Consider the following 111316-nt stretch of genomic DNA (forward strand, 5'->3'; position numbering starts at 1 on the left):
GGAGATCGCGCACAAGCTGCACGTCCGCACCTCGGACCTCGACCCGCTGAAGGGCATGCTCTAACCGGACCGAAGGACGGGCCGGAGGACGGGCCGGAGGACGGGCCGGAGTCGCGGGGTTAGCGGCTCCGGCCCGTTCCGCGTTCCAAGAGTGGCTAGGCGTCGTCGCGGGGGTCGTCGCGGAGGACGTAGATCGCGCCGCCGCGGTTCTCGGTGCGTTCCGGCTCGTCCGGGCGGGGACGCGGGACGTCCGTCTCGTCCGGCTCTGGTGTGATTTCCGGCTCAGGGGTGTGCTCGACCACAGGGGCGGGCGGCGGCTCGGGGGCGGGCGCGGGCTCGGGCTCGGGCGGCGGGGCCGGGTCGTCCATGAGGTCGGGGAGTTCGTCCTCGTAGCGGGTCTTGGACCTGGCCGGACGGCGCGGCGCCAAGACGGGCTCGGCCTCCTCGAACTCCAGCGGGTCGGACGCGTAGGGCGACGCCGACGGCTCGGGAGCGGCAGGCGACGGCGGCGCCTCGGGAGCGCTCCGGCCAGGAACGGGACGGCTGGGAGCGGGACGGCTGGGGGCGGGCGTGTCGGGGCGCCGGCGGCGGTCCTCGCCGGTCGCGGGCTCGGGCGCGTCCCGGCGGACGGTCTCGGTCCTGGCCTCGGCGGCGGGCTCGGGCGGGAGGGCGTCCGGAGCGGCGGCGCGGCGGAGGATGCGCCAGTTCGCCAGCCAGGCGGCGATCGCGGCGGAGATCCCGACCTCCAGCGCCGCGAGCAGCCCGACCTGCCACGCGGACGGCCCGACGGTCGCCATCCGCTCTCCGCCCAGCGGCCCGCCGGACAGCGCGGCGAGGACGGCCGTGACGAGCCCAGTGAGCGCCCCAGAAGCGAACCCCCACAAAGGCGCGGACTCCGACACGGTGCTCGGCATCGCCCGGACGGTCAGCACCCCGCCGACCGCCCCGGCCAGGAACGGCACGGCGAGCGCCAGCAGGGACGGCACGGGCGCGGGACCCGGCTGCGGCAGCGCCGCGAGCGGCGGGAACACGGGCACGACGTCCAGGATCACGCCGTTGGCCGAGACGCTCGTCCCGGCGCCGACGGCGAAGCCGGGGCCGATCGCGTACGCCATCCCCCAGATCACCGCGTTCGGCAGGAAGGCCACCTGGACCAGGACGAGCAGGACCCCGCCCACGATCCCGGGCGCGAGCAGGTCGTACTGCCGCGCGGCCTCGCCGGTGTGCATCGCCAGGGACGCGCCGACCAGCACCGCGCCCCCGCCGAGCAGCACCGACACCGATCCGGCGACGCCGACCACCAGCGAGCGCGGCCGCTCGGGCAGCAGCCGCAGCAGCGCGCCGAGCCCGGACCGGACGCGCCGTCCGCGCGCCGCGACGACCGTCCGCGCCGCGCCCATCCCGCCGCTGACGGCCGCGACCGTGAAGCACGCCACGACCGCCTGCCAGGGCGAGGGCTTGGCCACCGGGGACGCCGCCGCGAGCGCGAGCAGCCCGGCGAGCGCCGCGTACGGGGCGGCCAGCGCCACGGCGGCGCCGAGGACGGCGCGCCGCGCGTCCGCTCCACCCGCCGCGGCAGGGTGCCGCACCGCGTCCCGGGGCAGCCCGCGCCTGATCATCCAGCCGCCGCTGCGGTACAGCAGGAAGCCCGGGATCAGCAGGACGCCGAGCGGCAGCAGCCCGACCCGCCCGTGGTCGACCGAGAACCCCGCGTGGTGCGAGACCAGCCAGAAGTTGACCGCCGTCCGGAACACGCCGGGCAGGCCGTGCCCGAAGGCGGTCCGGGGCGCGGCGATCCAGCCGGCAAGGGTGATCGTGGTGAGCACGGCGAGGCCGATGCCGATGCACCAGACCGCGCCGACCAGCCCGTTCACCCACAGCGGCCGCTGCGCCGATGTGACCGGGATCTCGTTCGGGCCCGAAGGACCACCGGACCGCCCGTCCGGCTCCCGGGGCCCGGAAGGACCGCCGGACCGCCCGCCCGGCTCCCGCGGCCCGGAAGGACCTCCGGACCGCCCGCCCGATTCCGGCGGACCGCTGGAGCGTCCGCCCGGTCCCGAAGGGCCTGCGGAGCGTCCGTCCGGGGCGTGCGGCGGGGCGTCCGGGCGGCTCCGGGACGCGCCGGAGCCCGGTGGCGCGGGGCTGCCCGCCGCCGCGCCGGTCGCCGTCCGCTGCCGTCCCGTCTCGCTCACGGCGTCCATGCTGGCACCCCCACCTCGCCCAACGGCCGCCCATTCCCGGCGTGTCGCCTTTGCGGCGGGGAGGCGGCGCGAGCACGCCGCGAGGGCGGCAGGATGTACCGAGCACGCGCAACGATCGGATAACCCTGGATCCTCACGCGGTTCCGTCGCGTTGTGCGCGTCAGGAGCGGTCGCGTCTGTTCGGGGAGGGGCCGCTCGTCCCACGGGGAGGGATCAGGTGGTGGGTCCGCAGAGCATCGTGGTTCTGCTGTTGATGGTGGCGGTCTTCGGGGGGCTCGCCTACGTCCTGGCCAGGCAGGGGCCGCCGATCGTGCTGCGCGTCGGCGCGGGCGTGCTGGCGTTCGCCGTGTCGTCGGTGTTCGGCATGGCCGTCGTCAACCGGTTCTACGACTACTACCAGACCTGGGGCGACCTGTTCGACGACCTGTCGGGCAAGCACCCCGGCGTCCAGGCGATCCCGCCCGGCGGCGGCAAGAACCTCAAGACCGGCGGCGTCCCGGCCAAGGACGGCCTGCTGGTCTCCACCTACTTCGCGGGGCCCAAGAGCGGGCTGAACCGGCCCGGCCTGGTCTACCTGCCGCCGCAGTACTTCCAGGCGCCCTACGCCACCGCGCACTTCCCCGTGCTGGAGCTGCTGCACGGCTCCCCCGGCGAGCCCGCGGACTGGCAGCGCGGCCTGCACGTCTCCTCGACCTACAAGACGATGATCGAGAAGCACCAGGCCAAGCCCGCGATCCTGGTGATGCCGAACATCAACGGCAGCGCGCGCGGCGCGGGCGGCTCGCAGTGCCTGGACCGCCCGCACAACGGCGACAAGAACGACAGCTACCTCGCCGAGGACGTCCCGGCGTCGGTGCAGACCTCGTTCCGCACCGACCCGCCCGGCGCGCGCTGGGGCGTCGCCGGGTTCTCCGAGGGCGGCTTCTGCGCGGCGAACCTGGCGCTGCGGCACCCGAACGTGTTCAGCCTGGCCGGGGTGATGAGCGGCTACTTCCAGCCGCTGCCCGAGCGCGGCGGCGACCCGTTCGGCGGCGACGCGCGCGCCCGGCTGGAGAACGACCCGCTGTGGCGGCTCACCAACACCCCGCCCGGCGCGCGGCTGCCCGCGTTCTGGCTGATGGCGGGCGAGTCCGACCGCGGGGACGTGTCGGACGCCAAGCTCTTCCACGGCGTCCTGGAGAGCCACGGGCAGAACGCGCCTATGGTGCTGATCGCGCACGCCCGGCACACCTACGCCGCCTGGAACCCGGCGTTCCCGAAGTTCCTGAGCTGGGCCACGAACCGGCTCGGCGGCCCGGTCCAGGGGCCGACGCACGCGCCCGTCCCGGGCAAGTACCCGCCGGTCGGCCCGGCCAACCTGCCCGGCGGCGGCCAGGAGTCCCCGGCTCCGCCCCCCGTCCACGAGATCAAACCGTCCTGACACCCGATCGCGGCCTCAAGCCGTCCTGACACCCGTCCGCAGCCTCAAGCCGTCCTGACAACCGAGAACCCGCGTGGTCGGGCCAGACCACGCGGGTTCTCGGCGATCAGCGGGGTGCCGGTCTCAGCTGCCGGACGGCGGGGTGTAGGCGTTCACGCGCTCCCACATCCGCAGGTAGGCCTCGGCTCCGTTGGCCATGTCGTTCGTCAGCTCGGGGCCGACCGTCTTGCGCATGTCCTCGATCCAGTCGGGGACGAGGCCGTAGTTGGCGACGCCGTCCACGTTCAGGTCCCAGGTGCGCTGGCCGGTGGTGAGCTTGTCCAGCGTGACGCCGCTGAGCGCCGTGAACGGGTACTGGACGGAGCTGCCCTTGCGCGGACCGGGCAGCGGGCCGAAGCCGTTGGCGTCCAGGCCGTACCCGAAGCCGAACATGCCCTGGCCGCCGGCCTGCTGGAACGCCTGCTTCGCCTCCCGCCAGCCGCCCGCGAACTGGTCGGCGGGCGAGCCGTACTCGGTGACCATGCCGCCGAGCCTGTACACCCGGGCCTGGTAGCCCGGGTCCATCCAGCTGTGCGAGGAGATCACGCCCGGGTAGTGCGCCTGCTCCAGGATCGTGAGCGTCTGGTCGGCGGCCTTGGCGCTCATGTGGTCGATCTGGACGATCATCTTCCGCTTGATCATCTCTCTGATCATGTGCGCGCCGAGCGGGGTCAGGCCGCGCGTGTTGCAGTGCGGCGCGGCCGGGTAGAACGGCGCGGGCAGGTTCGGCAGGCCCAGCGCCGTCCGGACGGCCAGGGGCAGCGTGACCTGCGGCGTCACCGTGTTGTCGTGCGCCGGGCCCTTGCACGTCTCGACGTTCCAGAACTGGCCCGTCCCGACGAAGTTGCCGACGTTGACCGCGACCCCGGCCACGCCGCCGTCCATCCGGACGCCGCACAGCGCGTTGTCGAACTTGTGGCAGACGAACATGCTGGTCACGCCCTGGGCCTGCATGTGGTCCAGGCCGTCGTCGATCTGCTTCTCGGTGCACTGCGGGACGTCCCGGACCTCCCGGCAGCCGAACGGCTCGGACGTCTCGATGCTCTCGACCACCGCGAGCTTCCCGGACGCGGCGACCGCGCGCGCCTCCTGCGGCGTGCGGACCATCCGGAACCAGCCCTTGCCGGGCCCGCCGCTCAGCTTGTCGATGTACGCCTGCATCGCGAGGGCCTTGCCGTGCTCCAGGTCGAGCGTGGCGTCCTCGTCGCAGGGGTTCTTCTTGAGCGGGTACAGCTCGCAAAGCACCCGGTTCGCGACGTACTGGTCCACGATGACCCGCAGCCCGCCGCGCCAGGCGCGCTCCAGCCACGTGTAGTAGACCTGCTGGTGCGTCAGCGAGTCGTGCGCGGGCCAGTCCTTGAACGTCGGGTACCCGACCGGATCGTGCGTCCCGAACGGGCTGCCGTTCTTCAGGAAGTTCTCGAAGACGGCGAACTCGCCGTGCGGGTAGTGGTCGGGGCAGTCGCGCAGCGCCGCGGCGATGCCGTCCGGGTCGAACGGCTCGCCGCAGATCATGCGTCCGCCCATGTCGTCCGCGCCCTCGATGTGGGTGTGCGCGTCGAGCAACCCGCGCACGCTCCCGGAGGACGCGCTCTTGGCGACGGGGACGGGCCGCGCGGCATGCGCCGCGGACCCGGCGAAGGCGGGCACGGTGGCGCACACCAGGGCTATGACCAGCGCCGCGAGGGGACGAGACGTGCGGGGAGCACGCGGGGGTCTCATGGCCGCTCCATGGGGGGTGGGGGGCAAGGCGCCCATTAAAACATGAGCCCTGTTCACGTTCCTATGTCCCCACACAACAACTTCACGCCCTAAAGCGTCCTGAGACAACGAAAGACGCCCGGGCCGGGGGCTCGGGCGTCCTTCGTGGGCCTGATCGGGTGATCAGAGGTTCTGCATGATCTCCGCCATGAGGCGGGCGGTCTCGCTCGGGGTCTTGCCGACCCGGACGCCGACCTTCTCCAGGGCCTCCTTCTTGGCCTGGGCGGTGCCCGCGGAGCCGGAGACGATGGCGCCGGCGTGGCCCATTGTCTTGCCCTCGGGGGCGGTGAAGCCCGCAACGTAGCCGACGACCGGCTTGGTGACGTTGTCGGCGATGAAGGCCGCCGCGCGCTCCTCGGCGTCGCCGCCGATCTCGCCGATCATGACGATGGCGTCGGTGTCGGGGTCGTCCTGGAACGCCTTCAGGGCGTCGATGTGCGTGGTGCCGATGATCGGGTCGCCGCCGATGCCGACGCAGGTGGAGAACCCGAAGTCGCGCAGCTCGTACATCATCTGGTAGGTCAGCGTGCCGGACTTCGACACCAGGCCGATGCGGCCGGGCGTGGTGATGTCGGCCGGGATGATGCCCGCGTTGGACTTGCCGGGGGACGCGATGCCCGGGCAGTTCGGCCCGATGATCCGGGTCTTGTTGCCCTTGGACTCGGCGTACGCCCAGAAGTAGGCGGTGTCGTGCACCGGGATGCCCTCGGTGATGACCACGCAGAGCGGGATCCCGGCGTCGATCGCCTCGACGACGGCGTCCTTGGTGAACTTCGGCGGGACGAAGACGACCGACACGTCCGCGCCGGTCTTCTCCATGGCCTCCTTGACGGTGCCGAAGACGGGCAGCTCGGTGCCGTCGAAGTCGACCGTCGTGCCGGCCTTGCGGGCGTTCACGCCGCCGACGACGCGGGCGCCGGAGGCGAGCATGCGGCGGCCGTGCTTGGAGCCCTCGGAGCCGGTGATGCCCTGGACGATGATCTTGCTGTTCTCAGTGAGCCAGATGGCCATTTCACGCACCTGCCGCGGCGAGTTCGGCGGCCCGCTCGGCCGCGTCGTCCATGGTCTCGACCTGCTGGACGCCGGGCAGCGCCGCGTCCTTGAGGATCTGCCGGCCGAGCTCGGCGTTGTTGCCGTCGAGCCGGACGACCAGCGGGCGGTCGACGGTCTCGCCGCGCTCCGCCAGCAGCTTGTAGGCCGACACGATGCCGTTGGCGACCGCGTCGCAGGCGGTGATGCCGCCGAAGACGTTGACGAACACCGACTTCACGTCCGGGTCCGACAGCACGATCTCCAGGCCGTTGGCCATCACCTGCGCGGACGCGCCGCCGCCGATGTCGAGGAAGTTGGCGGGCTTCATGCCGCCGTGCTTCTCGCCGGCGTAGGCCACCACGTCCAGGGTGGACATGACCAGGCCGGCGCCGTTGCCGATGATGCCGACGTTGCCGTCGAGCTTGACGTAGTTGAGGTCGAGCTCCTTGGCCTTGGCCTCCAGCGGGTCGGCGCTCGCCTTGTCCTCCAGCTTCTCGTGCTGCTGGCGGAAGGAGGCGTTGTCGTCCAGCGAGACCTTGCCGTCGAGGGCCTTCACCTGGCCGTCGGCGGTGAGGATCATCGGGTTCACCTCGACGAGGGTGGCGTCCTCGTCGGTGAACACGGCCCACAGCTTCTCGATGATCGCGGCGGCGCCGTCCAGCGCCTCCTCGGGCAGCCGGCCCTGCTCGGCGATCTGCCGGGCCTGCGCGGCGTCCACGCCGTCCAGCGGCGAGACCGGCACGAGCGCGAGCCGGTCGTGCGGCACCTCCTCGATCTCCACGCCGCCCTCGACGGAGCAGATGGAGAGGAAGGTGCGGTGCGCCCGGTCCAGCAGGAAGGAGAAGTAGTACTCCTGCGCGATCGCCGAGCCCTCCTCGACCAGGACCTTGTGGACCGTGTGGCCCTTGATGTCCATGCCGAGGATCTGGGTCGCGAGGGCCTCCGCCTCGTCGGCGGTGTCGGCGAGCTTCACGCCGCCGGCCTTGCCGCGGCCACCGGTCTTCACCTGGGCCTTGACGACGACCTTCTTGCTGCCCGCGGAGAACAGCTCCTCCGCGATGGCACGCGCTTCCTGGGGAGTATGGGCGACCTTGCCGGTGGGCACCGGTACCCCGTACTCGGCAAAGAGTTCCTTTGCCTGATGTTCGAACAGGTCCACGAGAGGCGTCCTTAACGGATCGACAGCCAATGACCGCGGGTCGAGTGGGGTACACGGGGACTCATGGCGCCGTGCGGCCGCCACCCTGCGGTCCGCTCCGTCGAAGCAGCCTAGTCAACCCCGGCCCATGGTCATGCCTCCGGGGTCCCGGCGGGTTCCCCGGCGCCGTGTGAACTTGCTCATCCGGTGGCCGCGCGGCCCTGGCGCGCGGGCGGGATCCGGCGGTTCGGGGGTGGGTAAGAACGGTGCGGAGAATGCCGCGTTCACCCCCGCACAACACTGCGGCATTTGGCGGAGTTTGATGTACTAAGGCCCGTCTCAGGGGGGTGTTGCGGTGGCCGACAGCGGAGCCGGGCCGGTCGTCGGGCCGCTCGTGTGGCCCCGGCGCGTCCGCCGCGCGTCCGCGCTGCTCCTGGTCTCCGCCCTCGCCGCGACCTGCGGTGTCACGCTGCCCGAGAACGGCGAACCGGAGTGGGCCAGCCCCGGCCTGGTCGGCGGGGGCGGCTGGCCGTTCGCGGGCGACCCGCTCGCCCCGTCGGACGCCCCGGGGGCGCACTACCTGCCCGATTCGTCCGTGGTCCGGCTCGCGGACGGGCGGATCCGGCTCGTCCCGACGGGTGGCGAGGAGGCCATCACGGTCGCCGCGACGGACCCGCGTGTCGCCGAGGCCGTCCGGTCCGACCAGACCTGGCTCGCCCGCGGGACGGTCCCGGGCCGCCTCGTCCCGCAACTCGTCCCTTGCCCGCCTACGGGCAAGAACCGTCCGCTGCGTCCGGACGATGTGCTCCAGTCCTCCCGGTCCGAAATCGACTCCCTAAAGGGCGCCGTCAAACCACCGCCCACCCCTCCGCGCGTGGAAACCACACCGCCCACTCCTCCGCGCGCGGAAACCGCTTCGCCGGGGGCGGAAAGTGGAGCGTCCGGCGGGAAAGGCGGGCCGCTGGACCTGAACACCATCATGAAAAGGGGCTGCGTCCCCGTCCAGCCGCGGACGAACCCGCCGCAGGTGCCGACAACGGGGGCTCCGACGCGTCCACCTGCTGCCGGGAAGCCCGGAAAGCCGCCCAAGCCGAAGCCCACGCCGACACCCAGCCCCACTGAGACGGCCAGTCCTGCGCAGGAAGCCGGGCAGCACGGGCAGCTGACCGTGGCGGCCGCCACGGGGAAGGCGTCCGGCTACCGCGACATGGCCGCCCGCGCGCTCCAGGACCTCCGGCTCCTGACCAGGCCGAACGGCGCGTCGCTGGCCTCCTGGTACGGGGCGTGGCGGTACTCGTGGCCGCGCGACTCGGCGTTCGCGGCGGCGGCGTTCACGGTGACCGAGCATCCGGCCGAGGCGCGCCGGATCCTGCGGTTCCTCGCGCGCGTGCAGAGCCGGAACGGGATGTGGGCCGCGCGCTACAACCCCGACGGCAGCCCGGTAGCGGACGGGCGGCACGCGCAGCTCGACTCGCTCGGCTGGGTGCTGTGGGCGTCGTGGTTCTTCCGCACCGAGAACCCGCAGGCCGCGGCCGACCTGCCGGAGCTGTGGACGATGGTGCGCCGGGCCGCCGACCGGCTGGCCGCGTCGCTGCGCAAGGACGGCCTGCCGCCGCCGTCCTCGGACTACTTCGAGCGGCCCGCGTCGTCCGAGCAGGACCCGCATCGCGCGACGCTCGGCGTCGTCGGGCCGGTGCTGGCCGGGCTGCGGTCGGCCGCCGCGCTCGCCCGCGACCTCGGCCACGGCGACCAGGCGAACCGGTACCGCTCGGCCGCGCACAAGCTGCAGAACGCCGTCGCGGCGAAGTTCGCGCCGGTCGGGTACCCGCGCTCCCCCGTCCGCGGCGGGCGGATGGACACGTCGGTGACCTTCCTCAGCCCGCCGTTCGGGCCGTCCGACGGCGGGGTGACCGACGCCGTGCTGAGCGCCGCCGGGAAGCTCGCGCTGCCGAACGGCGGGGTGCTGCCGGGCGAGCGCTGGTCGGGCAACGCCAAGGTCGCCTGGACGCCGGAGATGGCGCTGTTCACGCTGTCGGCGGCGGCGTCGGGCCGTCCGGAGGAGGCGATGGCCCGGCTGGACTGGCTGTCCGGGCACCGCACGTCGCTGGGCGCGCTGCCCGAGAAGGTGGACGAGTACGGGCGCCCGGCGGCCGTCGCGCCGCTCGGCTGGACGTCCTCGCTGGTCGTGCTGAGCCTGGCCGCGCTGGAGAAGCCGCTCCCCGTCCCCGACCCGGGCTGACCGCCCGCGTGAACTGCTCGTCCTACGTGAACTGCTCGTAGCCGAGCTTGGCGACCAGCAGCGTCACCACGCACAGCAGGACGACCCGGACGAACCCGGACCCGCGCTTGATCGCGGTCCGCGCGCCGAGCTGCGCCCCGGCGGCGTTCGCGACGGCCATGCCGAGGCCGAGCGCCCACAGGATGTGGCCCTGGACGGCGAAGACGAGCAGCGCGCCGAGGTTGGTGCTGACGTTGATGACCTTGGCGTGCGCGGAGGCGTGCACGAAGTCGATGCCGAGCACGGCGGTGAACACCACGACCAGGAACGTTCCAGTGCCCGGCCCGAGGATGCCGTCGTAGAACGCGATGGCGAGGCCCGGGACGAGGATCGCGGCGGCGACGCGGCGGCGCGTGCGCAGCACCAGCTTCGGCTCGCGGCCGAGGTCGGGGCGGAGCACCACCAGCGCCGCGACCGCGAGCAGGACGACCATGATGACCGGCTTGAACACGTCCGAGGAGATCACCGACGCGCACAGCGCGCCCGCCGCCGAGCCCGCGACCGCCAGGCCCGCGCCGGCCGCCGCCACAGTCCGGTCGATCTTGGTGCGGCGCAGGTAGGCGTAGGCGGCGCTGGACGTCCCGGCGATCGAGGCGACCTTGTTGGTGGCCAGTGCGGTCGCGACCGGCTGGCCCGGGTTGAGCAGCAGCAGCGCGGGGAGCTGGATGAGCCCGCCCCCGCCGACCACCGCGTCCACCCAGCCCGCGCCCAGCGCGGCCGCCAGCAGCATGCCCACGTGCTCGATGCCCACCCGGCCGCCTCCAGTAAGTCTTAAATCAAGAACGTCGCTTACCTTATCGGGATGAACTGGGGCATTAGCTAGCCGTTTCGGCAGGAAACCCGCTCCGGGCGGTCCCTTGTTTCGTGTCGCGTCGATCACGCAACGTGTCGGTATGCCGACGGTGGTGCTGATCGGGACGCTCGACACCAAGGGCGCCGAGTACGGCTGGGTGCGCGACCGCCTGCGCGCGCTCGGCGCCGACGTCCTCCTCGTGGACACCGGGACCCGGGACGCCCCGCGCGTCACCCCCGACATCGCGCGCGCACGAGTCGCCGAAGCCGCCGGGCTCGCACTCCCCGATCTGGGACGGGACCGTGGCGCGGCCGTTACTGCGATGGCGCGCGGCGCGTCCGCGATGCTGCGCCGCCTCCACGACGAGGGACGCCTGCATGGCGTCCTGGCCATCGGCGGAAGCGGGAATTCGGCCCTGTCCTGCGAGGCGATGCGCGCGCTTCCCGTAGGCGTGCCCAAGCTGATGGTGTCGAGCATGGCGTCCGGCGACGTCTCCCACTACGTGGGCGGCACGGACCTCACGCTCATGTACTCCGTCGTGGACGTCGCGGGCATCAACAGCATTTCCGCGCTCGTCTTAGGGAACGCGGCCGCCGCCATAGCGGGGATGGCCCGCACCTACGCGTCCGGCTACGACTCGGGTAGCGAAACCGTGTTTCCCGCCGCTTCCCCCGGTCCCGCCGCTTCCGCCGGTCCCGGCGGTTCCGCCGGTCCCGGCGTGCCCGTCGTGGGGGCGACGATGGCCGGGGTGACCACGCGCGGCGTGGACGGGGCGCGCGAGCGCCTCGCCGAACTCGGCTACGAGGTGCTGGTGTTCCACGCGAGCGGCGCGGGCGGCCGCTCGTTCGAGGCGATGGCGGCGTCCGGACGGCTCGCAGGCGTCCTGGACGCGACGCTCCTGGAGGTCTCGACGGGCCTGCTCGGCGGCGTCGGCGCGGCCGGCCCGGACCGGCTCCGCTCCGCCGGACGCGCCGGGATCCCGCAGGTGGTGTCGCTGGGCGCGCTGGACATGGGCAAGTTCGGCCCGTCCGTGCCGGAGCGGCTCGCCGGACGGCGCGTCCACGTGCACAACGCGTCGGTCAAGGTCGTCCGGACGGACCCGTCCGAGTGCGCGGGGCTCGGACGGCTCGTCGCCGACCGGCTGCGGGCCGCCGCCGGGCCGACCGTCCTGTTCGTCCCGCTGCGCGGGCTGTCCTCGCTGGGCGCGCCCGGCGGGCCGTACCACGACCCGGCCGCCGACGCGGCGCTGTTCGAGGCCGTCCGGGAGGGGCTGGCGGGGTCGCGGGTCGAGGTCCGCGAATGCGACACCGACGCCGACGACCCCGAGTTCGGCCGCGCCATGGCCGACACGCTGCACACCTACCTCGGCGCGGCGGAGCACCGCGCCGCGGGCTGACTCCGACTCCGACTCCGCCTCCGACTGCGGCTCAGCGGTTGAGCCACTCGTCGGCGAGGATGGACCACAGCTGGTAGTCGCGCTGCCGGCCGTCGAAGTTGAAGCCCTGGCGGATGGTGGCCTCGTAGGTGAAGCCAATGCGCTTGGCCGCGGCGATGCTCGCCTCGTTGGAGGGCTCGCAGCCCCACTCGACGCGGAGCATGCCGCGCTCGCGGACGGCCCAGTCGATCATCGCCGTGGCGGCCCGGGTGATGATCCCGCGGCCGCGCGCCCACGGGCCGAGCCAGACACCGAGCTCGCAGACGTGCTGCCCGGTGTCGAAGATCCGGAACAGGGTGCCGCCGCTGAACACGCCGTCCACCCAGATGCCGTAGATCCGCGGGCCGTCGGCGGCCTGCGAGTCGGCGAAGCCCTGCAGGTAGGCGCGCGCGGCGTCCTCGTCGAACAGCCTCGCGGCGAACGGGATGTAGGCCCGGATGCTGTCGCGGACCTCCTCGACGTGCGCGTAGAACTCGGCCGCCTGCCATGGCTCCAGCGGACGCATCTCCACGCCTTCGGCCAATGTCAGACTCAGCATCCCGACCCTCCCAAAGTGCATACCGAACGTTTGTTACGTACCATAGCCCTGCTCACTGACCGGAAGGAAACCGATAACCGGTGGACGGAAGCCGACTGGAAGGAGGCCGCTAGCGTGCCCGCGCGAGGAGACCACGACGCACGGCGCCGGGACGTGTCCGCCGCCGTGTGGCGGGTGCTGGCCGCGGACGGCTTCGGCGGCCTGACGCTGCGCGCCGTCGCCGCCGAGATGGGCTCGTCCACGGGCCTGCTGACGCACTACTTCCCGAACAAGAAGGCGCTGCTCGCGCACGCGCTGGACCTCGCCGAGGAGCGCACGCTCGCGGGCCGGACGACCCCGGCGGGACGCGGCCTGGCGGCGCTGCGCGAGCTGCTCGCGGACGTGCTGCCGATCTCGGCGGAGGCGGTCGAGATGAACCGGGTCTGGGTCAGCTCGTGGGACGCCGCGCTCGCGGACGCCGACCTCGGCGAGCGCGAGACCGGCCGGTACGAGCGGTTCCGCACGCTGCGGCTGCGGCCGTTCGTGAAGCAGGCCGTGGAGCTGGGCGAGCTTCCGGCGGACGCCGACCCGGACGACATCACGACGATGCTGGCCGGGTTCGCGCACGGCCTGGTCGTCCAGGTGCTGTTCGACCCGGTCCGCTACCCGCCCGCGCGGCAGCTCGCGATGCTCGATCGAATGCTGGCTGGTTTGTCCGCCTAGCGAAGGATCGACCTACTACCCCTTTTTCGGCCAAGATGTCCACCCAGAGCCGAAAGGGGTCTTTGGTGACCGTTCTGGAGTTCGTGGACGCCCATGTCCATCATTGGCAGTCGAGCGTGCACGATTGGTATCCGATGCTGCACGTGACGCTACCCGAGGTGCCGCGGGACTACCCGCCCGCGCGGTACCGCGAGGACGCGGCGAGCGCCGGGGTCCGGATCCTCGGCACCGTGCACGTCTCCGCCACGACGGTGCCCGGCGCGTTCCTCGACGAGACGCGCTGGCTGGACGCCATGGACGCGCCGGACCGCCCCTCGGCGATCATCGGAGCGATCGACCCGGACGTGTCGCCGCCGGTGGTCGAGGCGCAGCTGGACGAGCAGGCGCGCAGCCCGCTGTTCCGCGGCGTCCGGGTGTTCGCGGGCCTGGCCCCGCTCGGCGACACCGCCGCCGCCCTCCTGCGCGAGCTGGGAAAACGCGGCCTGATCTTCGACCAGGTGATCCGCGCGCCGGAGGTCGACGCCTACCTGGCCGCGCTCGCCCAGGCGCCGGACGTGCAGGTCGTCCTGGAGCACGCGGGCTGGCCCGAGGCGGGCGACCCGGAGGAGTTCATCCAGTGGCGCGAGGGCCTGGCCAAGCTCGCCGCGCTGCCCCGCGTGGACTGCAAGATCTCCGGCCTGGGCATGCCGCTCGGCCGGCTGGACGCGGACGCGCTGCGTCCCTACATCGAGACCTGCCTCGACCTTTTCGGGATCGACCGCTGCTTCTTCGGCAGCAATTTCCCGGTCGACGGACTTTCCGGCACCTTCGCCGAACTCATGGCCGCTTACGAGCGCGTGACTTCGGGTCTTTCCGCTGATGAGAGGCGCAAACTCTTCGTCGGCAACGCGACCCGCCGCTACCTCCCGGCCTGATCATCCCCGCGCCCGGACAACCGCGCGCCGGTCGTCCGCGCGCAGCCCGGTCAGCCGCGCGCCCGGACAACTGCGGGCCGGTCGTCCGCGCGCCTGATCAGCCGTTCGCCCGGTCGACCGCGCAACTGATCAGCCGTTCGCCCGGTCCTCTGAGCGCTTCTCGGCGATCCGGCGCTCGACCTCGCCCCATGCGACCGGCAGGTCCGCCGCGGGGACGGTCCAGAACACGAACGTCGACTCGCGCATGACCTTCCGCTTGGCGCGCATCGTGGACTTGTGCGGCTCGGTGGACGCGTAGGAGTTCAGCGCGTCCCGGCCGTCCCACGCGGAGACCGTCCAGAACGTGCGGCGCGGCAACTGCGCGCGGAGCGAGAGGCCCAGCGCGCCGGGCGAGCGGCGGGCCTGCCGCAGCAGCGCCATCGAGGCGAGGAAGAAGCCCGGCACGTGGCGCAGCGACCGGACCTCCAGCCGGGACGCCATGACCAGCGCCTCCGCGCCGGGTCCGGGGGCCTGCGGGGTCATCCAGGGCAGCGTGGGCATGGCGAACCTCTCTCCGGCCGAACGTATCTTGACAGTGCCTAGTTTCCGCCGCACACCCCGAACTTGTCAATGGAAAGTTCGGGCCGTCCTGGCCTAGGCTGGCCGGGTGAGTTCGAGCTACCACCACGGCAACCTGCGCCGCGCCGTCATGGACGCCGCCGTCGCGGCGATCGAGGAGTCCGGGCCGTCCGGCTGGAGCCTGCGCGAGCTGGCCCGGCGCGCGGGGGTCTCGCACGCCGCGCCCGCGCACCACTTCGGCGACAAGACCGGCCTGCTGACCGCGATCGCCGCCGAGGGCTTCGACCTGCTCTCGGACGCCCTCACGCGGGCCGGCGACGACCTGCTCGACCTCGGCGTCGCCTACGTCCGCTTCGCGACCCGGCACCGCGCCTACTTCGAGGTGATGTTCCGCCCCGAGCTCTACCGGCCGGACGACCCGGACCTCGCCGCCGCCCGCACCCGCTCCGGCGCCCTCCTCGACCGCGCCGTGGACCGGCTCTCCCCTGATCCCGAGTCGGCCCTCGCCGCGTGGTCGATCGCGCACGGCTTCGCGGGCCTGTGGCTCAGCGGCGCCCTCCCGGCCGAGGTCGGCGCGGACCCCGAGGCCGCCGCCCGTCCCGTCCTCGCCAAGCTCTTCGCCGTCCAGCCCGGCGAACCCGCCTGACCTTCGGCCAGCACGGCTAGGGCAGGGCTCTGAGGCAGCGTTCGGCGTGGGCGCGGAGGCCCTCCGCGAAGCCCGGCGGGCCCTCGACGAGGGTGAAGTCGAGGTCCACGGACGTGATCATCCAGACGAGCGCCCAGAGCGAGTCGGCGCCGACGTGCATGAGGCAGCGGTCCCCCGCGACGGGTTCGAGGACGCCCATGCCCGGCCACACCCGCTCGGCCGCCTCCCCCGCCGAGACCCCCAGCTCGACCGTCGCTTGGAACGGCCAGGCCCTCTGCGCGAGGCGCCGGGACACGAACGCCGCTGGACCGCCGTCCGGGACGGTCCGCGCGGTGAACCTCGGCCCGGACGGCGTGCGCGGGACGAGCCGGTCCACGCGGAAGTTCCGCCAGTCGTCGCGGTCGGTGTCGTAGGCGACGAGGTACCAGTGGCGGCCGAAGTTGACCAGCCCGTACGGCTCGACATCGCGGACGGACCGGACGCCGTCCCGGCCGGTGTGGTCGAAGCGGAGGCGCTCGTGCCGGCGGGCCGCGTCCGCGATCGCCATCAGGACGTCCGCCGAGACCTCCGGCCCGGACGCGCCGACCCGCGTCGTCGCCCGCTGGAGCGCGTTCACCCGGTACCGCAGCCGAGGCGGCAGGACGCGTTCGAGCTTGCCGAGCGCGCGCAGCGCGTTCTCCTCGATGCCCGCGACCGAGCCGGCCGCCGCCGTGCGCAGCCCGACCGCGACCGCCACCGCCTCGTCGTCGTCCAGGAGCAGGGGCGGCAGCGCCGCACCGGCGCCGAGCCGGTACCCCGCCGCGCCCTGGACGGCCTCGACCGGGTAGCCCAGCTCGCGCAGCCGGTCCACGTCCCGCCGGACGGTCCGGGTCGTCACGCCGAGGCGTTCGGCCAGCTCACCGCCCGTCCAGTCGCGGTGCGCCTGCAAGAGCGAGAGCAGCCTGAGCAGCCGCGCCGAGGTCTCCAACACGTTCCCAGACTGCCAGAGACTTAGGACCGAACTCGTCCTAAGTGCTTCCTAGCGTGAGGGCATGACGAACATCAGCCCTTTCAAGGTGGACATCCCGCAGGAGCAGATCGACGACCTCCGCGCGCGCCTCGCCGCCACGCGCTGGCCGTACGAGCTGCCCGGCGTCGGGTGGGACCGCGGCGTCCCGGTCGGCTACCTCAAGGGCCTGGCCGAGCACTGGCGGACAGGTTTCGACTGGCGCCGCGCGGAGGCCGCGATCAACGCGTTCCCGCAGTTCACGACCGAGGTGGACGGGCAGCGCCTGCACTTCCTGCACGTCCGGTCCGCCGAGCCGGACGCCGTCCCGCTGCTCCTGCTGCACGGCTGGCCCGGCGGCGTCACCGACTTCCTCGACGTCATCGGCCCGCTGACCGACCCGCGCGCGCACGGCGGCGACCCGGCCGACGCGTTCCACGTGGTCGTGCCGTCGCTGCCGGGTTTCGGCTTCTCCACGCCGCTCGCCGGGCCGGGCATGAACGCGGCGCGGATGGCGGACGTCCTGCTGGAGGCCATGTCCCGCATCGGCTACGAGCGGTTCGCCGTACAGGGCTACGACCTGGGCGCGTGGGTCGCGCCGAAGATCGCCGCGGCCGCGCCCGGGCGGGTCCTCGGCGTCCACGTGAACGCGCTGCTCACCTTCCCGACCGGCGCGGACGGCGAGTTCGACGGCCTGTCGGACGCCGAGCACCGGCACTGGGAGCGGATGCGGAACTTCAACGACGCCTACCTCCAGTGCAACTCCAAGCGCCCGCAGACCATCGCCTACGCGCTGACCGACTCGCCTGTGGGCCAGCTCGCCTGGATCACCGAGAAGTTCAAGGAGCTGACCTGGCCGCCGGACGGCCTGCCCGAGGACGCGGTGCCGCGCGACCGCATCCTCGCGGACGTCTCGATGTACTGGTTCACCGCTACGGCCGGCTCGTCCGCGCAGATCTACTACGAGGAGATCACCGCCTCCGGCTGGTCGTCCGGCGACTCAGGTTCCACGGACGGCGAGGACGGCGAGGACGGCGCGAGCGGCACGGACGGCGCGAGTGGGTGGGCGGTCCAGAGGGGCACGGTTCCGATGGGGGTGCTGGTCAGCGCGCATGACGTGACGATCCGGCCCTGGGCCGAACGCGATCACAACGTCGTCCGGTGGACGCAGCTCACCGACGGCGGCCACTTCCTCTCGCTGGAGGCCCCGGACGTGCTGACCCGCGACGTCCGGGAGTTCTTCCGAAGCCTGCGCTGACAACGACGCCCCCGCGCCACCACCGCGCGGGGGCGTCCTCGGGATCAGCCGGCGATGCCGGCCACCTGGCGGGTGGCGGCGTTGAGGCGGTTCCACACGTTGATCACGGAGATCGAGACCAGCAGCGCGGAGACCTCCTTCTCGCTGTAGTGCTTGTTGACCTCGTCCCACAGCTCGTCCGAGACCGGGTCGGGGTTGTCGGCGACGCGGGTGACGGCCTCGGCCAGCGCGAGGGCGGCGCGCTCGGCGTCGGTGTAGTACGGCGCGTCCCGCCAGGCGGCCACGGTGAAGATGCGGTCGTCGGACTCGCCGGCGTCGCGCAGCGCCGTGGCGTGCATCTGGACGCAGACGCTGCACCCGTTGATCTGGCTGACGCGGAGGTTGATCAACTCACCGAGCCGCTTGGACACGCCGCCGCGCTCGACGGCCGCGCTCAGCGTGCCGAGGCCCTTGAACGCGCCGTCGAGGGTCATCGCGGGGTGGGGCATGCGGGCTTCCATGAGGGACTCCTATTCGGATCGTCTATGTTGCGGACTACCGACATGACGGATCCCGGCAGGAGTGTGTGACAGATGGACGCGGAAGATTCGCTCGCCGAGCGGTTCGAGGCGCAGCGGGTGCATCTGCGCTCGGTCGCCTACCGGATGCTGGGGTCGCTGAGCGAGGCCGAGGACGCCGTCCAGGAGGCGTGGTTCCGGCTCAGCCGCACCGACGTGTCCGGGGTGGAGAACCTGCCGGGCTGGCTGACCACGGTCGTCGGCCGGGTGTGCCTGGACATGCTGCGCGCCCGCAAGGCCCGCCGGGAGGAGCTGGGCGACGAGCGGCTGCCCGACCCGATCCTGACGCACGACCCCGAGCAGGAGGTGCTGGTCGCCGACCAGGTCGGGATCGCGCTGATGGTCGTGATGGAGACGCTCGCCCCGGCCGACCGGCTGGCGTTCGTGCTGCACGACATGTTCGCCGTGCCGTTCGACGAGATCGCGCCGATCATCGACAAGACGCCCGCCGCGACGCGGCAGCTGGCCAGCCGGGCGCGCCGCCGCGTCAAGGACACCGCGCCCGTGCCGGACCCGGACCGGGAGCGGCAGCGCGAGGCCGTCGAGGCGTTCCTCGCCGCCGCGCGGGACGGCGACCTGGAGGCGCTCGTCTCCGTCCTCGACCCGGACATCGAGCTGCGCGTGGACCTCGGCGGCGGCGGCCCGCTGCGCCTGGTCAAGGGCGCGCGGAACGTCGCGGGCCAGGCGCTCACCTTCCGCGACCTGGCCGCGTCGATGGAGTTCGTCCTGGTCAACGGTACGGTCGGGCTGGTCAACCGGGTCGACGGCAGCGCGTTCTCGCTGATGGCGCTGACCGTCGCGGACGGCCGGATCACCACCATGGAGATCATCGCCGACCGGGACCGGCTCAAGGGCCTCGGCCTCTGACGTCCGCAAGGAACTCGGGCTCTGTCGTCCACAAGGAACTCGGCCTCTGACGTCACATTCCGGCCGGTTCGCGGGTCAGCTGTACAGGAGACCCCGAAGGTGGAGGTGCAGGTGAACGGCGAGGAGTCGCTGGCCGCGCGGTTCGAGGAGCACCGCGCCCGGCTGCACGCGGTCGCGTACCGCGTGCTCGGCTCGAACGCGGAGGCGGACGACGCCGTCCAGGAGGCGTGGCTGCGGGCGAGCCGCGCGGGCGACGCGGACGTGGACAACCTCGGCGGCTGGCTGACCACGATCGTCGGCCGGGTCGCGCTGAACATGCTCCGCGCCCGGACGACCCGCCGCGAGGTGTCCTGGGACGAACCGGAGGCGCCCGACGAACCGGACGCCCCGGCGGACGCCGACGACCCCGCCGACGCCGCGATATTGGCGGACTCAGTCGGGCTGGCACTGCTGGTCGTCCTGGAGACGCTGTCGCCGGCCGAGCGGCTGGCGTTCGTCCTGCACGACATGTTCGCCGTGCCGTTCGACGAGATCGCGCCGATCATCGACAGGACGCCCGCCGCGGCCCGGCAGCTCGCGAGCCGGGCCCGCCGGCGCGTCCGGGGCGGGCGGGCGGACGCGACCGCCGCCCGTGAGCGCGAGGTCGTCTCGGCGTTCCTCGCCGCGTCCCGCGACGGCGACTTCGAGGCCCTGCTGGCGCTGCTCGACCCCGACGCCGTGCTGCGCGCCGACGCGACCGCCGCCGAGATGGGCGCGCCCGCGCGGATCGCCGGCCGGGAGGCCATGGCGGGCTTCTGGACGGGCCGCGCGAAGGCCGTCCTGCCCGTCGAGGTGGACGGCGTGCCCGGCGCGATGTGGCAGCTCCGCGGCGTCCCGCAGGTGGTGTTCGACTTCACCGTCCGGGACGGCCGGATCGTCGCGATCGACTTCGTCGCCGACCCGGAGGTGCTGGCGTCCCTGGACCTCGTCAAGCCGCCCCGCGACCGGGACGGCTAGCGTTGGCCCATGGCTGAACGCAGGCAGGCCGAGCCGACGGAGACGACGATCGCCTCCCATGACTGGGACGGCCGGGACATCGACGGCGAGACCTTCGAACGCGTCCTGTTCGTCGACGTCGACTTCACCGAGATGCGGAACACCGGCGGCACGTTCACCGAGTGCACCTTCCGCGGCTGCCGGTTCAACGTCTCGGAGCACACCGAGTCGGCGTTCCTGAACTGCACGTTCGTCCGCTGCAACCTGTTCGACGCGAGGTTCGAGGGCTGCAAGCTCGTCGGGTCGGTGTTCGACGGCTGCGCCTTCGACCTGCTGAAGGTCAGGGGCGGCGACTGGTCGTTCACGGGCTTTCCGGGCGCGAAGCTGTCCGGCGCGTCCTTCGAGGGGGTTCGGCTGCGCGAGGCCGACCTGACCGGCGCGACCTGCGAGAGGACCACCTTCCACAAGGCCGACCTGTCCGGCGCGTCGCTGCACGGCGCGAACTTCCGCAAAGCGGACCTGCGCGGCAGCGACCTCAACCCGGAGCACCTGCTGACCATGGACCTGAAGGGCGCGGTCATCGACCTCGCGCAGGCCGTGGTCGTCGCGTCCGCGCTGGGCCTGGACGTCCAGGTCTGATCAGATCCGGTCGCCCTGGGCGTCGAACAGCCGCGCCTTCCACTCCTGCTCCAAGGCCGTGGTGTCGTTGTCGTCCGGGTGGAAATCCCGCCGGTTGTAGGCGCGCAGGTGCCGCACGACGTCCCGCTGGACGAACGGCGACGTGCGCAGCCGCGCCAAGCTCCGCGCCAGCCGCGGCAGGTTGTAGGCCGCCGGATCCAGCGCCAGCGAGAACGCCGTCGCCACGACCACCACCGCCAGGAAATCCACCGTGACGATGTTCATGACCCAGGACCGCATCCGCTGGTCGCCGCTGACGGTCTGGAACACGTCGAACGCCACGGACTTGTGCTCGCTCTCCTCCAGCGCGTGCCACAGGAACATCGACCGCACCTCCGGCACGGTGAACATGTCCCGCGCCTCGGGCTTGTTCAGCAGCACGTACGCCAGCGTCGCCGTGTAGTGCTCCAGCGCCGCGGTGATCGCGAGCTGGACGTCCTTCGGCAGCACCCGCGCCCAGAACCCGAGCCCGTACTTCGTCCCCCGGTCGACGAACCGCGTCGGATACCCGAGCCGCGCGAGCCGCTCGTTGAAGTGCCGGTGCTCCCGCCCGTGCGTGACCTCCTGCCCGATGAACCCGGCGACCTGCGCCTTCAGCTCCGGATCGGAGATCTCGTCCCGGTAGTTCCGGACCGTCCGGACGAAGAAGTCCTCCCCCTCCGGGAACAGCGCCGAAAGCACCGACACCACATGGCTCATGACCAGGTCGCCGTCCAGGTAATGCCGGGGCAGCCGCCCCTCCGGATAAGCGAACTTCACCCGCCTGGCTCGCACGGTGCGAGGCCGGACGCGGAACACGGGACGAGAGGCGGATCTGCTCATAGGACTGAGGTCCATTCGCGAGGGGGTGACGTCCGCTGTGCCTCGAAAGTACGAACACCCCCACCCCTCATCAACCCCACCCCCCAGTGACCCCCATCACAATTAGACAAGATGCCAATTACCCCGGGCGTACGATGCCGCGATGCCCGCCTCCCGAACCGTCGTGCGCTGCCACCGCTCGCTGTTCCTCTATGCCGCGGGCTCCCTGGTGGCGACGTTCGTCACCGCGAGGCTGATGTTCGACGCCCCGGACTCCTCGATCCACCTCGACCGGAGCCTGGTGGCCCTGGCCGTCGAGGCCCTCGGCCTGGCGCTGCTCGCCGGGCTCCGCCGACGGACGATCATCGACGCGGACGGCGTCGAGATCGTCCGCTCCTTCAGCCGGGTGCGGGTGCGCTGGCAGGACGTCCACGAGGTGACCATCCAGAGTTCTGCGATCAAGAACGCAGGCTCCTGGAGCGTGTACGTCCGGACCCTGGAGCGCGAGCATGTCGCCTTCTGGTACCCGGGCGGGATGAACCTCGGCTACACGCGTTCCGGCAAGGCGTCGCCGTTCGCCCCGACGGCCGTCAACAAGTGCTTCGAGCGGCTTGAGGAGGCTCGGTCGGGGCGGGGGCGGTAGAGCGGGCTTACAGTTTTTCGACGGGGGCGTAGCGGAGGACTAGGCGCTTGACTCCGTACTCGCCGCCGAAATCGACTGAGGCGGCGGCCTTGTCGCCGGCGCCGTCGACCGAGACGACCGTGCCGAGGCCGAACGAGTCGTGCGTGACCTTGTCGCCCGGCGACAGGGTCGGGACGGCCCGGGCGCCCGGGGCGCGGACGTTCGGGCGGGCGGCGACGCGGGTCGCGGCCGAGCCGAACGCGGTGGACGCCTCGCGCTCCCAGTCGACGAGGTTGGACGGCACCTCGCCGAGGAAGCGGGACGGCGGGTTCACCTGCGGGGCGCCCCACGAGCTGCGCATGGTCGCGCGCGACAGGTAGAGGCGCTGCCGGGCGCGGGTGATGCCCACGTAGGCGAGGCGGCGCTCCTCTTCCAGCTCCTTCGGGTTGCTCATCGCGCGCAGGTGCGGGAAGACGCCGTCCTCCATGCCGGTGAGGAAGACGACCGGGAACTCCAGGCCCTTGGCGGTGTGCAGGGTCATGAGGGTGACGACGCCCTGGTCGTCCTGGTCGGGACGCTCGCCGGGCGGCACGGCGCCGGACTTGGCGCCGCCGGGAATCGAGTCGGCGTCGGCCACCAGGGCGACCTGCTCCAGGAAGTCGGGGAGGCGGCCGGCGGGATCTTCGCCGTCGAGCCGTTCTTCGAACTCGCGGGCGACCGACTCCATTTCCTGGAGGTTCTCGACGCGGGTCTCGTCCTGCGGGTCCTTGGAGGCCTGGAGCTCGGCGATGTAGCCGCTCTTCACCAGGATCTGGTCGATCAGTTCGGCCGGGCCGGCCGTCTCGACCCGCTCGCGCAGCTCGTCCAGCAGGGCGACGAACTCGCGGACGGCGTTGATCGAGCGGGTCGCCATGCCCGGGACGTCCTCGGGCGTGCGGAGAGCCTGCCAGAACGAGATGCGCTCGCGGGACGCGTACGCCTCGACGCAGGCCTCGGCGCGGTCGCCAATGCCGCGCTTGGGCACGTTGAGAATGCGGCGCAGCGAGACCGTGTCCTCCGGGTTGGCGAGGACGCGCAGGTAGGCCAGCAGGTCGCGGACCTCCTTGCGCTCGTAGAAGCGGACGCCGCCGACGACCTTGTACGGCAGCCCGACCCGGATGAAGATCTCTTCAAAGACGCGGGACTGGGCGTTGGTGCGGTAGAAGACCGCGACGTCGCCGGGCCTGGCGTCGCCCGCGTCGGTGAGCTTGTCGACCTCGTTCGCGACGAACGCGGCCTCGTCGTGCTCGTTGTCGGCGACATAGCCGGTGATCTTGTGGCCCTCGCCCTGGTCGGACCAGAGCCGCTTGGGCTTGCGGTCGGCGTTCCGCTCGATCACCGCGTTCGCCGCCGACAGGATGGTCTGGGTGGAGCGGTAGTTCTGCTCCAGCAGGATCGTCCGCGCGTCGGTGTAGTCGCGCTCGAACTCCAGGATGTTGCGGATGGTCGCGCCCCGGAACGCGTAGATCGACTGGTCGGCGTCGCCGACCACGCACAGCTCGGCCGGGCCGACGCCCTCGACCGGCGCGGTCAGCTCGCGGACCAGCTCGTACTGCGCGTGGTTGGTGTCCTGGTACTCGTCGACCATGACGTGCCGGAACCGCCGCCGGTAGTGCTCGGCGGCCTCCGGGAAGACCTGCAGCAGGTTGACCGTCAGCATGATCAGGTCGTCGAAGTCCATCGCGCCGGCCTGCTGGAGCCGGGCCTGGTACATCTCGTACGCCTGCGCGAGGGTCTGCTCCATGTGCGTGGAGGCGCGCGCCTTGTAGGTCTCGTAGTCGATCAGCTCGTTCTTCAGGTTCGACACCTGGGCGCTGAACGACTTGGGCGGGTACCGCTTGGGGTCGAGGTCCAGCTCGCGGGTGACCAGGGCCATCAGCCGCTGCGCGTCCGCCTGGTCGTAGATCGAGAAGCTCGTGGGGAAGCCCAGCCGCTTGGCCTCGCGGCGCAGGATGCGCACGCACGCCGAGTGGAACGTCATCACCCACATCGCGCGCGAGCGCGGCCCGACCAGCGCGTCGACGCGCTCCTTCATCTCGGCCGCGGCCTTGTTGGTGAAGGTGATCGCGAGGATCTGGCCGGGGTGGACGTCGCGCTCGGACAGCAGGTAGGCGATCCGGTGGGTGAGCACGCGGGTCTTGCCCGAACCCGCTCCGGCGACGATCAGCAGCGGGCTTCCGGCGTGCTCGACGGCCTCGCGCTGCTGCGGGTTGAGGCCGTCCAGCAAGGAGTGAGCTTCGGTCTTGGACATCACTGGCGAGTCTACGGTCCGCCGCCGACAACCGCGTCCGAACGCCGCCGGGGCCGGGTTTGGATCGGTCGAAAACTGGTTGAAACCGGGACGGCCGAAATTTCCCGAGTCCGGATCCGGACACACCCCGCCGCACCGGGTTGACGGCCCCGCGTGACGGGCGGAGCGTGGGCCGGGCAGGGCGGCTCCCAACTCCCCGGCGGCGCGCCCGGACGATCAACACGCAGGTCAGCGCCGTGGCGGAGCCGTGGCCACCCTGGAAAGCGCAGGGCCATCGGGGGCCCGCGCCCGGTGACGGGAAAGGGTGGGATCGATGACGGTCCACCAGTCCGAAACCCAGATCATCCAGGACGAGCGAGAGATCGTCCGGGTACGGGAGGCCGAGCGCGGCCTCGCCGTCCCTCCCGCGCGGATGCCCAGGCCGCGGCTGCGGGCGGAGGCCCCGCCCACGCCGCAGCCGGTGCCGCGCCCCGTCCCCCTCCCGGTGCCGCCGGTGGCGGGACACCGCTTCCTCATCTACAAGCAGGACCCGTCGGTGGCCGAGCTCGGCACCCGGATCACCTTCGTCCCGTCCGTCGTGCTCAACGGCCCGGCGGACGCGCGGATCACCACCGACCTGCAGGGGGTCACGCCGGTCGCCAAGGGGATCAACGGGGACTTCGTCTTCGCCCCGAACTCGCCGCAGTTCGACGCCGCGCACACCTTCGCGGTGGTGCGCGAGACGCTGTCGATGTACGAGCGGATCAACGGTGGCAACCCCATCCCGTTCGCCTGGAACGTCGGCGGCAACACCGAGCGGATCACGGTCAAGCCGCACGCGGGGCAGGGCGCGAACGCGTTCTACAGCCGCACCGGCAAGTCGCTGAACTTCCTCTCGTTCGTCCCGCAGAACCAGACCCAGACGCTGTTCACCTGCCGCTCGCTGGACATCGTGTCGCACGAGACCGGCCACTCGGTGCTGGACGGCCTCAAGCCCGGCTGGCTCGCGGCCGGCAGCCCGCCGCAGACCGGCGGCCTGCACGAGGCGTTCGGCGACCTGTCGGCGATCTTCCTCGCGCTGTCCCAGGCCGACCAGGCCGAGGCCGTCGTCGCGCTCAGCCGCGCCAACCTGCACGACCGGTCGTTCCTGCCGGAGCTGGCCGAGGAGTTCGGCAAGGCGCTCGGCATGCCGTTCGGGCTCCGCAACGCCGACAACGACCTCAAGCTCAGCCAGGTCAGCAACGAGGTGCACGCGATCTCGCAGGTGTTCACCGGCGCGATCTACGACGTCCTCGCCGACATCTACGTGTTCGAGCTCAACCGGCAGCGCAAGACCAAGGACCTCGCGGTCATCCTGATGGAGGTCGCCGAGGGGCTCGCGCACCTGCTGTTCCAGGCGATCCTGGCGGCGCCCGCCACGAAGGCGACCTTCGTCGACGTGGCGAACAAGATGCTCCAGGTCTCGGCGAGCCGGCACGACCCGCCGATCTACCGGACGTTCATCCGCAACCGCTTCGCCGTCCGGGAGATCACCCTCTCGCCGACGCCGCTGCGCGAGCTGCTCGCCGGCCGGATGAGCATGACCGACCCCGAGTACACCGAGGACGGCCGGGACGTCACCGAGGTCCAGCCGCACGACGAGCACTCGGCCAGCCTGCGCGCCGAGCAGGACCGCTCGATGTGCTGCGGCACCATGCAGATGCCCGAGTACGCGGTCATCGACCCCGAGCGGCTGGCCAAGCGCGGGGACCTGACCGACGAGGACATCCTCCGGCACGAGATGGACGAGCTGCACCGCGCGTTCAACAAGTGAGCCCGGCGACGGGAGCCGGGCTGAGATCCGGCCCCCGGTGAGCCCGGCGGCGCGGCGCCCGGTGGGAGCCGGCCTCCCCTGACGGGGGCCGGCCCGCCCCGGCTCGCGTGACCGGCGGTCTCCCGGGCCCCGGTCGTGGTACTCCGGAAGCGGGGCACCACGACCGGGGGCCCACCCCGTGGCCGGGAGGCGAGGAGCACATGCGCATCAGGATCGAGAGCGTCGGCGGTTTCGCCGGGACGTCCGTGCCCGTCGCGGACTACGACACCGGCGAGCTGCCCGCCGACCGGGCCGGCCGGGTCCGCGCGGCCGTGGCCCGGCTCGCCGCCGTCGAGGACGCCGGCGGCGAGCTGGGCGAGATCGGCGCCGACCTCCCCGGCTACCGGATCGTCACCGGCGAGCCGGGCGCGGGCGAGCGCGCCTTCGAGATCCGCGGCGAGCCGCACGAGTCCATCGCCGACCCCTTGGTCGTCCTCCTCGGCGCCACCGCCTAGCGGCACCGCCTAGCGGCACCGCCTACCGCCACCGCCTAGCGTCAGCGTTTGCGGAGGTCGTGGGCGGACTCGGCGGCGGCGCGGACGTCGGCCAGGTTCGCGCCCGTCGCGGCGGACGAGGCGGCGGCGACGGCGCCCTCGACCAGCGGCGCGTCCGCGAGGACGGCCTGGCCGTCGAAGTCCTCGATCACCAGCTTCGCGGTGAGGACGGACGAGCCGAGGTCGGCGAGCACCAGCACGCCGTCCCCGGAGTCGGCCGCCGCGACGGCGCGTTCGACCAGGTCCGGGCTGGTGCCGAGATCGCCGTCCGGGCCGCCCCCGGCGGCCTTGACCACGGCCTTCCCGAGGCCCATCGCGCGGGCCAGCTCGGCGGCGCCCTCGGCGAGCGTCCGGCTGTGCGAGACGATCACGATCCCGACCATTCAGTCCTCCGCCAGGACGTCGGCGAGCGCGCGGAACAGCAGGACGGTCGAGGCGGCGCCCGGGTCGAGGTGCCCGGCGCTGCGCTCGCCCAGGTAGCTGGCCCGGCCCTTGCGCGCGACGAGCGGGACGGTCGACTCGGCGCCCTGCCCGGCCGCGTCCGCAGCCGCCTCCGCCGCCGCGGCGAGGCCCTTGCCGGACGCGGCGGCGAACGCCTCCACGGCCGGGGTCAGCGCGTCCACCATGGTCTTGTCGCCGACCTGGGCCTCGCCCAGCTCGCGGATGCCGAGGAGCGCGGCGTCCAGCGCCCCGGCGAGCTGCTCGGCGGACGCGTCCGGCTCGTCCGCCAGCGCCTTGCCCGCGCGGCGCAGGGCCGTCCCGTACAGCGGCCCGGACGCGCCGCCGGTCTTCGACACGATCGCCCGCCCGGCCGCGATCAGCACCTTGCCGGGCGGTGCGTCCTCCGGCAGCGTCTCGGCGGCGGCGGCGAACCCGCGGTTCAGGTTGAGGCCGTGGTCGCCGTCGCCGATCTCGGCGTCCAGCCTGGTCAGACGGTCAGCGTCGGCGGCGACGAGCTCGGCCGCGCGCCGGATCCACGCGGCGGCGTCGGACGCGCCGAACCGGGCGCTCACCGGCCCCACCGCAGCGACGAGGTCTCGACCGGCGCGTCCCAGAACTGGAGCAGTTCGGGAGTTATACGACATACCGACACCATGCAGCCCGCCATCTCCAGGCTGGTGACGAACGGCCCGACCAGCGTCCGGACAGCCCGCGCGCTGTGGTCGGACAGCCAGTCGGAGACTGCCCCGGCCGCGATGTACTGCTCGATCAGCGGTGTCCCGCCCATCCCGTTCACCAGGACGAGTAGCTCCTCGCCCCTGAGCGGCATGTCCGCGTCGATCGCGCTCAGCGACGCGTCCACGATCTCCCGCGCGGTCCCGGCCTTGACCCGCTCGCGCCCCGGCTCGCCGTGGATGCCGATGCCGAGCTCCATCTCGCCCTCCGCCAGCTCGAACGTCGGGCGGCCTGCCGCCGGGACGGTGCTCGGCGACAGCGCCACGCCGAACGACCGGGTCCGCTCGTTCACCTCGCGCGCGACCTCCGCGACGGCCGCGAGCGGCGCGCCGTCCTCGGCCATCGCGCCCGCGATCTTCTCCACGAACAGCGTCCCGCCGGTGCCGCGCCGCCCGGCCGTGAAGGTGCTGTCGACCACCGCGACGTCGTCGTCCACCACGACCTGCTCGACCTGGACGTCCTCGTCGTCGGCCAGCTCGGCGGCCATCTTGAAGTTCATGACGTCGCCGGTGTAGTTCTTCACGATGTGGACGGCCCCGGCCTCGCCCGCGACGGCGAGGGTCGCGGCGAGGATCTGGTCCGGCGTGGGCGAGGTGAAGACCTCGCCGGGCGCGGCGGCGTCCAGCATCCCGAAACCGACGAAACCGGCATGGAGCGGCTCGTGCCCCGAGCCGCCGCCGGACACCAGGGCGACCTTCCCGGCGACCGGCGCGTCCGCCCGGACGACCGTGCGTCCCTCCACGTCCACCCGCAGCGAGGGATGCGCGGCGGCGAGCCCGCGCAGGGCGTCGGCTACCACGTCGGACGGGGCGTTGATGAGTTTGCGCATGACTCTGCTCTACCCCCGGCGGACCGGCCCGTCCCAGGCCGCGATCGTTCCGTTTAGGCTGAAGACCGTGAGGACTGTGCTGGAACTGAGCGAAATCTCCCGGGTGCTCGCCGTGCTGGCGCACCCGGACGACGTGGACTTCGGCTCCGCCGGGACGATCTCGTCCTGGACGGCCGCAGGCGTCCAGGTGACCTACCTGATCGTCACCGACGGGGACGCGGGCGGCTTCGACGACCGGGTCACCCGCGCCGAGATGGCCGAGCTGCGCCGCAAGGAGCAGCGCGCGGCGGCCGAGGCCGTCGGCGTGACCGACGTCCGGTTCCTGGGCTACCCGGACGGGCGCCTCGAACCCGGCTTCGACCTGCGCCGCGACATCGCGCGGGTGATCCGCCAGGTCCGTCCGGACCGGGTGCTGACGCACAGCCCGGAGCGCAACCACCAGCGGATCGCGCCGAGCCACCCCGACCACCGCGTGGTGGGCGGCGCGACGCTGGACGCCGTCTACCCCGACGCGCGCAACCCGTACGCCTTCCCCGAGCTCCGCGGGGAGGGGCTGGAGGCGTGGGTCGCGCGCGAGGTCTGGATGTCCGGCGGCCCGACCCCCGACCACTACGTGGACATCACCGACCATTTCGACCGGAAGCTGGCGGCGCTCAAGGCGCACGCCACCCAGACCGCCCACATGCAGGACGGCCTGGAGGCCATGCTCCGCGGCTGGCTCGGCGCGAACGCGGCCGCCGCCGGCTTCGGCGAGGGCCGCCTGGCCGAGTCGTACCAGATCGTGAACACCGCATGACCCTGCCGAACGACGCACCCCCGCCTGGCGCCGCGACGCCGAACCCCGTGACACCTGACCACGCGACGGCTGACCGCGCGACACCGGATCGCGCGACGCCGGGCCGCGCGACACCGGGCCGCGCGACGGCACCGAAGATCCTTTTCGACTGCGACACCGGCATCGACGACGCGATGATGCTGCTCTACCTGGCCGCCGAGGTGCGCGCCGGGAACGCCGAGCTGGTCGGCGTCGGCACCGTGCACGGCAACGTCGACGCGCGCACCGGCGCGCTGAACACGCTGCGCGTGCTGGAGCTGGCGAAGATCGACGACGTGCCGGTCGCGGTCGGCGCCGAACGCCCGATGGCGCAGGACGTCCACTACGCGCTCGACTGGCACGGACGCAACGGGCTCGCCGACCTCGACCTGCCGGAACCGGCGGCCCGGCCGTCCGCCGAGCCCGCCGCGGCGCAGATCGTCCGGCTCGCGCGGGAGAACCCGGGCGAGCTGACGATCGTCGCGACCGGCTCGCTCACCAACCTCGGCGCGGCGCTGCTGCTGGACGACGAGCTCCCGGCCCTGGTCCGCGAGGTCGTGGTCATGGGCGGCGCGTTCGACCACCCCGGCAACAGCACCACGCATGCCGAGGCGAACATCTACCACGACCCGGAGGCCGCCGACCTGGTCTTCGCGGCGGACTGGCCGGTCGTGCTCGTCCCGCTCGACGCCACCCACCCGACCGCCGTCGGCGCGGACTGGCTGGCGCGGCTCGCCGGGCACGACTCGTCCATCGCGCGGTTCGCCTCGCAGATCATGGAGTGGTACGCCGACGCCTACACCCCCACGCTGCGGCGGCGCGGCGCCGTCGTGCACGACGCGCTCGCGGCGATGCTCGCGCTCACCCCGGAGCTGTGCGAGTACGTCGAGCGTCCCGTCCGGGTGGAGCTGCGCGGCGAGCTGACCCGCGGCATGACGGTGTGGGACGCGCGGTCGCTGCCCGCGCCCGACAGCCGGCGCCCGGTGCGGATCGCGGTCGGCTCCGACACGGCCGCCTTCCAGGACTGCCTCCTCTCCGCCGTACTGTCCCTCTGACCCGCCGTCCCGGTCCCGCCGTCCCGGGAGCCGCCGTCCCGGTCCCACCGTCCCGGGAGCCGCCGTCGCGGGCCCGCTGACCCGGGCCCGCTGACCCGGTCGGACGGCGGGCCGGCCGGGAGGGGCGGGCCCGGTGACCCGGTGTTGTCGGGCGGGGACGGGCTGGCTAGCGTTTGAGGCACCGCCGTCCCGGGAGCCGCCGCATGTCCGTCCGCCGTTTCGCCGCCACCGCCACCGCCGCCGCACCACCCGAACTGGTCTTCCAGCACCTGGCCGTCGCGGAGGCGTGGAACGCGTGGGGCTGGTTCCCGACCCGGTCCCGGCGCGTCCGGGACGGTGAGAAGGAGCCGGACGGTGTCGGCGCGGTAAGGCAGATCCTGCCCGCGCGGGAGCGGGTCGTGGCGTTCGAGCGGGCGACCCACTACGCCTACGTCGCCGAGTCGGGCCTGCCGATCCGGCACTACCGGGCGGACGTCCGGCTCGCGGCGAGCGGCGGCAACACGGTGATCCGCTGGGGCGCGGAGATCGTCCCGCTGATCCCGGGCACGGGCGCGTTCACCGCCGCCCTGCTGCACCGGATGCTCGCCGACTTCGCCCGCCGGATCGCCCGGCACTGCGAGCACTGCCCGTCCGGCTGCCCCGGCCACCTGTGACGTCCGGGCCTCTGACAGCCCGCTGACAGCACGGGCTCAGCGGGTCTCAGCGCCGTCTCACCCCGGTGTCAGGCGTCCCCCCGAAGCTGGTCGCGTACCTCAACGAAAGGGACGTGACCATGACGAAGGTGCTGATCTCGGGGGCGAGCATCGCCGGGCCGACGCTGGCGTACTGGCTGGACCGGTACGGCTTCGAGGTGACCGTGGTCGAGCGGGCGGACGGGTTCCGCCCCGGCGGGCAGGCGATCGACGTGCGCGGGTCCGCGCTCGGCGTCGCCGAGCGGATGGGCGTGCTGGACGAGATCCGCGCGCACGCCACGGACCTGCGCGGGATGTCGATCGTGGACGGTGACGGCGTCGAGCGCCACCGCAGCGAGGAGCACACGCTCAGCGGCGGCCCGATCGACTCCCCCGACGTGGAGGTCCTCCGCGACGACCTGTCCGCGATCATCGTGAAGGCCGCGGGCGAGCGCGTCGAGTACGTCTTCGGCGACAGCGTGACCGCCCTGGAGGACGGCCCGGACGGCGTCCGCGCCACCTTCGACAAGGCGCCGCCGCGCACGTTCGACATCGTCGTCGGCGCGGACGGCGTGCACTCCACCACCCGCCGCCTCGTCTTCGGCCCGGACGCCGGCTTCACCCCGCTCGGCAGGACGGCGATCGCGGTCTGGACGATGCCGAACGTCCTCGGCCTGGACCGCTGGCAGATCGGCTGCTTCACCGGCGCGGACGGCATGACCGGCGCGATGGTCATGTCCGTCCGGGGCAACGCCGAGCTGCGCGCGTACGCGATGTTCGGCAAGCACTCCGCGGACATCCCCCGCGACGTCGCCGAGCAGAAGCGCCTGGTCGCCGAGGGGCTCGCGGAGGGCGGCTGGGAGATCCCCCGGCTCGTCGAGTACATGTGGGACGCGCCGGACTTCCACTTCGACGCGCTCGCGCAGATCCACCTCGACCGCTGGTCGAAGGGCCGGGTCGTGCTGCTCGGCGACGCCGGGTACTGCGGCTCGCCCGCGTCCGGGCAGGGCACGAGCATGGCGATGGTCGGCGCGTACGTCCTGGCGGGCGAGCTGAAGGCGGCGGACGGCGACCACGAGAAGGCGTTCGCCGCCTACGAGACCGAGCTGCGCGACTGGGTGGCGGCGAACCAGGCCTTCGCGCTCCGCGACCTCCCGAAGGAGGACGAGGCGCCCATGACCAAGGACATCCAGGAGTGGATCGAGGAGGCCGGCGCCGGCCTCGGCGACGACTTCGCCGCCGTGACCAACGCCATCGTCCTCAAGGACTACTGACCGCCGCGCCGCCTCACGCGCGGCGGGTCAGACGAGGCGCCGGGCCGCGGCCCAGCGGGACAGCTCGTGCCGGTTCGACAGCTGGAGCTTGCGCAGGACGCTGCTGACGTGCGTCTCGACCGTCTTCACCGAGATGAACAGCTCCTTGGCGATCTCCTTGTAGGCGTAGCCGCGCGCGATCAGCCGCAGCACGTCCCGCTCCCGCTGGGTGATCTGGTCGAGCTCGGGATCGACGGACGGGACGTCCGTGGCGGCGAACGCGTCCAGCACGAACCCGGCCAGGCGCGGCGAGAACACCGCGTCGCCCTCGGCCACCCGGTCGATCGCGGCGGTCAGCTCCGGCCCGGAGATCGTCTTGGTCACGTAGCCGCGCGCGCCGCCGCGGACGACGCCGATCACGTCCTCGGCGGCGTCCGACACCGACAGCGCCAGGAACCGGGACGGCACCGCCCCGGTCAGCCGGCGCAGCACCTCGATGCCGCCGCCTCCGGGCAGGTGGACGTCCAGCAGCACGACGTCGGGCGTGGCGGCGCGGATCACCGCGACCGCCTCGTCCACGTCGCCCGCCTCCCCCACGATCTCGACCGACGCGCCCAGCTCGGCCTTCACACCCGTCCGGAACATCTGGTGGTCGTCCACCAGGACGACCCTGCGCAGCGGGGACTCGCTCATTGCCTTTTGATCTCCAAACGCACCTCGGTGCCGTCGCCCGGGGCCGTGCGGACCGTCGCCGTGCCGCCGTTGCGTTCCATACGTCCGATGATGGACCCCCGGACGCCCATCCTGTCGTCCGGGACGGCGTCCAGGTCGAATCCCTTGCCCCGGTCGCGGACGAAGATGGTCACGTCGTCGCCCTCGACCTCGGCGAACACCGACACGCTCTTGGTTCCCGAGTACTTCGCGGCGTTGACCATGGCCTCGCGGGCGGCCTGCACGATCGCGCCGACGCGCTCGTCCAGCGGGCAGTCGCCGACGACGACGACCTCGATCTGCACGCCGTGCGCGTCCTCGACCTCGCCCGCGACGTCCTTGACGACGCTGGCGAAGGTGCCGCCCTCCTCGGGTTTCGGCTGGTAGAGCCAGGCGCGCAGGGTCCGCTCCTGGGACCGGGCGAGCCGCTGCACCTCGCCGGTGTCGTGCGCGTTGCGCTGAATCAGGGTGAGGGTGTGCAGCACCGAGTCATGGATGTGCGCGGCCAGCTCGGCGCGCTCCTGGGAGCGGATGCGCTCGTGCCGCTCGGCCTCCAGGTCCTGCCAGAGCCGCACCACCCAGGGGGTGACGATCACCGCGACACCGGTCGCGATCACCAGCATCGCGATCACCACGGACCGGGCCTGCGCGGCGTCCACGTTCCGGACCACGAAGCCGCCGATGCCGCCGACGACCAGCAGCAGGCCGAGGACGGTCCGCCACCAGCGCTGGCGCAGCGGCAGGACCCAGCGCTGCCGCTGGTCCCGGTCGGCCTGCTGCCACAGGATCGCGGCGCCGATCGCGCCCGCGACGAACGGCCAGAGCGCCACCTCGGTGAACCCGGCGCCCCAGGTCAGCATGGACAGGCCCGCCGCGACCGCGGTGTAGGCGAGCAGCTGCCGCCAGTCCCGCTGCGGCTTGGGGACGGTCGTCCCCGGGACCGGCTCGGGCGCCGGGGCGGACGCGACCAGCACCCAGAACGCGCCGTAGGCGGCCACGCCGATCCCGCTGGCGACCGTGAGCAGCACGAAGGCGGCCCGGACCAGCAGGACGTCGATGCCGAGGTGATCGGCCAGCCCGCGGCAAACCCCCGCGATCAACCGCCCCCGCCGCGCCCGCTCCAACCGCCCCGGCCGCCCACCGGCACCGCCCCCCGGCCCACCCGCAGCACCGGCCCCCGGACCGCCGACACCACCGGCCCCGGACCGGCCGCCAGCACCGCCGCCCAGCCCGCCCGCAGCACCGCCACCCGGCGCACCCGCCGCACCGGCGGCCGAGCCGCCCGCTGCGCCGGCAGCCGAGCCACCCGCAGCACTAGCACCCGGCGCACCCGCCGCACCAGCACCCGAGCCGCCCGCTGCACCAGCACCCGAGCCGCCCGCTGCACCAGCACCCGAGCCACCCGCAGCGCCGGCACCCGAGCCACCCGCCGCACCAGCACCCGGCCCGCCCGCAGCACCAGCAGCCGAGCCACCCGCAGCACCGGCACCCAGCCCGCCCGCTGCGTCGGCGGCAGGGCCGTCTGGAGCGGCGGGGGGCGCGGGGCCGGGGCCCGTTCCCGGGCCGGACGCCCCGCCGGCGTTGTCGTCGCGTTCTCCCACGTCAACGATCGTCACATGCGCGCGGCGCGTGCGCCATCCGGGAGATCCCCCAGGACGGCTCTCAGGGTCGGCTCAGGGGCGTCCCCGATACCGCACGCGAGGCGGGGAGGCCACGATGGTGGCATGGACACCGATCAGCAGGGCGTCGGCACGACGCCTCCCGGGGGCGGGCTGCCCCGGCTGGCACGCCGCACCGAGGGGCGCTTCCTCGCTGGGGTGTGCTCCGGACTGGGCGCGAGCACGAGCATCGACCCGGTCGTCTACCGGGTCGGGTTCGGCGTCCTGACGCTGGCGCACGGGCAGGGCATCCTGCTCTACATCCTCGCCGTGCTGTTCATGCCGGACCGCGCGGCCGGCACGTCGGTGGCCGAGCGGCTGTTCCGGCGGCGCTTCGACGCGGCCGGGGTGCTGGCCATCATCGGGCTGATGCTCTGCGCGAGCGTCGCGCTGAGCGTGATCGGCTCGGGCGTCTCGACGGACGCGATGGCGGTGCTGACGGTGTTCGGCCTGGTGCTGCTGGTGGCGCACGCCCGCGGCGTGAACCTGGTCGGCGTCGCCCGGACGCTGCCGGAGCGGCTGGCGGGCCACCCGCCGGAGACGCCCGCCGCGTCCGATTTCCGCGCCGCGCCGCCGAAGGGCGCGCCGCTGCCGGACGGCATGGTCGACCTCTCCACCCTCGGTTCGCCGGGCGCGGCGCGGGGCGGGACGTCCGCGCCGGGACGGCCCGCACCGGACGCGGACGACGTCCCGCCCGGGTACGGCGCGGACGCGCCACACGGGTACGGCCCGCACGCGCCTTCCGGGTACGGGCCGCACGGGCCTTCCGGGTACGGGCCGGACGCGGTCGATCTCGGTACTTACGGGGAGTGGGACCGGCCCTCACCCGCCGCTCGCCGCCGCGACCGGCGCAAATCGCCGCTGACCTGGCTCACGATCTGCCTTGCGGCCCTCGCGGGCGGGGTGGCGGCGGCGGCCGAACTGTCCGGATCGACCGACTGGGACGGCTGGACCGCCGTCCTCGCCACGGCGCTCGCCGTGGTCGGCGGAGGACTCCTGCTGGGCGTCCGCTTCCGGGTCCGGGGACTCGCGACCGTGGGCACGCTGCTCACGTTCGCCCTGTTGACGACGTCAGTAGCCGCGACGGCTCCACGCGGCGGGGAGTACGGGGACACCATGTGGCGACCGACGGACGCGGCCCAGGCCGCACGGGACTACCGCGTGACGATAGGCAACGGCACCCTCGACCTGACCGGCCTGTCGGTCCGTCCGGGCGAGCAGCTGGAGGTCTCGGCGGCCGTGTGGACGGGCCAGCTGAAGGTGGATTTGCCCGCGAACGCCCGGGTGAAGCTGGACGCGCGGGTCAAGATCGGTGACATCCGGATGGAGCGGCGGACGGTGAACGGCCCGAACGCGCGCCTCAACGAGGTGATCGAGCCGACGTCCGGCGGCAGCAACCCCGCCGTGATCACGCTCCGGATCCGCGGCACCCTGGGCGATGTGGAGCTGAACCGATGAGCGGCGGGGACGGCAGCGGGAAGACCAGGCGGCGGCTGGACCTCGCCGCGCCGATCGGCGGCCTCTTCTTCCTCGCCGTCGCCGGCCTGTACGTCGCGGGCGCCGTCCGGGACCGTCCGGTCGGGGACCCCATGGTGGTCGCGGGCATCGTCCTGGTCGCGTGGGGCGTGGTCGGCATCGTCCAGCTGATCGTCCGCGCGAACCGGCACTGAGCACCCGCGCCGCCCGGCGCTGAGCGCCCGCGCGAACCGGCGCTGAGCACCTGCGCCGCCCGGCGCTGAGCGCCCGCACCGCCCGGTGCTCGGTGCCGGTGTGAGGACGATCACCCCGCTCCGGGGGAACAAGTAAACCAGACATTACGGTTAACTTGCGACGTGAGGTTCTCCGAGAAGAAGGTTTGGCTGGTGGCCAGGCTGCACGTGGATCTGTGCCGCCTCGCCAGCGTGCTGTGTCGCGCCTGACGCGGCCCCTCGCCCTCTCTCGTCCCCTTTCACCCGCCGCCCACGGACCGCGCGTGACCGCGCGCGCCCACGGACCGTGCCTCCCTGTGCACTTCCGGATCCGGGCGTTTCCGTAACCCGTCCAGGTACCGGCCCACGCCCGGCGCCCGGCGGACGCGGGTGAGCATCCCTGGAGCTCTCTCTGTGAACCTGCGCGTCTGGAAGTGGCAGTTCTGGCAGCAGATCGTGCTGTCGCTCGTGCTCGGCGTCGCCGTCGGCGCCGCCATCAACAACCTCTCGTCGGACGGCGGCAAGGTCGCCACCGACTGGCTGGACCCCTTCGGCGACGTCTACGTTTCGCTGCTGAAGATCGTCGTCGTGCCGCTGGTGTTCGCCGCGATCGTGGTCAGCATCGGCAAGCTGCGCAACGTCGGCAACGTCGTCCGCCTCACCGGCAAGACCCTCGGCTGGTTCGTCGTCACCTCGGCGATCTCCACCGCGGTCGGCCTGGCCGTGGCGTTCCTGATCAACCCCGGCAAGGGGCTCGGGCAGCTCGCGAGCGAGAAGACCGAGACCGACCCGGTCACCTGGACCCAGGTCCTGCACAACCTGTTCCCGTCCAACATCGTCAAGGCGATGTCGGAGGGCAACGTGCTCGGCGTGGTGACCTTCGCGGTGCTGTTCGGCGCGGCGCTGGTCGCGGTCGGCGAGCGCGGCGAGCGGATCACCGCCCTGGTGGACGACCTGTACGGCGTGATGCAGAAGATCGTCTGGTGGGTCGTGCGGCTCACCCCGGTCGGCTCGTTCTTCCTGATCGGCTCGGTCGTGGCGACCTACGGGCCGTCCACGCTGTCCCCGCTGGCCAAGTTCACCGGCGCGATCTACCTGGCCGTCGCGATCATGCTGCTGGTCGGCTACCCGATCCTGCTGCGGGTGTTCGGCCGCGTCTCGCCGATCCGCTTCTACCGCAACTCCTGGCCGGCGCTGCAGTTCGCGTTCGTCTCCTCGTCCTCGATGGCGACGCTGCCGATAGCGCAGCGGGTGCAGATCGAGCGCAACGGTGTCCAGCCCGAGTACGCCAGCTTCGCCCAGCCGCTCGGCGCGACCATCAAGTTCGACGGCTGCGGCGCGATCTACCCGGCGGTCGCGGCGGTCTTCGTCGCCCAGTACATGCACCTGCACCTGGGCCTGGCCGACTACCTGCTGATCGCGCTCGCCGCGGTGATCGGGCAGCTCGGCACCGGCGGCACGCCCGGCCCGGCGCTGGTCGCGCTGACCCTGACGCTGACCACGGTCGGCCTGCCGCTCACCGCGGTCGGCTACCTGATCGCCATCGACAAGATCATCGACATGGCCCGCACCACGCTGAACGTGGCCGGCCAGATCGCGATCCCGGTCATCGTGTCCCGCTCGGAGAAGCTCCTCGACGAGGACCTCTTCAACGCGCCCAAGGGCGACCTCGGCACCGCCCCGCGCAAGGACGAGGCCGACGCCCCGGTCCAGCGCGAAACGGTCCCCGTCCCCGCCTGACGCCCCTCCCGAACCGAACGGCCCCGCGCCCCCACCCGGACGCGGGGCCGTTCCACGTCTCCAGACCCGTCCCACAGTCTCAGCGCCGTCACGCACGCAAAACTCCCCCACACCCGCCCAAGCCCCTCACGCACGTTCGGGGCCCTCGCACACGCTCAAGGCCCTCACCCAGGCTTGAGGCCCTCACCCAGGCTTGAGGCCCTCACCCAGGCTTGAGGCCCTCACCCAGGCTTGAGGTCCTCACGCCGGGTTGAGGTCCTCACGCAGGCTTGGGGCGCTCACGCAAGTTTGGGGTGCTCACGCAAGTTTGAGTGCTTCACGCGGGCTAGCTATCTTCGCTTTAGTTAGAGGCTATAACTAGAGTTGGGGCCGTTCGCATTCGGGGTGGGCGCTAGGGTTTGCGGGCCGCGGTTCGTCTGGCGGCGTCACCCCCTGCCGAGGAGGCCGCGCATGGTTCGTCCGATCGCCTCGACGATGCTGGTTCTTGTTCTTGGCGGGTTGGTGGCGGGGTGCGGTGGGGGCGGGGGTGACGACGCGAAGGGTGCCGAGCCTGCGCCGACGGCTAGTGCAAGCGGGACGCCGGGTGCTGACGGGACGCCTGGGGGGCCGGTCACTATGAACGGCGTGGCGCCTGGGCGGGCGGCGCCGTCCAAGCTGGACGGGACGTGGACGTCCGGCACGGTGAAGATGTTCTTCTACCGGGGCGCGGCGGCCCTCAACGCGCCGAACTTCTGCACCGGTACCGTGGACGCGCACAACGCGATCACGCTGACCTGCGCGGACAAGTCGACGAAGCGCACGAAGGGCAAGGCCGAGTTCACCGGCTCGGGCCTCACGGTCACCTGGACGGACGGCACCGTCGACAAGCTCACCCGCAAGGGCTGACCCGCAGAACCTCCGCCGAACGGCCCCGCACCTCCACGAGGTACGGGGCCGTCGCGCTGTGTTGGTGATCACCTCGCGCGTAGACGTGCAGGTCAGAGGGGCGGTTGACGGCGTGGCCGGATCCGGCCACGGCTAAACGATCTTGTTGACATCAGTAGTTACTGACGGGTTTTTATGGGCCACCACGAATTCGTTTTACGCCCGGACCCCGCACCCCACCACGCGCTGCCGCGTGTCCACCCGGGGTCCGAAAAGGAGGCGAAGCATGCGTCGAAGGACGCGCGCGGGGGCCGTGGCACTCGCCACGGCCCTAGGCACCACCTCGTTCCTGACGGCCTCGGCCGCCGCCGCGCACGCCGCGCCGGTCACCGAGCACTCCGTCCCGATCCCGGACACCGCCCCGGCGGGCCTCACGCAGGGCCCGGGCGGGTCGGTCTGGTTCACCGAGAACGCGGGCGGCATCGGTCAGGTCACCGCCTCCGGAAAGGTGAAGGAGTACCCGGTCCCGCTCAACTCGCAGAAGCTCAGGGGCCTCCCCGCCGGGATGGCCACCAGCTCGGACGGGTCCGTCTGGTACACCGACATGTCCCAGAACGTCCCGCGCATCGGGCGCGTGGACCCGGCGACCGGCAAGTCCACGCTGTTCGAGCTGCCGACCAGCGGTGCGCTGAACTTCAACTACAGCTCGGTCAACTCGATCACGCCCGGCGCGAACGGCGCGATGTGGTTCTCCGGCATCAACTCCGGCGCGATCGGCAAGATCGACGCGTCCGGCAACCTCACGCTGTACGCGGCGGGCGGCGCGCCCACCGCGGTGACCGTCGGCAAGGACGGCGCGATCTGGTACGCCGACCAGCAGGTAGGCGGCGTCGGACGGCTCGATCCCGCTACCGGCGCGGTCGTGAAGTACCCGGTACCGGGAGCAGTGGCGGGCTCCCCGATATCCGGCGACATCACGACCGGGTCCGACGGCAAGATCTGGTTCACCGAGCCCGGCGTCGGCCGGATCGGCATGGTGGACCCGGCGACCGGCCAGACCCGCGAGTTCTACCTTCCGGTGGGCGATGCCAAGCCGAACGGCCTGCTCGCCGCGCCGGACGGCCGCGTCTGGTTCGCCGAGTCCGCCGCCAGCAACGTCGGCGTGATCGACGCGAACGGCGGCGTCACCGAGTACCCGCTGCCCGCGACGCTTTCCACGCCGCGCTCGCTGGCCTGGGGCCCCGGCGGCAAGATCTGGTACACCGCCCCGGGACGCGGCAGGATCGGGTCCTTCGACCCGGCGAACCCGCCGACCGGGCCGTACCACAGCGCCACCCCGGCGCTGGCGACCGGCTCGAACCCGCTGGCGGCCCCGGCCTACTCGGCCCGCTGCACGGTCGGGATGCTCTGCCAGACGCAGGTCGTCACCGGCGGCGAGATGAAGATCGGCAGCTTCACCCAGAAGCTGCCGTCCGGTGCGATCCGGGTGACCGGCGGCATCAACGACCTGTCGGACATCAAGAACATCCCGCTGGTGCCGCCGGTCATCGGCTCCCAGCTGGAGGCCAAGGAGCTGGAGGTCCCCGGCGGCCTGATCGGGCAGCTGCCGCTGGTCGGCCCGATCCTCGGCAAGTCCCCGGCGGCGCTGTGGGCGGTCAACAAGCTGACCGTCACCCAGTCGCTCGCCGCCCCGGCGACCGCCTACTTCACCGACACCGGCGGGCTCGGCGCGAAGCTGTCGCTGAACCTCAAGCTGAACAACCCGCTGCTCGGGAGCAGCTGCGTCATCGGCCCGGTGAACGCCGCGCTGGAGCCGCAGATGACCGCGGGCGGGCTCGCCAGCGACCCGGCGCTCGGCTGGTCGGCCGGCCCGGTATCCATCAAGTCCCAGGTCGCCGTGCCGTCCGCGAAGGGCTGCGGCCCCGGCGGCATCCTGAACGGCGTGATCAACCAGCTGATGGGCCTGCCGTCCGACGCGTCGAAGAACTCGCTGACCCTCAACGGGATCTTCTCGCTCGGCGCCGGGACCAACCCGTCCAACCTCAGCTCGATGCGGGCCACGTCGTCGACGCTGTCGCCCGCGCTGCGCAAGCTGCTCGTCCAGAAGACCAAGCCGCGCGCGCTGCCGAAGGCTCCGAAGAAGGTCAAGCTCCACCTGACCGCACACCACTAACCATCCGGCACCCGCCGGTCCGGTACCGTCCGTCCGGCACCCGCCGGTCCGGCACCCGCCGGTCCGGCACCGCCCGTCCGGCACCCGCCGGCTCGGCACAGCCCGTTTCGGCACCGCCGTCCGGCACAAGCCGGTCCGGCACCCGCCGGTCCGGCACCGCCCGTCCGGCACCGCCCGTCCGGCACCCGCCGGCTCGGCACAGCCCGTTTCGGCACCGCCGTCCGGCACAAGCCGGTCCGGCACCGCCCGTCCGGCACCCGCCGGTCCGGCACCGTCCGTCCGGCCCTAGCCGTCCGGGCACCAGCCGTCTCGGCACCGTCCGTCCGGCACCCGCCGGCTCGGCACCGTCCGGCACGGCCTGGCTCGGCACCGTCCGGCACGGCCTGGCTCGGCACCGTCCGGCACGGCCTGGCTCGGCACCGTCCGGCACGGCCTGGCTCGGCACCAGCCGGTCCGGCGCCGTCCGTCCGGCGGTCGCCGGGGCGGCGGCTGCCGGTCGGCAGCTTGAGCGCCGTCGTTCGCAGGTAGCGGGCGGCGGCGTTTCACTTTCCGCTGAGCTGGGCGTGCAGGGTGATCGCGAAGGCTGGGCCGGGGTTGGTCAGTTCGTGGGTGTGGGTGCCGCCGTGGACGCGGATGCGGTTGGCGCGGAGGGGGCGTTCGGTTACGCCTTCGGGGCGGATCGAGACCTCGACCAGCTCGCCCGCGATGACCGTGCTGACCTCGGTGTCCACATGGTCGTGGACGCCGGTGCGGTGGGCGGGGGGCCAGGTGGTCAGCCACAGGCGGACGCCGTCCACCTCGTCCAGCGGGACGCGGACGGGCCCGGCGGGGTCGAAGGCGACCAGGTGCCACCAGCCGGCCGGACGGGCGGCGAGGTCGCGGATGCGGGACGCGAGCTGCCCCACGGTCGGGGGCCGCAGCGCGAGGGCGCGGCCGTGCGGGTCGTCCTGCCCGCGCATCATGAGGTCGGGGGCCATGTCGAGGTCCACGAGGAAAGCAGTCCTTCGGTCACGCCCCGTCCGCGCGGCGGAGGCAGGGCAGTCGGTCGTCGGTCGGCTGGGTCAGCGACAACAACACGAAGGACACAGCGCGCTGGCGACCCGGCCGAAGGCCACGGGACGACCGGTGATGGCGCGCGCTGACATGCCTCCAAGAACACACTCCGTGACCGCCCCTTGTCAAGCCGGACGGCGAACCCGCCCCTGGAGTCCGGTTTCAGGCGCCGTTCACCGGATGGCCATGTACGGGCCGGAAACCCGATTCCGGGCATGGAGAGCATGCGGCCCGGTACGTCCCGGAAGAGGAGAGTTCATGGAGCTGGACAGGCGGAATCTGCTGCGCGGCGGACTGGTGGCGGGCGGCGGAGCGGCCCTCGGCCTGCTGTCCGGCGGGACGGCCGGCGCGGCCGGGCGAACCGCCCCCGCGCTGCTGCGCTCGGGCCGCGCCCGCGCCACGCACGGTGTCCAGGCCGGTGACGTGACCGCGCACGACGCCGTGGTGTGGACGCGGTCGGACCGTCCGGCCCGGATGCTGGTCGAGGTGTCGCGGCGGCCGGACTTCCGCGGCGCGGAGCGGTTCCGCGGCCCGGTGCTGACCCCGGACACCGACCTGACCGGCAAGACCTTCCTGCGCGGCCTGCCGGCGGGCGAGGAGCTGCACTACCGGGTCCGGCTCGCCGACCTGGACCGGCACGCCGTCACGTCCGAGCCGGTCGTGGGCCGCCTCCGGACCGCGCCGAAGCGCCGCTCGGACGTCTCGTTCGTCTGGTCCGGCGACCTCGCCGGGCAGGGCTGGGGCATCAACCCCGACCTCGGCGGCTACCGGATCTTCGGCTCGATGGCCGCGCTGAACCCCGACTTCTTCCTGTGCAGCGGCGACCTGGTCTACTCCGACGGCCCGATGCAGCAGAGCGTCGCGCTGCCGGACGGCCGGACCTGGCACAACCTGGTCACCCCGGAGAAGACGAAGGTCGCCGAGACCCTCGCCGAGTACCGCGGCCAGTTCCGCTACAACCTGGAGGACGCGAACTTCCGCGCCTTCAACGCCCAGGTCCCGATGCTCTACCAGTGGGACGACCACGAGGTGCTGAACAACTGGTACCCGGGCGAGGTGATCGACCGTCCGGGCTACACCGAGAAGCGCGTGGACGTGCTGGCCGCCCGCGCCCGCCGCGCGATGTTCGAGTACACGCCCATCGCCGTCCGCGCCCAGGTCGGCGGGCGGGTGTTCCGCAAGGTCTCCTACGGCCCGCTGCTGGACGTGTTCCTGCTCGACATGCGCACGCACAAGAACCCGAACACCCCGGACACCGAGACGTCCGGCCCGGGCCTGCTCGGCCCGGAGCAGGTCGCCTGGCTGAAGCGCGAGCTGCGCGCGTCCCGCGCCACCTGGAAGGTCATCGCCAACGACCTGCCGCTCGGCCTGGTCGTCCCGGACGGCACGGAGGGCAAGCCGAACATCGAGGCCGTGGCGCAGGGCGACAAGGGCCTGCCGCTCGGCCGCGAGCGCGAGTTCGCCGACATCCTCGGCTTCGCGAAGAAGCACCGCGTCCGGAACATGGTGTGGCTGACCGCCGACGTCCACTACACCGCGGCGCACTACTACGACCCGGCCAAGGCCGCCTTCTCCGACTTCGACCCGTTCTGGGAGTTCGTCTCCGGCCCCCTGAACGCCGGCGCCTTCGGCCCGAACACCCTGGACGGCACCTTCGGGGCCACGCTGAAGTTCCAGCAGGCGCCGCCGCACGCCAACACCTCGCCCGCCGAGGGCTTCCAGTTCTTCGGCCAGGTCTCCATCAACGCCGAAGACCAGACGCTCACCGTGACCCTCCGGGACCTGACCGGCAAGGCCCTCTACACCCAACCCCTCACCCCGGTCCGCTGACCGGCGGGGATTCGCCGCGGCGCGGGGCTTGTCCGGGTGGTCCGGTTCCGCCATGATGCGCGGAGATCTTGCGGGAGGGGCTGCGGCATGCGGGGATTTCGGGTGGCGGGGGCCGTGGTCGCGGCCGCGCTCGCGCTGGCGGCGTGCGGGTCGTCCAAGGACGGCGCGAAGCCGGCCGCGACGCCTGCCAAGGTGCACTCGACGGTGCGTCCGCCCTGCCTGATGAACGACCCGTCCGCGACGTTCACCTGGGCCGGGGACAGCCAGGTCCTCATGCTCGGCAGCGGGACCAAGGGCGTGCTCCTCGCGCCGCAGATCGACGGCAGCGCGTGCAGCTGGATCAACGAGATGCACCGGCTGGCGCAGGCCGGGTACCGGGTGGCGGCGGTGAGCTACGAGGACGACCGGTCCAGGTCGCTTCCCGCCGCGCTGAAGGTGCTGCGGGGCGCCGGGGCGACCAAGGTCGTCCTGATGGGGGCGTCGGCGGGCGGCGGGCTCGTCCTGGACCAGTCGGGCGCGCTCTCCCCCGCGCCGGACGGCGTGATCGCGGTCAGCCCGGTCGAGATCTGGAAGCAGCAGCCAGGCCCCGAGGGCTACAAGGGGCCGCTGCTGGTGCTGGAGGCGAAGCGCGACACCTCGGCGGCGCTGCCGGACGTCCAGGCGCTCGCGGCCCGGCATCCGGGCGGCGCGCAGCTGATGCTGTTCGACGGCGACGACCACGGCTACTCGCTGGTGCTGATCCAGGAGAAGGCGCGCAACGCCATCGACGCCTTCCTCAAGAAGCACCTGGCCTGATGCGGCTGTACCTGTCGTCCTTCCGGCTCGGCGAGAACCCTGAACGGCTGCTTGAGCTGTGCGGTGACCGGCGGGAGGCCGCCGTCATCGCGAACGCGCTGGACGGCGCGTCCGAGGACGTCAGGAGCGAAGGCGTCCGGAGGGAGATCGCGGCGCTGGCCGGGCTCGGGTTCGCGGCCACCGAGATCGATCTGCGGGAGTACTTCGGACGTCCTGGAGAGCTGGCTGAGGCGCTCGGGCCTTACGCCGTGCTGTGGGTGCGCGGCGGGAACGTGTTCCCGCTCCGGTACGCGATGGCGCGAAGCGGAGCGGACGCGCTGGTCACCAAGCTCGTCCAGGACGACGCGGTCGTCTACGCCGGGTACAGCGCCGGAGCCTGCGTCCTCGCGCCCAGCCTGCGCGGCTTGGAGGTGTGCGACGACCCGTCCGCCGCGCCCGAGGCGATCTGGGACGGGCTGGGCGTCATCGACTTCGCCTTCGTCCCGCACGTCGACTCGCCCGGCCATCCCGAGTGCGAGGCGCTCACCCGCGTCGCGGACGCCTACCGGGAGGCGGGCGTGCCGTACCGCGCGCTGAAGGACGGCCAGGTGCTCGTGCTCGACGGGGGCGGCCCGCCCGTCCTGCTCTGAGGGCCGAAATCGTGTGAGTCAGATCACCAGAAGGGGTGGTCCGCCGGAAAGACCCGACATACGTTCGTGGAGTCGCAGGGACGTCTCAAGGGAGTGACTCCGCATGCCACGAATCCGTGTCGAGGTCGACGGGGCGACGTACGAGGACGAGGTCGAACCACGGCTCCTGCTGGTCCACTATCTGCGCGAGCGGCTGGGGAAGGTCGGCACGCCGGTCGGCTGCGACACCACCAACTGCGGCGCGTGCACGGTCCTGCTGGACGGGCTGAGCGCCAAGAGCTGCTCGGTCCTGGCCGTCCAGGCGGACGGCCGGTCGGTCACCACCGTCGAGGGGCTCGCCCCGGACGGGGACGAGCACCCGCTCCAGCGCTCGTTCCACCGCGAGCACGCGCTCCAGTGCGGGTACTGCACGCCGGGCATGATCATGGCGTCGGCGGACCTGTTGCGGGAGAACCCCGACCCGTCCGAGGACGAGGTCCGGGAGGGGCTGGAGGGCAACCTCTGCCGCTGCACCGGCTACCAGAACATCGTGCGGGCCGTGCGGAGCGCGGCCGCCGAGATGCGCGGGAGCGAGGTCGCGTCGTGACCGAGATCGGGCAGGCCAGGCCGCGCAGCGAGGACGCCCGGCTGGTCACGGGACGGACCCGCTGGACCGACAACATCACCCCCGCCGGGACGCTGCACGTGGCGTACCTGCGCAGCCCGCACGCGCACGCCCGGATCGACCGGGTGGACGTCGAGGCGGCCAAGGCCAGGCCGAACGTCGTGGCCGTCCTGTCGGGGGCCGACTTCGCGGCCGAGCAGGGCGCGCTTCCGTGCGCGTGGCAGGTCACCGAGGACATGAAGCTCCCGGCGCACCCGCCGATGGCGGTGGACGAGGTCCGCTACGTCGGCGAGCCGGTGGCGTGCGTCGTGGCGCGCGACCGGTACTCGGCGGTCGATGCGCTGGAGGACATCGACGTCGACTACACGCCGCTCCCCACGGTCGTGGACATGGAGCGCGCTATCGAGGACGGCGCCGATCTCGTCCATTCCGACCTCGGTACGAACGCGTCCTATACGTGGGTGTTCGAGCAGGGCGACCTCGACGCCGCGTTGCGGGACGCGCCCGTCCTGCTGGAGCGCCGGTTCGTCCAGCAACGACTGATCCCGACGGCGATGGAACCGCGCGCCGTCCTGTGCGAGCCGGACGGCTCCGGACCCAACACAGACTTCACGCTCTACTCGGCTACGCAGATCCCGCACATCCTGCGGCTGATGCTGTCGGTCGTCACCGAGATCCCCGAGCACCGGATCCGGGTCGTCGCGCCGGACGTCGGCGGCGGGTTCGGCTCCAAGCTCCAGGTGTACGGCGAGGAGGTGCTCGCGCTGCTGCTGGCGCGGCGGCTCGGCCGTCCGGTGAAGTGGACGGAGTCGCGCAGCGAGGGCAACATGGCCGTCCACCACGGGCGCGACCAGATCCAGAAGGTCACGCTCGCGGCCGAGCGCGACGGGCGCATCCGGGGCCTGAAGGTCGAGCTGCTAGCCGACATGGGCGCGTACCTGATGCTGGTCACGCCGGGCGTCCCGCTGCTCGGCGCGTTCATGTTCAACGGCATCTACAAGATGGACGCGTACTCGTTCACCTGCACGGGCGTCTTCACCAACAAGACGCCGACCGACGCCTACCGGGGCGCGGGACGTCCCGAGGCGACATTCGCGATCGAGCGGCTGATGGACGAGCTGGCCGCCGAGCTCGGCGTCGATCCGGTCGAGGTGCGGCGCCGGAACTGGATCGCGCACGAGGAGTTCCCGTTCGAGACGATCGCGGGACTGACCTACGACACGGGCAACTACGAGGCGGCGACCGAGAAGGCGCTCGCGCTGTTCGAGTACGACAAGCTGCGCGCCGAGCAGAACGACCGGCGGGAGAGCGGCGATCCGGTGCAGCTCGGCATCGGCGTCTCGACGTACACCGAGATGTGCGGGCTCGCGCCGTCCCGCGTGCTCGGCTCGCTGTCGTACGGCGCGGGCGGCTGGGAGCACGCGTCGGTGCGGGTGCTGCCGACCGGGAAGGTGGAGGTCGTGACCGGCTCGTCCGCGCACGGGCAGGGGCACGAGACCGCCTGGGCGCAGATCGCGGCGGACCGGCTCGGCGTGCCGTTCGACGACGTCCGGGTGCTGCACGGCGACACGGCCGTGTCGCCGAAGGGCATGGACACCTACGGGTCGCGGTCGCTCGCGGTCGGCGGCGTCGCGCTCTACCGCGCCTGCGACAAGGTCGTGGACAAGGCACGGACGATCGCGGCGCACCTGCTGGAGGCGTCCGAGGACGACCTGGAGTTCAGCGCGGGCCGGTTCAGCGTCCGGGGCGTCGGCGACGCGGGACTGTCCATCCAGGAGATCACGCAGGCCGCGTTCGCCGCGCACAACCTGCCGGACGGCCTGGAGCCGTCGCTCGACTCCGACGCCACGCACGACCCGGATAACTTCTCCTTCCCGCACGGCACCCACCTGTGCGCGGTCGAGATCGACACCGAGACCGGCTTCACGAAGATCCGCAAGTACGTGGCCGTGGACGACGTCGGCAACGTGGTGAACCCGCTGATCGTGGAGGGTCAGGTGCACGGCGGGCTCGCGCAGGGCATCGCGCAGGCCCTCTACGAGGAGGCCGTGTACGACGCGGACGGCAACCTCACGACGACCACGATGGCCGACTACCTGGTGCCGTCGGCGGCGGACCTGCCGTCCTTCACGACCGACCGCACCGAGACCCCGGCGGCCGGCAACCCGCTCGGGGTCAAGGGCGTGGGCGAGGCGGGCACGATCGCCTCGACCCCCGCCGTGGTGAACGCGATCGTGGACGGGCTGCGGCCGTTCGGCGTCCGCGACGTCCCGATGCCCTGCACGCCCGAGCGCGTCTGGAACGCGCTCCGCGAGGGAGGCGACCGTTGATCCCCCCGACCTTCGACTACCTGCGGCCGACCACGCTGGACGAGGCGCTGCGGATGCTGCCCGACGCGGGCGAGGACGCGAAGGTCCTCGCCGGCGGGCAGTCGCTGATGCCGCTGCTGCGGCTCCGGCTCGCCTACCCCGACGCGCTGGTCGACCTCGACCGCGTGGACGAGCTGCGCGCGATCCGCGACGACGGCGACGCGATCGTCATCGGCGCGACCGCGACGCACCACCAGGTGATGCACGACCCGCTCGTCCGGGAGCACGCGCCGCTCGTCGCGCGCGCGACCGCGACCGTCGCGGACCCGGCCGTCCGGCACCGCGGCACGTTCGGCGGCTCGCTCGCGCACGCCGACCCGGCCGGTGACCTGCCCGCCGTCGCGCTCGCGCTGGACGCGGTGATGCTCGCGCGCTCGGCGTCCGGCGGCGACCGCGAGATCCCGGCGCGCGACTTCTTCGTGGACTGGATGACCACCGCGCTGGAGCCGGACGAGCTGCTCACCGGCGTCCGCGTGCCGAAGCTCGGCGCGGGCTGGGGCTTCCACTACGAGAAGTTCCACCGGACGGCGCAGGCGTGGGCGATCGTCGGGGTCGCGTGCGCGGTCCGGCGCGTCCAGGGCGCGGTGGAGGACGTCCGGATCGGGCTCACCAACATGGGCGCGACACCCGTCCGCGCGACGGCCGTCGAGGAGCGGCTCGGCGGGAGCACGCTGTCCGACGGCACGCTGCGCGAGGCGTCCGCGTACGCCGGCGAGGGCACCGAACCGCCGTCCGACCTGCACGGATCGTCCGAGTACCGGAGCCATCTGGTCCAGGTGCTCACGCGGCGCGCGCTGAACGCCGCGTCCGCGCGCTGAGCGGTCCCGGACCGAGCCCGCGGCCGCGGCCGGCCGCGGGCTCCGCCGTTCCGCTCGCGCGGGGCCGTCTGGCGGGGAGGGACCGGAGGAACGTAGGGTCACGTCAACCCCCGGACGAGAGAAGGACCCGAACCATGGAGCTCGACCACGAATTCACCGTCCCCGTCCCGGTGGAGCGGGCCTGGTCGGTACTGCTCGACGTGGAGCGCGTCGCGCTCTGCATGCCGGGCGCCACCCTCGACTCCGCGGACGGCGAGGAGTACCAGGGGCGGCTCAAGGTCCGGGTCGGCGCGATGACGATCACCTACCGGGGCACCGCCCGGATCGTCGCGGCGGACGAGGGCGCGGGGACCCTCACCATCGACGCGCGCGGCAAGGAGGCCCGCGGCTCCGGCACCGCGAACGCCACCGTCCAGGCGAAGCTGCGCGAGGAGGACGGCACGACGCACGTGTCCGTCCGCACCAAGCTGAACGTGACGGGCCGTCCCGCGCAGTTCGGCCGCAACATCCTCTCCGAGGTCGGCGGCAAGCTCGTCGGCCGCTTCGCCAAGGCCCTGGCCGAGGAACTGGAGTCGTCCGAGAACGAGGCGGCCGACCCGACGCCCGAGACGAGCGCGGCCGCGCCCGAGACGTCCGAGGCTTCGGCCGTCGTCCCGCACCAGCGCCCGGCGAGCCCGGTCGAACAGGCCGACCCCGTCGAGCCGGTCAAGCCGATCCAGCCAGTGGAGCCGGTCGCGCCGGAGGGCGCGCCCGCGCCGGTCACGCGGATCCACCCGCGCCGCGCGGACGACGCGATCGACCTGTTGGAGGTCGCCGGGCCGTCCGTCGCCAAGCGCGTCCTCCCGGTCGCCGGAGCCGTCGCGTTCCTCCTGGCCGTCCTGTACGTCCTGCGCCGACGCCGCCGCTGACCTCGAACGTCGGAAGGGCCGGGACGAAGCGTCCCGGCCCTTCGCCTTTATCGGCAGGCGCCCACTGAACGGTCGCGCGTCACCAGGTCGGCGCGTCCGGCGGTGCCGTCCGCCCAGACGACCCGGTGGCCGTCACCGATCCCGAAGCGGCCCTGCTCGCCCCGGTCGCAGGACATCCGAACCGGCGTGCCGCCCCTGGCCGGGAGCTGGAACAGCTTCGGCGCGCCCGCGTTGGTGAAGACGTCCCCGCCGGGGAGCGCGCCGAAGGTCACCCACGAGTCGTTCGCCTTCATGCCGGTGATCCGCGGCGCGTTCGGCCCGTCCGCGAGCACGGACGCGAGCCCGGTGCCGTCGACGCCCGCGCGGGAGATGCCCGCGCGGTTCGGGTCGGCGTCGGTGTCGTCGATGAAGAACAGCGTGCTCCTGGTCAGGTACGGCAGGTCCGCCCTGCCCTTGGACGCGATGTCGGTCTCCTTGCCGGTGGCGGTGTCGTAGACCGCGGGGCGCTGGGAGCCGTCCGGCCGGTACTTGATGTAGCCGATCCGGCCGTCCTTGACCGTGACCTGCATGGTCTGCTCGGCATAGGACGGGTTGACGTCCACCGGCCCCTGGTCCCCGAGCCGCATGTACCAGACGTCGGCGGACGACCCGTCCGGCGAGACCTCGGTGAACGCGAGCAGGTTCCCGTCGAGCGCGACGTCCTGGATCGAGCCCGGTGTCGAGTACCGGACGGTCGCGGGCGCGCTCAGGTCGGCGGGCCGCGTCACCACGTCGAACGTCCCGGTGTTGAGGTTGATCTGCACCCAGGCGACGGTCCGGCCGTCCGTGGAGAGCGGCCACGGCCACACGCCGTCCTCGCCGAAGACCTTCACCGGCGTGCCGCCGCGCAGGTCGCCGGTGTAGACCGACGGCAGCTCCGCGCCGTCCGGGGACGAGTCGGTGAACACGTACCGGTTGCCCGCGACGTCCGGGCTCGCGTCGTCGGACAGGTTCGCCTTGAGGATCCTCGCGTCCAGGCCGATGCGGCGCTCCCAGCCGGGCTTGATGCCGTGGCGCTCGAACGCCTGCCGGACGACCGTCCGGTCCTTGCCGCTGTAGTGCAGCGCGCGGGCGGCGGCCTCGACGGCGCGGCGGCCGTCGGTGAAGCCGTCCAGCGGGGTCATGTACTCGGACAGGGCCTTGTAGGCGAGCTTGTCGCCGCGGCCCCCGCCGAGCGCCTTGCGGATGTCCCACAGCGCGCCGGAGAAGATGGTCGAGTTCAGGTGCACGCCCGCGCCGTCGATGCGGATGGTCGCGCCGATGTAGTCCCGGGTCGCGTTCCGGTTGTCGTCCAGGCGCCGCAGGGCGCACTGCTCGGGCGTCCCGGTGCGGCACAGCTCCTCGCCGAGCAGCGCCGCGCGCGGGTCGGTCATCGGCATCTTCAGCGCGTCGAGCTGGATGGCGTTGCCGAAGTAGTCGGCGATGCCCTCGTTCATCGCGCCGGACTGGCCGAAGTACGCCAGGTTCGCGGTGTGCTCGACGACGCCGTGCGTCATCTCGTGGCCGTCCACGTCCAGGCTGGACGCGAACGAGTAGTAGTCCCTGCCGCCCCCGCCGTACACCATCTTGGTGCCGTCCCAGAAGGCGTTCTCGAAGACGCCGCCTCCCGCGGTGACGTTGACGACCGAGTTGATCGGGCCGCCCTTGCCGTCCAGGCCGTCCCGGCCGAGCCGCTTGTAGAAGTCGTAGACCTGCCCGGCGGCCCAGTGCGCGTCCACCGCGCCTGAATCGGTCGCGGACTGCGGGAACACCGTCGAGTCGGACGCCGCGACGGCCGTGTCGGCGGGCAGCTGCCGGCCCTCGAACACGCTCACGTCCTTGCCCTGCGCGTCATAGGTGACGATGCCTCCGGCCGCGCGGGTCGTGTCGCGCATCTCGACCTTGCCGTCCGCGCGCCGCCACGCGGGGAACGTGCGGTCGCGGCCGTGCGCGTCCTTGCCCGACGCCTGGACGGGGCCTTCGGCCTCCTGCAGCCGGTCGTAGCTGAGCGCGGCCCCGGTGCCGTGCGCGTCGATGTAGACCTCGCGCAGCACCGGCTTGCCGCGCAGGCTGCCGCCGATCCGGAAGTGCCAGGTCAGCTGGCCTCTGCCGCGCGGGACGACGGCGAGCCCGAGGTTCTGGACGGCCGCCTTCCGCAGCTCGGCGAGCCCGGCCTTGCCGCGCGGTTCGATCGTCCTGAACAGCGCGGCCTTGCGGGCGGACGCCTCGGGCACCGTCGGCCTGGTGTCCACCGACAGGTCGGTGAGGTAGCGGCCGCCCGCGCCGGTGACCCGGTCGCGGTCCAGGTGGACGAGGTACTGGCCGCCCAGCACGGGCAGCCCCTGGTAGCGCTGCTCGAACCGGACGGTCTTCTGCGTGCCGTCCGCGACGACGTCGAGCGGGGCGAGGTCGCGGGCGGTGTCCTTGATCTTGTAGCGGGGTTCGGCGAGGTGGGCGCGCGCGGCCTTGACCGGGTCGCTCGACGCGGCCTTCTCGTCCAGCCCTTCGACGAGCGCGGGCGCGGACGTGCCGGTCTGGACGCCGCCGGGCAGCGCGCCGGACGGCGGGGGCGGGTCGTCCGCGGGCGCGGCGGACGCGGCGCGCGGCACGGTCAGGCTCGCCGCCAGCACGGCCGCGAGGGCCGCCCCGGCGAGCAGAGGACGTTGGGGGGACACGGAGCCTCCGTGGTGCGGGGGGTGCGAGTGTGTTTCCAGATCTACGCGCCCTTTCCTTCGCCATCACTGGCAAAAACACACAGAGTTAAGCGAAAGGGGGCGATCACCGTTCAACAGGTCACAGCGGGTGGATTCGGGGTCCACTCCGCGCGCATGCCGATCGGCGGGCCAAGGCGGGGTCAATGATCGTCCGCGTGCCGGAGGCGACGTTGGCGGGGAGCGGGCGGGTTCCGGTCGGCTTGGGGCGTGCACACGCTCACCGATGGACGGCCCGCCGGCCCGGCGCGTCCCCGCGATCCCTGGTGGTACCGGGAGCGGCGCGCGATCCTGTCCCGCGAGCTGCGCCGCCTCGGCCCGCCCGGACGCGCAGCGCACATCGGCTCCGCGTCCGGCGCGGGCTCCCTGCAAGCCGACACACTGCTCGCCGACGACATATTGCGAGCCGACGCGCTGCACCTGCGGCGGCACGGCTGGCAGACCACCACGGTCGACACGTCCGGTACCGGCGGGACGGACGTGCTGCCGGGCGATCCTCGCTACCTACCGCTCGCGACCGGCGGGTTCGATCTGGCGGTCGCCCTCGACGTGCTCGCCCGCGCCGAGGACGACCGCGCCGCCGCCGCGGAGATCGCGCGCGTGCTGCGTCCCGGCGGGACGGCGCTGGTGTCGGTGCCGCACGACATGCGGCTGTGGTCGGCGCACGACCTGGCCTGCGGGAACGTCCGCCGGTACACAAGGGACACGCTCGCGGCGCTGCTCGCCGGAGCCGGGCTCGTCCTCGACCGGCTGTGGAACTGGAACGTGCTGCTGCGGCCGCTCGCCCGGCTGCGGCGGCACCACGTCGCGGGCTGGGAGACCCGGGCGCGCCGCCCGGCCGCCGACCGGCTGCTCGGCTGGATCCTCCAGGCCGAGGACCTGCTGCCGCTGCACTCGCTGTCCGGGACGACGCTGTTCGCCCGCGCCCACCGCCCGCCGGACGACGTCGGGACGGCGGGCGCGAGCTGATACCGGCTAGCGCTTGGTCAGGCGGGCGACCAGGGAGACCCCCGGCAGCGTGCCCACCGGGAGGACGCGCTCGGCGGCGACGACCGCGTGCAGCGAGCGGTCGAGCCAGGCGGGCAGCGCCTCCAGGTCGCATCCGGTGGACGCGCGGCGCCGCATCCGGACGACCGGCCTGAGCAGCACGTTCCAGCTCCACAGCCGCCCGATCTCGAAGCCCGCGCCGGTCAGCACCTCGGCGAGCTCCGCCCGGTCGTAGCGCCGGACGTGCCCGAGCGCCTCGTCGTGCGCCGACCACAGCCGCATGTCGCACGGCACGGTCACCAGCGCCGCCCCGCCCGGCCGGACGATCCGCGCCAGCTCGGCCGCGGCGCCCGCGTCGTCCTCGATGTGCTCCAGGACGTCCAGCGCCATCGCGAAGTCGAACGCGGCGTCCGGGAACGGCAGGTCGCGGGCGTCGCCGAGGCGGGCGTCGATGCCGCGCCGCCGGGCGGCGTCGACACCGGCCTCCGACGCGTCCACGGCGACGGCGTCCCAGCCGTGGTCCAGCAGGACGCGGGTGTTGCCGCCGCCCGCCGCGCCGACGTCCGCGCCGAGGCCCGGGCGGCCCAGCCGGCGCAGCTCGCGCCCGATCAGGTGCCGCCGCTCGCGGTACCACCAGTTGCGCTCCTCGACCGCGACGACGCGCTCGACCTCGATCGTGTCCATGTGCTCTCCCCCAGGGAATCGGTCAGCCGCGGCGCGCGAACACCCACCGGTCCAGCGCGCTGAACCGGAGCGTGACCAGGCAGGACGAGACGGCCAGCAGCACGCAGGCCTCGCCGATTCGGCCCGGCCGCAGCGCCGCGGCGCCCGCGACGGCGACCGAGGTCAGCGCCCAGTTCAGCGCGGCGAGCAGGGCCGCGCGCGAATGCACGAAGGCGCGGCGCCCGCCGCGCCGCGGAAAGGTCCAGCGGCGGTTCGCCTCGGTGCCCGCGACCGTGCTCAGCAGCAGCCCGCCGAGGTTCGCCGGGACGGGCGCCCACGCGCCGCGCAGCAGCAGGTACCCGGCCGTGTGGACGACCGTCGCGAGCAGCCCGGCGGCGGCGAAGCCGACCAGCATGCCGGGGCGCCCGGTCGGGCGGCCGAGCACCGCGTCCGGATGGGCGGGCCGCGGCTCGGGGCGTTCCGGCAGGCCGAGCCCGGCCTCGCCGCGCGCCATCGCGCGGGCCGTCCGGAGCAGGCCGCGCAGGTTGTGCGCCGCCGTCCGGCCGACGCGGACGCGCGAGTCGACGTCCTCCACCCAGTCGACGGCGACCTCGTGCACGCGCAGGCCGTTGAACTCGGCGAGCAGCAGCATCTCGGTGTCGAAGAACCAGTCGTCGTCGCCCACACACGCGGTCAGCCGGCCGGCGACGTCCGCGCGGGCCGCCTTGAAGCCGCAGGCCGCGTCGGTGAACCGGGCGCCGAAGCCGACCCGGAGCAGGCCGTTGTAGCAGCGCGACACCGCCTCCCGGCGCAGCCCGCGCCGGATCCGCGCGCCGCGCCCGAGCCGGGTCCCGATCGCGAGGTCGGAGTGCCCGCTGACCAGCGGCGCGACCAGCGGGAGCAGCGCGCCGAGGTCGGTGGACAGGTCCACGTCCATGTACGCGACGACGGTCGCATCGCTCTCCCGCCAGGCGGCCTTCACCGCCGCGCCCTTGCCCCGGACGTCCAGTCGCCGCAGCTCGACCCCGGGCAGCTCGGCGGCGAGCGCGCGGCCGACCTCCGGCGTCCGGTCGGTGGAGCCGTTGTCCACGACGGTGATCCGCCACGTCCAGGGGAACCACTCGCGCAGGTAGGCGTGCAGCGTCCGGACACCGCCGCCGAGCGCCCGCTCCTCGTTCAGGACGGGGATCACGATCTCCACGACCGGCGCGTCCGTCCCGGCGGTCCGCGGCGGCGGCGCGAGCGCCCGCTCACCCGACCGCACCGATGTCTCAGAGGCGGCCCGCATGGACGCCTTGGATGCGCGCGGCGCGGACGGTGCGGGGGGCGCTGCGCGGGCGCCTGCTGTGCCTGGCACGGCCGGTCTCCCTCCGGAAGCGGGTCACGGGCACGACCCATGAAAGTGCCGCCCCGTCCGCGACCGCAGCGACAAATAACCACCAAGACTTTTCTTTGATGGAACCATTGCCGCGAACGGGACCGGAGCGGCCGGAATAATCCCGCGCATGGTCGACACCGCCGAACTGAAACAGCGGACGCCCCGCCGCCACGAGACCGGAGACCCGCCCGCGCCGTCCCAGCGTCCGGCGGTGGTCGCCGCGGCCGTGCTGCTCGTCGCGTTCGCCGCGACGGCCGGGGTGATGTGCTTTCTCGGGACGTTCACCCGGCCCGCTTCAGACGATTTCCGCTTTATCGGAATCGAGCGGGCGAAGGGCTTCTTCGGCCCGTGCGAGTACCTCTATACGACGGCCACCGGACGTATCGGGAACGGAGTCTTCGTCGGTCTCGCCTACCTTTTCCCGGATTGGGGGATGCGGCTCACCCCTGCCGTCACCGTGCTCGCGCTCGCGGTGGCGGCGGCGCTGCTCACCCGGGCCATGCTGAGCCGCGCCGGGGACGGGAGCGCGCATCCGCTCGCCGCTCCCCTGGCCGGCCTCGGCACCGCCGTGCTCTCGCTCGGCACGCAGCCGCGCCCGTACCAGACGCTCTACTGGACGGCCGGGGTCATCACGCACACGCTCCCGCCCGCGCTGGTCACCGGCCTCGTCGCCGTGGCCCTGCTCGCGCGCTCGCCGCGGGCCCGGCTCTGGACGGGCATCGCGGCGGTGCCGCTCGGCCTGCTGGCCGGGACCACCAGCGAGACGATCTCGGCGGCCGTGCTGATCCTGGTCGTCCTCGGCGGGATCGGGCACCTGCTGTTCGTCCGGCGGCTGACCTGGCTGCCGATGTTCGGCGCGCTGTTCGGCGCGAGCACGGTCGTCGGCGCGCTCATCGTGCTCACCTCGCCGGGCCACGCCGTGACGCTGCGCCAGCGCACGCACAGCGAGCCGCTGATCAGCGCGAAGGTGCTGGCCGACACCGTGTCGTCCGGAGAGCGGGTCCTCATGCATCTCGCGACGGACATGTCCCTCCCGGCCGCCGCCGCGATCGGCTTCCTGGTGTGCGTGCTGGCTCGCTCGCACCGCCCGCTGCCCGCCGGGAAGCTGCTCTACGCGCTGGTCGCGGGGGCCGCGGGCGTGCTGGCGCTGACGTTCGCGGTGATGTGGGAGCTGCGCGTCGGCTGGGGGCACGGCGGCTGGACGTTCTACCGCGGCTGGTTCGTGTTCCGCTACGCGGCCGTGCTGGTCGCGGCGTTCTACGGCTACGCGGCCGCCGATATCATCCGCCGCCTGCGCGGCCGGGCGGACGGTCCGAGCACGGCGGTCTGCGCGATCTGCCTCGCGCTCGTCGCGGCGGCCTGCACGAGCGGCGCGGCGCGGCTCCGGGAGACGGGAACGGCGATGGCGAACCGCGCCGCCGCCTTCGACGCGCAGTCCGCGCGGATCGAGCGGGCGAAGCGCGCCGGGGCGCGCACGGCCCCGGTCGCCCAGCTGCCGATCGCGAACCTGGCCGTTCCCTTCGAGCGTCCTGGACGGCATGACTGGCTCGGGCCGTGGATCGCGTCGTACTACGGGCTCGCGTCCGTCACGAAGGGCGGCGGCGCTCCGGTCTCCGACAAGCCCAGGATCCTCGCGCCCGGCAGAGCGAAGGCTCCGGAATCGGCCAGGGCCCTGCCCGCGCACGCGAAGCCGACCAAACGCCGATGACCCGCGGACGCGAATGACCCGCGGGCACGGGGATACCTGCCGGACGCGGATGACCCCCGAACACGGATGACCCGCGGCGGGCGCTCGTCCTCTCGGGGGAGAGCGCCCGCCGGGGCGTTCAGTCCTGGGCCGGACGCCCAGTCGGGACGGTCAGGTCGCGCAGCGCTCGCGGCGGCGCCGTGATCGCGCGTCCCACCTTGAAGCTGGCCGAGTCGCGCAGCGCCTTCAGCAGCCGCCGCCCCTCCGCCAGCTCGCGTTCGAGCCGGTCGTTCTCCACCCGCAGGCACACCGAGAGCTGCCGCAGCCGCTCCGCCTCGGACGGCCGCGCGCCCTCCCGCAGGACGACCCGGACGACCTCGTGCCCCGCCACCCGCTGCACCTCGTGCCAGAGCGACGGCTCGTGCGCGAGGTGCGCGACGAGGTCGGCGCGGAGGGCCTCGTCGTCGCCCCACGTCCCGTACAGCTTGGACGGGCTGAGCGCGACCGGCTTGAGGCCCTTGTCCAGGACGGCCTCCCAGACGGCGGCCGCGACGCCCGGGGTGTGCCCGGAGCGGTAGTCGTCGCACGCGACGATCCCGTCCGGCGCGAGCGCGTCCTTCACGATCTCGATGTCGGTCGCGACGTGCTCGTACAGGTGCGAGGCGTCGATGTGCGCGAACCTGACCGAGCCCGTGTCGAGCCGCCCGCGCAGGCCCGAGGTCGGGCCCTGCACGATCTCCGGCAGGTCGTCGTGGAAGGCGAGGTAGTTCCGCTCGAACGCGGCGCGGGTCAGCTCGCCGTAGGAGCGCCTCACCTCGGCGTCGTTGTCGCCGTCCCCGGCGGGCGTCCCGAACAGGTCGCAGACGGTGAAGGTCTCGTCCGGGCCGAGGTGCCGGCCGACCAGCACGGCGCTCTTGCCCAGGTACGCCCCGAGTTCCAGCAGGTCGCCGTCCTGCTCCAGGCGCCGCTGGCGGTCCAGCGCCCAGTCGAACAGCCTGCGGTCCAGGTCGGAGAACCACCCCTTGATCTCGTCGATGCTGCTCGGTGCGGTGCTGTCGGCTGCCGTGCTGGCCGCTGCGCTGGTGGCCGTTTCGGTCACGACGTGTGCCCCGTTCCCTAGGTTGCTGTCACTTTCCGGTCGGACCGGCGAGCAGCCGGTCCACGGCGCGCGCGGCGGCGCGTCCGTCGTCGTACGGGCAGTAGGCGGCGCGGAAGGCCGCGTAGGCGCCGGCGCGGGGGGCGCAGGCGGTGCCGAGGTCTGCGAGGGCCTCGGCGACCTCCGCCGAGGTCCGCACGATCGGCCCGGGGGCCTCGGCGTCGAAGTCCAGGTAGAAGCCGCGGACGGTGTCGCGGTAGGCCTCCAGGTCGTAGGCGTAGAAGACCATCGGCTTGCCGGTCACGGCGAAGTCGAACATCGCCGACGAGTAGTCGGTGACCAGGACGTCCGCGGCGAGGTACAGCTCGGCGATCTCGCCGTACCGGGACACGTCGATCACGAACCCGTCGGAGTCCGACCAGGACCGGTCGGTGATCAGGTAGTGCGCGCGGACGAGCACCACGTGGTCGTCACCGAGCCGCTCGCGCAGCAGCGCGAGGTCCAGCTCCAGCGAGAACGCGCGGCGTCCGGGCGCGAGGTGGTGGTCGTCCCGCCAGGTCGGCGCGTACAGGACGACCTTCTTCCCGTCCGGCACGCCGAGCCGCTCCCGGACGCGCCGCGCGACCGCCTCGGCCCCGGGCGCGGTCAGGACGTCGTTGCGCGGGTACCCGGTCTCCAGGATCTCGCCGTCGTAGCGGAACGCGCGGCGCATGATCGGGGTGGTGAACGGGTTCGGCGAGATCAGCACGTCCCAGCGCGGGACCTCGCGCTCCATCCAGTCGAGCGTCTCGGTCCGCTTGTACGGCATGTCGCGCAGGTCGTAGGCGAGGCGCTTCAGCGGCGTCCCGTGCCAGGTCTGCATGTACGTCTGGCCGGGCCGCTTCACGAACCAGGGCAGCTGGCCGAAGTTGCCGACGACCCAGCGCGCCTGCGCCATGGCCTCGTAGTGCGCGCGGCTCTCCATCAGCACCCCGCGGGCGCCCTCCGGGACCTCGAACTGCCCGTCGCGCGTCGCCCACACGCACTCGATGTCCGGACGCCTGCGCCGCAGCTCCTCGAACACCGCGCGCGGGCTGCACGAGTACTGGACGCCCTCGTAGGAGTCGAACACGGCGAGGTCGCGCAGCGGACGCTCGCGCATGCGCGGGTACTCGTCCTCCTGGATGCGGCGCTGCGCGTACTGGCCGCGCTCGTCGTCGGCGAGGGCCTGCTGCACGCTGAGGCTGAGCGCATCGACCTGGTGCATGCTGAACGCGATCTCGTGCATGCCGACCGTCCGCGTCGCGGGCAGCCCGGCGATGCCGGCGCGCTCCATCACGACCATGGTCTCGCCCGCCTCGGAGCCGACCACCAGGTCCCAGAGGCCGCTGCGGAGCGGCAGGGCCGACCCGAACAGCGGCATCCGGCCCGGTGTCAGCTCGGCGCGGAAGCGGTGCCCGTCCCAGGCCAGCGGGACGCGGTGCTCCTCGCTCGACCGGCGCCGCCGGACGATCAGCTCGTCCGGCACCGGCCCCGGCGACATCTCCCCGGTGAGCACGAGCCGGTCGCCGTCCGCCCAGGCCACGTCCGTGACCACCGGACGGCGGAAGCGCTCGACACCGCGCACGTTGCCGAACCGCGTGCGGGTCAGCACGAAGTCCTGCGCGCCGACCGGGTACCGGGCCTCGCGGACGCCGTCCGCGAACATCAGCCGCACCGGCTCGCCCGCGCCGCGCAGCCGCAGCTCCCAGTTCACGCCGTCGCCGATCCGCGTCGCGCGGGCGACCCGGTCCTCGGCGCACGGGTCGGGCAGCAGCTCGTCCAGCGGCAGCTCGACCGCGAAGCGCAGCCCGCCGTCGGCGGCCACGATGTCCCGGACGGGCCGCTCGACCATCCCCTGCCCGTGCTGCCGGTGCACCCGGACGACCGGCGCCTTGCCGAGGTCGGTGTCCGTCCAGCCCTCCAGGCGGAGCGCGCCGTCCTCGGTGGTCCGGTGGCCGGTCACGAGCGCCCGTTCCGGCTTCACCTGGAGCATGAACCCGGCCGGATCGGCGGCGGGCTGCACCTTGACGCGCCCGGACACCGTCCGCGCGTGCGCCCAGGAGACGCTCGGCCGCCGCGGCGGGCCGACGCGCCGCTCGCCGCGCTTGCCCTGCGCGTCCACGGCGACGTGCAGCTCCCAGTTGACCGCGCGCCGCCGGCCGATCTTGAGCCGCTCCGGATCCAGCAGGAACGTGAAGCCCGAGTGGTCGTGGTTCGCGGCCGACTGCCGGGACGCGGCGGTCACATCCGGCCGGACGACCCGCTCGTGCGCGAGGTCGATCCGCCGCCGTCCGCGCGGGTCCTGGAGCCAGACCTTCATCTTCAGGTCGCGGGGTGAGGCGGCGTCGATCCGGGAGAAGTAGGCGTGCCCGTCGATGCGTAGTTTCCCGTCCTCCCAGCGCAGGTCGTCCACGGCGGCCCAGAGCTTCAGCTCGTCGGTGACGTCGTAGATCTCGTCCGGGATCGCCCGCTCGGCGTCCTCGAAGAACGGGTAGCGCAGGTACCAGCGGTGCCGGAACAGGCCGCGCCGGACGGCCGCCGCGTCCCGGTCGCCGCTCTTCTCGAACCGCAGCACCTCCAGCAGCTCCGGCAGCATCCCGCGTTCCAGCAGGTGCAGGCGCAGCCGCTTGCGCATCGGCAGGAGCCCGCGGGCGCCGGGCGCGGCGTCCCGCAGGCAGGCCGCGCCGAGCTCCATGATCCGCGCGCGCTCCGCCTCGGTCGCGGGCTGCAGGTTCTCGGTGAGGACGCCGAGGTCCACGTCCAGCGCGTAGCGGTCGTAGGCGGCCTTGAGGGCCGGCGGGTGGCCGTCCAGGAACTCGTGCACCATGCGGACCGACGCCATCCGGTCCTCCAGGTTGGACAGCTCCGCCTTCCGCTTGGTGATGGACCCCTCGCGGTCGCGCCAGTAGTAGACCGGCTGCGCGAACACGTCCACCGACTTCGCCAGGACGTGCGCGGCGACCATGACCGGGGAGTCCTCGTAGAGGATGCCGGGGAACGCGAGGCCGCGCGCGTCCCAGAACGACCGGCGGAACACCTTGTTCCAGACCATCCGGTCCTGCATGAGGTTGTGCTGCCGGGACACGTGCGTCCGCTCGACGCTCCGCTCGCACGGCTCCTGGTGCGCCCAGCACTGCCACGTCCGGCCGCCGTTGAAGCGCCGGACGTTCCCGACCGCCATGTCCGAGCCGGTGCGGTCCAGGCTCTGCGTCATCAGCTCGTAGGCGTACCGGGCCACCACGTCGTCGCTGTCCACGAACGCGAGGTACTCGCCGGTCGCGTGCGCGGCCCCGGTGTTGCGCGCCGGGCCGAGCCCCTGGTTCTCCTGCTGGACGAACCGGAACCGCGGGTCCTTCTCGGCGAACGCCTTGGCGATGACCGCGCAGTTGTCCGGCGACCCGTCGTCCACCATGACGACCTCGATGTCACTGAGGGTCTGCCGCGCGAGCGAGACCAGGCACTCCTCCAGGTAGTCCTCGACGTTGTAGAACGGGACGACGATGCTGATCTTCGGTGCCAAGCGGTGCTCCTGGGTGAGACGGGCCGGAGTCGTGGGCTTGAGGCGGGGGTGGTCAGAGGACGGCGTCGAGGACGCGCGCGGCGGCGTGGCCGTCGTCGTGCGGGCAGTACCGGTCGCGGAAGCCCGCGTACCGCTCGGCGTACGCCGCGGGGACGTCGTCCAGGGCGCGGAGGGCGTCGGTCAGGTCGTCCTGGGTGCGGAGGAGCGGTCCCGGGGCCTCGGCCTCCAGGTCGAAGTAGAAGCCGCGCACCCGCTCGCGGTAGCGCTCCAGGTCGTAGGCGTAGAGCAGGATCGGCGCGCCGGTGACCGCGAAGTCGAACATGGCGGACGAGTAGTCCGTGACCAGCGCGTCCGCGATCAGGTAAAGCTCCGCGATGTCCGGGTAGGCGGAGACGTCGAGGACCGTCCCGTCAGCGGGGACGGGCGCCCGGTCGGCGACGAGGTAGTGCGTGCGCAGCAGCAGGACGTGGTCGGGGCCGAGCGCGGCCGACAGCCGCGCCAGGTCGAGCGCGGGCCGGTACGCGAGCCTGCCGCGCCCGGTCTGCACGTCGTCCCGCCAGGTCGGCGCGTACAGGACGACCCGCTTGCCGGCCGGGACGCCCAGCCGGAACCGCACCACGTCGGCCATCTGCCCGCGGTGCGCGCTGGCGAGGATGTCGTTGCGCGGGTAGCCGGTGACGAGCACCTCCCCGGCGTAGTCGAACGCGCGGCGGAAGTGCGGCACGGAGTACTCGTTCTGCGCGAGCAGCACGTCCCATTGCGGGACGTCGTGCTCCATCCAGACGCGCTTCCCGCCGCGCCGGTGCGGCATGTCCATGACGTCCCAGCCGAGGCGCTTGAGCGGCGTGCCGTGCCAGCACTGCACGTAGGTCTGGCCGCGGCGCTTGGCGAACCACTCGGCCTGCGACCAGTTCCCGAACAGGTAGCGCGCGCGGGCGACGGCCTCGTAGTGCTCGCGGCTCCCCGCCAGGACGGTCCGGGCCCCGGCGGGCGTGCCGAAGTCGCCGTTCCGGGTCACCCAGACGCAGTCGAGGCCGCTGCCGCGGCGGCGCAGCTCGTCGTAGAGGCCGCGCGGGTTGCAGGAGTACTGGCGTCCCCGGTACGAGTCGAAAAGGGCCAGGTCGAGAACGGGTTCGGCGCGCTTGGCCGGGTACTCGCGGCGCTGGATCAACGCCTGCCGGTAGGGGCCGCGCTCGTCGTCGGCCAAGGCCGTCCGGACGCGAAGGGTGACGCTGCCGTTCCGGCTCGCCCGGACCGTCACCTCGTGGCGTCCGGTGGTGCGCGGGCCGGGGAGACCGGCGGCGGCGCGGCGCTCGGCCAGCAGCGGACGGTCGTCCGCGAGCAGCTCCCAGCGGCCCGGGACGAGCGGGCGGTCGAGGCCGAGCCACCGCATCCGGCGCGGCGCGAGCGTCCCGACGAACAGCGGGCCCTGCCAGGTCAGCGGCACCTCGTACCGCTCCCCCGACTCCGGCCGCCGGACGGTCAGGGCGTCCGTGCGGGTGTCGGGGTCGGCGCAGGTCCCGGCGAGGTGCAGGGTGCCGTCCGCGTGCCAGAGCGCCTCGGTCAGGACGAGATGGGCCGCGCGCGTGATCCCGCAGAGGTTGCCGGCATGCGTCACGGTCAGCGCGAACTCGGTGCCGCGCAGGGCGTACCGGGCCTCCGGGACCTCGGCCGGGAAGGCGAGCTTCAGCCCGCCCGTGATCCCGAACGTCCAGTCGGCCCGGACGGCGGTGAGGTCGGCGAGCGGGAGCAGCGCGCGGAACGCGACGCCGCCGCCCTCGGCCGCGCCGAGCCGCTCGACCTTCCCGCGCACCTTCGCGACGCCGCGCGCGGTCGCGGTCAGCCACGCCTTCGCGCCCGGATCGCGGGCCAGCACCCCCCGGATCTCCAGGTTCCGCCCGCTCCGGGCGTGTCCCGTCAGGACGGCATCGTTCGCCCGGACGCGCAGCAGCTGGCGGCCGTCCACCGCGACCGTCTGGAGCCGAACGGACGGGGACAGCTCGCGGTCGAGCGGCCAGCGCTCGCCCGTCCTCGGCGGCGCGAGCGTCCGCCGGCGGTGCACGCCCCGGGTGGCGATGTCGACGCACAGCCTCCAGTCGCCGGTGCGCCAGCGGCCGAGCAGCTTCAGCGCGTCCGGGTCGATCTCGGCGGTGAAGCCCGAGGCGTCGTAGGACACCGCGGACTGCCCCGACGCGGCGGTCACATCGGGCCGCCGAACGCGCTTCACTGGGACGCGCACCAGGCCGAGGCGGCGGCTCGCGAGCAGCCAGAGCCGGATCCGGCCGCCCTCTGCGTCCAGCATCGGGATGTACGCGTGGCCCTCGATGCGCAGCCGGTCCCCGGCCCAGACGGCGCGGTCGACGCGCGCGACCGGCCGCATCTCGTCGGTCACGTCGTACACGTGCGCGGGGACGGCGAGCGACGCGTCCTCGAAGTACGGGTGCGCGGCGAACCAGCGGCCGCGCCGCCCGCGCCGCACCACCCGGACGTTCGCGGCGTCGCCCGCCTCCTCGTAGCGGACGACCTCGACCAGCTCAGCGGTCAGGCCGCGCGCGAGCAGGTGCAGCTTGAGCCGCGCCAGCGCGGGCAGCCGGGCAGGCACGGACGGGTCGAGCCGTCCGGCGACCTCCGCGCCGAGCGCGGTCAGCTCGGCGCGCTCCGCCTCGTCCGCGCGGACGAGCCGGGACATCAACCCGGCAAGCTCGACCCTCGCGAGCACGTGCTCGTCGAAGGCCCGAACGGCCTCCGGCGCCTCACAGGTCAGAAAGTCGCGATCAGCACCGGCCGCCGCCACCCGCTCCGCCACTCCACCCTCGCGCGGGCTCGTGTCGCGGGTGCTGGTGTCGCGGGGGGACGGGGTGTTCACGACGTCGATGGCCTCGGCCAGGGCCAGCGCGCGGACGGCGAGGGAGCGCTCGCCCTTGGCGGAGGCCAGGTCGCAGCCGTCCCAGAAGGCGCGGCGGAACACCTTGCCGCTGAGCGAGAGGTCGTGCAGCAGGAGGGGGTTGCGCGCGAGGGTCGTCCGGTCGGCGGGGACGGGTCCGGGCGCGACGAGGTCGGAGCCGCTGCCGACGGTGCCGCGGCGGTCGAGCGCGGCCACCAGATCGGCGTAGAACCCGGCGGGGACGGCCTCCTCGGCGTCCGCGAAGGCGAGCAGCTCGCCGGACGCGGCGGCGACCCCCGCGTCCCGGGCCGCGTCCAGGCCCCGGGGCGGCTGCTCGACCAGCCGGAACCGGACGTCCCGGACGGCCGCCTCCTTCGCCACGACCCCGCCCGCGTCGGTCGAGCCGTCGTCCACCATCACGACCTCGAGGTCGCGAAGCCGCTGGTCGGCCAGCGACACCAGGCAAGCGCCCAGGCGCTCCTCGGCGTTGCGGAACGGGACGACGACGCTGAGCTTCGGGGACATGCACTCCAGCATGGTCACGCTTGGTGAGCGGCCACACCGGGATCGTGAATGCCAGAACGCCTCCTGACCCAGTCTTGACCCGCCCCTGGTTCTGCCGAACCCCGCGGTTATGCCTTCGCGTCGCGGCAGCGCCCTTCGCGTCAGACGGCAGTGCCCTTCGCGTCAGGCGGCGGCGTGCAGGCCGGGCCATTCCTTGGCGACGGCTTCGCGGAGCGCCTCGGCGAGCGCCTCGAAGTCGTCCGCGCGCGGGGAGGTGGCGCGGTAGCCGAGCCCGATCCGCCGGGACGGCGCGGGCGCGGCGAAGCGGTGCTCGGCGAGGCCGGGCGCGCGGCGGGTCTCGACCGGCAGCGCGGTCTCCGGGACGAGCGTCACGCCGAGCCCGCCCGCGACGAGCTGCACCAGCGTGGACAGGCTCGTCGCGTAGGTCGCCGACCCGGCCCGCGCGCCGACCTCGCGGCACACGTCCAGGGCCTGGTCGCGCAGGCAGTGGCCCTCGTTGAGCAGGATCACGTCCAGCTCGTTCAGGGTGCCGCGCTCGACCCGCGGCGGCAGGTCCATCGCGGCGGGCGCGACGAGCGCGAAGTCCTCGTCGTAGAGCGTGAGTTCGGTCACCCCCGTCGCCGGGACGGGCAGCGCGAGCACGATCACGTCGAGCCGCCCGGCGAGCAGCTCGCCGGTGATCTCGCCGGTCTGCTCCTCGTGCACCGACAGCTCCAGCTCGGGAAAGCGTTCGGCCAGGTGGGGCAGCACGACCGGGAGCAGGTACGGGGCGACGGTCGGGATAACGCCGAGCCGCAGCGGCCCGACCAGCGGGCCGCGCACCGCCTCCACGTCCTCGACCAGCCGGTCCAGCTCGGCGAGGACGGTCTCGGCGCGGCGCGCCACCCGCTCGCCCGCGGGTGTCAGCAGGACGCGCCGTGTCGTACGCTCCACCAGCTGCGTGTTCAGCGTCTCCTCCAGCGCGGCGACCGACCCGGACAGCGCGGGCTGGCTCATCCGCAGCGCCGCCGCCGCGTCCCGGAAGTGCAGGTACTCGGCGAGCGCCAGGAACGCGCGCAGCTGGGCCACGGTCGGACGGCTGATAGCCAACTCCTATCACTCGATCACCACTGATCCGATTTCTCTTTTCACCGTACCTGGTGCACGCTGGTCACCGTCGGCCGGCGGGGGGCGTGCCGAACCCTGCTCCCCGCGCGCTGACCTGCCCGGACGTGTCCCGCTTCACCCGGACCGTCCCTCCGGAGTCGCAACCAAAGGAGCCTTGCGTGCTTACCGTCGGAGACCAGTTCCCCGAGTACGAGCTGACCGCCTGCGTGTCGCTCGACGCCGACAACGCCTTCGAGACGATCAACCACAAGTCCTACGAGGGCAAGTGGCGCGTGGTGTTCTTCTGGCCGAAGGACTTCACTTTCATCTGTCCGACCGAGATCGCCGAGTTCGGCCGCCTCAACGAGGAGTTCGCCGACCGCGACGCCCAGGTGCTCGGCGCGTCCGTCGACAACGAGTTCGTCCACTTCGCGTGGCGCAAGGACCACCCGGACCTGCGCGAGCTGCCGTTCCCGATGCTGTCGGACCTGAACCGCGAGCTGACCTCCGCGCTCGGCATCCTCACCGAGGACGGCGTCGCCCAGCGCGCCACCTTCATCGTGGACCCGAACAACGAGATCCAGTTCTCGATGGTCACCGCCGGCTCGGTCGGCCGCAACGTCAAGGAGGTCCTGCGGGTCCTCGACGCGCTGCAGAGCGACGAGCTGTGCCCCTGCAACTGGAACAAGGGCGAGGCCACGCTGGACGCCGCCAGCCTGATGGCGAACGCCTGACCACCAGCCTGACCGCCGCGTGACGCGCGGCACCCGTGGATGCGGCCGGTCGCGGACGACCGCGGCCGGCCGCCGCCGTCCCGAAAGGAACCCGAGATGAGCGTCGACGCGCTGAAGGCCGCCCTCCCCGACTACGCCAAGGACACCAAGCTGAACCTCGGCTCGGTGACCACCACCTCGTCGCTCTCCGAGCAGCAGCTGTGGGGCACGGTGCTCGCCTCCGCGCTCGCGAGCCGCAACGCCCAGGTCGTGCGCGAGATCGCCGACGACGCCGCCGACTACCTGTCGGCCGAGGCGTTCGCCGCGGCCAAGGCCGCCGCGTCCATCATGGCGATGAACAACATCTACTACCGCGCCACGCACCTGCTCAGCGACGACACCTACGAGACGCTGCGCGCGGGCCTGCGGATGAACGTCATCGGCAAGCCGGGCGTCGAGAAGACCGACTTCGAGCTGTGGTGCCTCGCCGTCTCGGCCATCAACGGCTGCGGCAAGTGCCTGGACTCGCACGAGAAGGTGCTCCGCGACGCGGGCATGCCGCGCGAGCAGATCCAGGAGGCGCTGAAGATCGCCGCCGTCGTGCACGCCGCCGCCCTCACCCTGGAGGCCGAGGAAGCCCTGGCCCCCGCCACGGTCTGACTCCCCCGGCGCGCCACGCGGCCGAAGAAGGTGAAGTCCTTCGGCTTGAAGAAGACGACGCGCCACCTGATCGCCTCCCGAGGGCACCACGTGAGCGCTCCTTGAGGGCGCCGCGCGAACACACGACCGCGCCCGAGCCGTCAGGCTCGGGCGCGGTCGTTCGCTTTCAGTGGGGTGAGGTCACTCCCACTCGATGGTGCCGGGGGGCTTGCTGGTGATGTCCACGACGACGCGGTTGACCTCGCGGACCTCGTTGGTGATCCGGGTGGAGATCCGGGACAGCACGTCGTAGGGCAGCCGGGCCCAGTCGGCGGTCATGGCGTCCTCGCTGGTGACGGGGCGCAGCACGACCGGGTGGCCGTAGGTGCGGCCGTCGCCCTGGACGCCGACCGAGCGGACGTCGGCGAGCAGCACCACCGGGAACTGCCAGATCTCCCGGTCCAGGCCGGCGCGGGTCAGCTCTTCGCGGGCGATCGCGTCCGCCTCGCGGAGGATCTCCAGACGCTCGCGGGTGACCGAGCCGATGATCCGGATGCCCAGGCCCGGGCCCGGGAACGGCTGCCGCCAGACGATCTCGGCGGGCAGGCCGAGCTGCTCGCCGAGCGCGCGGACCTCGTCCTTGAACAGCGTGCGCAGCGGCTCGACCAGGGTGAACTGGAGGTCCTCCGGGAGGCCGCCGACGTTGTGGTGCGACTTGATGTTCGCCGCGCCGGTGCCGCCGCCCGACTCCACCACGTCCGGGTACAGGGTGCCCTGGACGAGGAACTCGACCGCCTCGGCGGAGGTGCCGACGATCTCCCGCGCGGCCTCCTCGAACACCCGGATGAACTCGCGGCCGATGATCTTGCGCTTGGTCTCCGGGTCGGTGACGCCGTCGAGCGCGTCCAGGAACCGGTCCTGCGCGTCCACGACGTGCAGGTTCACGCCGGTGGCGGCGACGAAGTCCTTCTCGACCTGCTCGGCCTCGCCCTTGCGCAGCAGCCCGTGGTCGACGAACACGCAGGTCAGCTGGGAGCCGATGGCGCGCTGCACGAGCGCCGCCGCGACCGCCGAGTCCACCCCGCCGGACAGCCCGCAGATCGCCCGCTTGTCCCCGACCGCCGCGCGGACCTCCTCGATCGCCTCCTCGGCGATGTTGACCATGGTCCAGCCGGGCCGGCAGCCCGCGCCCTCGTACAGGAACCGGCGCAGCACCTCCATGCCGTGCTCGGTGTGCAGCACCTCGGGGTGGAACTGCACGCCGAACAGCCCGCGCTCCCGGTCCTCCATGCCCGCGACCGGCGTGACCTCGGTGGACGCGGTGACCGTGAAGCCCTCCGGCGCGCGCGACACGAAGTCGCGGTGCGACATCCACACCGCCTGCCGCTCGGGCATGTCCGCGAACAGCATGCCCGGCGTGGCCACCGCGATCTCCGCGCCGCCGTACTCGGCGACCTCGGAGTTGGCGACCGTGCCGCCGAGCGCCTGCGCCATCACCTGGTGGCCGTAGCAGATCCCCAGCGTCGGGACGCCCAGCTCGAACAGCCCGTCCGGCGCGGCGGGCGCGCCCTCCTCGTACACCGAGGCCGGGCCGCCGGACAGGATGATCGCCTTCGGCTTCTTCGCGAGCATCTCCGCCGCCGGCATGGTCGACGGGACGATCTCGGAGAACACATGGCACTCGCGGACGCGCCGCGCGATCAGCTGCGCGTACTGCGCGCCGAAGTCGACGACGAGAACGGTGTCAAAGGACTGGTCTACTGCCACGGGCAGCGCCTTTCGCGGGACGGACGAGGCGGAGGACCTCCAGTTTAGGGGCCCGCTGCCTGCGCTGATGCCCCGACCCGGCATGGCGGTCGGCACAGCCGGGGACACGCGCCGGACCGGCGGTCGGCACAGCCGGGGACACGCGCCGGACCGGCGGTCGGCACAGCGGGCGACACGCGCCGGGCCGGCGGTCGACACACCCGCCGGCACGCGCCGGGGCCGGTGGCGGCCACGCTCCGCCCCTGTCCGGTAACGGACGGGTTCGAATGGCCCGCCCTCCGGACACACCAGGCCACGCTCTGATACCTGTTGACGACACAACGTGGCCACACCTGGCCGTCCCGCCAAGGAGATCCGTGAAGTCCCTGCTCGCCACCGTCCTCCTAGCCGCCGCTCCCGCCCTGCCCGTCGCGTCCGCACCACCCGTCCCGTCCGGCCGAACCGCCGCGCCGCCTCCGAACGCATGCGCCACGTCCGGATCCAGTGCGACACAAGTCCAAGCCGGGGGCGACGGGGCGCCGCGTCCGGCGCCGGGCACCGCCAAGCCCGGACGAACCGTCAAGCCCGGACGAGTCGTGGCCCTGCGGGACGGGGAGGACGCGCGGATCGTGCCCGGGTCCGGCGCCGTCGAGCGGAACGTGGCGGCTCCCGGCGAGGCCGCCACGGTCGAAAGCCAGCTGAACGGGCTGCTCGCGCGGCTGGGCATCCCGCTGAACGTCCTGCAGAGCCCGTCCCCGGTGCCCGGCACGGGAGACGAGCGCGAGTCGCTGGCCCGGCACGTGCGCATCCCGGTCTACTTCCACGTGCTGCACCACGGGAAGGCCGGCAACATCCCCGACACGCTCGTCCGCAAGCAGGTCGCGGTGCTGAACGCGGCCTACGGCGGGAGGCTCGGCGGAGCCGACACCGGGTTCTCGTTCGTGCTCAAGCAGATCAGCCGCTCCGACAACGGGTCCTGGTACTCCAACCCCGAGGGCACCGAAGGCCAGTACAAGCCGCGGCTCCACCGCGGCGGCGCGACCGCGCTCAACCTCTACAGCGCCGACATGGGCGACGACCTGCTCGGCTGGTCGACGTTCCCGTGGAAGTACCGGGGCGCGCCGAAGATGGACGGTGTGGTCATCCACTTCGGCAGCATGCCGGGTGGCTCGATCGCCCACTTCAACCGCGGGTTCAGCGCCGTCCACGAGACCGGGCACTGGCTCGGCCTGCTGCACCCGTTCGAGGGCGGCTGCACGGGACGCGGCGACTACGTGGGCGACACGCCGCCCGAGCGCGAGGCCAGCAACGGCTGCCCGACCGGCAAGGACACCTGCCCGGCACGCGGCCTGGACCCGATCCACAACTTCATGGACTACTCCTGGGACTCCTGCATGCGCCAGTTCACGCGCGGCCAGGGCGTCCGCGCCCACAAGACCTTCACGGCCTACCGAACCTGAGCCGCGCCCGCCACGGGAGTGCCGTGAGGGCGCGGGTCAAGGGGCCGGGATCAGGCGTGCTGCGGCACGTCGTCCTTCAGCATCCCCCGGATCTGCTCGCGCAGCTCCGGGCTGCGGGTGTGCCCGTGGACGGAGACCGCGTGGTCGACGGCCGCGTCCAGGACCTCACCCTCCTCGCCGGAGATCGTCAGCGTGCAGTCCATCTCGCTCGGGAAGTCTCTGCAATCGGCTACCTTGCGCATATCTGCCTCTCCCCGCCGCCATTTGGATCAGCGGACGGGCGGCGGTGGCTACATGTCCCCGCGCAGGGCGATTCCGGCCGCTCCGCCGGAGCGTCGCCCCCGGGGCCGGTCACCTCCCATGATAAAACCGCAGGTCAGCAGCCACAAGGGGGGTCCGGGCGGGGGCGGGCCGCGGTGATCGTCAGGTGATGTCGACGATGGGCAGGCGCAGGGCGGCCGGGGCGCTCGCGGGGACGGCCGGGTTCTTCGGGCTCACCGCCGGGACGCGCTTGTAGGGGGTGCCGAGGGCCGGGCGCTGGTCGTCCTCGCCCTTGTTCGGCCACAGCGACATCGCGCGCTCGGCCTGGGCGGTGATGGTCAGCGACGGGTTCACGCCGAGGTTCGCCGAGATCGCCGAGCCGTCCACGATGTGCAGGCCGGGGTGGCCGTAGACGCGGTGGTACGGGTCGATCACGCCGGTCTCGGCCGAGTCCCCGATCACGCAGCCGCCGAGGAAGTGCGCGGTCATCGGGATGTCGAACAGGTCGCCCCACGAGCCGCCCGCGATCCCGCCGATCTCCTCGGCCAGCTCGCGCGCGGCGGTGTGGCCCTCCGGGATCCAGGTCGGGTTCGGCTCGCCGTGTCCGGCCTCGGCGCGGACGTCCCAGCCGAGCGGGCCGCGCTTGGGCCGGAGCGTGATCGAGTTGTCCCGGGTCTGCATGACCAGGGCGATGACCGTCCGCTCCGACCAGTGCCGCACGTCGAGGAGCTGGATCAGGTCGCCCGGGCGCTTGCGCGCCTCGCGCAGGAACTTCAGGAACCGCGGCTTGTGCTTCTCGCCGGGCCGGTCGCCGTCCACCAGCAGCGTCTGGAGCGACGCCATCAGGTTCGAGCCCTTCCCGTACCGGACGGGCTCGATGTGCGTGTCGGACGTCGGGTGGAAGGACGAGGTGATCGCCACACCGCGGGAGAAGTCCGCGCCGGGGTGCCCGTTGCGGCGTCCCGCGCCGAGGATCGCCTCGGAGTTCGTCCGGGTGAGGTGGCCGAGCCGGTCGGACAGGCCGGGGAGGCGGCCGGTGGTCTTGAGCTTGTGCAGGAGCTTCTGCGTACCGTACGTCCCGGCGGCGAACACGACCTGCCCGGCGGTGAGGGTCTTGCGGTCGCGGCCGAACGAGCCCGTCCGCACGATCTCCACCGAGTACCCGCCGCCGGTCAGCGGCGTGACCTGCGCGACGCGGCTGAGCGGCATGATCCGCGCACCCGCCTTCTCGGCGAGGTACAGGTAGTTCTCGGTGAGCATGTTCTTGGCGCCGTGCCGGCAGCCGACCATGCACTCGCCGCACTCGGTGCAGCCGCGCCGCTCGGGGCCCGCGCCGCCGAAGTACGGGTCGGCGGACGCGCGGCCCGGGCCGTCCCCGAAGAACACGCCGACCGGCGTCCGGACGAAGGTGTCGCCCTTGCCCATCCGCTCGGCGACGCTGCGCATCACCTTGTCGGCATCGGTGATCGTCGGGTTCTGGACGACCCCGAGCATCCGCTTCGCCTGGTCGTAGTAGGGCGCGAGCTCGGCCTGCCAGTCGGTGATGTGCGCCCACTGCCGGTCGCGGAAGAACGGCTCCGGCGGGACGTAGAGGGTGTTGGCATAGTTCAGCGACCCGCCGCCGACCCCGGCGCCCGCGAGCACCATGACCCGGCTCGCCTTGCGGCCCCGGACGAGGTGGATGCGCTGCATCCCGGTGAGCCCGAGCGCGGGCGCCCAGATGTACCGGGACACGCGCCAGTTGGTCTTCGGCAGGCCCGGGTGCCGCGACCCGGCGCCCTTCCCGCCGCCGCTCTGGCCGGTGTCGAAGCGGCGGCCCGCCTCGATCACACCGACCTTGTAGCCCTTCTCGGTCAGCCGCAGCGCGGTCACGCTGCCGCCGAACCCCGACCCGATGACCAGGACGTCGTAGTCGTGCATCGCCCGCGCCCGTCCCGTCTACTTGATCCGGAGCTTCTTCATGACCTTGACGCTGTTCGCCAGCAGGTCGGCGAACGTGTCGTAGCCGAGGCCGCCCGGAGGTTCGAGGTCCATCCAGTGCTGGCTGGCGACCGTCTGCGGCTCGGTGAACTTCAGCAGGCCCTCGGAACCGTGCCGGCGGCCGACTCCGGACTGCTTGAAGCCGCCCATGGGCGCGTCGTAGGAGATGAACGCGGCGCCGTAGCCGTCGTTCACGTTCACGGTGCCGGCCTGGATGCGGGCGGCGATCCGGCGGCCGCGCGCGGTGTCCTTCGTCCAGACGGACGCGTTGAGCCCGTACGGGGTGTCGTTCGCGCGGTCGATGACCTCGTCCACGTCGGAGTACTTGTAGACCGACACGACCGGGCCGAACGTCTCGCTGGCGCACAGGTCCATGTCGGTGGTGACGCCGGTGAGGACGGTCGGCTCGTAGAACAGCGGGCCGACGTCCGGCCGCGCCTTCCCGCCCGCGAGGACCGTCGCGCCGGCCTTGACGGCCTGGTCGACATGCGCGGTGACGTTGTCGAGCTGCCGCTGGAAGGTCAGCGACCCCATGGACGCCTTGAAGTCCAGGCCGGTGCCCAGCTCCATGCCCTTGACCAGCTCGACGAAGCGCGGGACGAACCGGTCGTAGACCGCCTCGTGCACGTAGAGGCGCTCGATCGAGATGCACAGCTGCCCGGCGTTGGTGAAGCACGCCCGGACGGCGCCGCGGGCGGCGCGCTCGACGTCCGCGTCGTCCAGGACGATCATCGGGTTCTTGCCGCCGAGCTCCAGCGAGTACGACACCAGCCGCGGCGCGACGCGCTCGGCGATCGCCTTGCCGCCGCGGGTGGACCCGGTGAACGAGACGTAGTCGGCGGCGTCCAGCAGCGGATCGCCGATCTCCGCCGGGTCGCCGATCACGACCTGCCACAGGTCGCGCGGCAGGCCGAGCGAGACCAGCAGGTCCAGCACCCAGAGGCTGGACAGGCAGGTCTGGGTGTCCGGCTTGTGGATGACGGCGTTCCCGGCCAGCAGCGCCGGGACGATGTCGGACGCGCCGAGCGAGAACGGGTAGTTCCACGGCGAGATGAGCGCGACGACGCCCTTCGGGTGGCGCAGCTCCTGCACGCGCGTGAGGCCGGGCATCGTGCTGCGGCGGCGCTGCGGCTTCAGCAGCTTCTCCGCGCGGCGGGCGTAGTGCAGCGAGCAGAGCGCGACGTCGAGGAACTCCTCCATCGCGTGCCGCCGGGCCTTGCCGGTCTCCAGCTGGATGATGTCGAGGATCTCCGAGCGGCGCGCCACCAGCGCGTCCGGCAGGGCGAGGAACGGCTTGACGCGGTCCCGGACGGGCAGCGCGGCCCACTCCTTCTGGACGCGCCGGGCCTTCTCGTACGCGCGCGCGACGTCGCCCGCCGTGGACAGCGGCAGAGTCGCGAGCGGCTCACCGGTGAAGGGTGTCGGGATGGTCGCCGTGGGCGAGCCCTCTCCGGACGCGATGTGCGAGGCCAGCCGGTCGATCTTCTGCTGCGGCAGCCGGTGCGCGGCCGCCCCCTGGGCGGGAACCGTCGGAGATGCCATGCCCGCCAGACTATGTCGGCGCCGCACCCGCTCGCTACCCACCAGTAACGACTTGCTTCCCGTGAATTGCCGCACATCTCACCCCCGGACGAACGGAACGTTCCAGGACGACCGGATCGCGCATTTGCCGAGACCCGGCCCGCCCCTTCGGTGTATGCCGGATTCAGGAGGAGAGACAGGCGCGTCGCCGTCGCGCCGCCCAGGCCGTCCGCTGCCGCCCGGCCGGGGCCCTGGCGGCAGCGTGCCCGAGGAGAGGGAACCCCACATGACGTTCACAGGCGGCGCACCCGACCAGGACGACGCGTCCGACCAGCCGCGGCCCCCCGCCCCCGCCGCACGGCCCCCGTCCGCCCGCCGGGCCCCCGCACCGGCCCCCGGCACCCACCCCCAGGAGGGCGACCACACCCCCGCCGGCCAGAACCGCCGCCACGCCCCCGCCCCGGGGCGGCATGAGCCTTCGGCGAGCGGGGAGGGTCCGCCCGTTCCGCGCGAGCGGTCCGGGCGGCGGGACGGCCCCGTCCCGCCGCGTGAACGGTCCACGCGGCGCGAGAAGCGCGAGCGGACACGGGCCGCGCTGCTGGAGGCGGCCGAGCGGCTGTGGGCCGAGCACGGCATCCACGGCGCGTCCCTGGACGACGTGGCGGCCGCCGCGGGACTGACCAAGGGCGCGGTCTACTCGAACTTCGCGGGCAAGACCGACCTGCTGCTCGCCCTGCTGGAGCACTACACGCGCGAACGCATCGGAACCGGCGCCTGCGCCGAGCTCCGGGACACCAGCCGTCCGCCGGAGGAGCGGTACCAGCGCGCGGGCCTCGCCTACCGGCGCCGCCTGGAGGGCGAGCAGGCGCGCCTGACCGGGCTGCTGCTGGTCGAGTTCTGGCTCTTCGGCATGCGCGACTACGCCGCGGGCTGGCGCATCGCCGACTGGTACGCCGAGTGCCGTGACAACCTCGCCGGCGAGCTCACCGACACAGGCGGAATCTCCCCGCGCGACCGCGCCACGCTGGCGATCGCGCTGGACGCCGGCCTGGCCTTCCAGCACCTGCTCGACCCCGACCGCGTCCCCGCCGACCTCTACGGCACCGCGATGCGCCTCATCCTCGGCGCCGACTGAGCGGACGCGAACGGCCCCGGCACCGCGTCACGATGCCGGGGCCGTTCGCCGTGCGTCAGTAGTCGTAGTCGGACGTGCCTTCAGGGGACGTGGGGACGTTGCCCTGGGACTGGACGCCCGGCATGATCCAGAGCTTGCCGCGCGCCGCGCCGAAGACCTTGGCGAAGTTGGCGGTGTACCGGGAGTAGGCCGAGCTGTCCATGAGGGCCAGCATGGCCTCGTCGTTGTGCCGCAGCGCGTCCACCGTGTAGCTGTGGCTGCCGGTGAGGATCAGGCGGTGCCGCTTCCCGTTGTAGTACCCGTCGATCAGCAGGTACTTCGAGTGGGCCTTGTTGGCCGACGACCCGGTGAAGTAGTGCACGTTCGCGCCGCCGTGGCGTCCGGGCTTCGCCAGGGCCTTCAGGGTGCTGGAGCTGAAGGTCGCGGCGACCACCTGGACGTCGCAGCCCTGGTCGTCCAGCCGGGCCAGGGCCTGCGCGACCTCGGTCCGGCTGAAGATGCCGCTGGACAGGCGGATCTTCGTCCCGCGCCAGCACTGCACGCGGTTCAGGACGTCCACGATCGGATCGCCGTTGGCCTTTGGGAAGAAGGAGACCGCCCGCTTACCGGACCACACCTGCCGGTAGAAGTTGCCGTTCGACCGGTGCTTGGCCAGCGCGTAGAAGTACCAGCGGTAGGCCCGGTAGAGCTTGCTGTCGACCAGCGTGTAGGCGTCGTTGTAGGTCGCGTACATGCCGCCGGTCGCGTTGCCGGACGTCTGGACGACCACGTTCCGCGAGTCGAACGTCCGCGAGAACGCGTAGAACTTGTTGTGGTTCTTGCCCCAGACGCCCTTGGCGGACGGCGCGATGCACCCGCGGTTCGCCGGGCAGAGCGTGATCCAGGACGACCGCTTCGTGCTCGTCCCGAGGTTGCGGGCCAGGTAGTTGTAGACGCCGCGCTTCTCGCCGAGCGAGTCGTGGTCGACGACGACGCGCACCTTGACCTTGCGCTTCTTGGCCGCGACCAGTTCCTTCGCCATGCCGGGCTCGCGCAGCCGGAACACCGCGACGTCGATCTCCGACTTCGGCGGCGCGTGCCGGATCAGGCTCTTGATGTAGAGGTCGAGCGCGCCGGCCTTGCGCTTGTCCTTGCTCGGCAGGTTGAAGCGCGGCCCCTGGGTGACGTAGACCCGCCGCCGCTTGGCGCTGGACACCTCGCCCGGCGTGGCCGCCGCGAGCCGCGCCCCGACCGCACCCGTCGCCGGATGCCCCGCGAGCAGCGGCGCGGTCCGCGCCGAAGCGGACGCACCGTCGGCGACGCTCACCGCGACCGCGACCGCCAGACCGCTCGATACCAGGGCGACACGCCGCAAGAGACTCCCCCGTCCCACCGAACACATGAGATCGGGACATTACCAACGTTTCGCGCCCCGGAAAATCCCTCAGAAGCGACAGTTTTTAGCACTCACCACCCCATTTCTCATCCATCCATGACAACAACGCCCTCACCCGCCTAGCGGCAGGTGAGGGCGTGGCGTTCGGACGGGTGCTGCGCAGGTTCGGACGGGTGCTGCGTGGGGTCCAGACGCGGCTAGGGGGCGGTCACGGGGACGATGTCGGGGGCGCCGCGGCGGCGCGCGTCGGCCTCCTGGTCGCCTTCCTGAGTCTGCGAGTCGCGCTCGGCCTCGATGCGCTTGCGGTAGTACTCGATCTCGCGGTCGCGCTGCCGCTTGGACCAGCCGAGGACGGGCGCCAGCAGGTCGGCGGCCTCCTGGGCGGCGCCGACACCGCGGTCCCAGGTCTCGATGGAGATCCGGGTGCGGCGGGCGAGCACGTCGTTCAGGTGCCGGGCGCCCTCGTGCGTGGCGGCGTAGATGATCTCGGCGCGCAGGTAGTCGTCCGCGCCGGCCAGCGGCTCGCCGAGGTCGGGCTTCTCGGCGATCAGCCGGAGCAGGTCGTCGGTCAGCGTGCCGTAGCGGTGCAGCAGGTGCTCGATCCGGGCGACGTGCAGGCCGGAGCGGGCCGCGAGGCGGTGCCGCGCGTTCCACATCGGGACGAACCCGTCCCCGCCGACCAGCGCGACCCGGTCGGTGCAGGACTCGGCGATCTTGCCGTCCAGGCCGTGCACCACGGCGTCGATCGCGTCCTTGGCCATCACCCGGTAGGTGGTGAACTTGCCGCCCGCCACCAGCACCAGGCCCGGCACCGGGTGCGCGACGACGTGCTCGCGCGACAGCTTGGACGTCTCGTCGGTCTCGCCGGTCAGCAGCGGCCGCAGGCCCGCGTACACGCCCTCCACGTCGTCGTGCGTGAGCGGCGTGGTCAGGACGGCGTTGACGTGGTCGAGGACGTAGTCGATGTCGGCCTTGGACGCGGCCGGGTGCGCGCGGTCCAGGTCCCAGGCGGTGTCGGTGGTGCCGATGATCCAGTGCCGTCCCCACGGGATGACGAACAGCACGGACTTCTCGGTGCGCAGGATGATCCCGGTGGCCGAGTGGATGCGGTCCTTCGGGACGACCAGGTGGATGCCCTTGGACGCCTTGACGTGGATCTGGCCGCGCCCGCCGACCAGCTCCTGGATGTCGTCGGTCCACACGCCGGTCGCGTTCACGACCTGCTTGCCGCGGACCTCGCCGGTGGTGCCGGTCTCCAGGTCGCGGATCTTCACGCCGGTGACCCGCTCGCCCTCCCGCAGGAAGCCGGTGACCTGCGTGCGCGAGGCGATCCGCGCGCCGTACTCGGCGGCCGTGCGCAGCACCGTCATCACGTAGCGGGCGTCGTCCATCTGGGCGTCCCAGTATTGGATCGCTCCAGTGAAAGCGTCCTTGCGCAGGGACGGCGCGAGCTTCTTAGCGCCGCGCCGGGTCAGGTGCCGGTGGTGGGGAACACCTCGGGAGAGGCCCATCTGCAACGACAGCAGGTCGTAGAGCGCCACGCCCGCGCCGAAGTAGCCGCGCTCCCAGACGTGGTGCGTGGTCGGCAGCAGGAACGGCACCGGCCGCACCAGGTGCGGCGCGATCTGCTGGAGCAGCAGGCTGCGCTCGGTCAGCGCCTCCCGGACCAGCTCGAAGTTGTACTGCTCCAGGTAGCGCAGCCCGCCGTGGATGAGCTTGGACGAGCGCGACGACGTGCCCGAGGCGAAGTCCCGCGCCTCGACCACCGCCACCGACAGCCCGCGGGTCGCGGCGTCCAGCGCCGCGCCCGCGCCGACGATGCCACCGCCGACCACCACGACGTCGTACTCGTCGCGGACCATCTCGTCCAGGGCCGCCGCGCGCTCGGCGGGCCCGAGCCGCGAGCTGCCCAGAGCGGTCACCGGTGATCCCGTCATGGACTCTCTCCCCCTTGGTTCACCCGTCGTCCGGAGCATTACCTACCCAACAGTAGGGAGCTCACCACCTGTGAACCACCACTTCCCCGAGTGTCAGGGGGCCCTTACCCCACCGGGGGCACGCGCCAGGGGATCCGCCCAGGTCAGTGGCCGTGCGGGGCGACGACCACCTGGACGCGCTGGAAGTCCTTCAGCTCGGTGTAACCGGCCGTCGCCATGGACCGGCGCAGGGCGCCGATGAGGTTCATGGAGCCGTCGGCCACGTGAGAAGGCCCATAGAGGATCTGCTCCAGCGTGCCGATCGTGCCGAGGTCCAGGCGGGTGCCGCGCGGGACGTCGCCGTGGTGCGCCTCGGAGCCCCAGTGGTAGCCGCGGCCCGGCGCCTCGGTGGAGCGGGCGAACGGCGAGCCGACCATGACCGCGTCGGAGCCGCAGGCGAACGCCTTGGCGATCTCCCCGGAGTTGGTCATGCCGCCGTCCGCGATGACGTGCACGTAGCGGCCGCCCGACTCGTCCATGTAGTCGCGGCGCGCGGCGGCGACGTCGGCCACCGCGGTCGCCATCGGGACGGCCACGCCGAGGACGGTCCGGGTGGTGTGCCCCGAGCCGCCGCCGAAGCCGACCAGCACGCCCGCCGCGCCCGTCCGCATCAGGTGCAGGGCGGCGGTGTAGGTGGAGCAGCCGCCCACGATGACCGGGACGTCCAGGTCGTAGATGAACTGCTTGAGGTTCAGCGGCTCGGCGCGCCCGGACACGTGCTCGGCCGAGACCGTGGTGCCGCGGATGACGAACAGGTCCACACCCGCGTCGATCACGGCCTTGTGGAACTGCGCGGTGCGCTGCGGGGACAGCCGCGCCGCGACCGTCACGCCCGCCTCCCGGACCTCGGCGATCCGGCGGCCGATCAGCTCCTCCTTGATCGGCGCGGAGTAGATCTCCTGCAGCCGCTGGGTGGCGCGGACGTCGTCCAGCGAGGCGATCTCGGCGAGCAGCGGCTCGGGGCTCTCGTACCGGGTCCACAGCCCTTCGAGGTCGAGCACGGCCAAGCCGCCGAGGCGGCCGACCGCGATCGCCGTCGCGGGCGACACGACGCTGTCCATCGGCGCCACGACCAGCGGCATCTCGAACCGGTAGGCGTCGATCTGCCAGGCGACGCTGACCTCCTCGGGGTCGCGCGTCCGGCGGGACGGCACGATCCCGATCTCGTCGAACGCGTAGGCCCGGCGGCCGCTCTTGCCCCGGCCGATCTCCACCTCAGCAGCCACAGCGCTTCCTTTTCCCCAGTCGTGGTGTCGCTTCGCGGCGCCCGCCGGAAGGGCGGGCGCCACGGTCTACGGCATTCCCCGCGAGACCGGAGAACACGCCCGTGAGACTACCGCCGGTCAGCGGCCCTGGTAGTTCGGGGCCTCCACGGTCATCTGGATGTCGTGCGGGTGGCTCTCCCGCAGGCCGGCGCTGGAGATGCGCATCAGCTGGCCGCGCTCCTGGAGCTCGGGGATGGTGCGGGTGCCCGCGTACCACATCGACTGGTGCAGGCCGCCGACGAGCTGGTGCGCGACGTTGGCGAGCGGGCCGCGGTAGGGCACCTGGCCCTCGACGCCCTCGGGGATCAGCTTCTCCTCGGACGACACGTCCGCCTGGGCGTACCGGTCCTTGGAGTAGGAGCCGCCGCGCTCGCGGTTGCGCATCGCGCCGAGCGAGCCCATGCCCCGGTACGACTTGTACTGCTTGCCGTGCACGAAGATCAGCTCGCCGGGCGACTCCTCGATGCCCGCGAGCAGGCTGCCGAGCATGACCGTGTCGGCGCCCGCGACGAGCGCCTTGGCGATGTCGCCGGAGTACTGGATGCCGCCGTCGCCGATCACCGGGACGCCGGCCTCCTTGGCCGCCCGGGCCGCCTCGAAGATGGCGGTGAGCTGCGGGACGCCGACCCCGGCGACCACGCGGGTGGTACAGATCGAGCCCGGCCCGACGCCGACCTTCACCGCGTCCGCGCCCGCCTCGACCAGGGCCTTCGCGCCCGCGTAGGTCGCGATGTTGCCGCCGACGACCTGCACCTGCGGCGCGCCCGCCTTGATCGCGGCGATCGTGTCGGCGACGCCCTTGGAGTGGCCGTGCGCGGTGTCGACGATGACGACGTCGGTGCCCGCCTCGATCAGCGCCTCCGCGCGGCGCACCGCGTCCTCGCCGACGCCTACCGCGGCGGCGACCAGCAGCCGGCCCTCGGCGTCCTTGCTGGACACCGGGTACTGCTCGCTCTTGGTGAAGTCCTTGACCGTGATCAGGCCGCGCAGCCGGTTCTGGTCGTCCACCAGCGGCAGCTTCTCGATCTTGTTGGTGGCCAGCAGCCGGAACGCCTCGTCCTTGGCCACGTCCACCGGCGCGGTGACCAGCGGCATCGCCGTCATCACCTCGCGGACGGGCCGGGACAGGTCGGTCTCGAAGCGCATGTCGCGGTTGGTCACGATGCCGACCAGCACGCCGCGCACGTCGGTCACCGGGACGCCGGAGATCCGGTACCGGGCGCACATCGCCTCGACGTCGGCGAGCGTGGCGTCCGGCAGGCAGGTCACCGGGTTGGTGATCATCCCGGCCTCGGACCGCTTGACCTTGTCCGCCTCGGTCGCCTGCTCCTCGATCGACATGTTGCGGTGCAGCACGCCGATGCCGCCCTGGCGGGCCATCGCGACCGCGGTGCGCGCCTCGGTGACGGTGTCCATCGCGGCCGACACCAGCGGGATGCGCAGCGAGATGTCGCGGGTCAGCCGGGTCGTGGTGTCGGCCTCGCCGGGCTGCATGTCCGAATAGCCCGGCAGCAGCAGCACGTCGTCGAAGGTCAGCCCTGTCGGGAGGAACTTGGCGGGCTCTGCTGCGGGGTTCATCACTGGCTCCTTGCGCGGTATCCGACCAGGTCACGGCGTCACTCGGGGTCACGGCGGTGCCTCCATGGTAGGGCGTGCCGTTCCGCCGCCCCGCCCTTTCCCGGCATGCCGGACGTGGTTTTCGCGACACGGCCGCCGCGACACCGATTACGGAGTGCAACGGCGGCGCCGATCCGCGCATTCCCTTGCGGGACGGGGCCTCCCGCGCGTCCGGGAGGTGACCGGCCGTAGGCGTTCGCGCACAGAGGAGACCGGGGGGTGCACCTCGGCGGGGGTGGAGCAGTAGCGTGGAGTCGTGCACGACGATGCCCCGCTCGACCCGTTCGCCGGCGACCCGGAGGATCCGGCCGCCTCGCTCGGCGATCCCGGGGAGGACGTCGCTCCGCTCAGCGTGGCGGAGCGTGAGGACGTGCTCGCCGACCTCGCCGACCTGGAGGTCTTCCGCGCCCTGCTGGAGCCGCTCGGCGTCCGCGGCCTGACCGTGGACTGCGGCGACTGCGGCAAGATCCACTACATCGACTGGGACCTGCTGCACGGCAACCTGCGCCACCTGCTGGACGAGGGCCTGCCGCGGGTGCACGAGCCCGCCCTGGCCCCCGACCCGGTCGACTACGTCAGCTGGGAGTACGCCCGCGGCTACGTGGACGGCGTGATCGACAGCGAAGAGGGCAACTCCTGACCCCTCCCGCTAGGAGTGCGGACGGTCGTCCCGGTACTGGTCGATCCGCTGCTCGGCGCGCCTGCGGATCTCGTCCAGGCGGCGCCGCGTCTCCTCCACCGGGTCGTCCTGCTTCGCGGGCTGCCGCTGCGGACGGCCGTGCAGGAGGTCTTCCAACCGCTTCTTGAGCTGCTGCTCAAGGTCCGGCGTCTTGCGCGGCGAAGGCGAACCGGTCCCGGACGCGCCCGGCTTGCCCGAACCTGGCTTCCCCTTGTGCGGACGCGTCGGAGGCGTCCCCGGCGGCCGTCCGGCGGACGGATGGGGCAGCGCGGACTTCTCCTCCTTGGCCGACCTGCCCTCGCGGGACGGTCCGGGCTTCCCGGCGGACCTCGCCGCGGGCGCGGCCGACGGCGTCTCGACGAGCCCGCCTCCCGCCGCGGCGACACCGGTCGTGGCCAGCACCGCGCCCGCCACACCAAGCGCCACGATCGTCCGCGGCCCACGCCGCGACGGCCCACCGCCCTGCTGCTGCGGGACGTCCGCATCACCGTCCCGATGGTCCGGGGGCACGTCGGCGGGGAGAAGGTCCATGTCAGCGGAGCGGTGCGCGTCCGCCTCGCCTTGAAGCCGGGGCCGGACGGGAGCGGACGGGCGGGTCAGTCCCTCGTCCACGTCCGCGATCAGGGCGCCGAGCAGGCCGAGCGCCGGGTCGGCCGGGAGGTGCGGGAGGTGCGGAGCCGGGGGCGGCGGGGAACCGGCGACGGCGCGGGCCGCGAGGGCCTCGATCAGCGCGTCGGTGCGGTACAGCGCGGGCAGGTCGGCCGAGCGGGCCGGGGCCTCCCGGCCGGCGGACTCGCTCGGGTCCGGGGCGCCGCGGCTCCGGTCCGTCAAGCGATCGACTCCTCTCGTGCCATCGCCCGCAGCCGGGCGAGGGCGCGGTGCTGGGCGACGCGGACCGCCCCCGCGGACATGCCGAGCACGTTGCCGGTCTCCTCCGCCGACAGCCCGGCCACCACCCGCAGCAGCACCAGCTCGCGCTGGTGGTCGGGGAGCCGGGTGAGCAGGTCGCGGGCGCGCTGCGCCTCGATGTAGCGGACGACCGTCTCCTCGGGGCCGGGGCCCTCGTCCGGGCCGTCCGGCAGGTCCTCGGTGGGGACGGCGGCGCGGACCGCGCTGCGCAGCGCGTCGGCGATCTTGTGCGCGGCGATGCCGAACACGAACGAGGCGAACGGGCGCCCCATGTCGCGGTAGCGCGGCAGCGCCGACAGCACCGCGATGCAGACCTCCTGCGCCACGTCGTCGGCGATGTGGTACTGCCCGGACACCCGGCCGAGCCGGGCCCGGCAGTAGCGCACGACCATCGGCCGCACCTCGGCGATCAGCACCTCGATCGCGGCCGGGTCGCCCTGCACGGCGAGGCTGGTCAGCTCGCGCAGGTCCCCGTCCGGCGGTCCGGCGGGACGCGGCACCCGCCCCGGGACGGGCCGCAGCACCCGCCCCTCGTGCCCGCCGTCGGCGGGCGCCGGCGGCGCCGGACCCCCCGAGGGTTCGGTAGCGCGCGCGGTCGTCGTCCCGGCGAAGCATCCCTCGGTCACGTAGAGCATGATGCCCAGCGTCCCCGGACCTGTCTCCACTGTCCACGGCAACGGAATGGTCACAGTGCACGGACGACCCGCCCGAATGCCACGAAACGCGGTCACCCGACCCCGCCACGTAGCTCGGGCCTCCCCGCCTTTCCCCGGCCTCACATTGCTCAAACCAGACAAGCCATACCCACTCGAATACCCGGCCCGAAATCCCGGCGGTCCGGAAATGCGAAAGGCCCCCGTCCGGAGACGGGGGCCCGGCTTCCGCACTCACGCGCGGGAGGTTCGAACCGGATCAGTGACCGTGGCCGTGACCGTGTCCGTGGCCGCCCGCGGCGGGCTCTTCCTCTTCGGGCTTCTCGACGACGAGCGCCTCGGTGGTGAGGAGCATGCCGGCGATGGACGCAGCGTTGGTGACCGCGGAGCGGGTCACCTTGACCGGGTCGATGACGCCCTGGGCGACCAGGTCGCCGTACTCGCCGGTGGCGGCGTTGAAGCCGTGGCCGGTCTCCAGCTCCTGGACCTTGGAGACGACGACGTAGCCCTCGCGGCCCGCGTTCTCGGAGATCCAGCGGAGCGGCTCGACCAGCGCGCGGCGGACGGCCTCGGCGCCGGTGGCCTCGTCGCCGGACAGGCCGAGGTCCTCGAAGCCCTCCTTGGCGACGTGCACCAGGGCGGAGCCGCCGCCGGAGACGATGCCCTCCTCGATGGCCGCGCGGGTCGCCGAGATGGCGTCCTCCAGGCGGTGCTTCTTCTCCTTGAGCTCGACCTCGGTCGCGGCGCCGACGCGCAGCACGCACACGCCGCCGGACAGCTTGGCCAGGCGCTCCTGGAGCTTCTCGCGGTCCCAGTCGGAGTCGGAGTTCTCGATCTCGACCTTGATCTGGTTGACCCGGTCGGAGATCTCCTGCGCGCCGCCCGCGCCGTCCACGATGGTGGTGGAGTCCTTGTCCACCGTGATCCGGCGGGCGCGGCCGAGGTCCTCGATGCCGATGGAGTCGAGCTTCAGGCCGAGCGCCTCGGAGACGACCTGGCCGCCGGTGAGGACGGCCATGTCGCCGAGCATCGCCTTGCGGCGGTCGCCGAAGCCGGGGGCCTTCACCGCGACCGACAGGAAGGTGCCGCGGATCTTGTTGGCGACCAGCAGCGCCAGCGCCTCGCCCTCGACGTCCTCGGCCACCACCAGCAGCGGCTTCTTGGTCTGCGCGACCTTCTCGGCCAGCGGCAGGAACTCCTGCACGTTGCCGATCTTGCCGTCGACGATGAGCACGTAGGCGTCCTCCAGGACGGCCTCCATGCGCTCGGCGTCGGTGACCATGTGCGGCGACAGGTAGCCCTTGTCGAACTGGAGGCCCTCGGTGAACTCCAGCTCCAGGCCGAAGGTGTGCGCCTCCTCGACCGTGATGACGCCGTCCTTGCCGACCTTCTCGAACGCCTCGGCGATCAGCTCGCCGATCTTGGCGTCCTGCGCGGAGATGGTCGCGACGTGCGCGATCTCGCCCTTCTCCTCCACCTCGCGGGCGGACTTGAGGAGCTTGTCCGAGACGTACTGGGCGGCGGCGTCCATGCCGCGCTTCAGCGACAGCGGGGAGGCGCCGGCCGCGACGTTGCGCAGGCCCTCGCGCACGAGCGCCTGGGCGAGCACGGTCGCGGTGGTGGTGCCGTCGCCGGCGATGTCGTTGGTCTTGGTCGCCACTTCCTTGGCGAGCTGGGCCCCGAGGTTCTCGTAGGGGTCCTCCAGCTCCACCTCGCGGGCGATGGTGACGCCGTCGTTGGTGATGGTCGGCGCGCCGAACTTCTTGTCGATGACGACGTTGCGGCCGCGCGGGCCGATCGTCACCTTGACGGCGTCCGCGAGAGCGTTGACGCCGCGCTCAAGAGCCCGGCGAGCGTCCTCGTCGAATTCCAGGATCTTCGCCATGCGGTGTTTCTCCTCTATCAAGCGCGCCGCCCCGACCGCCCGCCAACGGCGGCCGGACGGGGCGGGTGCATCACGTCTCGGTGATTACTTCTCGATGATCGCGAGCACGTCGCGAGCCGAGAGCACGAGGTACTCCTCGTTGTTGTACTTGACCTCGGTGCCGCCGTACTTGCTGTACAGCACCACGTCGCCGACCTTCACGTCGAGCTCGACGCGCTGGCCCTTGTCGTCGACACGGCCAGGGCCCACGGCGAGGACGGTGCCCTCCTGCGGCTTCTCCTTGGCGGTGTCCGGAATGACCAGACCCGACGCGGTGGTGGTCTCGGCCTCAAGCGGCTGGACGACGATGCGGTCCTCAAGCGGCTTGAGAGCAACCTTGGTGGCGGTCGTCACGATCAGACCTCCCCTTCGATTGGTCCTCGGCCGGCCTCACGGGCCGACCAGCACAGATGACAAGAGAGGCGACCCTGGACCGGCCTGTCGTCGCGGGTGCCAGACCGACCTTGTCGCTGTTTGGCACTCTCACACCGAGAGTGCCAGTCAGGAGACTATGCCCGACCCGGAAAGCCGTCAACACGAACCGCCCCGGAGGCGGCCGATCCCCGCCCGCGCCCCGCTCCCACCAGCGCCCGAAGCGGCGCGGACGACCGGGCCGCTGCCGCTAAGTTCCAGGTTATGGACACCGAGGCCTTCCGCGACCTGCTGACCCCGCTCGGCCGGGAGCTGCTCGCCGAGGCGGACGGCGCGGACCTGTCCGAGGCCGCCCTGCTCGCGACGGCCACCCGGCTGCGCGGGCGGTTCCCGGCCGAGCTGGTGAACGCCGCGCTGACCCAGCTCCGGCTGCGCGACCGGGCGCGCGCCAAGTTCGGGGACGACGCGTCCCGGATGTTCTTCACTCCGGCCGGGCTGGAGCAGTCAACGCGCGCGGGCGTGGCCTCCTACCGCGCGCAGCGCTTCGCGGGTTTGCCGAAGATTCACCGCACGTTGGAAGTCGGCTGCGGCATCGGAGCCGACCTCATCGCGCGCGCACGAGCCGGCGTACCGACCGAGGCCCTCGAACTGGACCCGCTCACGGCCGAGGTCGCCCGCGCCAACCTCACCGCCTTCGCCGTGGACGACCTCGCGTCCGTCCACGAAGGCGACGGCACCGCGGTCCCCCTGGACGATGGGACGGAGTTCGGGTCGGTGTTCGCTGATCCGGGGAGGCGGACGGCTCGGGGGCGGGTGTTCGACCCGCGCGCGTACGAGCCGCCGCTGGACGTCGTCCTGGAGATGGCACGGAGCGTTCCGGCCGCGTGCGTGAAGGTCGCGCCGGGCATCCCGCACGAAGCCGTCCCGGACGGCGCGGAGGCGGAGTGGATCTCGGTCGGCGGGGACGTCAAGGAGGCCGCGCTGTGGCTCGGCGGCCTCGCCGGGACGGTCCGGCGCCGCGCCACGCTCGTCCCCGCCGCCGAGGGTTCGGCCTTCCGGGTCCCGGACGTCCACACGCTCGTCCCGGACGAGGGCCTCGGGGAGCCGGAGATCCGGACATGGGGCCGGTACCTGTACGAGCCGGACGGCGCGGTCATCCGGGCGCACCTGGTCGCGGAGGTCGCGGCGCTGGCCGGGGGCGGGCTGGTCGACCCGCGCATCGCCTACATCACGTCCGACAGCCTGGTGGAGACGCCGTTCGCGGCGTCCTACGAGATCGAGGACGTGCTGCCGTTCGCGGTCAAGCGGCTCAAGGCGGAGCTGCGGCGGCGCGGCACCGGGATCCTGACGATCAAGAAGCGCGGGTTCGCCGCGGACGTCGACCGGCTGCGCCGCGACCTCGGGTTCGGCAGCGCCAAGGCCGGGAAGGGCGCAAAGGCCGGGAAGGGCGGGAAGGCGGGCAAGGACGAGACCGTCGTCGTGCTGACCCGGGTGGGCGACGACCCGGTGGCCGTGCTGGCCCGTGCGGCGGGCTGATTCCTTCCCGACGATCTCCGTACCGCCGCCGGCGGGCAAGCCGGACCGCGTGGCGCGCCACGGTCTCGCAAATCATGGACGCTTTCCGGCATCGCCACCGCCAATGGCCGGCGCCCGGTCGGCAAGGTCATTTTGCGCGGCGCCGTTTCCGCGCGCCGTGAAGTGATCGGAGGCGCCGCCGAAATGCCATCCTGGAATGGTCGGCCACACGCGTGACGGTATCCCGCCGGAACGGTGCACGGTCCGCCACCCCGTCCGCCGTCCCGGACCAGAATCCGGGAGGTCGGCCGAGATGTGCGGACATGTCCCGCGACCCGGGCGGACCCGAGACCGGACGTGTGCGACCGGCGCTCCGGGACGGCCCCGCAGCACTCAGCGGATCTTGACCGAACCGGGGGGAAAACCCCGGCCGGGGTGATCGGCGACCAACCTCTCCAGCAGGGCGACAAAGCCCATTCCACGGAACTCGGAAACTTCCTTGCTAGCGCATAGAGCCGCCCCCGGCACGCACTACAGTTAGGCGTTCGGAAATCACTGCCGCGCGTTATTCAACGCCTCGGCACACGAAGGAGCTCGGGTGGAAACGAATCACAACTTCCTGCAGACGGGGGGTCAACCGGTCTCGGATCGGATGCGGGAGTTGCTCGCCCGTGCGGCGCAGGACCACGTCTACGAACAGCGCTCACAGGGTCAGGTCCTGGACGAGATCCGCCAGCGACTGGAGGGAATGGAGTGGCTGCTCCGCGAGGTCCGCGAGCGCGAGCTCACCGGCCTCACCGGGCAGCTCGACAGCGTCCGGGGGCAGGTAGACGACCTGTCCAGCAAGCCTCCGGAGTGGGCCGAGGGCCTCGCCGAGCACATCGAGGCGGTCGGCGAGCGGGTCAAGCCGGTCGCCGAGCTGCCGGCGCTGTGGGCGGACGTGGGCGTCGTCGCCGAGAACGTCGACGAGGGCCTCACCCGCATGCAGGCCATGCTCGACTCCGCGCAGGGCATCACCGACGCCACCCGGCAGGCGTCGCAGCGCATGGAGGAGATGACCAAGCGGCTCGACAAGCTCCAGGGGAGCATGGAGGCCGCGTCCGTCCGGTTCAACCGGCTGGACAAGTCCCTGGCCGAGCTGGGGCACCGGGCCGAGACGCTGGAGCACTCGATCACCGGGGTGACCGCCCGGGTCGACCACTCGCTGGGCGAGATGGCCGAGCGGGTGGAGCAGGGCCTGGAGGCCGTCAACGGCCGGGTCGAGGGTGTCGGCGGGCGGCTGGACGGCCTGGACGGCCGGCTGGACGGGCTCGACGGCCGCCTGGAGGGCCTGTCGGGCAAGCTGAACGGGCTGGACGGCCGGTTCGAGGGCGTGGACGACCGGATCGACGGCGTCAACGAGCGGATCGGGCGGCTGCCCGCGACGCTGGAGATCGGCGAGCTGCACCGCAAGGTCGCCGAGCTGGTGCAGCGCCCGCTCATCGACCACAGCGACCGGTTCGACGCGCTGGAGAAGCACCTCGCCGACGCGGTCGACCCGCTGATCGAGGAGCTGCGCGCGCGCCCGGACCGCGACGAGGTCAAGGCGACGATGTCGCAGATCGCCGAGACGGCCTACAGCGACGTGGCCAAGCGGATGGACGAGTTCTCCAAGCGCTTCGAGGACGTGCACGAGGACGTCCGCAAGCGGATCGAGGGCATCCACGAGGAGGTCACCCGCAAGGTCGACACGGCGCTGGAGGAGTTCACCGCGCAGGTGGACATCGTGTCCCGCCGCGTCGAGTCGGTGCACACCGACGTCACCAAGCAGGTGGAGTCGGTGCACAACGAGGTGTCCCGGCAGGTCAGCGGCGTGCACGACGACGTGTCCAAGCGGATCGACGACATCCACGAGGACGTCACCAAGCAGGTCGACTCGATCCACGAGGACGTCTCCCGGCGGGTCGGCGGCGTGCAGGAGGACTTCTCCCGCCGCGTCGACGGCGTGCAGGAGGAGGTCTCCCGCCGCGCCGAGGCCGTGCAGGACGCGCTGGGCCGCCGGTTCGAGGACGTCCAGGGCGAGGTCGGCCGCAAGGTCGACACGGTCCACGACGACGTCACCAAGCAGGTGACGGCGGTGCACGAGGACGTGCTGAAGCGGCTGTCCACGCTGGAGGAGACCATGCTCGCGCTGGCCGAGGCGCTGCTGCGCCCGCGCCGCGACGGGGGCAAGGACTGAGCAGCGCGCCCGGGGGCGGGAGGTCCCGCACGCGCGGCCGGGAGGCCCGCGTCGGGAGGTCCCGCCCCCGCGACGTGCGGGTGCTCACGTTCCGCCTTCGTCAAATCACCCTCGATACACACCGGAATCCGTTTACATGGATCTCGTGACCCGCTCCCCGGCCCTCGCCCCGCCCGTAGGCGCACCGCCGAGCTCGGCCACCGTCCGCTGGGTGCGCGAGTGCTTCGGCCGCGGCGCCGAGATCCGCGCGGTCCGGCCGCTGCCGGGCGGCACGGCGCACGCCAACCACGCGCTCGTGGTGGAGACCCGCGCGGGCAGCGAGCACCGGCTCGTGCTGCGCCGCTGGCTGCCGCGCGACCCGCTCGCGTCCGCCGCGCCCGGCGCGGTCTTCGCCGACGGCGAGTTCTCGCCCGAGCGCGAGATCGCCGCGCTGACGCTGCTCGCCGCCTGCGAGATCCCGACACCGGCGCTGGTCGCCGCGGACCCGGCGGGGGCGTACTGCGACGCGCCCGCGCTGCTGCTCACGCGGCTGCCCGGCCATCCGCCGCGGCCCGCCCCGGACGACCTGGCCGAGTGCCTGATCCAGCTCGCCGCGGCGCTGCTGCCGGTGCACGCGCTGCGCGGCGCGGCCTCGATGCCGCCGTACATCCCGCGCAACCGGCTCGACCTGCGGCAGCCGCCGAAGCACGCGGCGCGGCCGGAGCTGTGGGAGCGGGCGTGCGAGGTCGCGTCGGGGCCCGCGCCGGACGCGCCGTCCCGGTTCGTCCACCGCGACTACCACCCGGACAACACGCTCTGGGCGGGCGGCCGGCTCACCGGCGTCGTCGACTGGTCGGACGCGTCGTTCGGCCCGGTCGGCGTGGACGTCGGGCAGATGCGGCTGCGGCTGGCGCTGCGCTACGACGCGTCCGTCGCCGACCGGTTCCGGGAGTGCTTCGACCAGGTCGCGGGCGGGCACGTCCAGGACCCGTACTGGGACCTGCGCTGCCTGCTCGACCTGCTGCCCGAGGAGCCCGGGCGCGTCCTGTCCGAGCAGGACGTGTCCCGCGCCGAGGCCTACCTCGAAACGCTGCTCTGAAGCCCGGTGGGAGCCGTCCTCAGACGGTGACGGTGCCGATCGGGAGGCTGGAGTCGGCCGGGAGGCCCAGGTCGGACGGGACGAGCCCGCTCGCGACCAGCTCGGAGCCGAGCGCGGCGACCATCGCGCCGTTGTCGGTGCACAGGCTCGGCCGCGGCACCCGCAGCCGGACGCCGGCGCGGTCGCAGCGCTCCTGCGCGAGCGCGCGCAGGCGCGAGTTCGCCGCGACGCCGCCGCCGATGAGCAGGTCCCTGACGCCGTTGTCCTTGCAGACCTTGAGTGCCTTGTGGGTCAGCACGTCGACCACGGCCTCCTGGAAGGACGCGGCGACGTCGGCGACCGGCACCGGCTCCCCGGCGCGCTCCTTCGCCTCGACCCAGCGCGCGACGGCCGTCTTGAGGCCGGAGAACGAGAAGTCGTAGGTGCCGTCGGCGTACTTGCCGCGCGGGAACGCGATCGCGGCCGGGTCGCCCTCGCGGGCCATCCGGTCGATCACCGGGCCGCCGGGGAAGCCGAGGTCCAGCACCCGCGCGACCTTGTCGAACGCCTCGCCGGCCGCGTCGTCCACGGTGCTGCCGAGCGAGCGCACGTCGGACGCGACGTCCGGGACGAGCAGCAGCGACGAGTGCCCGCCGGACACCAGCATCGCCACGCACGGCTTCGGCAGCGGGCCGTGTTCGAGCTGGTCGACGCAGACGTGCGCGGCGAGGTGGTTCACGCCGTACAGCGGCTTGCCGAGCGACAGCGCGTACGCCTTGGCGGCCGCGACGCCGACCATCAGCGCGCCCGGGAGGCCCGGTCCGGCCGTGACGGCGAACGCGTCGATGTCGTCGAAGGTCACCCCGGCGTCCGCGAGCGCCCGCTCGACGGTCGGGGTCATCGCCTCCAGGTGCGCGCGCGAGGCGACCTCGGGCACCACGCCGCCGAACCGGGCGTGCTGCTCGACGCTGGAGGCGATCGAGTCGGCCAGCAGCGTGTGCCCCCGGACGATCCCGACACCGGTCTCGTCGCAGGACGTCTCGATCCCGAGCACCAGCGGCTCGGAGTCGCGGATCATGCATCCTCCCTGGTGAAGCCGACCGGTCCCCGCTTGGCGCGCATCTCGCGGCACATCACGACCGCGTCCACGCCGGACGGCTGGTAGTAGCGCCTGCGCAACCCCACGCGGACGAACCCGAACCGCTCGTAGAGCCGCTGTGCCGGGCCGTTGTCGGCGCGGACCTCCAGGAACACCTGGACGCTGCCCCGGCGCGCCGCCTCGTCGAGCAGCTCGGTGAGCAGCGCCGCGCCGATGCCCCGACCGCGCAGGTCGGCCCGGACGCCGATGGTCTGCACGTCGGCCTGGTCGGCCGCGGCGGCGAGCCCGGCATAGCCGACGATCTCCCCGCCGTCCTCGGCGACGACGTAGTGCCGGGTGCGCGGCTGGTCGGCCAGCTCGTCGCGGAGCATCTGCTCGCTCCACGCGTCCTCGGGGAACAGCAGTTCCTCAAGGGCGTGCACGGCGGCGAGGTCGGCCTCGGTCATGCCGCGCAGCTTGGCGTCCGTCCCGTCCCCGGCGGTCATTGCGACACCTTCTTGCGGGGGCCGGGCTCCTTGGCGTCCGGACGGCGCAGGTACAGCGGCTCAGGCGGCAGCAGGGCCGGGCCGGGGCGTCCGGAGAGCCGCTCGACGGCCAGCTCGGCGAGCGCGGTCGCGGACGGCACGAGCGGGCCGGAGGTGATGCCGTCGGCGTCGCCGAGGACGTCCGCGTAGAGCCGCGCCCCCTCCCCGATGACGGGCAGGTCGGGCGTGTCGGCGCGGACCTCGGCGGCGGGGCCGACGGCGGGCTCGGTGACCCGCCTGCCGTAGGAGTCGTAGCGCGCCCAGTACACCTCGCGGCGGCGGGCGTCGGTGGCGACGGCGAACGGCTTCTCGCGGCGGGACTCCCAGGCGATCGCGTCGAGCGTGCAGACGCCGTGCACCGGGACGCCCAGCGCCTCGCCCATCGCCCGCGCGGTGACCAGGCCGACCCGCAGGCCGGTGTAGGGCCCGGGGCCGACGCCCACCACGATCGCGGACAGGTCGGACGGCGTCGCGCCGGCCTCGCCCAGCACGCGGGCGATCTCGGGGGTCAGGATCTCGGTGTGTCTGCGGGCGTCGCGGGCCTCGACGGCCGCGCGCGGACGTGCGCCCTCCCCCGGCGTCCACTCGGTCAAAGCGACGGTGACGGCGGCGGTTGCGGTGTCGAAAGCCAGGACCAGCACGGACTGTAAGGGTAGTCGGTTCCGGCCCGTGGTCAGGCGGTACCGGGCACGTTCTCAGCTCTGGTTCAGGGCGCCGACGACGCTGCGCGCGACGTCCTGGACCCCCGCCACGGCGGCGTCTCCCCCGAGCGGGTCGTTGCCGTCCGAACCCGAGTAGTGCACGGTGACCAGCACGTTCGCGATCCGGACGTTCGCCACGGCCGAGCCGGAGCCCTGCCCCTTGTCCACGCTGTAGACCACGTACGCCTCGTCCCCGAGACCGGTCACGCGGGTCTTGCTGGTGATCTGCTGCCCTTCCAGCAGCGCCTTGCCGGACTCGTCGGCGGTGCGTTCGGACGCGAACGAGGCGCGCGCGGCGTCGGTGGGGCTCTGCGACTGCGTCCCGGGGACGGCCCGCATCTCGACGCTGAGCTGGCGGTGGTTCTCGCCGCTGTAGGCGCCCCAGACGCATTGGTTCTGCCGGTCGCTGGAGGCGTAGTTGTCGGCGGGCCCGCGCTCGGCGCGCGGCGCCAGCCGGTCGGCGATCTTGGGGTCGAGCAGCGTGCAGGCGTCCGGCACGGCGGTCTTCTCGGCCTTGGCCGCCGGGGTCTGCGCGGTGCTGCCGACGATCTGCCCGGCCGAGCCCCGGTCGTGCCCGCCCACCCCGCTGATGATCACGAACGCGGCGAGCGCGCAGGCCCCGGCCCCGGCCGCGACCCCGGCCAGCACGGCCGCGAGCCGCCTGCCGCGCCGCCGCTCCCGGACGATCCGGTGGCTCCCGCTCCGCGTCCGGTACTCGCCGCTGCGCGGCCCCGGATAGGACGCGTACCCGTCCGACCGCGCCGGATATCCGTCCGAGCGGGAGGCATACGCATCTGAGCGCGACGGGTAGCCGTCCGAACGGGAGGCATACGCGTCCGAGCGCGGCGGGTAGCCGTCCGAGCGGGAGGTGTACGCGTCCGAGCTGGACGGGTGTCCGTCCGATCGGGAGGTGTACTCGCCCGAGGCCGGGCCGTACTGGATCTCGCCGCCGAAGGAGCGGTACTCCCCGCTGCGCGAAGCGCGGTGACCACCGCTGCGATGGTTGCCACTCACCGGATCCACTCCCGATCAGGAATCCAAAATGTCGGGTTCGTCCGGCAAAGAGTACGACATCGACCGGCGCGGTGGTCGGGTTCCACTTACCTCAATTCCACCGCGTCCTACCAGGCAAGATCATCCAGCGCGGCGGCCCAGCGGGGGCCGACTCCGATGATCTTTACCGCGCGCTGTTCGGACGCCCCGGCGGGCCCCCGGGAAATGGTGATCTCCAAACGGTCCTCGGCGAGTCCCTCGGCGAGCCCCTCGCCCCATTCCACGATCGTGACCGAGTCGTCCAGCGACGCGTCCAGGTCGAGGTCGTCCAGCTCGGCGAAGCCGCCGAGCCGGTAGGCGTCCACGTGCACCAGGGCCGGGCCGTCCACCAGCGACGGGTGCACCCGCGCGATCACGAACGTCGGCGAGGTCACCGGCCCGCGGATCTTCAGCCCCTCGCCGATGCCCTGGGTCAGCGTGGTCTTGCCCGCGCCGAGGTCGCCGGTCAGCACCAGCAGGTCGCCCGCGCGCAGCAGCCCGGCCAGCCGGACGCCCAGCGCCTGCATGTCCCCGGCCGCGGGGACCTGCACCACGACCGCCTCCGTCCCGCTCATGCTCCCTCTTCCTCCGGCTCCTTCAGGACGCGGTCGACCAGGCGGCGCAGCGAGCCGGTCACCACACCCGGGTACTCCAGCGGCAGCACGTGGCCCGCCTCGTCCACCTGGACGAGCTCGGCGTCCGGCAGCGCCTCGGCGATCCGGCGGCCGTGCTCGGCGGGGGTCAGCCGGTCGCGGCCGCCCGCGAGCACCATGACCGGGACGCACCCGACGGTCTTCAGCGCCGCCGCCTTGTCGTGCCCGATCAGCGACGGGTAGAACTCGGCGATCACGTCGATCGGGGTGGCCCGGATCATCTGCTCCAGGAAGTCCACCACGGTCGGGCTGATGTGCTTGTCGGCGAACGCCATCCGGCGGGTCAGCACGAACGCGACGTCCGCGCCGAGGCCGCGCGCCCGGTCCACCATCTTCGCCTGCCGGCCGAGGCCGCGCAGCGCGCTCGGCGCGATCGGCCGGACGACCTTCATCAGCGCCAGCGGCAGCCCGAGCGTCATCTCCGCCATCTCGCCGCCGGACGTGTTGACCAGCAGCACCCCGACGACCCGGCAGACCGGCTCTGCACCAGCACCCTCGGGGCCGTCCGAACCGTGGGCGCCGCCGTCGAACAGCTCGGGGTGCGCGTCGGCGAGGGCCATGATCGACATGCCGCCCATGGAGTGCCCGGCCAGGACGACCGGGGCGCCCGGCCGGACCGTCGCCCGCAGCACCTCGTACAGGTCGGAGCCGGTCTGGTCGATGGTGGCGTCGGCCAGCTCGCCGCGCCCGGAGCGGCCGTGGCTGCGCTGGTCCCAGAAGACCATGCGGAGCCGGTCCCCGCCGGACGTGCGGGCGGCCAGGTCGCGGCGCTGGTAGTGCCAGGCGTCCTGGTTGAGGGTGTAGCCGTGGCAGAACACCACGGTCAGCGGCGCGTCGTCCGGGCCGTCGATCTCCACGTGCAGCGGGACGCCGTCGTCGGCGGTCACCGTCAGCGGGCGGCCGCGCAGCGAGCCGAACGGCTCGGCCGCGTCCGGGTCGGGACGCAGCCTGACCCGTCCGACCGCCAGGTGCCGGATGCCCACCGCCGCGCCGATCCCGGCCGCGCCGAGGCCCGCGACCGCACCGGCCACGCCCATCCTGCGCTTGCTTCTCGCGTCCATTCCCCGTCGCCTCTGCATCGCCTTGCCGGGCCGCGGGCCCTTCCCGGACCGCATCGCCTTCCCGGCCTGGGCCGCCTTCCCGGCCTGGGCCGCCTTCCCCGCCTGGGCCGCCTTCCCCGCCTGGGCCGCCTTCCCGGACTGCATCGCCTTCCCGGGCAGCCTGGAGGGGTCTCCCTGCCCAGGTTGCCCCTTGGAGGTCGCCATTGACCCGTCCTAACCGAGAGCCGGGCCGCCCTCGTACACGCGCGGGACCCGGCCGCCGATACGGGTGACGATCTCATAGGAGATGGTGCCGAGCGCGTCCGCCCAGTCCTCCGCGGTCGGCTCGCCCCGGTCGCCCGGCCCGAACAGGACGACCTCGTCGCCCGCCGCGAGCGCGTCGTCGCCGATGTCGATCACGAACTGGTCCATGCAGACCCGGCCGGCGATCGTGCGGCGCTTCCCGGCCGCCAGGACGGGCAGCACGTTCGAGCCGTGCCGGGGGATGCCGTCGCCGTACCCGGCCGGGACGACGGCCAGGTTCGTCTCACTTTCGGTGACGTAGGTGTGGCCGTAGGACACGCCGCTGCCCGCCGGGACCCGCTTCACCAGCGCCGTCGAGGCGGTGAGGGTCATCGCCGGGCGCAGCCCGAACGAGCCCAGCGACGGCACCGGGCTGAGCCCGTACGTCGCGATCCCCGGCCGGACGAGGTCGAACCGCGCGTCCGGCAGGGTGAGGGCGGCGGCCGAGTTCGCCAGGTGGCGCACCTCGGGCCGCACCCCGGCCTTCTCGGCCGACTCGACCATGTCGGTGAAGGTCGCCAGCTGCCGCGGCACGGACGCGTGGTCGAGCTCGTCCGCGCAGGCGAAGTGGGACATCAGGCCGACGACATTGACCAGCCCGGTCGCCTCGGCGGCCAGCGCCGCGTCGACCAGCGGCTGCCAGTCCTCGGGCGTGGCGCCGCCGCGCGACATGCCGGTGTCGGCCTTCAGGTGGACGCGGACGGGCCGCCCGGCGCGCTCGGCGGCGGCGGCCAGCTCGTCCAGGAGCCAGCGGGCGCCGACCGCGAAGTCGAGCCGCTCGGCGACGCCGCGCGCGTAGTCCTCGCCCGGGACGCCGAGGCAGACCAGCACCGGGACGCCCAGCACCCCGGCCTCGCGCAGCCGCAGCCCCTCGTCGAGCTTGGCCACGCCGAGCCAGGACGCGCCGCCGGCCAGCGCCGCGCGCGCCGCCGGGACGAGCCCGTGGCCGTACGCCTCGGCCTTGACCATCGCCATCACTTCGGCCCCACCGGCCTGCTCGCGCATCACGGCCACGTTGCCGCTGATCGCGTCAAGGTCGATGCGTGCCTGCGCAGGACTGCTCATAGTCACCCAGTGTGCCCGTCCGCGAACGGTGCCCCGTCCCAACCTCCGTTTCTCGTTGGACGCATGAGTGCTTCGTGTAGTTCGCCTGGCATGTCCTTGGCGGTCATGTCACCGTCCGTCATGGCGGCCGTCAGGGCGTCGTCCGTCATGGCCCGGCGGTCAGGCCAGCGTCCGGAACGCGGCGGGCAGCGCGGCGACCACGTCGGACGCCCCGATCGGCGCGTCGCCGCCGGACGGCTCCGGGCCCCCGGCGGCCAGCCGCGCGGCGATCCCGTGCAGGTAGGCGCCCGCGCAGGCGGCGTCCAGCGCGGACATCCCGCCCGCCAGCAGCGCGCCCGTCAGGCCGGACAGCACGTCCCCGGTACCGGCGGTGGCCAGCCAGGACGTCCCGGTCGGGTTCACCCGCACCGGACGGTCCGCCTCGGCGATCACCGTCGTGGACCCCTTGAGCAGCACCGTCGCGTCCAGCTCGGCCGCCGCCCGCCGGACGAACTCCAGCCGCCGCGCCTCGATGTCGGCGCGGTCGGCGTCCAGGAGCCGGGCCAGCTCGCCCGCGTGCGGCGTCAGCAGGGTCGGCGCGTCGCGGGACAGCAGGTCGCGGCGCCGCGCCAGGACGGTCAGCCCGTCCGCGTCGACCAGCACCGGCAGCTCGGTCGCCAGGACGGCCTGGACCAGCTCCTCGGCGTCGTCGCCGGTGCCGAGGCCCGGCCCGACCACCCACGCCTGGACCCGCCCGATCTCCTCCAGCGCCTTGGCGCCGGGCTCGATCACCGTGGTCACCACCTCCGGCCAGCGCTGCCGCACCAGCTCCACGGGGTGCGGAACCGAGGCGAACCGGACCATTCCGGCTCCCCCGCGCACCGCGCCGCCCGTCGCCAGCACGGCCGCGCCGGTGAACTCGTCACTACCCGCCAGGAGGCCGACCACGCCGCGCCGATACTTGTCCGACTCGGGCCCGGGCAGCGGCGGCCGGACGTCCTCGGCCGACGGGGAGACGACGTCCGGATCGTCCAGGTACGGGCCGAGACCGATGTCGACCAGCTCCACGACCCCGCAGTGCGCCGCGCCGGGATCGATCAGCAGGCCCGGCTTGAGCGTGCCGAACGTGACGGTCACGTCGGCCCGCACCGCCTCCCCCTCGACCCGCCCGGACGAGGCGTCCACACCGCTCGGCACGTCGCAGGCCACGACCATCCCGGCCGCTCCGGAGGCGGCGCGCGCCAGGGTCGCGTGCGGCTCCCGCAGCGCGCCCGCGCCGCCGATCCCGGTCAGGCCGTCGATCACCAGGTCGGCCGCCGCGATCGCCTCCTCCGCCGCGTCCACCTCGATCAGGCGCCCACCCGCGGCCCGCAGGTCGTCCAGGCCGTCCTGGTGGATCTTGGAACCGGCCGGGACGGCCAGCACCCGCGCCCCCCGCCGGGCCAGCCGCGCGCCCGCGTACAGCGCGTCACCGCCGTTGTCCCCCGACCCCACCAGCACCACGACGTCCGCGCCGTACACCCGGTCCAGCAGGCCGACGCAGACGCTCGCGAGCCCGGCCGCGGCGCGCTGCATCAGGGCCCCCTCGGGCAGCCGCGCCATCAGCGCCCCCTCGGCCGCCCTGACCTTGCCGACCTCGTGCGCGTATCTCACCCGGGCCCCTTTCCGCGATCAATTCCCCTTCCCAGGGTGCCATGGACATCTCGCCTTGACGGGTGCGGCCTGGTGAGTCAATGGTGAAGCCACGCACCTTTCAGTGAAAGTTTCATCCGCCGGGCGCCGGTCCATCCGCCGGGCGCCGTTTCCACCACCGGGGCGCCGCGACTTTCACCGATCTAGGGGCACCGCGAGATTTTTGGTGGCGATTTACCGATGGCGAACCTGCCGCCCGCCTCCACTGGGGCACACTTCGCTGAGAAGCCCGCACCGGGCGGACGGTGTCCGGGTCCATGAGCACGGCCTCCATGGACCCGTTCCGGGGACCGACCGTCCGGCAGCGCAGGCTGGCGGCCGAACTCCGCCGGCTGCGCGAGGAGCGCGGCCTCACCGGCGACGACGTCGCCGCGCGGCTGAACTGGTCCACAGCCAAGGTCAGCCGCATCGAGAACGCTCGGACCGGCACCAACATCGGCGACGTCGAGCTGCTCACCAAGCTGTACCGGATCGACCCGTCCCACCGGGCCGGACTTCTCACGCTCGCCCACGACGCGGCACGGAAGGGCTGGTGGGAGGGGTACCGGGAGCTTCCCGGCGGCCTCCGGCAGTTCATCGCGCTGGAGGACGAGGCCAGCCGCATCGTCCAGTGGGAGACCTACCTGGTCCCCGGCCTGCTGCAGACCGAGGACTACGCACGGCAGGTGATGGCGGGGTTGCGACTCTACGACCCCGTCCCGCCCGCCGAGGTGGACAGGAGGGTGGAGGTGCGGATGCGCCGCCAGGAGGTCCTGCACCGCAACCAACCTGTCGAATACGCACTGCTACTGGACGAGTCCGTGCTGCTGCGGCTGGTCGGCGGCCCGGCGATGATGCGGACCCAGCTCCGCCACCTGCTGGACGTCGGCGACCTGCCGCACGTCGCGCTGCGCGTCGTCCGGCTGGACCGGACCCACCCGATCATGGAGGGGGCGTTCCAGCTCATGGAGTACGACCCGGTCGGGGACATCGTGTTCCCGGACGTGGTCTACACCGAGGCCCTCACCGGCAGCCAGGTCACCGACGAGAAGCTGACCTACATGTACCGGCTGGCCTTCGAGGGGATGGAGCGCGTCGCCCTGGGACCCGGGGCCTCGCGCGACCTGATCGCGGAGGTCGCGGACCGCCTCGCGGACGAGCCGTAGCGGTTCTCACCCCGCGTTCGGGGTGCTTCCTGAAAGGCACCACCCACATGCTGAACACGCTCGCCTGGAAGAAGAGCTCGCGCTGCGCCGCCAACGGCGCCTGCGTCGAGGTCGCCGCGACCGGCCCGCTCGCCGCGGCGGGGACGTCCGCCGTCGCCGCCCGCGACGCGAAGATCGGCGACGCCAGCCCCGTCCTGCTGCTGTCGGCGGCCGAATGGGGGTGCTTCCTCACCGAAGTGAAGTCCGGCGCCCTGGACACATCCGCCTAGCACGCTGAAACGCGGCCGCCCCGCCGTTCCGGACGAGCCGGAAGGGCGGGGCGGTCGCGGCCGTGGCGCCCGGGCTTCCCGCCCAGGCGGCCCGCGCTACTCGACCGTGACGGACTTGGCGAGGTTGCGGGGCTGGTCGACGTCGTGGCCCTTGGCCGTGGCCAGCTCGCAGGCGAAGACCTGGAGCGGGACGGTCGTGACCAGCGGCTGGAACAGCGTCGGGACGGCCGGGACGCCGATCAGCGTGTCGGCGTAGGGCTCGACCGAGGTGTCGCCCTCCTCCGCGATCACGATGGTGCGGGCGCCGCGGGCGCGGATCTCCTGGATGTTGGAGACGATCTTGTCGTGCAGCACGTCCCGGGACCGCGGCGGGACGACCACGATCACCGGCAGGCCCGGCTCGATCAGCGCGATCGGGCCGTGCTTCAGCTCGCCCGCCGCGAACCCCTCGGCGTGCATGTAGGCCAGCTCCTTGAGCTTCAGCGCGCCCTCCAGCGCGACCGGGAAGCCCACGTGCCGGCCGAGGAACAGCACCGACTTCTCGCCTGCCAGGGAGCGGGCCAGCTCGCGGACGGGCTCCATCGTGCCGAGCACCTCGTCCACCTTCTCCGGCATCTGCGCCAGGAGCTGGATCATCGCGAACACCTCGTCGCCGAACTTGGTGCCGCGCACCTGGGCGATGTAGAGCGCGATGAGGTAGACCGCGACGAGCTGGGTGAGGAACGCCTTGGTCGAGGCGACCGCGATCTCCGGGCCCGCATGCGTGTAGAGCACGCCGTCGCACTCGCGCGGCAGCGTCGAGCCGTTCACGTTGCAGATGCCGAGCAGCTTGGCGTGCTGCTCGCGGGCGTGCCGGACGGCCATCAGCGCGTCCATCGTCTCGCCCGACTGGGAGATCGCGATCACCAGCGTGGTGCGGGACAGGATCGGGTCCCGGTAGCGGAACTCGCTGGCCAGCTCCACCTCGCAGGGCAGCCCGGCCCAGTGCTCGATGGCATACTTGGCGATCAGCCCGGCGTGGTAGGACGTCCCGCAGGCGACGATGATGATCTTGTCGACCTCGCGCAGCTCCCTGTCGGAGATGCGCATCTCGTCCAGGGTGAGCCGGCCGTCCGCGCCGATCCGGCCGAGCAGCGTGTCGGCGACCGCGCGCGGCTGCTCGGCGATCTCCTTGAGCATGAAGTAGTCGTAGCCGCCCTTCTCGGCGGCGGACACGTCCCAGTCGACGTGGTAGGCCTTGGTCTCGGCCGGGCGGCCCTCCAGGTCGGTCACCGTCACGCCGGCCTTGCGCAGCTCGACGACCTGGTCCTGGCCGAGCTCGATCGCGTCCCGGGTGTGCGCGATGAACGCGGCGACGTCGCTGGCGAGGAAGTTCTCGCCGTCGCCGACGCCGACCACCAGCGGCGAGTTGCGGCGCGCGCCGACCACCAGGTCGTCGTCGCCGGCGTGCACCGCGACCAGGGTGAACGCGCCCTCCAGCCGCCGGCAGACCTTGCGCATGGCCTCGGCGAGGTCGCCGGTGGAGGCAAGCTCGTCCTCCAGCATGTGCGCGACGGCCTCGGTGTCGGTGTCGGAGCGCAGCTTGTGGCCGCCCTCCTCCAGCTCGGCCCGCAGCGCCGCGAAGTTCTCGATGATCCCGTTGTGGATGACCGCGACGTTGCCCCCGCAGTCGGTGTGCGGGTGCGCGTTGCGGTCGTTCGGCGCGCCGTGCGTGGCCCAGCGGGTGTGCCCCATCCCGAGCGTGCCCGCCGGGAGTGTCTGCTCCGCGAGCGCCTCGCGGAGGTTCACCAGCTTGCCCGCCCGCTTGGCGGTGGCGAGCGCCCCGTCCGCGAGCACGGCCACGCCGGCCGAGTCGTAGCCGCGGTATTCGAGCCTCGCGAGGCCCTCCACCACGACGTCCAGTGCCGGCCTCTCGCCGACGTAACCCACGATTCCGCACATGGCGGCCAGCCTATTGGGTCTTCTCCAAGGCCCGGCCGCCCGGACTAGACCAGCCCGGGACACCCCTGGTGGACCGTCCGCCCGGACCGGACCAGTACCGTTGGCGCGTGCCCAGCCCTTACGTCGAACTGAACCGCGCGCAGTGGCGGGCGCTGCGAGCCACCACCCCGCTCACCCTCACCCCGGACGAGCTGGACGAGCTGCGCGGCGTCCGGGACCCCATCGACATCACCGAGGTCGAAGAGGTCTACCTGCCGCTGTCCCGCCTGCTGAACCTGTTCTTCCTGGGCCGCGGCGGCACCCGCGACACGGTCAGCGGTTTCCTCGGCGAGGCCGTCCAGCCCACCCCGTTCATGATCGGCGTGGCGGGCTCGGTCGCGGTCGGCAAGTCCACCACGTCCCGGCTGCTGCGCACCCTGCTGGCCCGCTGGCCCGACCACCCCCGTGTGGAACTGGTCACGACCGACAACTTCCTGTACCCCAACGCCGTCCTGGCCGACCGCGGTCTGATGGAACGCAAGGGTTTCCCCGAGTCCTACGATCGTCGCGCGCTGGTGAGATTCGTCCAGTCGGTGAAGTCGGGCGCGTCGCGGGTGGACATACCGATCTACTCCCACCTCGAATACGACATCGTCCCGAACGCCCGGCAGACGGTGGAACGCCCCGACATCCTCATCGTCGAGGGTCTCAACGTCCTGCAGACCCCGCCGCCCGGCAATCTCGGCGTCTCGGACTACTTCGACTTCTCGATCTACGTCGACGCCAAGGTCGAGGACATCCGCCGCTGGTACGTCGACCGCCTCCTCGCCCTCCGCCGCACCGCCTTCACCGACCCCCGCTCCTACTTCCGCGAGTACGCCAGGCTCAGCGAGCAGGAGGCCGAGGACTTCGCGGTCGGCGTCTGGAAGTCGATCAACGAGCCCAACCTGGTCGAGAACATCCTCCCGACCCGCGCCCGCGCCACCCTCGTCCTCCACAAGTCCCGCGACCACTCCACCGAACGCGTCCGCCTCCGCCGCTTCTGACCCTGCTCAGGCGGGGTTCAGGGCGCGGTCGCGGTACTTGGTGAAGCTCGTGACGACGTCCCTCGCCAGGTACTGCCAGGGGCTTTCGGTGACGTGGGAGCCGATCGCCCTGAACTGCTCCGCGGCCGCCTCGTCGTCCCCGCCGAGGGCGAAGGTGAACGCCAGCAGGTTCGCGGCGCGCAGCGCGGCCGGGGTGTCCGGGGCCTCTTTCAGACGGGCGGCCACCGCGCGCAGCTCGCGCTGGACGTCCGGGGCGGCGAGGTAGCCGGTTTCGTCGTCCGGCTCGTCCACCCAGGTCTCGATGTGCGCCTCCACCACGAGGGACGCCACGGCCGAGCCGACCGGCGCCTCGGCGGCCCGCGACCGGGCGAAGTTGAACATCAGCGCGGACGAGCCGCTCCACTTCGGCGCGACGCCCTGGAGCATCAGCGTGTGCGCCCGGTAGTGCCACGGATGCCGGGCCGTCGCCTTGGCGAAGCGGTGGCACAGCTCCTGGGTGCCGAGCTGGAGGCCACGGGCCGTCGTGAGCAGCTGCACCCGGGGTTCGGGATCGTCCGGCGCCAGCACGGCGGCTCGGACGAGGTCGCGCTCGGCGCCCGCGAGGCGCTGGTGGAACTCGCGGAACTGCTCCTCGCTCGTCATGCCCGCACGCGCGTTGCCCCGCGCCTCCCAGGCCCACAGGATGCCGTGCGCTCCCCGGACGAAGTGGGCGAGCGCCTCCTCCGGCTCCTCGTCGGGCCAGCGGACGATCCACTCCGGACGCCCCGGATGGTCCACGGCCACACCGAGCAGGAACGAGCGGCGGTCGGGGTCGTCGGTGTCGGCCGCGACGCGCCGCAGCAGGGCCTTGTCGCCGTGGGCGGTGGCCTTCGCGAGGTCCCGGGCCACCGGGTCGCCGAACGTGGGGTCGAGGACGGGACGGGCGAGATCAACCGGCATGGGCGGGCTCCTCCAGCGGCGGGACGGGGGTCAGGTCCACGGCCGGGCGGCCGAGCTCGGCGCGGAGGACCGCGACGCCGTCCGGGCCCACCAGCGCCATGTCGGCGAGGTCGGTGATCGGCGTGCCGGCCCACTCGATCTCGACGACCGCCGTCCAGGACGTCTTCCAGCGGGCGCCGTGCTCGGCGACCAGGACGCCGGGCAGCGCGGCGACCAGGGCCCGGTGCAGGGTCCGGCGCTCGTCCTCGGCGTCGAGGGCCGCGGCGCCTTTGGGGTGGAGCGCGGCGGCCAGTTCGGCGCCGCGTCCGGCCGCGAGCATTTCGAGGGCCTGGTCGAAGCCCGGTTCGTCCCACCGGCCGCCGACCCGGACACCCGCGTCGGCGAGCCTGGCGCCCGACCTGGTGACGGTCCGGCCGTAGATCTCGGCGGCCGCGTCCCAGTCCACGGCGGCGGGCTCGGGAAGCCCGGTCACGTCGCGGGCGAGTGCCAGGGAGATCGTCCGCTCCAGTTTGTCGGGGTTCTCCAGCAACCCGCGCGCGGGGACGTCCGGGACGGTCTCCTTCGTGCTCGCGGGCATCTCCGCGAGCAGCGCCAGCCGCTCGGAGACGCTCGGATGGGTGTCCCACCGCTCGGACGGCGCGGCGAGGACCCGCTGGCGCAGCTGCTCCAGCCCGCCCTCGGCGAACGCGGCGAGGGTGAACTTGCGCAGCCCGCCGTACAGGTCGTCCGGGTACCGGCCCGCCTGCCACAGCCGCACCACGTACTGGTTCGTGAAGCTCGCGAACAGCTCCGACGCCATGCCGACGGCGGTCAGCGCGGCAGCGGTCGTCTCCGGCCCCGCGACCCGCGCGGCGGACGCGTCGGCGGCACGCTCCTGGGCCCGCGAGACCGCGGCCGTGACGCGCAGGCAGAGCCGCAGGTAGAGGCCGACGATCCGGGCGAGGAAGAGGTCCAGGCCCTTGCCGCTGGTGTGCAGCGCGGCGATCGTCCGCACCAGCCTGCTCTGCGACCTGTACACCAGCGGCCCGAGCCGCGTGTCGCCGCCGGAGATGTGGCCGAACTCGTGCGCCAGGACGGCGCGCAGCTCGGCCCGGTCGAGCCCGTTGAGCAGCGCCATCCCGACGACCAGCGTGACCCGGCCCCGGACGAGCCCGAACAGCCGCACCCGCTGGTGGACGGCGGCGTTGGCGTCCGGAGCGATCCGGATCACCCGCGGCGCCGGAGCGCCCACCTCGGCGGCCAGCTCCCGCACCTCGGCCCACAGCCGCGGCTGCACGGTCTCGCTGACCGCCAGCCCGCCGGGCCCGTCCCGTCCGGCCCGCATCCGCCCGAACGCGCCGCGCAGCAGCGCGAGCCCACCGCCGGTGGTCCCGATCAGGAACCAGAAGACGAAGCCCCCGGTCACGTGAAAGATCAGCGTGAACGCCAGCGCGATCCCCACGATGCCGCCGACCACCAGCACCACGAGCACCGCGGCCAGCACGTAGAACCCGAGCAGGAGCACGGCGCCCAGCAGGGCGCGGAGCCCGAGCAGCCCCGCCCCCGCACGACGCGATGACGCCATCGACCTTGCCGCCTTCCCAGCCGTCCGTGACGGCACCAGTCAGAAAGAACGGCAATTCTGATAGATCGCCCACCCCGCCGGAAAGCCCATTTCGATCACGATTCGGCGCTGGAAAGTCAAGAACGATCCCCGCCGGCCGCGACGATCTGCCCCTGGAACCTGGTGGTCCGCCGGATGATGAGGATGAGCAGACCCGCCGCCGCGCTCCAGAGCGCGGTACTCACGGCATAGGTGCCCAGACGCGCCGGACCGCCGCCCGTCACCAGGGCGAACACCGACCGGCTCATCCCCAGGACGAAGGCCGCCCACCAGCCGAGGACGAGCCCGTCGGAGAGCGTCATCCGCGGTCTGCCGCGCGACGGATCTCCGACGGCCGGCGGAGCGACCGGCGCAGGGGCACTGGACCGCAGCACATCGCCGACGAGCTGCATGGGGATCCACAGCCAGGCGATGGGCACGACCCACGCGAAGAACACCCAGGGGCGCCCCCAGCGCTGCCCGCCCGGACTGACCAGGTCGACGAACGCGCGCGCCTGGTAGAGCCACACCAGCACCGGCCCGGCCGAGGAGACGAGGAGCAGGCGCAGGGACAGCGGTCCGTCCAGCACGACCACCAGCCAGAACGGGAGCGAGGGCGCCAGGCCGTCAGAGGCGACGACCGCGAGGCCGAGCCAGACCGCCGCCTTGAGCAGTCCGATGACGGCGCAGATGGCGAGCAGCACCGTCGCCGCGGTCGCGGCCGCACGCGGCGGACGGAGCGGCGGGGCCGAGCGCATGGGCTCGGACGTCCCCTCCGCAGGATGGGTCGTCACCTTTGCGGCCGCCCTTCGGCCCCGGGCCGCCAGGGCGGCGTGCTGCGTGAGAGGCGACGATCATTGCGCGTCAGGGGGGCGCGGACAAGGGGGGTCTGGTGGGGACGGTCACTCGGCGCTGGCGACGGTGAGGGAGCGGAGGCGGAAGGTGGCCAGGGCCGTGGCGGCGAGGGTGACGATGACCAGCAGGGTGACGGCGGTGGGGAGGGTGACGGCGGTCTTGATCGTGGACGCGTCGGTCAGGGAGTGGGTGACCGACAGGGACCACTGGAGGATGGACGCCTTCTTGGCGCCGGGGGCGAAGTTGCCGAAAAGGCTCTCCCAGACCAGGGCGTAGAGGAGGCCGATGGTGACGGCGTTGCGGCTCATGACGCCGAGGGCGACGAAGACCGAGGCGTAGGCGACGCCGCCGACCAGGACGCCGATGGTGAAGGCCGGGGTGAGGCCCGCGGGGGCGCCGAGGATGACGCCCGCGAGGAGGGTCGGGACGGCGGCGAACAGGGCGACCAGGACGATCGCGACGGCCAGCTTGGTCAGGATGACCACCTGGCGCGGGATCGGCTTGGTCAGGATGTACATGATCTGGCCGTCGTCGATCTCCGGGCCGATCACGCCGGTGCCCGCGATCAGGGCGAGCAGGGGCAGCACGGCGCCGAGCGCGAAGCGCTGCAGGACGGTCGTGTCGACGTCCAGGTCGTTGGTGTTGGTGAGGCGCAGCACCAGGGACAGGATCAGCAGGACGGCCGGCAGGACGAACAGCAGCAGCGCCCGCCGCCGCCCGAGCATCGACCGGAACGTGATCATCGCGATCGTGGGGTTCATCGGGCCACCAGGTAGGAGAAGACGGATTCCAGGGACTCGTCGGCGGGGACGACCTCCCAGAGCCGGACGTTCGCGTCCTTGGCCAGCCGGGGCAGCAGCCAGGTGAAGCGCCCGAAGTCGGACGCCTCGACCGACAGGCCCTCGGGGGTGAGCTCGACCCCGCGGGCCGAGCCGTCGGCGATGATCGCGGCGGCGAGCGCGCGGTCGTCGCCGGAGCGCACCCGGAACCGGTGCGGGCGGTCGGTCATCAGCCGGCGGATCTCGCGGAAGTCGCCGGACGCGGCGTGCCGGCCCGCGACGATCACCTCGATGTGCCCGGCGAGCCGCTCGACCTCCTCCAGGATGTGCGAGGAGAACAGGATCGTCCGGCCCTCGGCGGCCATCCGGCGGATCAGGTCCATCAGGTGCAGGCGCTGGCGCGGGTCCATGCCGTTGAACGGCTCGTCCAGCAGCAGCACGGGCGGGTCGTGGACCAGCGCGGACGCCATCTTGATCCGCTGCTTCATGCCCTTGGAGTAGGTGCCGATGGTGCGGTCGGCGGCGGCGTCCATCTCGACCTCGGCGATCGCGCGCGCGGCCGCCTTGCCCGGCTCGGCGAGCTTGTGCAGCTTCGCCATGGCCAGGATGAACTGCTTGCCGGTGAGGAAGTCGTAGGCGGTCTCGCGCTCGGGCACCAGCCCGAGCCTGCGGTAGATGTCCGGGTTCTGCCAGATCGGGTCGTCGTCCAGGGTGACGGTGCCGGACGACGGCGACAGGAACCCGCCCATCATGTGGATGAGCGTGGACTTGCCCGCGCCGTTCGGGCCGAGCAGTCCGGTCACGCCGGGCCCGACGGTCATGCTGACGCCGTTGACGGCGACGACGTTCCCGTACCAGCGGGACACGTCCCGCAGCCTGATCTCGGTCACGACAGGCCCGCCTTCCGGAACCGCGCGTACAGGACGGCGACCGCGCCGAGCACGATCGCGGCGCACAGCGCCAGGGCGGCCAGCCCGCCGCCGGTGCCGGGCGGCGCGGACGGCGCCGACATCGGGCCGCCGAGCAGCCGGTACGACACGGTGTCCACCAGGTTGAACGGGGTGAACAGGGCGAGCCATCCGGACAGCGTCCAGTGCCCGGTGTGCTCGGTGATCCCTTGGAGGATCGACACCAGCGCGCTGGACACCACCAGCACCGCGATCACGGCGGCGACGCCGAACCCGCGGCGCGGCGTGAACGCGGCGACGACCATGCCGATCGCGGCGAGGACGAGCGAGAGCAGCAGGCAACCGGCGAGGCCGCCGAGGAAGTGCGCCAGCTGCTTGCCCGAGTGCGGCACCTGCGTGACCAGCCCGCCGATGTACAGCGTCGTGATCGGAACCGCGGTCAGGGCGAACAGCGCCGTGGTGAACGCGCCGAGCTTGGCGAGGACGAAGTCCAGGTGCCCGGTCGGACGCGAGAAGTACAGCGGGACGACGTGGAACCGGATCTCCCGGGACGCCAGCACCGGCGCCTGCGTCGCCACGAAGATCGAGATGATCAGCTGGAGCATGAACTGGTAGCGCGTGTAGGCGAACAGCGCCTTGGGCTGCTTGGCGATCGCGACCACCGCGATGTCGCCGACGGCGGGCAGCATCATGATGCCCGCGAGCACGAACGGCATCACCTTGGCGCGGGCCGGACGGCCCAGGCCGTAGGTGGCGCGCAGGTTGTGCACGAACATCGACCGCGTGACGTACGCGCGGCCGAGCCGCTTGCCGTCGTAGTGCCGGTAGCCGATGTCGTGGATGGTGCTGACGCTCACCGGGCGCCTCCCCTCAGCTGCTCGGCGGACGCCCCGGACGCACCCGGCGCACCCGGCGCGCCCGGCGCCCCGGGTGGTGCGAGCGGTGCGGGTGGTGCGGCGCCCGGTGGGACGGGGACCGCCTGCGGCGCGACCGCGAAGACCTCTTCGATGTGGTGGCGGCGCTGCTCCATCCGGACGAGCCGCAGCTCCAGCTCCGCCGCGCCGTCCCGGACCATGTCGTAGACGGTCTCGTCGGCGATGTCGATCATCAGCAGCCGGCCCTCGGGACGGACCGACGCGCCGCGCTCGTGCAGCCAGCGGCCGAGGTCGTCGCGGCCCTCGTCCACCTCGACGACCAGCACGCCGCTCGCCTCGGTGTACGCCTCGACCGCCTGCGAGCGCAGCAGCTTGCCGCCGTCGATGACGATCACGTGGTCGCAGACCCGCTCCAGCTCGCCGAGCAGGTGCGAGGTGACCAGGACGCTGATGCCGAACTCGTGCCCGATCCGCCGGATCAGGCCGAGCATCTCGTCGCGCCCGGCCGGGTCGAGGCCGTTGGTCGGCTCGTCCAGGAACACCAGGCGCGGGTCGTGCACCAGCGCCTGCGCGAGCTTCACGCGCTGCTTCATGCCGGTGGAGTAGCCGCCGATCGGCCGGTACCGCTCCTCGTACAGCCCGACGTGGCGCAGCGTGTCGGCGGCGCGCTCGCGGGCGGCGGTGGCGGGCAGCCCGCACATCCGGGCCATGTGCACCACGAACTCGGTGGCCGACACGTCCGGCGGCAGGCAGTCGTACTCCGGCATGAACCCGACCGAGCGGCGGATCTGGCCGCCCTGGTGGGCGATGTCCAGCCCGAGCACCTCCGCGCCGCCCGCGGACGGCGGCAGCAGGCCCAGCAGGATCT

The 111316-nt window shown here is 72.9% G+C and carries 97 protein-coding genes (1 of these 97 running past the window's edge); 44 read left to right on the forward strand and 53 right to left on the reverse strand.

The annotated features are described in order from the left end of the window. Positions 1 to 64 carry the end of a hypothetical protein gene (locus tag FHU30_RS04050; protein WP_253871589.1) on the forward strand. The gene continues 425 nt to the left of window position 1, outside the view, so 64 of the gene's 489 nt are visible here — the last part of the coding sequence; its start codon lies beyond the left edge, outside the window; the stop codon is at positions 62 to 64. Between the two features lie 91 nt (positions 65 to 155). On the opposite strand, the gene FHU30_RS45815 is transcribed toward FHU30_RS04050, so the two are convergent. After that, on the reverse strand, positions 156 to 2192 hold the full coding sequence (locus FHU30_RS45815; protein ID WP_308211180.1) for a cell division protein PerM: 2037 nt from the start codon (positions 2190 to 2192) through the stop codon (positions 156 to 158). 229 nt (positions 2193 to 2421) lie between these two features. Here FHU30_RS45815 and FHU30_RS04060 point away from each other — a divergent pair, with 229 nt between their 5' ends. Then, on the forward strand, positions 2422 to 3621 hold the full coding sequence (locus FHU30_RS04060) for an alpha/beta hydrolase (protein WP_253871591.1): 1200 nt from the start codon (positions 2422 to 2424) through the stop codon (positions 3619 to 3621). 123 nt (positions 3622 to 3744) lie between these two features. Here FHU30_RS04060 and FHU30_RS04065 read toward each other — a convergent pair whose 3' ends face one another. The 3 genes from FHU30_RS04065 to sucC form a co-directional block, all read right to left on the reverse strand. Continuing rightward, on the reverse strand, positions 3745 to 5382 hold the full coding sequence (locus FHU30_RS04065) for an amidohydrolase family protein (protein WP_253871593.1): 1638 nt from the start codon (positions 5380 to 5382) through the stop codon (positions 3745 to 3747). A 162-nt stretch (positions 5383 to 5544) separates the two neighbouring features. Next, positions 5545 to 6432, reverse strand: coding sequence for a succinate--CoA ligase subunit alpha (gene sucD / locus FHU30_RS04070; protein ID WP_253871595.1), 888 nt, complete (start codon positions 6430 to 6432; stop codon positions 5545 to 5547). A 1-nt stretch (position 6433) separates the two neighbouring features. Then, the gene (sucC, locus tag FHU30_RS04075; RefSeq protein ID WP_253871603.1) at positions 6434 to 7612 is read right to left on the reverse strand and encodes an ADP-forming succinate--CoA ligase subunit beta; all 1179 of its coding nucleotides are present in this window, start codon (positions 7610 to 7612) and stop codon (positions 6434 to 6436) included. Between the two features lie 334 nt (positions 7613 to 7946). Between sucC and FHU30_RS04080 the strand changes: the two genes are divergently transcribed. Further along, positions 7947 to 9830, forward strand: coding sequence for a glycoside hydrolase family 15 protein (locus tag FHU30_RS04080; RefSeq protein WP_253871612.1), 1884 nt, complete (start codon positions 7947 to 7949; stop codon positions 9828 to 9830). Between the two features lie 22 nt (positions 9831 to 9852). Here FHU30_RS04080 and FHU30_RS04085 read toward each other — a convergent pair whose 3' ends face one another. Then, a complete protein-coding gene (locus FHU30_RS04085; protein WP_253871622.1) occupies positions 9853 to 10620 on the reverse strand; it encodes a TSUP family transporter in 768 nt (255 codons plus the stop codon). 142 nt (positions 10621 to 10762) lie between these two features. Here FHU30_RS04085 and FHU30_RS04090 point away from each other — a divergent pair, with 142 nt between their 5' ends. Then, positions 10763 to 12058 (forward strand): Tm-1-like ATP-binding domain-containing protein, encoded by a 1296-nt coding sequence (locus FHU30_RS04090; protein ID WP_253871624.1) that lies wholly within the window; start codon positions 10763 to 10765, stop codon positions 12056 to 12058. 31 nt (positions 12059 to 12089) lie between these two features. Here the strand turns inward: FHU30_RS04090 and FHU30_RS04095 are convergent, their stop codons facing one another. Continuing rightward, positions 12090 to 12635, reverse strand: coding sequence for a GNAT family N-acetyltransferase (locus tag FHU30_RS04095; protein ID WP_253871632.1), 546 nt, complete (start codon positions 12633 to 12635; stop codon positions 12090 to 12092). 114 nt (positions 12636 to 12749) lie between these two features. Here FHU30_RS04095 and FHU30_RS04100 point away from each other — a divergent pair, with 114 nt between their 5' ends. Both FHU30_RS04100 and FHU30_RS04105 read left to right on the forward strand, forming a co-directional pair. Further along, positions 12750 to 13337 carry a TetR/AcrR family transcriptional regulator gene (locus FHU30_RS04100; RefSeq protein ID WP_253871634.1) on the forward strand — a complete coding sequence of 196 codons (588 nt, stop codon included), beginning with the start codon at positions 12750 to 12752 and terminating at the stop codon, positions 13335 to 13337. 65 nt (positions 13338 to 13402) lie between these two features. Beyond that, on the forward strand, positions 13403 to 14251 hold the full coding sequence (locus FHU30_RS04105; protein ID WP_253871636.1) for an amidohydrolase family protein: 849 nt from the start codon (positions 13403 to 13405) through the stop codon (positions 14249 to 14251). Between the two features lie 129 nt (positions 14252 to 14380). Here the strand turns inward: FHU30_RS04105 and FHU30_RS04110 are convergent, their stop codons facing one another. Further along, positions 14381 to 14791 (reverse strand): hypothetical protein, encoded by a 411-nt coding sequence (locus tag FHU30_RS04110; protein ID WP_253871638.1) that lies wholly within the window; start codon positions 14789 to 14791, stop codon positions 14381 to 14383. 106 nt (positions 14792 to 14897) lie between these two features. On the opposite strand from FHU30_RS04110, the gene FHU30_RS04115 reads away from it, so the two are divergent. Beyond that, positions 14898 to 15455, forward strand: a complete 558-nt coding sequence (locus FHU30_RS04115) for a TetR/AcrR family transcriptional regulator (RefSeq protein ID WP_253871645.1) — start codon at positions 14898 to 14900, stop codon at positions 15453 to 15455. A gap of 16 nt (positions 15456 to 15471) precedes the next feature. On the opposite strand, the gene FHU30_RS04120 is transcribed toward FHU30_RS04115, so the two are convergent. Further along, positions 15472 to 16425, reverse strand: coding sequence for a helix-turn-helix transcriptional regulator (locus FHU30_RS04120; RefSeq protein ID WP_253871647.1), 954 nt, complete (start codon positions 16423 to 16425; stop codon positions 15472 to 15474). 61 nt (positions 16426 to 16486) lie between these two features. Between FHU30_RS04120 and FHU30_RS04125 the strand changes: the two genes are divergently transcribed. Next, complete coding sequence (locus tag FHU30_RS04125) at positions 16487 to 17698, forward strand: epoxide hydrolase family protein (RefSeq protein ID WP_253871649.1); 1212 nt, start codon at positions 16487 to 16489, stop codon at positions 17696 to 17698. A 44-nt stretch (positions 17699 to 17742) separates the two neighbouring features. Here FHU30_RS04125 and FHU30_RS04130 read toward each other — a convergent pair whose 3' ends face one another. Further along, positions 17743 to 18198 (reverse strand): carboxymuconolactone decarboxylase family protein, encoded by a 456-nt coding sequence (locus FHU30_RS04130; RefSeq protein ID WP_253871650.1) that lies wholly within the window; start codon positions 18196 to 18198, stop codon positions 17743 to 17745. A gap of 72 nt (positions 18199 to 18270) precedes the next feature. On the opposite strand from FHU30_RS04130, the gene FHU30_RS04135 reads away from it, so the two are divergent. The 3 genes from FHU30_RS04135 to FHU30_RS04145 all read left to right on the forward strand — a co-directional run bounded on the left by FHU30_RS04135 (position 18271) and on the right by FHU30_RS04145 (position 20736). After that, the gene (locus FHU30_RS04135) at positions 18271 to 19122 is read left to right on the forward strand and encodes a sigma-70 family RNA polymerase sigma factor (RefSeq protein WP_253871657.1); all 852 of its coding nucleotides are present in this window, start codon (positions 18271 to 18273) and stop codon (positions 19120 to 19122) included. 111 nt (positions 19123 to 19233) lie between these two features. Beyond that, entirely contained in the window at positions 19234 to 20118 is an 885-nt protein-coding gene (locus FHU30_RS04140) for a sigma-70 family RNA polymerase sigma factor (protein WP_253871917.1), read from the forward strand. Between the two features lie 9 nt (positions 20119 to 20127). Then, positions 20128 to 20736, forward strand: coding sequence for a pentapeptide repeat-containing protein (locus FHU30_RS04145; protein WP_253871669.1), 609 nt, complete (start codon positions 20128 to 20130; stop codon positions 20734 to 20736). On the opposite strand, the gene FHU30_RS04150 is transcribed toward FHU30_RS04145, so the two are convergent. Then, positions 20737 to 21534 carry a metal-dependent hydrolase gene (locus tag FHU30_RS04150; RefSeq protein ID WP_253871671.1) on the reverse strand — a complete coding sequence of 266 codons (798 nt, stop codon included), beginning with the start codon at positions 21532 to 21534 and terminating at the stop codon, positions 20737 to 20739. A 205-nt stretch (positions 21535 to 21739) separates the two neighbouring features. On the opposite strand from FHU30_RS04150, the gene FHU30_RS04155 reads away from it, so the two are divergent. Continuing rightward, on the forward strand, positions 21740 to 22219 hold the full coding sequence (locus FHU30_RS04155) for a PH domain-containing protein (RefSeq protein ID WP_253871673.1): 480 nt from the start codon (positions 21740 to 21742) through the stop codon (positions 22217 to 22219). Between the two features lie 7 nt (positions 22220 to 22226). Here the strand turns inward: FHU30_RS04155 and pcrA are convergent, their stop codons facing one another. After that, the gene (pcrA, locus tag FHU30_RS04160; RefSeq protein ID WP_253871675.1) at positions 22227 to 24488 is read right to left on the reverse strand and encodes a DNA helicase PcrA; all 2262 of its coding nucleotides are present in this window, start codon (positions 24486 to 24488) and stop codon (positions 22227 to 22229) included. A 313-nt stretch (positions 24489 to 24801) separates the two neighbouring features. Here pcrA and FHU30_RS04165 point away from each other — a divergent pair, with 313 nt between their 5' ends. Together FHU30_RS04165 and FHU30_RS04170 are read left to right on the forward strand one after the other, a co-directional pair. Continuing rightward, positions 24802 to 26280 carry a gluzincin family metallopeptidase gene (locus FHU30_RS04165; RefSeq protein WP_253871677.1) on the forward strand — a complete coding sequence of 493 codons (1479 nt, stop codon included), beginning with the start codon at positions 24802 to 24804 and terminating at the stop codon, positions 26278 to 26280. A gap of 200 nt (positions 26281 to 26480) precedes the next feature. Further along, a complete protein-coding gene (locus FHU30_RS04170) occupies positions 26481 to 26774 on the forward strand; it encodes a hypothetical protein (RefSeq protein WP_253871679.1) in 294 nt (97 codons plus the stop codon). 41 nt (positions 26775 to 26815) lie between these two features. Here FHU30_RS04170 and dhaM read toward each other — a convergent pair whose 3' ends face one another. From dhaM to dhaK, 3 genes are read right to left on the reverse strand one after another with little or no spacing between them, the layout of a single operon-like run. Continuing rightward, on the reverse strand, positions 26816 to 27196 hold the full coding sequence (dhaM, locus tag FHU30_RS04175; protein ID WP_253871681.1) for a dihydroxyacetone kinase phosphoryl donor subunit DhaM: 381 nt from the start codon (positions 27194 to 27196) through the stop codon (positions 26816 to 26818). After that, on the reverse strand, positions 27197 to 27826 hold the full coding sequence (gene dhaL / locus FHU30_RS04180) for a dihydroxyacetone kinase subunit DhaL (RefSeq protein ID WP_253871683.1): 630 nt from the start codon (positions 27824 to 27826) through the stop codon (positions 27197 to 27199). Then, entirely contained in the window at positions 27823 to 28818 is a 996-nt protein-coding gene (dhaK, locus tag FHU30_RS04185) for a dihydroxyacetone kinase subunit DhaK (protein WP_253871685.1), read from the reverse strand. Before dhaK ends, dhaL begins: the two co-directional genes overlap by 4 nt. 76 nt (positions 28819 to 28894) lie before the next feature. On the opposite strand from dhaK, the gene FHU30_RS04190 reads away from it, so the two are divergent. The 4 genes from FHU30_RS04190 to FHU30_RS04205 all read left to right on the forward strand — a co-directional run bounded on the left by FHU30_RS04190 (position 28895) and on the right by FHU30_RS04205 (position 32632). Further along, the gene (locus FHU30_RS04190; protein ID WP_253871919.1) at positions 28895 to 29614 is read left to right on the forward strand and encodes a PIG-L deacetylase family protein; all 720 of its coding nucleotides are present in this window, start codon (positions 28895 to 28897) and stop codon (positions 29612 to 29614) included. Continuing rightward, entirely contained in the window at positions 29611 to 30687 is a 1077-nt protein-coding gene (locus FHU30_RS04195) for a nucleoside hydrolase (protein WP_253871687.1), read from the forward strand. Before FHU30_RS04190 ends, FHU30_RS04195 begins: the two co-directional genes overlap by 4 nt. 203 nt (positions 30688 to 30890) lie before the next feature. Then, on the forward strand, positions 30891 to 31340 hold the full coding sequence (locus tag FHU30_RS04200; protein ID WP_253871689.1) for an SRPBCC family protein: 450 nt from the start codon (positions 30891 to 30893) through the stop codon (positions 31338 to 31340). Between the two features lie 119 nt (positions 31341 to 31459). Then, positions 31460 to 32632: an FAD-dependent monooxygenase gene (locus FHU30_RS04205; protein ID WP_253871691.1), complete on the forward strand. Its 1173-nt coding sequence runs from the start codon at positions 31460 to 31462 to the stop codon at positions 32630 to 32632. 27 nt (positions 32633 to 32659) lie between these two features. Here the strand turns inward: FHU30_RS04205 and FHU30_RS04210 are convergent, their stop codons facing one another. Genes FHU30_RS04210 through FHU30_RS04220 form a run of 3 tightly spaced genes read right to left on the reverse strand, consistent with a single transcriptional unit; the run spans position 32660 to position 34805 of the window. Continuing rightward, on the reverse strand, positions 32660 to 33304 hold the full coding sequence (locus FHU30_RS04210; protein WP_301322562.1) for a LuxR C-terminal-related transcriptional regulator: 645 nt from the start codon (positions 33302 to 33304) through the stop codon (positions 32660 to 32662). Next, positions 33301 to 34422, reverse strand: coding sequence for an ATP-binding protein (locus FHU30_RS04215; protein ID WP_253871693.1), 1122 nt, complete (start codon positions 34420 to 34422; stop codon positions 33301 to 33303). Before FHU30_RS04215 ends, FHU30_RS04210 begins: the two co-directional genes overlap by 4 nt. Next, positions 34419 to 34805, reverse strand: a complete 387-nt coding sequence (locus tag FHU30_RS04220; protein ID WP_253871696.1) for a hypothetical protein — start codon at positions 34803 to 34805, stop codon at positions 34419 to 34421. The genes FHU30_RS04215 and FHU30_RS04220 overlap by 4 nt, the downstream gene beginning before the upstream one ends. 241 nt (positions 34806 to 35046) lie before the next feature. On the opposite strand from FHU30_RS04220, the gene FHU30_RS04225 reads away from it, so the two are divergent. From FHU30_RS04225 to FHU30_RS04245, 6 genes are all read left to right on the forward strand, one after another. Further along, positions 35047 to 36438 (forward strand): PspC domain-containing protein, encoded by a 1392-nt coding sequence (locus FHU30_RS04225; protein ID WP_253871698.1) that lies wholly within the window; start codon positions 35047 to 35049, stop codon positions 36436 to 36438. Next, entirely contained in the window at positions 36435 to 36650 is a 216-nt protein-coding gene (locus FHU30_RS04230; RefSeq protein ID WP_253871700.1) for a hypothetical protein, read from the forward strand. Before FHU30_RS04225 ends, FHU30_RS04230 begins: the two co-directional genes overlap by 4 nt. 162 nt (positions 36651 to 36812) lie before the next feature. Continuing rightward, positions 36813 to 36899, forward strand: coding sequence for a putative leader peptide (locus FHU30_RS47595; protein ID WP_372503844.1), 87 nt, complete (start codon positions 36813 to 36815; stop codon positions 36897 to 36899). Positions 36900 to 37082: 183 nt separating this feature from the next. After that, the gene (locus FHU30_RS04235; protein ID WP_253871702.1) at positions 37083 to 38408 is read left to right on the forward strand and encodes a dicarboxylate/amino acid:cation symporter; all 1326 of its coding nucleotides are present in this window, start codon (positions 37083 to 37085) and stop codon (positions 38406 to 38408) included. A gap of 624 nt (positions 38409 to 39032) precedes the next feature. Next, the gene (locus tag FHU30_RS04240; RefSeq protein ID WP_253871704.1) at positions 39033 to 39293 is read left to right on the forward strand and encodes a hypothetical protein; all 261 of its coding nucleotides are present in this window, start codon (positions 39033 to 39035) and stop codon (positions 39291 to 39293) included. Positions 39294 to 39558: 265 nt separating this feature from the next. Beyond that, complete coding sequence (locus FHU30_RS04245; protein WP_253871706.1) at positions 39559 to 41445, forward strand: Vgb family protein; 1887 nt, start codon at positions 39559 to 39561, stop codon at positions 41443 to 41445. Positions 41446 to 41987: 542 nt separating this feature from the next. On the opposite strand, the gene FHU30_RS04250 is transcribed toward FHU30_RS04245, so the two are convergent. Next, positions 41988 to 42434, reverse strand: coding sequence for a cupin domain-containing protein (locus FHU30_RS04250; RefSeq protein ID WP_253871708.1), 447 nt, complete (start codon positions 42432 to 42434; stop codon positions 41988 to 41990). A gap of 322 nt (positions 42435 to 42756) precedes the next feature. Between FHU30_RS04250 and FHU30_RS04255 the strand changes: the two genes are divergently transcribed. From FHU30_RS04255 to FHU30_RS04285, 7 genes are all read left to right on the forward strand, one after another. After that, complete coding sequence (locus FHU30_RS04255) at positions 42757 to 44328, forward strand: alkaline phosphatase D family protein (RefSeq protein WP_253871710.1); 1572 nt, start codon at positions 42757 to 42759, stop codon at positions 44326 to 44328. 87 nt (positions 44329 to 44415) lie between these two features. Beyond that, the gene (locus FHU30_RS04260; protein ID WP_253871712.1) at positions 44416 to 45123 is read left to right on the forward strand and encodes an alpha/beta hydrolase; all 708 of its coding nucleotides are present in this window, start codon (positions 44416 to 44418) and stop codon (positions 45121 to 45123) included. After that, a complete protein-coding gene (locus FHU30_RS04265; RefSeq protein WP_253871715.1) occupies positions 45123 to 45752 on the forward strand; it encodes a Type 1 glutamine amidotransferase-like domain-containing protein in 630 nt (209 codons plus the stop codon). Before FHU30_RS04260 ends, FHU30_RS04265 begins: the two co-directional genes overlap by 1 nt. A 103-nt stretch (positions 45753 to 45855) precedes the next feature. Then, positions 45856 to 46338, forward strand: a complete 483-nt coding sequence (locus FHU30_RS04270) for a (2Fe-2S)-binding protein (protein ID WP_253871717.1) — start codon at positions 45856 to 45858, stop codon at positions 46336 to 46338. Next, on the forward strand, positions 46335 to 48686 hold the full coding sequence (locus FHU30_RS04275) for a xanthine dehydrogenase family protein molybdopterin-binding subunit (protein WP_253871719.1): 2352 nt from the start codon (positions 46335 to 46337) through the stop codon (positions 48684 to 48686). The genes FHU30_RS04270 and FHU30_RS04275 overlap by 4 nt, the downstream gene beginning before the upstream one ends. Beyond that, on the forward strand, positions 48683 to 49543 hold the full coding sequence (locus FHU30_RS04280) for an FAD binding domain-containing protein (RefSeq protein WP_253871721.1): 861 nt from the start codon (positions 48683 to 48685) through the stop codon (positions 49541 to 49543). The genes FHU30_RS04275 and FHU30_RS04280 overlap by 4 nt, the downstream gene beginning before the upstream one ends. A 134-nt stretch (positions 49544 to 49677) precedes the next feature. Then, positions 49678 to 50451: an SRPBCC family protein gene (locus FHU30_RS04285; protein ID WP_253871723.1), complete on the forward strand. Its 774-nt coding sequence runs from the start codon at positions 49678 to 49680 to the stop codon at positions 50449 to 50451. A gap of 47 nt (positions 50452 to 50498) precedes the next feature. Here the strand turns inward: FHU30_RS04285 and FHU30_RS04290 are convergent, their stop codons facing one another. Then, positions 50499 to 53144, reverse strand: coding sequence for a M4 family metallopeptidase (locus FHU30_RS04290; RefSeq protein ID WP_253871725.1), 2646 nt, complete (start codon positions 53142 to 53144; stop codon positions 50499 to 50501). A gap of 246 nt (positions 53145 to 53390) precedes the next feature. On the opposite strand from FHU30_RS04290, the gene FHU30_RS04295 reads away from it, so the two are divergent. Next, the gene (locus FHU30_RS04295) at positions 53391 to 54149 is read left to right on the forward strand and encodes a class I SAM-dependent methyltransferase (RefSeq protein ID WP_253871728.1); all 759 of its coding nucleotides are present in this window, start codon (positions 53391 to 53393) and stop codon (positions 54147 to 54149) included. Between the two features lie 6 nt (positions 54150 to 54155). On the opposite strand, the gene FHU30_RS04300 is transcribed toward FHU30_RS04295, so the two are convergent. Both FHU30_RS04300 and FHU30_RS04305 read right to left on the reverse strand, forming a co-directional pair. Next, entirely contained in the window at positions 54156 to 54851 is a 696-nt protein-coding gene (locus FHU30_RS04300; RefSeq protein ID WP_253871730.1) for a class I SAM-dependent methyltransferase, read from the reverse strand. Between the two features lie 22 nt (positions 54852 to 54873). Then, complete coding sequence (locus tag FHU30_RS04305; protein WP_253871732.1) at positions 54874 to 56187, reverse strand: glycosyltransferase; 1314 nt, start codon at positions 56185 to 56187, stop codon at positions 54874 to 54876. A gap of 148 nt (positions 56188 to 56335) precedes the next feature. On the opposite strand from FHU30_RS04305, the gene FHU30_RS04310 reads away from it, so the two are divergent. Continuing rightward, positions 56336 to 57916 (forward strand): DUF6056 family protein, encoded by a 1581-nt coding sequence (locus FHU30_RS04310; RefSeq protein ID WP_253871734.1) that lies wholly within the window; start codon positions 56336 to 56338, stop codon positions 57914 to 57916. Between the two features lie 118 nt (positions 57917 to 58034). Here the strand turns inward: FHU30_RS04310 and FHU30_RS04315 are convergent, their stop codons facing one another. From FHU30_RS04315 to FHU30_RS04330, 4 genes are all read right to left on the reverse strand, one after another. Further along, a complete protein-coding gene (locus FHU30_RS04315) occupies positions 58035 to 58994 on the reverse strand; it encodes a class I SAM-dependent methyltransferase (RefSeq protein ID WP_253871736.1) in 960 nt (319 codons plus the stop codon). A gap of 28 nt (positions 58995 to 59022) precedes the next feature. Continuing rightward, positions 59023 to 62532, reverse strand: coding sequence for a bifunctional glycosyltransferase/CDP-glycerol:glycerophosphate glycerophosphotransferase (locus tag FHU30_RS04320; protein ID WP_253871738.1), 3510 nt, complete (start codon positions 62530 to 62532; stop codon positions 59023 to 59025). 52 nt (positions 62533 to 62584) lie between these two features. Next, positions 62585 to 65941, reverse strand: a complete 3357-nt coding sequence (locus FHU30_RS04325; RefSeq protein WP_253871740.1) for a bifunctional glycosyltransferase/CDP-glycerol:glycerophosphate glycerophosphotransferase — start codon at positions 65939 to 65941, stop codon at positions 62585 to 62587. A gap of 162 nt (positions 65942 to 66103) precedes the next feature. Next, positions 66104 to 67030: a LysR substrate-binding domain-containing protein gene (locus FHU30_RS04330; protein WP_253871743.1), complete on the reverse strand. Its 927-nt coding sequence runs from the start codon at positions 67028 to 67030 to the stop codon at positions 66104 to 66106. Positions 67031 to 67206: 176 nt separating this feature from the next. Here FHU30_RS04330 and FHU30_RS04335 point away from each other — a divergent pair, with 176 nt between their 5' ends. Together FHU30_RS04335 and ahpD are read left to right on the forward strand one after the other, a co-directional pair. Then, on the forward strand, positions 67207 to 67761 hold the full coding sequence (locus FHU30_RS04335; RefSeq protein WP_253871746.1) for a peroxiredoxin: 555 nt from the start codon (positions 67207 to 67209) through the stop codon (positions 67759 to 67761). Between the two features lie 96 nt (positions 67762 to 67857). After that, positions 67858 to 68400, forward strand: coding sequence for an alkylhydroperoxidase, AhpD family (gene ahpD / locus FHU30_RS04340; RefSeq protein ID WP_253871749.1), 543 nt, complete (start codon positions 67858 to 67860; stop codon positions 68398 to 68400). A gap of 180 nt (positions 68401 to 68580) precedes the next feature. Here ahpD and guaA read toward each other — a convergent pair whose 3' ends face one another. After that, positions 68581 to 70146, reverse strand: a complete 1566-nt coding sequence (guaA, locus tag FHU30_RS04345) for a glutamine-hydrolyzing GMP synthase (protein WP_372503839.1) — start codon at positions 70144 to 70146, stop codon at positions 68581 to 68583. A gap of 356 nt (positions 70147 to 70502) precedes the next feature. Between guaA and FHU30_RS04350 the strand changes: the two genes are divergently transcribed. Then, positions 70503 to 71585 carry a zinc metalloprotease gene (locus FHU30_RS04350; protein WP_253871751.1) on the forward strand — a complete coding sequence of 361 codons (1083 nt, stop codon included), beginning with the start codon at positions 70503 to 70505 and terminating at the stop codon, positions 71583 to 71585. A gap of 50 nt (positions 71586 to 71635) precedes the next feature. On the opposite strand, the gene FHU30_RS04355 is transcribed toward FHU30_RS04350, so the two are convergent. From FHU30_RS04355 to FHU30_RS04365, 3 genes are all read right to left on the reverse strand, one after another. Continuing rightward, positions 71636 to 71827 carry a DUF1059 domain-containing protein gene (locus tag FHU30_RS04355; protein ID WP_253871753.1) on the reverse strand — a complete coding sequence of 64 codons (192 nt, stop codon included), beginning with the start codon at positions 71825 to 71827 and terminating at the stop codon, positions 71636 to 71638. A 181-nt stretch (positions 71828 to 72008) separates the two neighbouring features. Further along, entirely contained in the window at positions 72009 to 73766 is a 1758-nt protein-coding gene (locus tag FHU30_RS04360) for an FAD-dependent oxidoreductase (RefSeq protein ID WP_253871756.1), read from the reverse strand. An 18-nt stretch (positions 73767 to 73784) separates the two neighbouring features. Then, positions 73785 to 75368, reverse strand: coding sequence for a succinic semialdehyde dehydrogenase (locus FHU30_RS04365; RefSeq protein WP_253871764.1), 1584 nt, complete (start codon positions 75366 to 75368; stop codon positions 73785 to 73787). A 265-nt stretch (positions 75369 to 75633) separates the two neighbouring features. On the opposite strand from FHU30_RS04365, the gene FHU30_RS04370 reads away from it, so the two are divergent. Further along, a complete protein-coding gene (locus FHU30_RS04370; RefSeq protein ID WP_253871767.1) occupies positions 75634 to 76482 on the forward strand; it encodes a TetR/AcrR family transcriptional regulator in 849 nt (282 codons plus the stop codon). Between the two features lie 55 nt (positions 76483 to 76537). On the opposite strand, the gene FHU30_RS04375 is transcribed toward FHU30_RS04370, so the two are convergent. The 4 genes from FHU30_RS04375 to guaB form a co-directional block, all read right to left on the reverse strand. Next, positions 76538 to 77836: a phospholipase D-like domain-containing protein gene (locus FHU30_RS04375; protein ID WP_253871768.1), complete on the reverse strand. Its 1299-nt coding sequence runs from the start codon at positions 77834 to 77836 to the stop codon at positions 76538 to 76540. A 218-nt stretch (positions 77837 to 78054) separates the two neighbouring features. Next, positions 78055 to 79794 carry a glycerol-3-phosphate dehydrogenase gene (gene glpD / locus FHU30_RS04380; protein WP_253871770.1) on the reverse strand — a complete coding sequence of 580 codons (1740 nt, stop codon included), beginning with the start codon at positions 79792 to 79794 and terminating at the stop codon, positions 78055 to 78057. Positions 79795 to 79937: 143 nt separating this feature from the next. Continuing rightward, entirely contained in the window at positions 79938 to 81047 is a 1110-nt protein-coding gene (locus FHU30_RS04385) for a GuaB3 family IMP dehydrogenase-related protein (RefSeq protein ID WP_253871926.1), read from the reverse strand. 129 nt (positions 81048 to 81176) lie between these two features. Further along, on the reverse strand, positions 81177 to 82676 hold the full coding sequence (gene guaB, locus FHU30_RS04390) for an IMP dehydrogenase (RefSeq protein WP_253871771.1): 1500 nt from the start codon (positions 82674 to 82676) through the stop codon (positions 81177 to 81179). A 295-nt stretch (positions 82677 to 82971) separates the two neighbouring features. Here guaB and FHU30_RS04395 point away from each other — a divergent pair, with 295 nt between their 5' ends. Continuing rightward, entirely contained in the window at positions 82972 to 83355 is a 384-nt protein-coding gene (locus tag FHU30_RS04395) for a DUF5319 domain-containing protein (protein WP_026415270.1), read from the forward strand. 9 nt (positions 83356 to 83364) lie between these two features. Here FHU30_RS04395 and FHU30_RS04400 read toward each other — a convergent pair whose 3' ends face one another. From FHU30_RS04400 to groES, 4 genes are all read right to left on the reverse strand, one after another. Beyond that, complete coding sequence (locus FHU30_RS04400) at positions 83365 to 84225, reverse strand: hypothetical protein (protein WP_253871773.1); 861 nt, start codon at positions 84223 to 84225, stop codon at positions 83365 to 83367. Beyond that, positions 84222 to 84938 (reverse strand): sigma-70 family RNA polymerase sigma factor, encoded by a 717-nt coding sequence (locus FHU30_RS04405; RefSeq protein WP_301322563.1) that lies wholly within the window; start codon positions 84936 to 84938, stop codon positions 84222 to 84224. The genes FHU30_RS04400 and FHU30_RS04405 overlap by 4 nt, the downstream gene beginning before the upstream one ends. Positions 84939 to 85215: 277 nt before the next feature. After that, positions 85216 to 86841 (reverse strand): chaperonin GroEL, encoded by a 1626-nt coding sequence (gene groL, locus FHU30_RS04410; protein ID WP_253871775.1) that lies wholly within the window; start codon positions 86839 to 86841, stop codon positions 85216 to 85218. Between the two features lie 84 nt (positions 86842 to 86925). Continuing rightward, complete coding sequence (gene groES, locus FHU30_RS04415) at positions 86926 to 87234, reverse strand: co-chaperone GroES (RefSeq protein ID WP_034487853.1); 309 nt, start codon at positions 87232 to 87234, stop codon at positions 86926 to 86928. Between the two features lie 282 nt (positions 87235 to 87516). Here groES and FHU30_RS04420 point away from each other — a divergent pair, with 282 nt between their 5' ends. The 3 genes from FHU30_RS04420 to FHU30_RS04430 all read left to right on the forward strand — a co-directional run bounded on the left by FHU30_RS04420 (position 87517) and on the right by FHU30_RS04430 (position 92063). Next, on the forward strand, positions 87517 to 88788 hold the full coding sequence (locus FHU30_RS04420; RefSeq protein ID WP_253871780.1) for a class I SAM-dependent methyltransferase: 1272 nt from the start codon (positions 87517 to 87519) through the stop codon (positions 88786 to 88788). Between the two features lie 631 nt (positions 88789 to 89419). Further along, positions 89420 to 90985 (forward strand): apolipoprotein A1/A4/E domain-containing protein, encoded by a 1566-nt coding sequence (locus FHU30_RS04425; protein WP_253871782.1) that lies wholly within the window; start codon positions 89420 to 89422, stop codon positions 90983 to 90985. A gap of 136 nt (positions 90986 to 91121) precedes the next feature. Beyond that, entirely contained in the window at positions 91122 to 92063 is a 942-nt protein-coding gene (locus FHU30_RS04430) for a phosphotransferase family protein (RefSeq protein WP_253871784.1), read from the forward strand. Between the two features lie 19 nt (positions 92064 to 92082). Here FHU30_RS04430 and tsaD read toward each other — a convergent pair whose 3' ends face one another. The 8 genes from tsaD to FHU30_RS04470 all read right to left on the reverse strand — a co-directional run bounded on the left by tsaD (position 92083) and on the right by FHU30_RS04470 (position 100091). Then, positions 92083 to 93120 carry a tRNA (adenosine(37)-N6)-threonylcarbamoyltransferase complex transferase subunit TsaD gene (gene tsaD, locus FHU30_RS04435; RefSeq protein ID WP_253871785.1) on the reverse strand — a complete coding sequence of 346 codons (1038 nt, stop codon included), beginning with the start codon at positions 93118 to 93120 and terminating at the stop codon, positions 92083 to 92085. Beyond that, on the reverse strand, positions 93117 to 93626 hold the full coding sequence (gene rimI, locus FHU30_RS04440) for a ribosomal protein S18-alanine N-acetyltransferase (protein WP_253871788.1): 510 nt from the start codon (positions 93624 to 93626) through the stop codon (positions 93117 to 93119). Before rimI ends, tsaD begins: the two co-directional genes overlap by 4 nt. Further along, complete coding sequence (tsaB, locus tag FHU30_RS04445; protein WP_253871790.1) at positions 93623 to 94306, reverse strand: tRNA (adenosine(37)-N6)-threonylcarbamoyltransferase complex dimerization subunit type 1 TsaB; 684 nt, start codon at positions 94304 to 94306, stop codon at positions 93623 to 93625. The genes rimI and tsaB overlap by 4 nt, the downstream gene beginning before the upstream one ends. 54 nt (positions 94307 to 94360) lie before the next feature. After that, the gene (locus FHU30_RS04450; RefSeq protein WP_253871792.1) at positions 94361 to 95380 is read right to left on the reverse strand and encodes a DUF4744 domain-containing protein; all 1020 of its coding nucleotides are present in this window, start codon (positions 95378 to 95380) and stop codon (positions 94361 to 94363) included. Between the two features lie 107 nt (positions 95381 to 95487). Next, positions 95488 to 95973 (reverse strand): tRNA (adenosine(37)-N6)-threonylcarbamoyltransferase complex ATPase subunit type 1 TsaE, encoded by a 486-nt coding sequence (gene tsaE / locus FHU30_RS04455; RefSeq protein ID WP_253871794.1) that lies wholly within the window; start codon positions 95971 to 95973, stop codon positions 95488 to 95490. Continuing rightward, a complete protein-coding gene (locus FHU30_RS04460) occupies positions 95970 to 97316 on the reverse strand; it encodes an alpha/beta fold hydrolase (RefSeq protein ID WP_253871796.1) in 1347 nt (448 codons plus the stop codon). The genes tsaE and FHU30_RS04460 overlap by 4 nt, the downstream gene beginning before the upstream one ends. A gap of 9 nt (positions 97317 to 97325) precedes the next feature. Further along, positions 97326 to 98459, reverse strand: coding sequence for an alanine racemase (gene alr, locus FHU30_RS04465; protein WP_253871798.1), 1134 nt, complete (start codon positions 98457 to 98459; stop codon positions 97326 to 97328). Between the two features lie 159 nt (positions 98460 to 98618). Further along, the gene (locus tag FHU30_RS04470) at positions 98619 to 100091 is read right to left on the reverse strand and encodes an NAD(P)H-hydrate dehydratase (protein ID WP_253871800.1); all 1473 of its coding nucleotides are present in this window, start codon (positions 100089 to 100091) and stop codon (positions 98619 to 98621) included. A 296-nt stretch (positions 100092 to 100387) separates the two neighbouring features. On the opposite strand from FHU30_RS04470, the gene FHU30_RS04475 reads away from it, so the two are divergent. Together FHU30_RS04475 and FHU30_RS04480 are read left to right on the forward strand one after the other, a co-directional pair. Then, positions 100388 to 101275 (forward strand): helix-turn-helix domain-containing protein, encoded by an 888-nt coding sequence (locus FHU30_RS04475; protein ID WP_253871802.1) that lies wholly within the window; start codon positions 100388 to 100390, stop codon positions 101273 to 101275. A 47-nt stretch (positions 101276 to 101322) separates the two neighbouring features. Further along, positions 101323 to 101544, forward strand: a complete 222-nt coding sequence (locus FHU30_RS04480) for a DUF397 domain-containing protein (protein ID WP_253871804.1) — start codon at positions 101323 to 101325, stop codon at positions 101542 to 101544. Between the two features lie 96 nt (positions 101545 to 101640). Here the strand turns inward: FHU30_RS04480 and glmS are convergent, their stop codons facing one another. Next, positions 101641 to 103485: a glutamine--fructose-6-phosphate transaminase (isomerizing) gene (glmS, locus tag FHU30_RS04485; RefSeq protein WP_253871806.1), complete on the reverse strand. Its 1845-nt coding sequence runs from the start codon at positions 103483 to 103485 to the stop codon at positions 101641 to 101643. 107 nt (positions 103486 to 103592) lie between these two features. Between glmS and coaA the strand changes: the two genes are divergently transcribed. Beyond that, positions 103593 to 104510 carry a type I pantothenate kinase gene (gene coaA / locus FHU30_RS04490; RefSeq protein WP_253871808.1) on the forward strand — a complete coding sequence of 306 codons (918 nt, stop codon included), beginning with the start codon at positions 103593 to 103595 and terminating at the stop codon, positions 104508 to 104510. A gap of 6 nt (positions 104511 to 104516) precedes the next feature. On the opposite strand, the gene FHU30_RS04495 is transcribed toward coaA, so the two are convergent. The 7 genes from FHU30_RS04495 to FHU30_RS04525 form a co-directional block, all read right to left on the reverse strand. After that, positions 104517 to 105449: a hypothetical protein gene (locus FHU30_RS04495; RefSeq protein ID WP_253871810.1), complete on the reverse strand. Its 933-nt coding sequence runs from the start codon at positions 105447 to 105449 to the stop codon at positions 104517 to 104519. Then, the gene (locus FHU30_RS04500; RefSeq protein ID WP_253871812.1) at positions 105439 to 107013 is read right to left on the reverse strand and encodes a M48 family metallopeptidase; all 1575 of its coding nucleotides are present in this window, start codon (positions 107011 to 107013) and stop codon (positions 105439 to 105441) included. Before FHU30_RS04500 ends, FHU30_RS04495 begins: the two co-directional genes overlap by 11 nt. Before the next feature lie 116 nt (positions 107014 to 107129). Next, a complete protein-coding gene (locus FHU30_RS04505) occupies positions 107130 to 107825 on the reverse strand; it encodes a DUF4328 domain-containing protein (RefSeq protein ID WP_253871814.1) in 696 nt (231 codons plus the stop codon). Positions 107826 to 107933: 108 nt separating this feature from the next. Further along, positions 107934 to 108647 carry an ABC transporter permease gene (locus FHU30_RS04510; protein ID WP_253871816.1) on the reverse strand — a complete coding sequence of 238 codons (714 nt, stop codon included), beginning with the start codon at positions 108645 to 108647 and terminating at the stop codon, positions 107934 to 107936. Beyond that, complete coding sequence (locus FHU30_RS04515) at positions 108644 to 109555, reverse strand: ABC transporter ATP-binding protein (protein ID WP_253871818.1); 912 nt, start codon at positions 109553 to 109555, stop codon at positions 108644 to 108646. The genes FHU30_RS04510 and FHU30_RS04515 overlap by 4 nt, the downstream gene beginning before the upstream one ends. Next, a complete protein-coding gene (locus tag FHU30_RS04520; RefSeq protein WP_253871820.1) occupies positions 109552 to 110430 on the reverse strand; it encodes an ABC transporter permease in 879 nt (292 codons plus the stop codon). The genes FHU30_RS04515 and FHU30_RS04520 overlap by 4 nt, the downstream gene beginning before the upstream one ends. After that, positions 110427 to 111316 (reverse strand): ABC transporter ATP-binding protein (locus tag FHU30_RS04525; protein WP_253871822.1); only part of this gene is annotated, 890 nt, incomplete at its 5' end. The genes FHU30_RS04520 and FHU30_RS04525, both read right to left, overlap by 4 nt.

This window comes from Actinomadura rupiterrae, from assembly GCF_024172125.1.
GTDB lineage: Bacteria > Actinomycetota > Actinomycetes > Streptosporangiales > Streptosporangiaceae > Spirillospora > Spirillospora rupiterrae.

Coding starts and splice junctions, on each gene's coding strand:
- FHU30_RS04255 (WP_253871710.1), top strand. CDS start 42,757: ATGGAGCTGGACAGGCGGAATCTGCTGCGCGGCGGACTGGTGGCGGGC.
- FHU30_RS04325 (WP_253871740.1), bottom strand. CDS start 65,941: ATGTCCCCGAAGCTCAGCGTCGTCGTCCCGTTCCGCAACGCCGAGGAG.
- rimI (WP_253871788.1), bottom strand. CDS start 93,626: ATGACCGCCGGGGACGGGACGGACGCCAAGCTGCGCGGCATGACCGAG.
- FHU30_RS04420 (WP_253871780.1), top strand. CDS start 87,517: ATGGACACCGAGGCCTTCCGCGACCTGCTGACCCCGCTCGGCCGGGAG.
- FHU30_RS04475 (WP_253871802.1), top strand. CDS start 100,388: ATGAGCACGGCCTCCATGGACCCGTTCCGGGGACCGACCGTCCGGCAG.
- FHU30_RS04125 (WP_253871649.1), top strand. CDS start 16,487: ATGACGAACATCAGCCCTTTCAAGGTGGACATCCCGCAGGAGCAGATC.
- tsaE (WP_253871794.1), bottom strand. CDS start 95,973: ATGAGCGGGACGGAGGCGGTCGTGGTGCAGGTCCCCGCGGCCGGGGAC.
- FHU30_RS04135 (WP_253871657.1), top strand. CDS start 18,271: ATGGACGCGGAAGATTCGCTCGCCGAGCGGTTCGAGGCGCAGCGGGTG.
- FHU30_RS04355 (WP_253871753.1), bottom strand. CDS start 71,827: ATGCGCAAGGTAGCCGATTGCAGAGACTTCCCGAGCGAGATGGACTGC.
- FHU30_RS04425 (WP_253871782.1), top strand. CDS start 89,420: ATGCGGGAGTTGCTCGCCCGTGCGGCGCAGGACCACGTCTACGAACAG.
- FHU30_RS04225 (WP_253871698.1), top strand. CDS start 35,047: ATGGACACCGATCAGCAGGGCGTCGGCACGACGCCTCCCGGGGGCGGG.
- FHU30_RS04245 (WP_253871706.1), top strand. CDS start 39,559: ATGCGTCGAAGGACGCGCGCGGGGGCCGTGGCACTCGCCACGGCCCTA.
- FHU30_RS04155 (WP_253871673.1), top strand. CDS start 21,740: ATGCCCGCCTCCCGAACCGTCGTGCGCTGCCACCGCTCGCTGTTCCTC.
- FHU30_RS04495 (WP_253871810.1), bottom strand. CDS start 105,449: ATGCCGGTTGATCTCGCCCGTCCCGTCCTCGACCCCACGTTCGGCGAC.
- glpD (WP_253871770.1), bottom strand. CDS start 79,794: ATGACGGGATCACCGGTGACCGCTCTGGGCAGCTCGCGGCTCGGGCCC.
- groL (WP_253871775.1), bottom strand. CDS start 86,841: ATGGCGAAGATCCTGGAATTCGACGAGGACGCTCGCCGGGCTCTTGAG.
- FHU30_RS04370 (WP_253871767.1), top strand. CDS start 75,634: ATGACGTTCACAGGCGGCGCACCCGACCAGGACGACGCGTCCGACCAG.
- dhaK (WP_253871685.1), bottom strand. CDS start 28,818: ATGCGCAAACTCATCAACGCCCCGTCCGACGTGGTAGCCGACGCCCTG.
- FHU30_RS04360 (WP_253871756.1), bottom strand. CDS start 73,766: ATGCACGACTACGACGTCCTGGTCATCGGGTCGGGGTTCGGCGGCAGC.
- tsaD (WP_253871785.1), bottom strand. CDS start 93,120: ATGATCCGCGACTCCGAGCCGCTGGTGCTCGGGATCGAGACGTCCTGC.
- guaB (WP_253871771.1), bottom strand. CDS start 82,676: ATGAACCCCGCAGCAGAGCCCGCCAAGTTCCTCCCGACAGGGCTGACC.
- FHU30_RS04500 (WP_253871812.1), bottom strand. CDS start 107,013: ATGGCGTCATCGCGTCGTGCGGGGGCGGGGCTGCTCGGGCTCCGCGCC.
- FHU30_RS04065 (WP_253871593.1), bottom strand. CDS start 5,382: ATGAGACCCCCGCGTGCTCCCCGCACGTCTCGTCCCCTCGCGGCGCTG.
- FHU30_RS04405 (WP_301322563.1), bottom strand. CDS start 84,938: ATGCTCTACGTGACCGAGGGATGCTTCGCCGGGACGACGACCGCGCGC.
- FHU30_RS04270 (WP_253871717.1), top strand. CDS start 45,856: ATGCCACGAATCCGTGTCGAGGTCGACGGGGCGACGTACGAGGACGAG.
- sucD (WP_253871595.1), bottom strand. CDS start 6,432: ATGGCCATCTGGCTCACTGAGAACAGCAAGATCATCGTCCAGGGCATC.
- FHU30_RS04260 (WP_253871712.1), top strand. CDS start 44,416: ATGCGGGGATTTCGGGTGGCGGGGGCCGTGGTCGCGGCCGCGCTCGCG.
- FHU30_RS04165 (WP_253871677.1), top strand. CDS start 24,802: ATGACGGTCCACCAGTCCGAAACCCAGATCATCCAGGACGAGCGAGAG.
- FHU30_RS04310 (WP_253871734.1), top strand. CDS start 56,336: ATGGTCGACACCGCCGAACTGAAACAGCGGACGCCCCGCCGCCACGAG.
- FHU30_RS04430 (WP_253871784.1), top strand. CDS start 91,122: ATGGATCTCGTGACCCGCTCCCCGGCCCTCGCCCCGCCCGTAGGCGCA.
- FHU30_RS04205 (WP_253871691.1), top strand. CDS start 31,460: ATGACGAAGGTGCTGATCTCGGGGGCGAGCATCGCCGGGCCGACGCTG.
- alr (WP_253871798.1), bottom strand. CDS start 98,459: ATGAGCAGTCCTGCGCAGGCACGCATCGACCTTGACGCGATCAGCGGC.
- FHU30_RS04145 (WP_253871669.1), top strand. CDS start 20,128: ATGGCTGAACGCAGGCAGGCCGAGCCGACGGAGACGACGATCGCCTCC.
- FHU30_RS04095 (WP_253871632.1), bottom strand. CDS start 12,635: ATGCTGAGTCTGACATTGGCCGAAGGCGTGGAGATGCGTCCGCTGGAG.
- FHU30_RS04090 (WP_253871624.1), top strand. CDS start 10,763: ATGCCGACGGTGGTGCTGATCGGGACGCTCGACACCAAGGGCGCCGAG.
- FHU30_RS04170 (WP_253871679.1), top strand. CDS start 26,481: ATGCGCATCAGGATCGAGAGCGTCGGCGGTTTCGCCGGGACGTCCGTG.
- FHU30_RS04200 (WP_253871689.1), top strand. CDS start 30,891: ATGTCCGTCCGCCGTTTCGCCGCCACCGCCACCGCCGCCGCACCACCC.
- FHU30_RS04300 (WP_253871730.1), bottom strand. CDS start 54,851: ATGGACACGATCGAGGTCGAGCGCGTCGTCGCGGTCGAGGAGCGCAAC.
- FHU30_RS04195 (WP_253871687.1), top strand. CDS start 29,611: ATGACCCTGCCGAACGACGCACCCCCGCCTGGCGCCGCGACGCCGAAC.
- glmS (WP_253871806.1), bottom strand. CDS start 103,485: ATGTGCGGAATCGTGGGTTACGTCGGCGAGAGGCCGGCACTGGACGTC.
- FHU30_RS04210 (WP_301322562.1), bottom strand. CDS start 33,304: ATGAGCGAGTCCCCGCTGCGCAGGGTCGTCCTGGTGGACGACCACCAG.
- FHU30_RS04365 (WP_253871764.1), bottom strand. CDS start 75,368: ATGGCATCTCCGACGGTTCCCGCCCAGGGGGCGGCCGCGCACCGGCTG.
- FHU30_RS04265 (WP_253871715.1), top strand. CDS start 45,123: ATGCGGCTGTACCTGTCGTCCTTCCGGCTCGGCGAGAACCCTGAACGG.
- pcrA (WP_253871675.1), bottom strand. CDS start 24,488: ATGTCCAAGACCGAAGCTCACTCCTTGCTGGACGGCCTCAACCCGCAG.
- FHU30_RS04130 (WP_253871650.1), bottom strand. CDS start 18,198: ATGGAAGCCCGCATGCCCCACCCCGCGATGACCCTCGACGGCGCGTTC.
- dhaM (WP_253871681.1), bottom strand. CDS start 27,196: ATGGTCGGGATCGTGATCGTCTCGCACAGCCGGACGCTCGCCGAGGGC.
- FHU30_RS04510 (WP_253871816.1), bottom strand. CDS start 108,647: ATGAACCCCACGATCGCGATGATCACGTTCCGGTCGATGCTCGGGCGG.
- ahpD (WP_253871749.1), top strand. CDS start 67,858: ATGAGCGTCGACGCGCTGAAGGCCGCCCTCCCCGACTACGCCAAGGAC.
- FHU30_RS04285 (WP_253871723.1), top strand. CDS start 49,678: ATGGAGCTCGACCACGAATTCACCGTCCCCGTCCCGGTGGAGCGGGCC.
- FHU30_RS04480 (WP_253871804.1), top strand. CDS start 101,323: ATGCTGAACACGCTCGCCTGGAAGAAGAGCTCGCGCTGCGCCGCCAAC.
- FHU30_RS04460 (WP_253871796.1), bottom strand. CDS start 97,316: ATGGCGACCTCCAAGGGGCAACCTGGGCAGGGAGACCCCTCCAGGCTG.
- FHU30_RS04110 (WP_253871638.1), bottom strand. CDS start 14,791: ATGCCCACGCTGCCCTGGATGACCCCGCAGGCCCCCGGACCCGGCGCG.
- FHU30_RS04230 (WP_253871700.1), top strand. CDS start 36,435: ATGAGCGGCGGGGACGGCAGCGGGAAGACCAGGCGGCGGCTGGACCTC.